Source organism: Marinomonas sargassi, from assembly GCF_025716875.1.
GTDB classification, from domain to species: Bacteria; Pseudomonadota; Gammaproteobacteria; order Pseudomonadales; family Marinomonadaceae; genus Marinomonas; species Marinomonas sargassi.
Map to the genome: position 1 here is coordinate 1 of NZ_JAOVZB010000003.1, position 115343 is coordinate 115343.

At 41.3% G+C, this 115343-nt stretch carries 97 protein-coding genes, 11 tRNA genes and 1 rRNA gene (1 of these 109 running past the window's edge); 67 read left to right on the top strand and 42 right to left on the bottom strand.

Features of this window, described 5'->3' with window-relative positions; translation table 11 throughout:
- Positions 1-98 (top strand): 5S ribosomal RNA (rrf, locus tag OFY17_RS06855); the annotation flags it as partial.
- Positions 99-968: 870 nt separating this feature from the next.
- Here rrf and OFY17_RS06860 read toward each other — a convergent pair.
- The 3 genes from OFY17_RS06860 to OFY17_RS06870 form a co-directional block, all read right to left on the bottom strand.
- On the bottom strand, positions 969-2546 hold the full coding sequence (locus tag OFY17_RS06860; RefSeq protein WP_263529993.1) for an EAL domain-containing protein: 1578 nt from the start codon (positions 2544-2546) through the stop codon (positions 969-971).
- Positions 2547-2681: 135 nt separating this feature from the next.
- Entirely contained in the window at positions 2682-3380 is a 699-nt protein-coding gene (locus tag OFY17_RS06865; RefSeq protein ID WP_263529994.1) for a GIY-YIG nuclease family protein, read from the bottom strand.
- Positions 3381-3472: 92 nt separating this feature from the next.
- Positions 3473-4099, bottom strand: a complete 627-nt coding sequence (locus OFY17_RS06870; RefSeq protein WP_263529995.1) for an O-methyltransferase — start codon at positions 4097-4099, stop codon at positions 3473-3475.
- A 234-nt stretch (positions 4100-4333) separates the two neighbouring features.
- On the opposite strand from OFY17_RS06870, the gene thrS reads away from it, so the two are divergent.
- From thrS to OFY17_RS06965, 19 genes are all read left to right on the top strand, one after another.
- The gene (gene thrS, locus OFY17_RS06875; RefSeq protein ID WP_263529996.1) at positions 4334-6271 is read left to right on the top strand and encodes a threonine--tRNA ligase; all 1938 of its coding nucleotides are present in this window, start codon (positions 4334-4336) and stop codon (positions 6269-6271) included.
- 8 nt (positions 6272-6279) lie between these two features.
- Entirely contained in the window at positions 6280-6813 is a 534-nt protein-coding gene (infC, locus tag OFY17_RS06880; RefSeq protein ID WP_263529997.1) for a translation initiation factor IF-3, read from the top strand.
- 61 nt (positions 6814-6874) lie between these two features.
- On the top strand, positions 6875-7069 hold the full coding sequence (gene rpmI / locus OFY17_RS06885) for a 50S ribosomal protein L35 (RefSeq protein WP_263529998.1): 195 nt from the start codon (positions 6875-6877) through the stop codon (positions 7067-7069).
- A gap of 45 nt (positions 7070-7114) precedes the next feature.
- The gene (rplT, locus tag OFY17_RS06890; RefSeq protein WP_024023333.1) at positions 7115-7471 is read left to right on the top strand and encodes a 50S ribosomal protein L20; all 357 of its coding nucleotides are present in this window, start codon (positions 7115-7117) and stop codon (positions 7469-7471) included.
- Between the two features lie 130 nt (positions 7472-7601).
- On the top strand, positions 7602-8597 hold the full coding sequence (gene pheS / locus OFY17_RS06895) for a phenylalanine--tRNA ligase subunit alpha (protein ID WP_263529999.1): 996 nt from the start codon (positions 7602-7604) through the stop codon (positions 8595-8597).
- A 22-nt stretch (positions 8598-8619) separates the two neighbouring features.
- Positions 8620-11004, top strand: coding sequence for a phenylalanine--tRNA ligase subunit beta (gene pheT, locus OFY17_RS06900; protein WP_263530000.1), 2385 nt, complete (start codon positions 8620-8622; stop codon positions 11002-11004).
- Positions 11005-11008: 4 nt separating this feature from the next.
- Entirely contained in the window at positions 11009-11305 is a 297-nt protein-coding gene (locus OFY17_RS06905) for an integration host factor subunit alpha (RefSeq protein WP_263530001.1), read from the top strand.
- Positions 11306-11583: 278 nt separating this feature from the next.
- Positions 11584-11660: transfer RNA gene (locus OFY17_RS06910), tRNA-Pro, on the top strand.
- A gap of 14 nt (positions 11661-11674) precedes the next feature.
- Positions 11675-11750, top strand: a tRNA-Thr gene (locus OFY17_RS06915).
- A 63-nt stretch (positions 11751-11813) separates the two neighbouring features.
- Positions 11814-11889 (top strand) — tRNA-Thr (locus OFY17_RS06920).
- 43 nt (positions 11890-11932) lie between these two features.
- Positions 11933-12008, top strand: a tRNA-Thr gene (locus tag OFY17_RS06925).
- A 40-nt stretch (positions 12009-12048) separates the two neighbouring features.
- Positions 12049-12124, top strand: a tRNA-Thr gene (locus OFY17_RS06930).
- 26 nt (positions 12125-12150) lie between these two features.
- Positions 12151-12226: transfer RNA gene (locus OFY17_RS06935), tRNA-Val, on the top strand.
- A gap of 59 nt (positions 12227-12285) precedes the next feature.
- Positions 12286-12362, top strand: a tRNA-Asp gene (locus OFY17_RS06940).
- Between the two features lie 50 nt (positions 12363-12412).
- Positions 12413-12488 (top strand) — tRNA-Val (locus OFY17_RS06945).
- Between the two features lie 59 nt (positions 12489-12547).
- Positions 12548-12624 (top strand) — tRNA-Asp (locus OFY17_RS06950).
- Between the two features lie 154 nt (positions 12625-12778).
- A tRNA-Val gene (locus OFY17_RS06955) sits at positions 12779-12854 on the top strand.
- A 59-nt stretch (positions 12855-12913) separates the two neighbouring features.
- Positions 12914-12990, top strand: a tRNA-Asp gene (locus OFY17_RS06960).
- Positions 12991-13176: 186 nt separating this feature from the next.
- On the top strand, positions 13177-14478 hold the full coding sequence (locus OFY17_RS06965) for an OmpP1/FadL family transporter (protein WP_263530002.1): 1302 nt from the start codon (positions 13177-13179) through the stop codon (positions 14476-14478).
- 66 nt (positions 14479-14544) lie between these two features.
- Here the strand turns inward: OFY17_RS06965 and OFY17_RS06970 are convergent, their stop codons facing one another.
- From OFY17_RS06970 to OFY17_RS06995, 6 genes are all read right to left on the bottom strand, one after another.
- Positions 14545-16119: a putative bifunctional diguanylate cyclase/phosphodiesterase gene (locus OFY17_RS06970; protein WP_263530003.1), complete on the bottom strand. Its 1575-nt coding sequence runs from the start codon at positions 16117-16119 to the stop codon at positions 14545-14547.
- An 802-nt stretch (positions 16120-16921) separates the two neighbouring features.
- The gene (locus OFY17_RS06975) at positions 16922-18028 is read right to left on the bottom strand and encodes a DUF1513 domain-containing protein (protein ID WP_263530004.1); all 1107 of its coding nucleotides are present in this window, start codon (positions 18026-18028) and stop codon (positions 16922-16924) included.
- A 2-nt stretch (positions 18029-18030) separates the two neighbouring features.
- Positions 18031-19089, bottom strand: a complete 1059-nt coding sequence (locus OFY17_RS06980) for an imelysin family protein (RefSeq protein ID WP_263530005.1) — start codon at positions 19087-19089, stop codon at positions 18031-18033.
- Positions 19089-20474 carry a di-heme oxidoreductase family protein gene (locus tag OFY17_RS06985; RefSeq protein WP_263530006.1) on the bottom strand — a complete coding sequence of 462 codons (1386 nt, stop codon included), beginning with the start codon at positions 20472-20474 and terminating at the stop codon, positions 19089-19091. Before OFY17_RS06985 ends, OFY17_RS06980 begins: the two co-directional genes overlap by 1 nt.
- A gap of 65 nt (positions 20475-20539) precedes the next feature.
- Positions 20540-21832, bottom strand: a complete 1293-nt coding sequence (locus OFY17_RS06990; RefSeq protein WP_263530007.1) for an imelysin family protein — start codon at positions 21830-21832, stop codon at positions 20540-20542.
- Between the two features lie 120 nt (positions 21833-21952).
- A complete protein-coding gene (locus OFY17_RS06995) occupies positions 21953-22537 on the bottom strand; it encodes a hypothetical protein (protein WP_263530008.1) in 585 nt (194 codons plus the stop codon).
- Positions 22538-22878: 341 nt separating this feature from the next.
- Between OFY17_RS06995 and OFY17_RS07000 the strand changes: the two genes are divergently transcribed.
- From OFY17_RS07000 to fadA, 9 genes are all read left to right on the top strand, one after another.
- Complete coding sequence (locus OFY17_RS07000; RefSeq protein WP_263530009.1) at positions 22879-24057, top strand: BaiN/RdsA family NAD(P)/FAD-dependent oxidoreductase; 1179 nt, start codon at positions 22879-22881, stop codon at positions 24055-24057.
- 283 nt (positions 24058-24340) lie between these two features.
- Entirely contained in the window at positions 24341-26146 is a 1806-nt protein-coding gene (locus OFY17_RS07005; RefSeq protein WP_263530010.1) for an acyl-CoA dehydrogenase C-terminal domain-containing protein, read from the top strand.
- Between the two features lie 54 nt (positions 26147-26200).
- On the top strand, positions 26201-26515 hold the full coding sequence (locus OFY17_RS07010; RefSeq protein WP_263530011.1) for an SCP2 sterol-binding domain-containing protein: 315 nt from the start codon (positions 26201-26203) through the stop codon (positions 26513-26515).
- 113 nt (positions 26516-26628) lie between these two features.
- Positions 26629-28320, top strand: a complete 1692-nt coding sequence (locus OFY17_RS07015; RefSeq protein ID WP_263530012.1) for an AMP-binding protein — start codon at positions 26629-26631, stop codon at positions 28318-28320.
- A gap of 75 nt (positions 28321-28395) precedes the next feature.
- Positions 28396-29139, top strand: a complete 744-nt coding sequence (locus tag OFY17_RS07020; protein ID WP_263530013.1) for an enoyl-CoA hydratase/isomerase family protein — start codon at positions 28396-28398, stop codon at positions 29137-29139.
- Positions 29140-29273: 134 nt separating this feature from the next.
- Positions 29274-30026, top strand: coding sequence for an electron transfer flavoprotein subunit beta/FixA family protein (locus tag OFY17_RS07025; protein ID WP_263530014.1), 753 nt, complete (start codon positions 29274-29276; stop codon positions 30024-30026).
- Positions 30023-30955: an electron transfer flavoprotein subunit alpha/FixB family protein gene (locus OFY17_RS07030; RefSeq protein WP_263530015.1), complete on the top strand. Its 933-nt coding sequence runs from the start codon at positions 30023-30025 to the stop codon at positions 30953-30955. Before OFY17_RS07025 ends, OFY17_RS07030 begins: the two co-directional genes overlap by 4 nt.
- Positions 30956-31039: 84 nt before the next feature.
- Entirely contained in the window at positions 31040-33190 is a 2151-nt protein-coding gene (fadB, locus tag OFY17_RS07035; RefSeq protein ID WP_263530016.1) for a fatty acid oxidation complex subunit alpha FadB, read from the top strand.
- Between the two features lie 27 nt (positions 33191-33217).
- Positions 33218-34396: an acetyl-CoA C-acyltransferase FadA gene (gene fadA / locus OFY17_RS07040; RefSeq protein WP_263530017.1), complete on the top strand. Its 1179-nt coding sequence runs from the start codon at positions 33218-33220 to the stop codon at positions 34394-34396.
- Between the two features lie 93 nt (positions 34397-34489).
- Here fadA and codA read toward each other — a convergent pair whose 3' ends face one another.
- Positions 34490-35740, bottom strand: a complete 1251-nt coding sequence (gene codA / locus OFY17_RS07045; RefSeq protein WP_263530018.1) for a cytosine deaminase — start codon at positions 35738-35740, stop codon at positions 34490-34492.
- 285 nt (positions 35741-36025) lie between these two features.
- Here codA and katG point away from each other — a divergent pair, with 285 nt between their 5' ends.
- On the top strand, positions 36026-38221 hold the full coding sequence (katG, locus tag OFY17_RS07050) for a catalase/peroxidase HPI (protein WP_263530019.1): 2196 nt from the start codon (positions 36026-36028) through the stop codon (positions 38219-38221).
- Positions 38222-38293: 72 nt separating this feature from the next.
- Here katG and OFY17_RS07055 read toward each other — a convergent pair whose 3' ends face one another.
- Entirely contained in the window at positions 38294-39964 is a 1671-nt protein-coding gene (locus OFY17_RS07055) for a methyl-accepting chemotaxis protein (protein ID WP_263530020.1), read from the bottom strand.
- Between the two features lie 231 nt (positions 39965-40195).
- The gene (locus OFY17_RS07060) at positions 40196-41221 is read right to left on the bottom strand and encodes a nucleoid-associated protein (protein ID WP_263530021.1); all 1026 of its coding nucleotides are present in this window, start codon (positions 41219-41221) and stop codon (positions 40196-40198) included.
- Positions 41222-41304: 83 nt separating this feature from the next.
- Here OFY17_RS07060 and OFY17_RS07065 point away from each other — a divergent pair, with 83 nt between their 5' ends.
- Positions 41305-41625 carry a hypothetical protein gene (locus tag OFY17_RS07065; RefSeq protein ID WP_263530022.1) on the top strand — a complete coding sequence of 107 codons (321 nt, stop codon included), beginning with the start codon at positions 41305-41307 and terminating at the stop codon, positions 41623-41625.
- Positions 41626-41931: 306 nt separating this feature from the next.
- Positions 41932-42561 carry an OmpA family protein gene (locus tag OFY17_RS07070; RefSeq protein ID WP_263530023.1) on the top strand — a complete coding sequence of 210 codons (630 nt, stop codon included), beginning with the start codon at positions 41932-41934 and terminating at the stop codon, positions 42559-42561.
- A gap of 318 nt (positions 42562-42879) precedes the next feature.
- Here the strand turns inward: OFY17_RS07070 and OFY17_RS07075 are convergent, their stop codons facing one another.
- Positions 42880-43068, bottom strand: a complete 189-nt coding sequence (locus OFY17_RS07075; RefSeq protein ID WP_263530024.1) for a hypothetical protein — start codon at positions 43066-43068, stop codon at positions 42880-42882.
- A 146-nt stretch (positions 43069-43214) separates the two neighbouring features.
- Between OFY17_RS07075 and OFY17_RS07080 the strand changes: the two genes are divergently transcribed.
- Entirely contained in the window at positions 43215-43694 is a 480-nt protein-coding gene (locus OFY17_RS07080; RefSeq protein WP_263530025.1) for a DUF2947 domain-containing protein, read from the top strand.
- A 79-nt stretch (positions 43695-43773) separates the two neighbouring features.
- Here OFY17_RS07080 and OFY17_RS07085 read toward each other — a convergent pair whose 3' ends face one another.
- Positions 43774-44481, bottom strand: a complete 708-nt coding sequence (locus OFY17_RS07085; protein WP_263530026.1) for a tRNA-uridine aminocarboxypropyltransferase — start codon at positions 44479-44481, stop codon at positions 43774-43776.
- A gap of 470 nt (positions 44482-44951) precedes the next feature.
- Between OFY17_RS07085 and OFY17_RS07090 the strand changes: the two genes are divergently transcribed.
- Positions 44952-45410 (top strand): DUF1499 domain-containing protein, encoded by a 459-nt coding sequence (locus tag OFY17_RS07090; RefSeq protein ID WP_263530027.1) that lies wholly within the window; start codon positions 44952-44954, stop codon positions 45408-45410.
- An 80-nt stretch (positions 45411-45490) separates the two neighbouring features.
- Positions 45491-46075 carry a TetR/AcrR family transcriptional regulator gene (locus OFY17_RS07095; protein ID WP_263530028.1) on the top strand — a complete coding sequence of 195 codons (585 nt, stop codon included), beginning with the start codon at positions 45491-45493 and terminating at the stop codon, positions 46073-46075.
- A 53-nt stretch (positions 46076-46128) separates the two neighbouring features.
- Here the strand turns inward: OFY17_RS07095 and OFY17_RS07100 are convergent, their stop codons facing one another.
- Positions 46129-47886, bottom strand: coding sequence for a DEAD/DEAH box helicase (locus OFY17_RS07100; RefSeq protein WP_263530029.1), 1758 nt, complete (start codon positions 47884-47886; stop codon positions 46129-46131).
- A 103-nt stretch (positions 47887-47989) separates the two neighbouring features.
- Here OFY17_RS07100 and OFY17_RS07105 point away from each other — a divergent pair, with 103 nt between their 5' ends.
- The 14 genes from OFY17_RS07105 to OFY17_RS07170 all read left to right on the top strand — a co-directional run bounded on the left by OFY17_RS07105 (position 47990) and on the right by OFY17_RS07170 (position 63755).
- On the top strand, positions 47990-48679 hold the full coding sequence (locus OFY17_RS07105) for a 2OG-Fe(II) oxygenase (protein WP_263530030.1): 690 nt from the start codon (positions 47990-47992) through the stop codon (positions 48677-48679).
- A gap of 153 nt (positions 48680-48832) precedes the next feature.
- A complete protein-coding gene (trhO, locus tag OFY17_RS07110; protein ID WP_263530031.1) occupies positions 48833-49849 on the top strand; it encodes an oxygen-dependent tRNA uridine(34) hydroxylase TrhO in 1017 nt (338 codons plus the stop codon).
- A 436-nt stretch (positions 49850-50285) separates the two neighbouring features.
- Positions 50286-52595 (top strand): DNA polymerase III subunit gamma/tau, encoded by a 2310-nt coding sequence (dnaX, locus tag OFY17_RS07115; protein ID WP_263530032.1) that lies wholly within the window; start codon positions 50286-50288, stop codon positions 52593-52595.
- Between the two features lie 16 nt (positions 52596-52611).
- Positions 52612-52938, top strand: coding sequence for a YbaB/EbfC family nucleoid-associated protein (locus OFY17_RS07120; protein ID WP_263530033.1), 327 nt, complete (start codon positions 52612-52614; stop codon positions 52936-52938).
- 9 nt (positions 52939-52947) lie between these two features.
- Positions 52948-53541 (top strand): recombination mediator RecR, encoded by a 594-nt coding sequence (gene recR / locus OFY17_RS07125; protein ID WP_263530034.1) that lies wholly within the window; start codon positions 52948-52950, stop codon positions 53539-53541.
- 1 nt (position 53542) lies between these two features.
- Entirely contained in the window at positions 53543-54685 is a 1143-nt protein-coding gene (gene rnd, locus OFY17_RS07130; RefSeq protein ID WP_263530035.1) for a ribonuclease D, read from the top strand.
- Positions 54686-54712: 27 nt separating this feature from the next.
- Complete coding sequence (locus OFY17_RS07135; RefSeq protein WP_263530036.1) at positions 54713-55006, top strand: YcgL domain-containing protein; 294 nt, start codon at positions 54713-54715, stop codon at positions 55004-55006.
- Between the two features lie 2 nt (positions 55007-55008).
- Positions 55009-55488, top strand: a complete 480-nt coding sequence (locus tag OFY17_RS07140) for a YcgN family cysteine cluster protein (protein ID WP_263530037.1) — start codon at positions 55009-55011, stop codon at positions 55486-55488.
- Between the two features lie 21 nt (positions 55489-55509).
- Positions 55510-57378, top strand: coding sequence for a VWA domain-containing protein (locus tag OFY17_RS07145; RefSeq protein WP_263530038.1), 1869 nt, complete (start codon positions 55510-55512; stop codon positions 57376-57378).
- Positions 57371-58153, top strand: coding sequence for a class II glutamine amidotransferase (locus OFY17_RS07150; protein WP_263530039.1), 783 nt, complete (start codon positions 57371-57373; stop codon positions 58151-58153). Before OFY17_RS07145 ends, OFY17_RS07150 begins: the two co-directional genes overlap by 8 nt.
- Before the next feature lie 548 nt (positions 58154-58701).
- Positions 58702-61332: an AAA family ATPase gene (locus tag OFY17_RS07155; RefSeq protein WP_263530040.1), complete on the top strand. Its 2631-nt coding sequence runs from the start codon at positions 58702-58704 to the stop codon at positions 61330-61332.
- 93 nt (positions 61333-61425) lie between these two features.
- Complete coding sequence (locus OFY17_RS07160) at positions 61426-62217, top strand: hypothetical protein (protein ID WP_263530041.1); 792 nt, start codon at positions 61426-61428, stop codon at positions 62215-62217.
- Between the two features lie 183 nt (positions 62218-62400).
- Positions 62401-62793: a VOC family protein gene (locus tag OFY17_RS07165; protein WP_263530042.1), complete on the top strand. Its 393-nt coding sequence runs from the start codon at positions 62401-62403 to the stop codon at positions 62791-62793.
- A 335-nt stretch (positions 62794-63128) separates the two neighbouring features.
- Complete coding sequence (locus OFY17_RS07170; RefSeq protein WP_263530043.1) at positions 63129-63755, top strand: phospholipid scramblase family protein; 627 nt, start codon at positions 63129-63131, stop codon at positions 63753-63755.
- A 629-nt stretch (positions 63756-64384) separates the two neighbouring features.
- Here the strand turns inward: OFY17_RS07170 and cysK are convergent.
- Positions 64385-65350, bottom strand: coding sequence for a cysteine synthase A (gene cysK / locus OFY17_RS07175; RefSeq protein ID WP_263530044.1), 966 nt, complete (start codon positions 65348-65350; stop codon positions 64385-64387).
- Positions 65351-65544: 194 nt separating this feature from the next.
- Between cysK and hrpA the strand changes: the two genes are divergently transcribed.
- Both hrpA and OFY17_RS07185 read left to right on the top strand, forming a co-directional pair.
- Positions 65545-69420, top strand: coding sequence for an ATP-dependent RNA helicase HrpA (hrpA, locus tag OFY17_RS07180; protein WP_263530045.1), 3876 nt, complete (start codon positions 65545-65547; stop codon positions 69418-69420).
- 81 nt (positions 69421-69501) lie between these two features.
- The gene (locus OFY17_RS07185; RefSeq protein ID WP_263530046.1) at positions 69502-70335 is read left to right on the top strand and encodes an MlaA family lipoprotein; all 834 of its coding nucleotides are present in this window, start codon (positions 69502-69504) and stop codon (positions 70333-70335) included.
- Between the two features lie 95 nt (positions 70336-70430).
- On the opposite strand, the gene OFY17_RS07190 is transcribed toward OFY17_RS07185, so the two are convergent.
- The 8 genes from OFY17_RS07190 to OFY17_RS07225 all read right to left on the bottom strand — a co-directional run bounded on the left by OFY17_RS07190 (position 70431) and on the right by OFY17_RS07225 (position 78700).
- The gene (locus OFY17_RS07190) at positions 70431-71585 is read right to left on the bottom strand and encodes a PQQ-dependent sugar dehydrogenase (protein ID WP_263530047.1); all 1155 of its coding nucleotides are present in this window, start codon (positions 71583-71585) and stop codon (positions 70431-70433) included.
- Positions 71586-71748: 163 nt separating this feature from the next.
- Positions 71749-72261, bottom strand: a complete 513-nt coding sequence (locus tag OFY17_RS07195) for a sugar O-acetyltransferase (protein ID WP_263530048.1) — start codon at positions 72259-72261, stop codon at positions 71749-71751.
- Between the two features lie 98 nt (positions 72262-72359).
- Positions 72360-73310, bottom strand: a complete 951-nt coding sequence (gene tal, locus OFY17_RS07200; protein WP_263530049.1) for a transaldolase — start codon at positions 73308-73310, stop codon at positions 72360-72362.
- Entirely contained in the window at positions 73300-74325 is a 1026-nt protein-coding gene (gene dusA / locus OFY17_RS07205) for a tRNA dihydrouridine(20/20a) synthase DusA (protein ID WP_263530050.1), read from the bottom strand. The genes tal and dusA overlap by 11 nt, the downstream gene beginning before the upstream one ends.
- A gap of 187 nt (positions 74326-74512) precedes the next feature.
- On the bottom strand, positions 74513-75292 hold the full coding sequence (locus tag OFY17_RS07210) for an ABC transporter ATP-binding protein (RefSeq protein WP_263530051.1): 780 nt from the start codon (positions 75290-75292) through the stop codon (positions 74513-74515).
- Positions 75289-76401: a FecCD family ABC transporter permease gene (locus OFY17_RS07215; RefSeq protein ID WP_263530052.1), complete on the bottom strand. Its 1113-nt coding sequence runs from the start codon at positions 76399-76401 to the stop codon at positions 75289-75291. Before OFY17_RS07215 ends, OFY17_RS07210 begins: the two co-directional genes overlap by 4 nt.
- A gap of 151 nt (positions 76402-76552) precedes the next feature.
- Entirely contained in the window at positions 76553-77692 is a 1140-nt protein-coding gene (locus OFY17_RS07220; protein ID WP_263530053.1) for an ABC transporter substrate-binding protein, read from the bottom strand.
- A gap of 138 nt (positions 77693-77830) precedes the next feature.
- Positions 77831-78700, bottom strand: coding sequence for a LysR family transcriptional regulator (locus OFY17_RS07225; RefSeq protein ID WP_263530054.1), 870 nt, complete (start codon positions 78698-78700; stop codon positions 77831-77833).
- Positions 78701-78898: 198 nt separating this feature from the next.
- Here OFY17_RS07225 and OFY17_RS07230 point away from each other — a divergent pair, with 198 nt between their 5' ends.
- Together OFY17_RS07230 and fghA are read left to right on the top strand one after the other, a co-directional pair.
- Positions 78899-80014, top strand: a complete 1116-nt coding sequence (locus tag OFY17_RS07230) for an S-(hydroxymethyl)glutathione dehydrogenase/class III alcohol dehydrogenase (RefSeq protein WP_263530055.1) — start codon at positions 78899-78901, stop codon at positions 80012-80014.
- Positions 80015-80127: 113 nt separating this feature from the next.
- Positions 80128-80970 carry an S-formylglutathione hydrolase gene (gene fghA / locus OFY17_RS07235; protein ID WP_263530056.1) on the top strand — a complete coding sequence of 281 codons (843 nt, stop codon included), beginning with the start codon at positions 80128-80130 and terminating at the stop codon, positions 80968-80970.
- A 77-nt stretch (positions 80971-81047) separates the two neighbouring features.
- Here fghA and OFY17_RS07240 read toward each other — a convergent pair whose 3' ends face one another.
- The 9 genes from OFY17_RS07240 to OFY17_RS07280 form a co-directional block, all read right to left on the bottom strand.
- Entirely contained in the window at positions 81048-82391 is a 1344-nt protein-coding gene (locus OFY17_RS07240; protein ID WP_263530057.1) for a YHYH protein, read from the bottom strand.
- A 350-nt stretch (positions 82392-82741) separates the two neighbouring features.
- Positions 82742-83779 (bottom strand): porin, encoded by a 1038-nt coding sequence (locus OFY17_RS07245; RefSeq protein ID WP_263530058.1) that lies wholly within the window; start codon positions 83777-83779, stop codon positions 82742-82744.
- 426 nt (positions 83780-84205) lie between these two features.
- On the bottom strand, positions 84206-85144 hold the full coding sequence (locus OFY17_RS07250; protein WP_263530059.1) for a class I SAM-dependent methyltransferase: 939 nt from the start codon (positions 85142-85144) through the stop codon (positions 84206-84208).
- Between the two features lie 58 nt (positions 85145-85202).
- Positions 85203-85571: a DUF2750 domain-containing protein gene (locus OFY17_RS07255; RefSeq protein WP_263530060.1), complete on the bottom strand. Its 369-nt coding sequence runs from the start codon at positions 85569-85571 to the stop codon at positions 85203-85205.
- A gap of 145 nt (positions 85572-85716) precedes the next feature.
- Positions 85717-86730, bottom strand: coding sequence for an adenosine deaminase (locus tag OFY17_RS07260; RefSeq protein WP_263530061.1), 1014 nt, complete (start codon positions 86728-86730; stop codon positions 85717-85719).
- A gap of 122 nt (positions 86731-86852) precedes the next feature.
- Positions 86853-87920 (bottom strand): BMP family ABC transporter substrate-binding protein, encoded by a 1068-nt coding sequence (locus OFY17_RS07265; protein ID WP_263530062.1) that lies wholly within the window; start codon positions 87918-87920, stop codon positions 86853-86855.
- Positions 87921-87984: 64 nt separating this feature from the next.
- Positions 87985-88917 carry an ABC transporter permease gene (locus OFY17_RS07270; protein WP_263530063.1) on the bottom strand — a complete coding sequence of 311 codons (933 nt, stop codon included), beginning with the start codon at positions 88915-88917 and terminating at the stop codon, positions 87985-87987.
- Positions 88918-88926: 9 nt separating this feature from the next.
- On the bottom strand, positions 88927-89994 hold the full coding sequence (locus OFY17_RS07275; RefSeq protein WP_263530064.1) for an ABC transporter permease: 1068 nt from the start codon (positions 89992-89994) through the stop codon (positions 88927-88929).
- On the bottom strand, positions 89991-91562 hold the full coding sequence (locus OFY17_RS07280) for an ABC transporter ATP-binding protein (protein ID WP_263530065.1): 1572 nt from the start codon (positions 91560-91562) through the stop codon (positions 89991-89993). The genes OFY17_RS07275 and OFY17_RS07280 overlap by 4 nt, the downstream gene beginning before the upstream one ends.
- A gap of 381 nt (positions 91563-91943) precedes the next feature.
- On the opposite strand from OFY17_RS07280, the gene OFY17_RS07285 reads away from it, so the two are divergent.
- The 4 genes from OFY17_RS07285 to hpf all read left to right on the top strand — a co-directional run bounded on the left by OFY17_RS07285 (position 91944) and on the right by hpf (position 95554).
- Positions 91944-93044 carry a GGDEF domain-containing protein gene (locus OFY17_RS07285; RefSeq protein WP_263530066.1) on the top strand — a complete coding sequence of 367 codons (1101 nt, stop codon included), beginning with the start codon at positions 91944-91946 and terminating at the stop codon, positions 93042-93044.
- A 110-nt stretch (positions 93045-93154) separates the two neighbouring features.
- On the top strand, positions 93155-93817 hold the full coding sequence (locus OFY17_RS07290) for a TIGR01621 family pseudouridine synthase (protein WP_263530367.1): 663 nt from the start codon (positions 93155-93157) through the stop codon (positions 93815-93817).
- Positions 93818-93861: 44 nt separating this feature from the next.
- On the top strand, positions 93862-94914 hold the full coding sequence (rlmM, locus tag OFY17_RS07295; RefSeq protein ID WP_263530067.1) for a 23S rRNA (cytidine(2498)-2'-O)-methyltransferase RlmM: 1053 nt from the start codon (positions 93862-93864) through the stop codon (positions 94912-94914).
- Positions 94915-95155: 241 nt separating this feature from the next.
- The gene (hpf, locus tag OFY17_RS07300; RefSeq protein WP_263530068.1) at positions 95156-95554 is read left to right on the top strand and encodes a ribosome hibernation-promoting factor, HPF/YfiA family; all 399 of its coding nucleotides are present in this window, start codon (positions 95156-95158) and stop codon (positions 95552-95554) included.
- A gap of 177 nt (positions 95555-95731) precedes the next feature.
- Here hpf and OFY17_RS07305 read toward each other — a convergent pair whose 3' ends face one another.
- Positions 95732-98533: a bifunctional aconitate hydratase 2/2-methylisocitrate dehydratase gene (locus OFY17_RS07305; RefSeq protein WP_263530069.1), complete on the bottom strand. Its 2802-nt coding sequence runs from the start codon at positions 98531-98533 to the stop codon at positions 95732-95734.
- 326 nt (positions 98534-98859) lie between these two features.
- A complete protein-coding gene (locus tag OFY17_RS07310) occupies positions 98860-100602 on the bottom strand; it encodes a formylglycine-generating enzyme family protein (protein WP_263530070.1) in 1743 nt (580 codons plus the stop codon).
- A gap of 88 nt (positions 100603-100690) precedes the next feature.
- On the opposite strand from OFY17_RS07310, the gene miaE reads away from it, so the two are divergent.
- Entirely contained in the window at positions 100691-101299 is a 609-nt protein-coding gene (miaE, locus tag OFY17_RS07315; RefSeq protein ID WP_263530071.1) for a tRNA-(ms[2]io[6]A)-hydroxylase, read from the top strand.
- An 80-nt stretch (positions 101300-101379) separates the two neighbouring features.
- On the opposite strand, the gene OFY17_RS07320 is transcribed toward miaE, so the two are convergent.
- The 4 genes from OFY17_RS07320 to queC form a co-directional block, all read right to left on the bottom strand.
- The gene (locus tag OFY17_RS07320) at positions 101380-102156 is read right to left on the bottom strand and encodes a UDP-2,3-diacylglucosamine diphosphatase (protein WP_263530072.1); all 777 of its coding nucleotides are present in this window, start codon (positions 102154-102156) and stop codon (positions 101380-101382) included.
- A gap of 4 nt (positions 102157-102160) precedes the next feature.
- Positions 102161-102658 carry a peptidylprolyl isomerase gene (locus OFY17_RS07325; RefSeq protein WP_263530073.1) on the bottom strand — a complete coding sequence of 166 codons (498 nt, stop codon included), beginning with the start codon at positions 102656-102658 and terminating at the stop codon, positions 102161-102163.
- Positions 102659-102697: 39 nt separating this feature from the next.
- Entirely contained in the window at positions 102698-103348 is a 651-nt protein-coding gene (queE, locus tag OFY17_RS07330) for a 7-carboxy-7-deazaguanine synthase (protein WP_263530074.1), read from the bottom strand.
- A 138-nt stretch (positions 103349-103486) separates the two neighbouring features.
- The gene (gene queC, locus OFY17_RS07335; protein WP_263530075.1) at positions 103487-104146 is read right to left on the bottom strand and encodes a 7-cyano-7-deazaguanine synthase QueC; all 660 of its coding nucleotides are present in this window, start codon (positions 104144-104146) and stop codon (positions 103487-103489) included.
- A 189-nt stretch (positions 104147-104335) separates the two neighbouring features.
- Between queC and OFY17_RS07340 the strand changes: the two genes are divergently transcribed.
- The 5 genes from OFY17_RS07340 to cysS all read left to right on the top strand — a co-directional run bounded on the left by OFY17_RS07340 (position 104336) and on the right by cysS (position 109545).
- Positions 104336-105304, top strand: a complete 969-nt coding sequence (locus OFY17_RS07340; RefSeq protein ID WP_263530076.1) for a bifunctional helix-turn-helix transcriptional regulator/GNAT family N-acetyltransferase — start codon at positions 104336-104338, stop codon at positions 105302-105304.
- The gene (locus OFY17_RS07345; protein WP_263530077.1) at positions 105301-106032 is read left to right on the top strand and encodes an AzlC family ABC transporter permease; all 732 of its coding nucleotides are present in this window, start codon (positions 105301-105303) and stop codon (positions 106030-106032) included. The genes OFY17_RS07340 and OFY17_RS07345 overlap by 4 nt, the downstream gene beginning before the upstream one ends.
- Before the next feature lies 1 nt (position 106033).
- Positions 106034-106363, top strand: a complete 330-nt coding sequence (locus OFY17_RS07350) for an AzlD domain-containing protein (RefSeq protein WP_263530078.1) — start codon at positions 106034-106036, stop codon at positions 106361-106363.
- Positions 106364-106488: 125 nt separating this feature from the next.
- Positions 106489-108162, top strand: a complete 1674-nt coding sequence (locus OFY17_RS07355; protein ID WP_263530079.1) for a glutamine--tRNA ligase/YqeY domain fusion protein — start codon at positions 106489-106491, stop codon at positions 108160-108162.
- On the top strand, positions 108163-109545 hold the full coding sequence (gene cysS, locus OFY17_RS07360; RefSeq protein ID WP_263530080.1) for a cysteine--tRNA ligase: 1383 nt from the start codon (positions 108163-108165) through the stop codon (positions 109543-109545).
- A 50-nt stretch (positions 109546-109595) separates the two neighbouring features.
- Here cysS and OFY17_RS07365 read toward each other — a convergent pair whose 3' ends face one another.
- The gene (locus OFY17_RS07365; protein ID WP_263530081.1) at positions 109596-110027 is read right to left on the bottom strand and encodes a universal stress protein; all 432 of its coding nucleotides are present in this window, start codon (positions 110025-110027) and stop codon (positions 109596-109598) included.
- Positions 110028-110094: 67 nt separating this feature from the next.
- Here OFY17_RS07365 and OFY17_RS07370 point away from each other — a divergent pair, with 67 nt between their 5' ends.
- Complete coding sequence (locus OFY17_RS07370) at positions 110095-110580, top strand: hypothetical protein (RefSeq protein WP_263530082.1); 486 nt, start codon at positions 110095-110097, stop codon at positions 110578-110580.
- Here OFY17_RS07370 and OFY17_RS07375 read toward each other — a convergent pair.
- A complete protein-coding gene (locus OFY17_RS07375; protein ID WP_263530083.1) occupies positions 110570-111343 on the bottom strand; it encodes a DNA topoisomerase I in 774 nt (257 codons plus the stop codon). The two genes, OFY17_RS07370 and OFY17_RS07375, sit on opposite strands and share 11 nt — an antisense overlap.
- A 190-nt stretch (positions 111344-111533) precedes the next feature.
- Here OFY17_RS07375 and topA point away from each other — a divergent pair, with 190 nt between their 5' ends.
- The 3 genes from topA to OFY17_RS07390 are packed head-to-tail and all read left to right on the top strand — an operon-like array spanning position 111534 to position 114900.
- The gene (topA, locus tag OFY17_RS07380; RefSeq protein ID WP_263530084.1) at positions 111534-114164 is read left to right on the top strand and encodes a type I DNA topoisomerase; all 2631 of its coding nucleotides are present in this window, start codon (positions 111534-111536) and stop codon (positions 114162-114164) included.
- Positions 114161-114631, top strand: a complete 471-nt coding sequence (locus OFY17_RS07385) for a DUF6586 family protein (RefSeq protein ID WP_263530085.1) — start codon at positions 114161-114163, stop codon at positions 114629-114631. Before topA ends, OFY17_RS07385 begins: the two co-directional genes overlap by 4 nt.
- A 2-nt stretch (positions 114632-114633) precedes the next feature.
- Positions 114634-114900 carry a hypothetical protein gene (locus tag OFY17_RS07390; protein ID WP_263530086.1) on the top strand — a complete coding sequence of 89 codons (267 nt, stop codon included), beginning with the start codon at positions 114634-114636 and terminating at the stop codon, positions 114898-114900.
- 103 nt (positions 114901-115003) lie between these two features.
- Here OFY17_RS07390 and lexA read toward each other — a convergent pair whose 3' ends face one another.
- A protein-coding gene (gene lexA, locus OFY17_RS07395; RefSeq protein ID WP_263530087.1) for a transcriptional repressor LexA crosses the window boundary here: on the bottom strand, positions 115004-115343 show its 3' portion. 281 nt of this gene lie beyond the right edge of the window; 340 of the gene's 621 nt are visible here — the last part of the coding sequence; the start codon falls outside the window, past its right edge — the gene reads right to left on this strand; it ends in the stop codon at positions 115004-115006.

Genomic DNA, 115343 nt, shown 5'->3' on the forward strand with positions numbered 1-115343 from the left:
CGTTGAACCACCTGATCCCATCCCGAACTCAGAAGTGAAAAGCGCCATCGCCGATGGTAGTGTGGGGGATCCCATGTGAGAGTAGGTCGTCGTCAAGCTTTAAATTAAGAGAAACCCCATCCTGCTAAGCAGGGTGGGTTTTTTTCGTTTATGTTCATAAAAAAGATAAGCACAATACTAGCGTGAGACCCTCTGCAGGATACGCATGTGAGAGTAACTCAACCTTCAGCTTTAAATTAAGAGAAACCCTATCCTGCGCTGTAGGATGGTTTTTTTTCGTTTTGGGGTGTTAAACAAGAGTAGAAAGCTTAAAACACAATGCTAGTGTGGGGCTCACTATAAGATATGCATGTGAGAGCGGTAACAAAGCTTTAAGCAATAGAAGCCCTGATAGTATATCTGTCAGGGCTTTTTTATGTGCGGAAGAAAGTGTCTGGAAGTTTAAATTACCTGATCGTCATGAAGGTTTTAACCATCTGCCTCCATCCCGAACTCAGAAGTGACCCTTAATTCGCCGCAGGCGCTCACCGTCGCTGATGATAGTGTGGGGTTCTCTACAGGATACGCATGTGAGAATAGTCCAACCTAAAATAGAAACAACAGAAGCCCTGATAGGGCTTCTGTTGTTTGAATGCCTTACGGTAAGCTTTTAATGTTGCTCTAGTGTCTATTTGGAAAAAAGTGCAATAAACTTAAAAGCATCACTCAGTGTAGGGTCACTATTAGATGAATGTTTGAAAGCCTTGCACATAATGAAACCTCAAAGGGTAAGTATCCTTAAGGTATAGGATGCCTTTCATAGTAAAATAGTTAGCTGGGTATACCTAGTTTTTAAGTTGGGGTACTGATCATGTATTGCGGTAGTTAAATTCTGTTAATACTTTGTCGCCCAAAGTAGTAATTTGGAATTGATGTGTCTCTACTGACTATACTTTTAAAGATTGCCAATCACTTATTGAATAAAGTGATTAATGTAATTCTGATAGTGTTTGAGGGTTATCTTTTAACCACTTTAATAGCTGGATTGATGGTAAAGCTCTACTAAAGAAATATCCTTGTGCGCTTTCAACGCCAAGCCTATTTATGTGTTCTAATTGCTTTTTATGCTCTACCCCCTCTGCAACTACATCCATCTTTAGTTCTCTTGCCAATGTAATTATTGATGTAAAAATTTTAGGTGTGAAGCTGTCTTCATAAAGGCTATCCATAAATGTTTTGTCTATTTTTAGTGTGTCGAAGGGGAAGCTTCGTAAAAAGTCTAAGCCTGAGTAGCCAGTTCCAAAGTCGTCGATAGATAAATTGATATCTAAGTTTTTAATGGCTTTAAATGTATTAATTGCGAGAGGAAGTTCTTTACTTGATAGAGAGTGGCTCTCAGTGATTTCTAAAGTAAGTTGTCCTTGTAGCTTTGGGTAATGTTCTAGCATATTTTCTAAAGAGTAAATAAACCCCTTGTCTAGCAATGTTGACCTGTCAATATTTATTGCTGTACGAATATTGTTTAATGAGAGTGAGTTATTTGTATAAAACTCTCCTACTTTTCTAAAGACTAGCCATGTTAGTTCATTTAGTAATCCTAATCGCCTTGCCGTATCTACTATGAATTGTGGAGAGACTTGATCATGGTAGGGGGATTGCCAGCGGATGAGCGCTTCTAAACTGCTAGTGCGATTTTCTTTTAATGAATAAATAGGTTGATAGTAGACATCGATAGAGCCCCTCTTAATTGCTTCGCGAATGCAATAGGTTAAAGAATGCCGATAGCCTGTAATAGCAAATTGTATAGAGAGTGACAGAAAGGTAAAAATAAGCCAAAGAATGAAGGAGAAGGGTATCAAGCTTTTTATATGCTCCCAATATAGGCTTGATGGTAGAGAGATGATTAGATTCATATCCCAGTCTTCCATGGAGATGTTTGTTTCTCTAATCATTGTTACGTGTTCGGGTGGGTGGTTATCGGATATCGCTAGTTTACCTAAGGTGTATTCATAGGGGTGATTAGGGAGTAGCTCTATGACATCCGCAGCGAATATTTCTGCGGATACTAGACCGCTTATTCCGAGACCTTCCTTGCCCTGATAGAAAGCAATGAAGGTTGAGTGTCCGATATTGTTGTAGGTGCTACTAAGAGAAACGGTTTTTCTACTATCACTTTGTATTATGCGCTGAACAATGGTCGAAAATATATGGAGGTCTTTTTTACCAGCACTGGAGCAATATACAATAAAGTCATCGTCAAAAAGCCCAAATTCTTTGAAGTTAGGTGATCTAAGGGCTTCAATTCGCAATTTTTGTATCTTTTTTTCTGTGCATTGGTGATTTGACAGTTCGATTGAAGCAAGAGAGCTTTTTAACTCTACAAATATAGAGTTCATTTTTGTGTTTAATGTGTCTTCAATAAGATGTTTTTTGTTATCTAGATCATAGATTAGGTAGATGTATGTGCTTAATAATATTGCGACTATAGTAATAGGGAAGAAGATTACCAAGTTTAAAAATAAATGCTTTTTCCGTTTAGAAAATAGCTCTTTTATATTGGTTATCATTCAGGTTTCCGTATAGTCATTTAGAATATATAACAAATAACATTTTTGTATATGTATTACTATATGGCTTTTGTATTGGTAATAAAAAAAGGCCTTTTTGTAGGCCTTTTTTTATTTGATAGAGATTGATTATTATTAACTCTTCTTTCTACGGAAAGCGGAATTTGCCGCTTTAGAAGTTAAATCTATTTTGGCCATAACCAAAGCCATTTCTTCTGCTTCAGCTTGCTGTTGGGACTTCAACTTCTGCTCACGTTCTTTTTTGGCTGTTTTTTCTGCCTCTTTAAGCATTTTTTGGATACTAGCTTTACTTTGAGGGCGTTTAGCTACTGCTTTTTTTTCTGGAATCTTCTCTGTAGGCTCTTTAAGTCTTTCTTCAGAAATTAGCTCTGCGAAGAGAGATTTTATATCTGGTTTTGCTGTGCTTTTCTTTTCTGGTAGCGCAATAGTTTTTTTGGCAGTAGTTTTTCTTGCTTTTTTAGGTTGCTCGGCTGTTGATACGCCATTTGCATCAAATAGTGCTTTCTTACCAAAATTTAGATTTACAGATTTTTCTGCAGTTTGCGCTATTTTGTATCCGCGTAAACTTTCACCGTTATAAATCGACAGGTAATCGCTTTCTAATTCATATAACTCTTTTTTATCGCTCGTTTCGTAAAGTTCTTCTACAGTAAAGGCTGCTGTGCCGTGTTCTTTAATATCATTATAAAGAGGGAAGTCTAAACCAACCTCCGTTGCTTCTACATATTGTTCAAAACGTTGAAAACCACTATTGAATGATGTGCCAATGTAGTGTTTTCCCGTGATGTTATTTGTGATTTTAAAAACGATCAAAAGTCGCTGCCTCTTAGAGTGTTTTTTAATAGCAAATAGCCCTCCATACCTAGGTTTAAAAAGCTAAGTTTGGAGGGTTATAAAAAGTTAAATTAGTGTTTTATGACGATGTTAAGTCCGTCACGTACATTTAGATGCACGTTTTCAACGCGTTTGTCTTGAGCGATGAATTGGTTTAGTTGGTTAACAGCTATGTCGCTGTTTTCTTTTGGGTCAAGGACTCGCCCTTGCCAAATAGAATTGTCGATGATGATTATACCACCTGAGGCTACAAGGGGTAATACTGCCTTGTAATAGTTTAGATAATTTCTTTTGTCCGCATCGATGAAGACAAAGTCAAATTGTCCATCTAGGCCTTCTATTGTGTCTAGTGCAGGACCAAAAATAGCTTTGATTTTATGGCCGTACTCACTTCGATCAAAAAAAGACTGTGCGAATTCTATCGCTTTAGGGTTGGTTTCACAGCAGATTAGTTCACCATCCTTGTGCATGCCTTCTGCAATAGAAAGGGCGGAGTAGCCAGTAAACATACCAATTTCGAGTGCACGTTTTGGTTGTGCAACTTTGGCAAGTATTTTTAGCGTACGCCCAATGGTTTTTCCAGATAACTTGTTTGGATAGCCCATATCAGAATAGGTCTTTTCGATTAACTCAATTAAAAGATCAGGTTCTTGTTGAGTGGTATCGATACAGTAATTATCTAGTTCTTCAGAATGCATAACGCTATATATTTACGTGTTTGTGAAACGGAAGGCAATTTTACTTGGGATACTGAGAAAGTCTATGTTTTAGAGTGATTAAATACATTTGATTTTAAAAAAAATTGGGATAATGAATTAGTAAAGAAATATTTAAAATTTATTCGCATGAAAAACGAAAAAATGATAGTTTGTCGCCTTCAATTTACATGTGCTCTTTGGTATGGAGCACCACTGACTCCAATAGGGGAAAAAATGCCTGTAATTACTTTGCCAGATGGCAGCCAACGTTCTTTTTCAAATTCTGTTTCTGTAATGCAAGTTGCCGAAGATATCGGTCCTGGTCTTGCTAAAGCTACCGTCGCTGGTCGCATTAATGGCGAGCTAGTTGATGCTTGTGAGCTGATTACTGAAGATGCAGAACTGAACCTCATCACTGGTCGCGACCCAGAAGGGATCGAAATCATCCGTCACTCATTTGCTCACCTTGTTGGGCATGCTGTTAAACAACTTTATCCAACAGCAGAAATGGCGATTGGCCCTGTAATTGATGAAGGCTTCTATTACGATATTGCCTATGAACGTCCTTTTACACCAGATGATTTGGCTGTTATTGAAAAGCGTATCGGTGAGCTGATTAAAACCGATTATGATGTCGTTAAGAAAATGACACCGATTGCTGAAGCTCGTAAAGCATTTGAAGAGCGCGGTGAAACCTATAAAGTTGCTTTGATTGATGACATGGACGAGTCTGTGACAAGTGTTGGTCTGTATCATCATGAAGAATACATGGATATGTGTCGCGGTCCTCATGTACCTAATACCCGTGTATTGCGTCATTTTAAACTTATGAAGCTAGCTGGAGCGTATTGGCGTGGTGACTCGAATAATGAGCAGCTACAGCGAATATACGGTACAGCTTGGAATGATAAGAAAGAGTTGAAAGCGTACCTAAGACGTATCGAAGAAGCTGAAAAACGCGATCACCGTAAGTTAGGTAAAAAGCTCGATTTATTCCATGTTCAAGAAGAAGCACCAGGTATGGTATTTTGGCACCCTAAAGGTTGGAGCCTATACCAGACTGTTGAGCAATATATGCGCGATAAATTGCGCGAAAATGACTACCAAGAAGTCAAGACACCTCAAATCGTTGATAGAGTGCTATGGGAGAAGTCTGGTCATTGGGGTAAGTATCACGAGAATATGTTTACTACACATTCTGAAAACCGTGATTACGCCGTTAAGCCTATGAATTGCCCTTGTCATATTCAGGTTTATAACCAAGGTCTTAAAAGTTACCGTGATCTACCATTCCGTATGGCAGAATTTGGTTCTTGTCACCGTAATGAACCTTCTGGTGCCTTACATGGCATTATGCGTGTTCGTAACTTTGTACAAGATGATGGCCATATTTTTGTGACTGAGGATCAAATTCAGCAAGAAGTGTCTGAGTTTATTGATTTGCTTCACGAAGTTTATGACGACTTTGGCTTTACTGAAATTATTTACCGCCTTTCTACTCGTCCAGAACAGCGAGTTGGCTCTGACGAGGTATGGGATAAATCAGAAAAAGCATTGGCGGATGCGCTTGATGCTGCAAAACTTGATTGGGAAGAGCTTCCAGGTGAAGGTGCTTTCTATGGGCCGAAAATTGAGTTTTCTTTGAAAGATGCCATTGGCCGAGTATGGCAGTGTGGCACAATGCAAGTTGACTTCTCTATGCCGACTCGACTTGGCGCTCAATATGTTTCTGAGGATGGCTCACGTCAAACGCCGGTAATGTTGCATAGAGCTATTGTTGGTTCGCTGGAGCGTTTTATCGGGATTTTGATTGAAGAAACAGAAGGGTCTTTCCCAGCTTGGTTAGCACCAGAACAGGTGGTAATTATGAATATTACCGATCGTCAGGCTGAGTATTGCACTAATTTAGAAAAAATATTGAGTTCTAAAGGCTTTAGAGCAAAACTTGACTTGAGAAACGAGAAGATCGGGTTTAAAATTCGCGAGCATACAATTCAGCGCATTCCATACATGGTTGTTGTTGGAGACAAAGAAGTTGAACAAGGTCAGGTCGCTGTTCGTACAAGAACAGGAGAAGATCTTGGAGTGATGAGTATTTCTGATTTTGAAGCTTTGCTTGAAAATCAAGTTGCTCACCGTAGCCGTAAACAAGAAGTGGAGATAGAGCTATAAAAGGTAACATGAATCGTGGACGTGCTAGTAGTAAGCAGCGTCCTCAAATCAACGAAAACATTCAGGCATCCGAAGTCCGTCTAATCGCGGCCGATGGAGAACAAATTGGTGTAGTTTCGATTGAGGAGGCGCTCAAAGCTGCTCGTGAGGCAAGCCTTGATTTGGTGCAGATTACAGACTCTGATCCTGTTGTTTGTAAAATAATGGATTACGGTAAGCATATTTTTGAGCAGAAAAAAGCAAAAGCTGCTCAGAAGAAAAATGCGAAACAAATTCAAGTTAAAGAAATGAAATTCCGTCCAGGGACGGAGGAAGGGGATTATCAGGTAAAACTCCGCAACCTGATACGTTTCCTTGAAGGCGGGGATAAGGCTAAGGTGTCTTTACGATACCGAGGTCGTGAAATGGCCCATCAGGAGCTTGGTATGCAACTTATGAATCGAGTCGCTCAAGACTTAGAGGAATATGGTTCAGTAGAACAAGCTGCGAAAATGGAAGGTCGTCAATTGACTATGGTGCTAGGCCCCAAAAAGAAGAAGTAATTAACATAACTTAGGTTATTGAAATTACATTAACATTAACGAATGCGAGAGTGGTTTTATCATGTCCAAAATTAAGTCACACAGTGGCGCATCTAAGCGCTTCAAACGTACCGCGAATGGTTTTAAACATAAGCAGTCTCATACTAGTCACATTTTGACTAAGAAATCGACTAAACGTAAGCGTCACCTTCGTTCTTTGAACCAAGTAGCGCAAAGCGACAAAGCGTTAATCGTACGCATGTGTCCATACATGTAAGTCTCATTTTTTAGTTTATTAATTTAATTAGTATAGGAAGTTATTATGCCTCGCGTAAAACGTGGTGTTCAGGCTCGTCGCCGTCACAAGAAGATTTTAAAGCAAGCTAAAGGTTACTACGGTGCACGTAGCCGTGTATTTCGTGTAGCTAAACAGGCTGTCATCAAAGCTGGTCAATATCAGTACCGTGACCGTCGTCAGCGTAAGCGTCAATTCCGCGCATTGTGGATTGCTCGTATCAACGCTGCTGCACGTATCAATGGTCTATCTTACAGCCGTTTCATTGCTGGTTTGAAAAAAGCAGCTATCGAAATCGACCGTAAGGTTTTGGCTGACCTTGCTGTGTACGAGAAAGAAGTTTTTGCTGCTATCGTTGAAAAAGCGAAAGCAAGCTTGGCTTAATTTCTGACGTAGCCTTAGAGTGGTTCGATCTTGAAAGAAAAACTTCTGAAAAGAACGAATGATTCAATGCAGTCTTTGATAGGGGGAGAGCCAGCGGTTCTTCCCCTATTTTATTTTTTGGAGTGTATAAATGGAAAACCTAAAGCAGATTCTTGCTGATGCGCTTGACGCAGTAGCGTCGTCTGAGAGTGAATCCGCGCTGGATGATGTACGTGTGCATTATTTAGGAAAGAAAGGTGCTCTAACCGCTTTGTTGAAACAACTGGGTAATGTTTCAGCAGAGGACAGACCTAAATTCGGTCAACTGGTAAATGAAGCAAAAAAACAAGTTCAGGATAAAATTACTGAGCGTAAAGCAGGCTTAGCAAAAGCCGCTTTAAATGCCAAATTGGCAACAGAAACGATTGATATTTCTTTGTCTGGTAAAGGCCAAGAAGTGGGTGGTTTACACCCAGTAACTCGTACTATGGATAGAATTGAGTCTTTCTTCCGTGGTATTGGTTTTGATGTCGCGTCAGGACCAGAGATTGAAGATGATTACCATAACTTTGAAGCGCTAAATATTCCTGCGCATCACCCAGCACGAGCAATGCAGGATACGTTTTACTTTAATCCTACGACGGTTTTGAGAACACATACTTCTCCAGTACAAGTACGTACTATGGAAACATCTCAACCGCCTATTCGTATTATTTGTCCTGGCCGTGTTTATCGTTGTGACTCGGATCAAACACATACGCCTATGTTCCATCAAGTGGAAGGCCTATTGATCGATGAAAACATATCTTTTGCTGATTTAAAGGGTATTTTACAGCAGTTTTTAAATGTGTTTTTTGAAGATGACCTTAAAGTGCGTTTCCGCCCAAGTTACTTCCCATTTACTGAACCTTCTATTGAAGTGGATATCATGCGTACAAACAGCAAGGGTGAAGAGTCTTGGTTGGAAGTTTTAGGCTGTGGCATGGTGCACCCTAAAGTATTGGAAATGTCAGGAATTGACCCTGAGAAATATACCGGTTTTGCATTTGGTATGGGTGTAGAGCGTTTTGCTATGTTGCGATACAAAGTAGACGACCTACGAATGTTCTTTGAAAACGATTTACGTTTCCTTAAGCAGTTCAAGTAACCCATCGACCTAGGATGTTTTTATGAAGATTAGTGAAAATTGGCTAAGAGAGTGGGTCAATCCAAACATTAGTAGTGATGATTTGGTTGCTCAGATTACTCTTGCTGGACTTGAGGTAGATGAGGTTACTCCTGTTGCGTCTGAGTTTTCTGGCGTAGTGGTTGGTGAAATCATCAGTGCTGACCCTCACCCTAATGCGGATAAGCTGCAAGTTTGTAAGGTGTCTGATGGCTCGGAAGAGTTTCAGGTAGTTTGTGGTGCACCAAATGCCCGTGCAGGCATTAAAATCCCATTTGCTAAAATTGGTGCTGTTCTTGATGGCGACTTTAAAATCAAGAAGGCAAAGCTTCGTCAAGTTGAGTCATTCGGTATGTTGTGTTCTGCATCTGAGCTAGGTGTTAGCGAAGATAATGATGGCATCATGGAATTACCTGAATCGGCAACAACAGGTGAAGATTTCCGCGTTTATTTAGACCTAAATGATCAAATTATTGATGTTGATCTTACCCCGAACCGTAGTGACTGCCTAAGTGTTGCCGGTCTGGCGCGCGAAGTAGGTGTATTGAATCAAGTTGACTTGACACCTGTGGCAGTGGCTCCTGTAGAGGCAACTATTGATGATGTGTTTCCTGTCAATGTTCTTGCAGTAGAGCAATGCCCTCGCTACCTAGGTCGAGTTATCCGTGGTGTAAATGTTTCTGCTGAAACACCACTATGGATGGTTGAAAAATTGCGTCGTAGCGGTATCCGTTCTATTGATCCAGTTGTTGATATTACCAACTATGTCATGCTTGAACTTGGTCAGCCGATGCACGCTTTTGATTTGGCGAATTTATCTGAGTCTGTTGTTGTTCGTATGGCAGAAAAAGATGAAAAGATTACCTTGCTTGACGGTCAGAATATCTCTCTACGTGAAGATACTATGGTGATTGCGGATGAAAATACGCCTTTAGCCATTGCTGGTGTCATGGGGGGAGAGGGTTCTGGTGTTAATACAGAGACTCAAGATGTTTTCCTTGAGAGTGCTTTTTTCACACCGCTTGCTTTAGCGGGTAAAGCGAGATCTTATGGATTGCATACAGATGCTTCCCATCGCTATGAGCGAGGCGTAGATGCGACTCTACAAGAGCAAGCAATTGAACGCGCAACTGCGCTTCTGCTTGAAATTGTTGGTGGTCAAGCTGGCCCTGTTACACATGCCGTTAATGAAGGGGCTTTACCTGAAGCGGCTGTTGTTACTTTACGTCGTAAGAAGTTAGATCAATACCTTGCTGTGTCTATAGATAAAGACCTTGTGACTGATATTCTGACGCGCCTTGATTTAGAAATGATTGAAGTGACAGATGAGTTTTGGAAAACCAAAGCGCCATCCCATCGTTTCGATATTGCAATTGAAGCGGATCTAATTGAAGAAGTGGCCCGTATTTACGGCTATGACAACTTACCATCTTCTATGCCTGAAGCGGCAGTGAACTTTACTGCTATCTCGGAAAGTAAAACGCCTATCCAGCAGCTGCGTTCTGTATTGGTTGCTCAAGGTTACCAAGAAGCGGTGACCTATAGTTTTATTGACCCTAAGTTAAGCAAACAGTTCTTACCAGAGATTGAACCAGTTCCATTGGCTAATCCAATATCTGCAGATATGGGTGTGATGCGCCCAAGCCTATTGCCAGGTTTGGTGAAAGCATACTTGCATAATCAGAATCGTCAGCAATCACGAGTACGTTTGTTTGAAACGGGTCGTCGCTTTATTGGCTCAGTAGAAGCTTTAGATGAGTTGGATCAACAAAAGCAAATTGCTGGTTTAATTGCAGGTAGTCGTGATTCTGAGGCTTGGTACCATAACTCTGAGAAAGTAGACTTCTATGATGTGAAAGCTCATGTCGAGTCTTTATTTGCTTTGAATGATGGTGTAACACCAAGTTACAAGCGTTCTGAGTGTGAGTTCTTACATCCTGGTCGTTCAGCTGATATTTTTGTTGACGGTGAATTTGTTGGTTTAATGGGAGAGTTGCATCCTCAACTAACCAAGGATCTTGGATCGAATCAGCCTCTTTATGTTTTTGATATCGCATTAGATGCTGTACTGAGTGCTACTTTACCTGAGTATAAAGCGGTTTCACGCTTCCCTGAGGTTCGTCGAGATTTAGCCTTATTAGTTGATCGCTCAGTACCAGTGAGTGAATTGGAGCGCGTTATTGCTGCTTCTGCTGGTGATGCTTTTAAAAGTGTCTTGGTTTTTGATGTTTATCAGGGTCAAGGTATTGATGAAACACAAAAAAGTGTCGCTTTGGGCTTGACGTGGCAGCTTACTTCACACACTCTTAGTGATGAAGAAGTAAACAACTCTGTTGAGCAAGCTGTTACTGCATTGTCAGAGCAGTTAGGAGCCGTTGTAAGGGGGTAATAATATGGGATCGTTGACTAAAGCGGACCTTGCTGAAAACTTAGTAGACTCTATTGGTCTAAGTAAGAAAGATTCAAAAGAGCTAGTAGAAGGTTTTTTTGATGTCATTCGAAGTACTTTGATTGAAGGCCAGCAGGTTAAGCTATCTGGATTTGGTAATTTCGAAGTTCGTGAAAAAAGTCAGCGCCCGGGACGTAACCCTAAAACAGGTGAAGAAATCCCTATTACCGCTCGAACAGTTGTTACATTTAGACCGGGGCAAAAGCTTAAGTCTAAAGTTGAAGACTACATGCAAGAGTAATTATCTTTTGTTTAAAAAAAGCCATCTTTTGTAGATGGCTTTTTTGTATCCATAGTATCAGCAAGAAGGCCATTTTTTGTTTTTCTATGTTGATGTTTTAACCATCAAAAGTAGCTATTGTCCTAAAGTAAAAATATATTCAGATCAATAGCTAAGTCAGTTTCGTTGCAAGATTCTCATTGCTTCATTAAATTGAAAAAAAAGAAATAAAACTCTTCCATTTTCAATTCGTTATAGTAATATACGCACCCGCTGACAACGACATAGTTGTGAGTTTTCGGGGCGTAGCGCAGCCTGGTAGCGCACTAGCATGGGGTGCTAGTGGTCGCAGGTTCAAATCCTGCCGTCCCGACCAAGATAATGAGAAATGCCGCTATAGCTCAGTTGGTAGAGCATCTGACTTGTAATCAGAGGGTCCCGAGTTCGACTCTTGGTGGCGGCACCATTAATTGGTCAAAGCTTTTTCTTAATTTAAGAGAAAGTAAAAAAAGATTTTGCTTATATTTAGGCCGCTATAGCTCAGTTGGTAGAGCATCTGACTTGTAATCAGAGGGTCCCGAGTTCGACTCTTGGTGGCGGCACCATCAACTGATGTAGACTAAATATTCGTAAACTGCGTACGGTAATGCCGCTATAGCTCAGTTGGTAGAGCATCTGACTTGTAATCAGAGGGTCCCGAGTTCGACTCTTGGTGGCGGCACCATCACTCTTTATTGAGTGAGTACAATTTAATTTAGCATTAAGCCGCTATAGCTCAGTTGGTAGAGCATCTGACTTGTAATCAGAGGGTCCCGAGTTCGACTCTTGGTGGCGGCACCACTTAAGTGGAAATTGTTAAATGAATTGGGTGTGTAGCTCAGTTGGGAGAGCGTCGCCCTTACAAGGCGAATGTCGGGAGTTCGAACCTCTCCACACCCACCACTAACTAAACAGTGGGCTCATAAACTTTTATAGGGTGAGCAAGAGTTTTAGATTGTGTTGGAGTGGTAGTTCAGTTGGTTAGAATACCTGCCTGTCACGCAGGGGGTCGCGGGTTCGAGTCCCGTCCATTCCGCCATTACTTATTTAAGCAGCAAGTAATAGGTTAGATAGAAAGATGCTTATTATGGGTGTGTAGCTCAGTTGGGAGAGCGTCGCCCTTACAAGGCGAATGTCGGGAGTTCGAACCTCTCCACACCCACCACTAACTAAACAGTGGGCTCATAAACTTTTATAGGGTGAGCAAGAGTTTTAGATTGTGTTGGAGTGGTAGTTCAGTTGGTTAGAATACCTGCCTGTCACGCAGGGGGTCGCGGGTTCGAGTCCCGTCCATTCCGCCATTACTTATTTAAGCAGCAAGTAATAGGTTAGATAGAAAGATGCTTATTATGGGTGTGTAGCTAAGTTGGATTAGATTCTTACAAGGTGCATAGACCATAGGGAGTTAAAACTCCAGATCGAGAGATCTAAAATAACTTTATTTTAAAGTAAAGCGGGTGTGTAGCTCAGTTGGGAGAGCGTCGCCCTTACAAGGCGAATGTCGGGAGTTCGAACCTCTCCACACCCACCACTAACTAAACAGTGGGCTCATAAACTTTTATAGAGAGAGCAAGAGTTTTAGATTGTGTTGGAGTGGTAGTTCAGTTGGTTAGAATACCTGCCTGTCACGCAGGGGGTCGCGGGTTCGAGTCCCGTCCATTCCGCCATTTTTACTTTATTCAAAGTAGCCTTTTATATCCTTTCCCTGATTTATTCTTTGAAATAATATTTCATAACATTAAATATCTATTTCTATCATTATCGCTTTGATAAAATAATACCCTTGCCTAGGTTAAATGGAATTAAATTAGCTTTCTTGTATTAAGCCCTAATAAAAATAATAAGGAGCTCATATGCTTGTTAACGGTTCGAAATACTTAAAACTTAGTTCTGTTGCAATACTGATACTTTCTTCTTCTCTTTCTCATTCTGCGGGATTTGCTTTAAACGACCACAGCGCCACAGCATCTGGTAGTGCTCTTGCCGGTGCGGCTGCGTCGGATACTGACATATCATTTAGTTACTGGAATCCAGCGTTATTTTTAAATACCACAAAATCGACTATCTATGCTTCTGGGGCACTTATTATCCCTAGTACTGAAGTGGAGGTTACAGAGGCTTCCACAGCTAGTGCCACAGGAGGTCTAGACCTTGGTACTGATACAGTCAGTAACTATGTGGACGAGACTTTAATCCCTGCTTTATATTTTGCTAGGCCACTTTCCGTGAATACAGTTGCAGGGGTCTCTTTGAATACGCCTTTTGGCTTATCTGGAGATTATGGTGATGATTGGTCAGGTCGTTTTCATGCAACAGAAAGTAGTATTCAAGATATTGCTTTAAGCTTTACTCTTGCTCATAGAATGAACCAGAAGCTCTCATTAGGAGGGAGTTTGCAGCTTCACCAAGCTGAGGTTGTATTAGGTTCAGCAGTAGGAAGTACTAATTCGGCTGCAGGTGGAGAGGGAACAGGTTATATTGAAGCTGAAGCTACTGGATATGGTTATAGCCTCGGTGTTTTATTTGAGCCAGTACAGGGGACTCGAATTGGCTTAGGCTACCGTAGTAAAGTAGACTTTGATTTTGAGGGCAGTGTCACTTATTCAGGAGTTTCCTCGACTTTAGCAGCTCTTGCGAGTCTTGAAGATACTACAGTAACTGATTCCTTAACATTCCCTTCATTATTAACAATTAGTTTAGATCAGCATCTCTCTAATAAACTTACTCTTGGCCTCACAGCCATGAAAACAGGTTGGGATGTGGTTGATGAGTTGAGGATTGACTACGATAGTAATCAGTCTGATTCCGTTGTGACATTTAGTTATACTGATCAATGGTTTTATTCAGCAGGGCTGTCGTATGATTATTCTGATAAGTGGGTTCTTCGAACAGGTGTAGCAGTGGATCAGTCGCCTGCTACGGACGAATACCGTTCCGCTAGGGCGCCAGATGGAGACAGATACTGGTTTACTTTAGGTGGAACTTACATCTATTCAGGAGATACCACCTTGAACTTCTCTTATGCTTATGTAGAAGTTGAAGATGTTTCTATAGCTAGAGGTGACGCAGACGAAGATAGCTCTCGTGGTAACCTCTCTGCGGACTATGAATCATCAGTTCATATTATTTCACTTGCATTAAACACAAGTTTCTAAAAACTAGTAAAAAATAAAAAGTCAGACTTGGAATACTGAAGTCTGCCTTTTTTGTTCTTGATAATACTAATAAACCATTCTTAGTTCTTTTGCTTTCTCATTTCCTTTTGCGGTCCAATCACTCATAGGGGAAGGTTTTCCGAAATAGTAGCCTTGTAGTGTATGGCAACCTAGTGCAATAAGTAGGTTTGCTTGTTCTTTTGTCTCAATCCCTTCTGCTACCACTTTCATATTAAGCGATTCAGCCAGTTGTATGGTGGATTTGACAATATCTATATGTCGTTGATCGTTAGGTAGGGGGCTAATAAAGCGCCTATCAATTTTTAATATGTTCGCCGGAATATCGATTAATTGACCTAAGGAAGCTTGCCCCGTTCCAAAGTCATCAATTGCGATTGAAAAACCATACTGAGATAAGCTTCTTAATCGTTTGTGTATCAGAGGGTTTGTCATCACAGCACTTGTTTCTGTTATTTCTAATTCTAGGAGGTCGCTTAACCAAGGCTTTTCATTGATGAGCGTCATCAAAAGGGCAAAGAAGGAGTCGTTCATTAACTCTTGGCCTGCTAGATTGAATGCAATAGGGATATGTATGCTTTCCTTATGCCATTCAGAGAGGGTTTTAACAATAGATATGACAAAGTTTTCAGAAAGCACTGGAAGTAAGCCAAGGTCTTCAGCAATTTTTATGAAGCTAAGAGGAGAGACGAACTTACCGTCTAGTTTCCAACGGGCTAAGGCTTCGAAAGAGCAAATTTCACCTCTTGAATTGACTTGAGGTTGAAGCCACATATCAAGCTCTTTGTTTTTTATAGCTTCGCTTAGTCTTAGTCCTAATTTGTGTTCTTCGATGAGCTTGTTTTCTAGATCATTATTATAGTAGGAGAAGCGCTCAGAGCTACTGGAGTTCTCTAAAGCCATTTCACAATGGTCGAGTAATACCTCTGCTTCACTTCCATCCGTGTGGAAGTAGGCGATACCTATTTGATAGTCCATATTGAGTATGTTTCTATCTAATTTTATTTGGCTAGGCAAAATCGATTGGATAAAAGTGGTTAAGTTTTTCTTGATCAGGTGGGTTTGGTTTAATTGCACAAAGCAAGCGAACTTAACACCATGTAAGCGACCTATTATGGCTTGTTCAGAAAGTGTGTCCTGAAGGGTATTGCTAAACTCCAGAATAACCTTGTTAGCAGCTTTTTTACCATATTGCTTGTTTAGGAGCTTGAACTGGCACAAATGCACAATGAACATAGCGCCCGTTAAATGGTGATTGTTTTTTTCAATTCTTTGATTAACTTGTCGGCAAAAATTTTGAAGATTGGGTAACTTAGTCAAAGAGTCGAAATGCGTTAAGCGGCTATTCGTTTGCTGTGAATTGTGTAATTTCTCCTGAATCGCCTTAAGTTGGGTAGTGTTTTCTAAATGTAAGGCATGATGGTTGTGTTTTGCTAGGTAAGCTCTATGGGAAGATATGTGAATATTAGGGTTACTTTTTAATGTGCATTCAGTGGTACCAGACTCCCATAATGTCTGATTGTTTTGATTGATAGGCACTATCCAGTCAGTAATAGAAGAGTGAGCAAATTGCTTTTTGTTTTTAATGGAAAGTAGTTTTCGAGCGAGTTTATTTACTTTCAATAAACGCCCACTTTTATCACATAAGATAGTGGGGGTTCCGGTATTTTCGAAAAATTCCTCATGAAGAGCGTAGTTAGTATTGAGCCTAGTGTTTAAAGACCGCATGATGGAAATGTTATTTTCTAAAATGTATAAAATTCTAGATACAGCGAATGAAAGGCTAACATTTAAGGTAATAAAAACGAGCAGCTGGTAATAAAAAGAAGACATAGCTTCGATATTAGATAGCAAAGGTTGTCCGTTGGTTACTAAATAAAATGGATAAATATTCAGTAACATTACAGCAATTGAAGCTTTAAGGTTAAATAGTAACCTAGTGATGATGGGTAACGAGTAAAGGGAAACTAAAGCATAATTTTGTGCGTAAAAATCATTACTAATAATCAAATGTAAAAAACTAACTATTAGAGTTAAGGTGAATATTATAGCGCTGGCTTTTGGTGATTTTTTGCTAAGGAAAAGTAATGCAGAAAATATAGCTAAATAGGCGGTATTAGAACTGAAGAAATGAAGTCCGTTGGAAATTACAAGACCATGAAGTTCTGATATGGCAAAAATGAATACTGTTAGGGAAAGTAGTATTCTCAAAGACCCTTCTTTAAAACTACTTTCGTTATCATTTAAAGCAAGCTTAGGATCAATTAAAAAAAATTCTTTTAGCGCATTTATCAACATTGTCTAACTTCTTAATTATAGAAAAGAATTGGGCGAATCACCTTGCTTATACTTACATTTACTTACATAGACACTACCTAAAAATAGATAGTTTGACTACGCTTTTGCAATGCATTAAGAGAGATTTTTACACTGAAAGGCATTTTAAGTGGTTGTCCCACAATATATTTGTATGTTTTTTGATCATGGTTGTGGAGCCGACTATTGGGTTATATCTCATTAATGTGCCTGTGCCACTGCTTAGCAAAAACTCATGTGAAGAGTCCGTTGGAGCTATACCACAAACGTCACGGCAATTTTTTAATCCTAGATATGTTTTTGAATTCACATCCCAAAACGCAACTAAACCGCCACGGGGCGTACTTATCGCTAGAATATTCCCCGACTTGTCAAAACAAACGCTGCCACAATACTGTTTAAACCGTATTCTTACATCTTCTGGCATCGATAAATATTTTATATCTGACCAACTAATATGAGATAAAGCTACTAAAGGTACTTGATCTCGAAGGTCTCCTTTATATTGAAAGCCTAATGCAGCTATACCGTCGCGATTAATATCTAGGTGCCTAATACTAAGCTGAGAATATTCCTTGGGGTGAGTTAATTTGTTAAGAGGTTGGCCGTTCTCTAAAGACAGATAAGTTAGGTTTGGCTCCATTGTTTCTCTGTTTAGAATTTCCCTATCGTTATTCGGGTGAGTTTTTAGCCCACCGTTAGCAATTGCCAAAGTATTCCCCTGCCACAAGATAGATTCGTGAGGGCCAATACCATTACTACTATATTCATGAATAATTTCTCCACTAGGCCATTGGCGAATAAATATTTTCCCCGCCCCAGATGGGTAGTGGTTTTCCTGAGTAATAAGGTTTTTGCCGTCATCTGAGAATGTTGCGTGTCCGTAGAAATGATGACCTTTCTGAGGTTCGATACGCTTTATAAGTTGAGCATCAGCTAGGTTATAAAAATGCATAAAATAACCTGGTCTTCGTGACACTATACCAATAATCGCTTTTTCAGGGTGAATGACGGGGGCATGTGCTCTAGCTGGAAGAGTATTTTTCCAAAGTATTGAGCCATTATCATCGATTACACCGAAATAATGCTTCTTTTCAGGAGTGGAAAAGGCGGAAGCGTACAGTTTTCTATTTGTCCCAGCACCTGATATCTCAGCCCATGTCGGTGTTAGGGTTAAAGCGGAACCCAGGGCGAGAAATGATCGCCTTGTTAACATGTTTAATCACCGTCTCTACTATTAAAGCCAATTTGAAAGCCAAGATTAGTCACTAAATTTGTTAGGTAAGACTGACTAAGAGAAATAGATTTTACCAGTGGGGTTGCCATGGTTACTTTTTCATTTTGCTCTTGGGTAGGTGCAAAAAAGTCACTTGGTAGCTGTAGGGCTAACCTTTGGTTTTCAATGAGTTGAGCCTCAAGCTTTTTGGCAAGTTCTGGTTGCGACTTTATTGCTATATCGAATAGAGAAGGGGACCCAGAATGATAAATTTTACGGTATGCTTTCAAGTTTTCATGGATGCTGTTTAGCGATAGGTCGCTCCGATAAAACTCAGCTAGCTTGAGGTTCTGGCGACCATGATAGCCAATTGGTGTTTCTAGTTTTGCATCTTTTACGGCGGACATATGTTCAATCCACTGTTGTAAAAATAATTCCATGGCTGCTTTTTCTTTATCAAATCCGCTGCCTTCTTCATCAAATACCCAGTCTTGAGCACTAGCGTTTTTCCATTGTAAGCTTACTTCGTTTGCACTTTCAGAATGGTGTTTAGTGACTCTCTTAAGTAAGTCACAGTGCTTCTGAGAGTTTATTGGGTCAAAGTCTGGGTGGTACAGTAAGCTTTCTATTGCTGTTAGACCTCTTACTGCAATACTGGCCGAGGTCCAAAATTTTGGTGCGTCCATTGCCTCAGTATCCGTTTGCGTTAGTGCTCTCAACTGCCTTTGAGTAATGCCTTTTTTATCAGGCCAGTATTCAAATGCGTAATATCGCATGAAATAGGTTACGGGGCCAAAATTTAACCATTGTATCTTCTGCCAATCCAGAGTGTTTTCTTTGAAGCTGTCCTTTGCTTGAGTAAGGGTTTGTGAGGATGGGGTGCTGCAAAAGGCATAGCTTGAATTCTGTAGTTTTTGAGCAGAGGCAGAGTAGTTGTTATACCCATTTTTAATGACGTGATTGACTATGCCATTAAGCGGCTCCTGCCATTCATTAGCGGAAGCTTGTATAGGGCTTGCAATGCTCATTGCTAGAAATATGTATTTAGAAAGCTGTTTCATTAAAGAGATTCCAGAAAATAGATAAGTTTGCTGCGTTGTGTTGATTCTAATTGTTTATAAAACTGTTGGCTTTGCTTCGCCTCGCCGCCATGCCATAAAATGGCTTCTTCAATTGTACGAGCTCTACCGTCGTGTAAAAAGCCTTTTCGTCCAGATACTTTCTCGGATAAGCCTATTCCCCATAAAGGTGCAGTGCGCCACTCATTAGGATGAGCAGAAAATATGGGAAAGCCACTTGCTAGGTCATCACCCATATCATGTAATAGCATATCTGTAAAAGGGTAAAAGATTCGGTTGTTTAATATTGGGTAAGTTGCATTACTGCCTGTTGTCATTTTCGGAATATGGCAAGCAGCACAGTTAGCTTGGTCGAAATACTTTTTACCTTCTAAAAAGTCTGTATCTCTTAAATTTCGCATCTTGGGAGGGGATGACAAAGATACGAAAAGATTAACCAGCTTAACTTGCTCTTTATCCGCTTCAACATTACCTAAGTGTGTGCTGTTTCCGTTTAAACTACTAATGCAGGCAACCTGATGTTCTGTACAATCTCCAGAAGGCGATCTTTCTAAAGGAGTAGATAAGCCTAAGTCGATATTAAATGCTTGTTGGTTTTGAACATTAACAGAAGTCGCTGTCGCTTTATAACCAAAACGACCAATCGATTTAGTGCCATGTTTGTTAGTTACGACCCAGTTTACTCGGCCGCTAATGCCGTCTTTATTGGAGTCTTCAGGGTCGGCATTTTTAAGAATGACATCATCTGGAATATTATCTAATAATCCCATGCCCACTAGAGGAGGTGACACGAGTAGTGCAATTTCTGTATTTTCTCCCAAGGGACCATAGTTAAGAGAGCTCCAAGATATTGACGGCTTGCGTAATTCGACAATAGTGCCATCCGCTAGCTTTTCTTTCTTTACAGTATAAGTTAGTTGGAAGTCGCCTTCAGAAGTAACTCCTTGAGAGTTGTGGCCTTGTAATTGTTTGCCATAAACTTCGTCACCCAAATTGGGGTATATGGTTTGAGGGTTTAACTCTTGATTCGGTACCTTTTGGCCAAATCGAACCAAAAATGAGGGGATACTAGAGCCATAAATATTTGGTTCAGGTGCATGGCCACGACCGTTTAGAATATGGCAGTTATTACACGAGCGAGTATTAAAAAGAGGCCCTAGTCCATCGCTTGCCGTTGTAGAGGAGGGAGATGGCACCCAAAATTTCTGAAAGACAGATTCGCCAATTTTAAAATTAAGTTTTTGTTCAACAGGAAGGCCACTGATTGGCTGGGAGTAATCGTTGGCAAATATAGGGGATTGTAAACAAATATAGCTGGCAAGGATGCCAGCTATATTGAGTACAGGGTGTTTAAAACTTAATCTCATAAATAGATAAATACCATTATTCGACTAAATATAACACCCTTATTGAGCTTGGTTAGCACTCTATTTTATTCAAATACGGCGCTTGGGTTGTCCAAACTATCAGAGCCTTCTAAAGCAATTCCTTGAAGATCTAATTCATGGATCACTTCTTCGATCACTCGAGTTTCGTTTACTAGTGAGTCAACGAAAGTTTGAACTAGTTGATTACCAACAGTGTTGTTAGTAGCAATAAGTACGTCAAAAGTTTGACCTTGTTCAGCAGCATCAACCATTGCTTGAGCAGCAGCTTCAGTTAGTTCAAGCTTAGCTTTCATTTCAACATCAAGTTTAGCATCTTGTTGAGATACTAGTTTAGATAGAGAAGGGCCTTTAACCCAGCTACCGTCAACGCGCTTATATTCACCTAGGTAAACATTTTTGATGCCTTGAGCGTCATGGTAGTGAGACCAATGAGTGTTATCTGAGAAACAGTCATGTTCTTCTTCTGGGTCATGTAGCATTAGACCAAGTTTTGTTCTTTCGCCGCCAAGCTCACCGTAAGCTAAGCTACCCATGCCTGTAAGCATAGTTGATAAGCCTTCTTCAGCAGACTGGTCAGTTAATGCGACGCGTGCTTCACCACCTTTTTTCCAGTTATTTGCCATTTCTTCAAGGTCTGAAATAAGAAGGTCAGTTGCTGCCACTAGATAGTCACGACGACGATCACAGTTTCCATTAGTACAGTTGCTTAGATCAAAATCTGTAGCTGGACGTTCGCCTGCACCAGGGTTTGTACCGTTTAGATCTTGTCCCCAAAGTAAAAACTCAATCGCGTGGTAACCACTTGCAACGTTTGCTTCTACACCGTCTGCTTCCTGTAAAGACTCTGCAATTAACTCTGGAGTTATATTTGTAGCGTCAACTTTTTCGCCGCCGATCATTAGAGTTTTAGAGGCGATAACATTGGCTGTGTAAAGAGGGTTAAGATCAGACTCAGTACCGTAGCTGTCTTTTGCTACGTAATCGATTAAACCTTCATCTAATGGCCAAGCATTTACTTTGCCTTCCCAGTCATCAACGATGGCATTACCAAAACGATATACTTCACTTTGTTGGTAAGGAGCGCGAGCAGCGACCCAAGAGGCACGGGCTGCTTCAAGATTGGCTTCTGTTGGTGCTGCTAAAAATGTATTGATAGTTGAGCGCAATTCTTTTGCTGTCACTAATGAGTCTGTGTAAACAGCTTCTGCGATATCTGCGTAGTGAGATACAACTGCATCAGCAGTCACTGTTGATTCACTTTTAACGCTAGCAGGACCACATGCAGTAAGTGCTGCACCTGCAACACAAATTGCAATAGGGGTTAACAATCGTTTCATTTTTTAGCTCCAAATATAAGTTTGCGCAAGCACGCGATATAGAGATTAATTTGTTTTTTCATAGTATTGGAAATAAAAACGATTATCAACAGCTCGATGGTCTGAATTACACTATCTTTGTTACTTTTTACACTGGTATTGGAATGTGTTGCCTGCGGTTGTTTCTAGGTCATATTCACAAGCTTTGCTTCTTAGTTGATCTTGCCCCTCCCAAGAGATGCTCATTGTTGTTGGTGACTTGTGCTTATAACTAGGGATAAAGCGATAGGCCGCGATTACATCAATGCTGCTGTTTGGCCCAAGCTCTACCGTTTGACCAATTAAGCGCTGGCGAGTTTCTTTGTTATAGAGAGTGTAATCTGTTGTGTATTCTTGGTCTCCATTTTCATGTGAGAAGTTTAACCAAATTTTTCTATAAGTCTGCGTTTCTGTTGTAGGGTTTTTAAAGCGCAGTTTAGTGTAAATAATTTGCGATCTAGATAAGCTTGACTGAGCGCTTTGTCCTACTTTGACATAATCTGACTTACTTTCTTGCCACGGCATCTTGGCGCCAAACGAAGCATCTACGATATCGATACTTTGTTTAGAAAAGTGAGTCTCGGCATAAGCAAGAAGGTCTTTGGCAGGTGCATATATGGTTAAAGGCAATATGCAGAGAATCATTATCTTGTGGAATTTACGTAATGGTGATTTTAGCTTAATCATTTGTATATCCTTTATAGATACTGTTTGTTTATACAGTACTGTATATAAAAACAGTATTTGTGTGTAGTCCTTTTTTAAAAAAAATATGATTTATTTTTCTTTAACTCTTGATTTTCACTTGATTTAAATTTTTTGATTAAAAAATTAAATAATGTTTGATTTTATTTATCGCATTGAAAAATATGGGGAAAATTGTGATTCCCACAGCCTTTTTCACGGAATGTGTGGACAAAGTTTAGAAACTTGTTTTTGTTAAGGTATTGCCTAATATGTATTCCTTTTGATGGATTTAATGTTCTGACGAACTATAATGCACCCTCAAAAATAGAGAGGTGTAGCTTGTGGATAAGGTAGATGTGGTAATTATTGGGGCTGGTGCATCGGGTCTAATGTGTGCAGCCACTTCTGCTTATCGTGGGAAAAAGGTTCTTGTAATAGATCATTCAAATAAAGCAGGAAAAAAAATATTAATGTCGGGCGGTGGGCGCTGTAATTTCACTAATATGGATGCTTCACCAAAGCATTTCTTATCCGATAACCCTCACTTTTGTATTTCTGCATTACGACGCTTCTCTTCTCAAGACTTTGTGGACTTAGTCGACCGACATGGTTTGGAGTATACCGAAAAAGCCCCCGGTCAATTATTTTGCCAACACACAGCAAAGGACCTCCTAAGTATTTTACTTACCGAAGTGGAGTGGTCTGGGGCGGAAATAAAGCTGAACACGCAAGTCAATTCCATTGAGTTTTTGAGTGAGGGCAAACTTTTAAAAACCAACCAAGGTGATTTATTGTGTGATTCCCTAGTGATTGCTACAGGTGGATTATCAATTCCAACTAAAGGAGCGACAGGGTTTGGCTATGAAGTGGCGAAGCAGATTGGGCATAGCTTATTGCCGACCAGAGCAAGTTTAGTACCTATTACTGTACAGCCAGACCGAAAAGAAACATTAAATGCTTTATCTGGAATTGCATGTGATGTGTCAGCGGCATCAAATGGCGTTAGCTTTAATGAGCCTATGTTGTTCACCCATCGTGGGGTTAGTGGACCTTCTATTTTGCAAATTACCAACTTTTGGCAGCCAGGTGAAGCATTACAAATTAATTTAATACCTGAGTTGTCGTTAGAAAGTTTGATGCGTGTTCGACAAGAATCCCCGAAAAAAAGCTACGAAGGAGTTTTGTCTACACTTTTAGCTAAACGCTTAATAGACATCATAAAGCTCGACTTTCCTTGGCTGACAGAGCGCTCGGCGCAAATATCTAATCAACAACTTGAAGCATTGTATTCCTCGCTTAGTGATTTTGATATTTCACCAAACGGTACAGAAGGATATCGTACTGCTGAAGTAACATTAGGGGGCATTAATACTAAAGAGGTGTCTTCTAAAACCTTTGAATCACAAAAACAAAAAGGGCTTTTCTTTATTGGTGAAGTGCTTGATGTGACCGGTTGGCTTGGGGGCTACAACTTCCAATGGGCATGGGCAAGCGGCTATTGTGCTGGTCAATATGTTTAACACCCTTAATCCTGCTTGTTAAAGCCTTTCGTAGCTTTGAGGAATACAAAGCTCAAGAGTAAAGTCTATAAGCAGCTTCTTTCCTTTCTTATTAACTTGTCCACTTCCTAATTGTTCTAGATATTCTATAAACCTTCCCTAGTGAGTTATGAATACTTTTTTGATCTTTTTTGCCACCAAGATTAACTCCTTTTGTCATTGAGACCGTTGCTATTTTGGAAGAGTCTTTATGGCATGGAGAGCTTTTGCATGAAGTATTAATAATAAGAATAGGGTGATGACTATGCCAAACTATAAAGCCCCGTTGAGAGATATTAGGTTTGTTACTGAGGAGTTACTTCAGTTCAATTTACATTACTCAAAACTATCGGGTTGCGAAGAAGCATCACCTGATATGGTATCTGCTATCGTAGAAGAAGGTGCTAAGTTTTCCGAGCGTGTACTAGCCCCCCTCAACCGGATTGGTGATATGCAAGGTTGCCAATATAAAGATTCAAACGTGATAACTCCCGATGGTTTTAAAGAAGCTTATCAACAATATGTAGATGGTGGCTGGCCTTCACTTTCTCACCCAGAAAATGTCGGGGGCCAAGGCTTACCTGACTCTCTAGGCATGATAGTTACCGAAATGATTGCTACCTCAAATTGGGCATGGAGTATGTATCCGGGTTTAAGTCATGGAGCAATGAAGACAATTGAGCTTCATGGTACGGAAGAGCAAAAGCAACTTTATTTAACCAAGCTAGTATCAGGAGTGTGGACAGGTACCATGTGTTTGACAGAGTCCCATTGTGGTACAGATCTAGGAATGCTGAAAACCAAAGCTGAGCCTCAAGATGATGGAAGCTTTAAGGTGTCAGGCACAAAAATATTTATTTCAGCAGGTGAGCACGATATGGCCGAAAATATTGTGCATATTGTATTGGCTAGACTGCCAAATGCCCCTGAAGGGACAAAAGGTATTTCCTTGTTTATTGTGCCGAAATTTAATCTTGGTGAGTCAGGAGATATAGGTAGTCGTAATGCCGTAACCTGTGGGTCTATTGAACATAAAATGGGCATTCATGGTAATGCAACCTGCGTAATGAATTTTGATGGTGCGACGGGTTTTTTAATAGGCCCTGCCAACAAAGGCCTTAATTGTATGTTTACTTTTATGAATACGGCGCGATTAGGTACGGCCTTGCAGGGTTTAGCTCACAGTGAGTGGGCGCTACAAAACTCTGTTTGTTATGCGAAAGATAGGTTGCAAATGCGCTCTTTATCTGGAATCAAAGAACCAGATAAAGCAGCAGATCCAATCATAGTTCATCCTGACGTCCGTCGGATGTTGCTTACTCAAAAGGCTTTTTCAGAAGGAGGTCGAGCTTTAATTCATTATTGTTCATTATTGGTGGATGTGAGTAAGCGAGGCTCAGAGGAAGAGAGAGTCGAAGCGGAAGAACTTATGTCCTTACTCACACCTATTGCGAAAGCTTTTTTAACAGAAACAGGTTTTGAATCTGCAAATTTAGGGCTGCAAGTGTTTGGTGGGCACGGATACATTTCTGAATGGGGTATGGAGCAAAACGTTAGGGATTGCCGAATTTCTATGCTGTATGAGGGAACCACGGGAATACAAGCATTAGACCTGTTGGGAAGAAAAGTGTTGATGTCACAGGGTGAAACACTTAAGCGATTCACGAAAATCGTTCATAAATTTTGTAAGGAAAATGAATCGCATCCAAGTTTGGGTGAGCTGATAAATCAACTAAATGCCTTAAATACCGAGTGGGGAGAGGTGACGATGACAGTTGCCATGAAGGCAATGAAAAACCGAGATGAAGTTGGTGCGGCTTCCGTAGACTATTTGATGTTTTCTGGTTATGTCACGCTCGCGTATTTTTGGGCGCGTATGGCTGTCTTAGCACAGCAAAAATTAGAGAAGGGGGCAGCAGAGGAAAATTTTTATACTGCTAAATTACAAACAGCGCACTTTTATTTTCAGCGAATACTGCCTCGTACTCGGGCGCATATAGCTGCAATGCTCTCCGGAGCTGATAATTTATTAGCTATGGACGCTAATGATTTTATATTTTTAGATGACTAAAAGGCTTATTAGATTTTGAACCAAGAAACACTATCAAAGAGCAGGAGATTAATTATGAGTGATGCAAAAGCGTTATTTAAAGCTATGGTTAATCGTTTTGACTCAAATGAAGCGAAAAGTATGGACGCTGTGTTTCAATTTGAATTAGATGACTCCAATAACTATTTTTTATTAGTACAAAATTCAACTTGTGAAATTGGCTATGGTGAGCATGATGACCCAACGGTAACCTTGAATATGGATTTTAATACCTTAAAGCGGATTGTAGAGGGGGATTTAGATGGTATGTTTGCCTTTATGCAAGGTAAAATAAGGGCAGACGGAGATATAATGCTAGCAACAAAATTAACCCAGATTTTCCCCGTATGAAATATGGAACTTGCTCTTAGATAGTTCCATTGAAATAGTTTATACAGATTTATACGTGGTTAGGTTGCGAATGATAGATTTCTCCTTAAAAACAAAAATAAGCGGAGTCTAATATGACAGTAGATGCCTCACCTCAAGCAGACCCTTGTAACTGGAAGAACCCCGGTAGTTATTTGCCGGACTCTTTTAACCCAAATAATTATCAGTGTTTGACGGATATATTGTCTCTGGCTGTTAGTAAATATGCTAATTTACCCGCTTTTACTAGCCTTGGTCGCACTCTTACTTATCAGGAGTTGGACCAAAAATCAGACTTGTTTGCCGCATACTTGCAAAATGAAACGAATTTACAAGTTGGCGATCGGATTGCTATTCAACTTCCTAATGTAATTCAGTTTCCAGTTGTTATGTATGGCGCTATGAAGGCTGGTCTTGTAGTCGTTAATACCAACCCTTTATACACACCTAGAGAACTGGAATATCAGTTTAATGATGCCAATGTTAAAGCGGTCGTAGTGTTCGCAAACATGGCTCATAATGTTGAGAAAATTATAAAAAACACCTCTGTAGAGAAAGTGATAGTGACAGAAATCGCTGATTTTCACTCTCCTGTAAAACGTGTATTGATTAACTCTGTCGTTAAATACTTGAAGAAAATGGTTCCTGCCTATTCCTTGCCTGAAGCGATAACACTTAATCAGGCTTTATCTATAGGAATAGGGAAGCCTCTTGTTAAGCATGTTGCCAAACCTGAAGATATCGCTGTTCTTCAGTATACAGGGGGAACAACTGGCGTTGCCAAGGGGGCCATGTTGACTCATGCTAACCTCATAGCAAATATGTACCAGTTACGCTCCCGTCTAACTTCCACTTTAGTGGAAAGAACAGAAATCTATATCGCGCCTTTACCTCTATACCATATTTACGCCTTTTTGATTCATGGTTTAACGCTGGTGGAATATGGTGCACACAGTATTTTGATTCCAAACCCTAGAGACTTACCTGCTTTTATTAAAGAGCTTAAAAACTGGAAATTTACAGGAATGGTAGGCCTTAATACTTTGTTCATGGGGCTATGTAATAAACCAGAGTTTAAAAATGTTGATTTCTCTGCGTTAAAACTTACCTGTTCAGGCGGTATGCCTCTTACACACGCAGCGGCTGAAACATGGGAAGAAGTGACTGGATGCAACATAGTAGAAGGTTATGGTTTAACAGAAACCTCTCCTCTTGTAGCCTTCAATCCATTGGGACAGGAACGTATTGGTACTATCGGTATACCAGTCGAAATGACCGATGTAAAAATCATCAACGACGATGGAGCCGAAGTGGCACAAGGTGAGTCGGGCATGTTGTGTGTTCGAGGTCCACAAGTCATGAAAGGGTATTGGAATCGTGAGAAAGATACTCAAGAGGTTATGACAGAAGATGGCTATCTGATTACCGGAGATATTGCTTTGCAACATGCTGATGGTTATCTGCAAATTGTTGACCGAGCTAAAGATATGATCATTGTCTCTGGTTTTAATGTCTATCCAACAGAAGTAGAAGAATGCTTGTCATCACACCCAAGTATTTTAGAGTCTGCAGCAATAGGCATCCCAGATGACTATACTGGAGAAGCGGTGAAGGCTTTCGTTACTTTAAAAGCGGATGTTGACAGTCTAGATTTAGAGGCCTTTCGCATTTTTTGTAAGAAACACATGGCTGCGTACAAGGTGCCTAAAATTGTTGAAGTTAGAGACGAACTTCCTAAAACGAATGTTGGTAAAGTGCTACGTAGAGCGTTGAGAGACGAAGAGTAAGCTTAGTCCTGTAGAAAGGCGAACAGGCTTTCTAATAATGGGTAGAGACAGCTCTTCTTTGTGAGGAGAGCTGTTGTGAGCTTATTAGTAACAGAAAAAATTGAATCTGGCCTGCAAATACTGTGTTTGAACCGAGTAGATAAAAAGAATGCGCTTAATTTAGAAATGTATTCTCTGCTTTCTCAGGCATTGGCAAGAGCGCAGGAAAATGAATCCATTAAAGCCACGTTATTACATGGCGCGGGTGGTAATTTTTCCTCGGGAAATGATATTGATGAGCTCGCTCAACCGTCTGAGGGTATGCAAGCTGCACTTACCTTTCTTAATGCACTGACACACTATAAAAAGCCAATAATAGCCGCAGTGGAGGGTGCATCCATTGGCATAGGGGCAACGTTACTTTTGCATTGTGATATGGTTATCTCGTCTCGTGAGGCAAGGTTTCAATTCCCTTTTGTAAAATTAGGTTTGGTTCCAGAAGCTGCGTCGACCTACATATTGCCTCGTTTACTTGGTCACCTAAAAGCTTTTGAGATTTTGGTGTTAGGGGAGACTTTTCACGCCAATGTCGCTTATGACATGTCTATGGTGAACCATTTATGTGAAGAGGGTGAGGCTTATGATTTAGCCTTACTATATGCTGTTAGGATTGCTTCACTCCCAAGCTTTTCCGTACAAACAACCAAGCGTTTATTAAAGAGAGAAGTTCAACCTAGTTTACAAACGTCTTTACAGCAGGAAAGTATTCTCTTTAAAGAAAGCTTAGCTTCCAATGAAACTCAAAATACGCTGAAAAGTTTCTTTTTGCGCCCCAAATAACTCCCACAACAGACTTCTCTTTAGTATTAATTTTTGTGACCTTTTTTGTTAGCTAATGGGCGCTTTTTTGTTATTGCTGAAAAATGCTTCAGAACTAGTATTGAGTATACAAAAACAATAAAAAGGGGGGATGTATGAAAATCCTAGTATCCGTAAAACGTGTGATTGATTACAACGTTAAGGTGCGTGTCAACGCTGATAATACTGCGGTTGACTTATCCAACGTCAAGATGTCGATGAACCCTTTTTGTGAAATCGCAGTAGAAGAAGCTGTTCGTTTAAAAGAAAAGGGAGTCGCAAGTGATATTTTGGTTGTTTCAATAGGTTCCCAAAAATGCCATGAAACCTTGCGTACCGCGCTGGCATTAGGTGCGGATCGAGCCCTCCATATTGATGCAGAAGACGGTTTAGACTCACTTGTAGTAGCAAAACTGTTAGCGAAAGTAGCAGAAGAAGAATCACCTGATTTGATGATTTTGGGTAAGCAATCTATTGACTCAGATAATAACCAAACAGGCCAAATGCTAGCGGCCTTGTTAGACCTTCCTCAAGCTACCTTTGCCTCAAATCTAGATATTGCAAATAACGAAGCTATTGTAACTCGGGAAATTGATGGTGGCTTACAAACTTTATCTCTTCAGCTTCCCGCTATTGTTACAACGGATTTACGCCTCAATGAACCGCGATTTGCCTCTCTGCCAAATATTATGAAGGCCAAGAAAAAGCCGCTTGAGACTAAAACACCTATGGAATTAGGGGTTAGTACCACTTCTAATCTCAAAATCGTCTCAGTGACTCCTCCACCAGAGAGAAGTGCCGGTGTTAAGGTGGATTCTATAGAAGAGCTTGTAGAAAAATTAAAAAGCGAAGCGGGGGTAATCTCATGAGTATTTTAATTATTGCTGATCATGATAATAGAGAGCTTATGCCTGCAACTCTTAAAGCGATAACCGCAGGGGCACAGTTAAGTGGCGATATTCATATCTTAGTAGCTGGCTCTGATTGCTACAATGTGGCTCAACAGGCGGCTTGCGTAAAAGGGGTGGACAAAGTTTTATCTGCTGAGAACGCTGTATATGAACATCACCTTGCAGAAAATCTGGCTAAGTTGGTGGTGTCTATATCCGATAATTATAGTCACATCTTAGCGTCATCAACTAGCATGGGTAAAAATGTTCTTCCTCGGGTGGCCGCTGTGCTGGATGTTGCCCAGTTATCAGATGTTACCGAGATTAAGTCTGAAGATACGTTTGTGCGTCCTATCTATGCTGGTAATGCCATCGCGACCGTGCAGTCTTCTGATCCAATTAAAGTGCTGACCATTCGTATTACTTCATTTCCTGAAGCCTCAATAAACGCAGATGCTGTGCAAATCGAGGTATTGTCTGAAACTATTGAGAGCCACGTATCACGTTTTCTTAATGAAGAATTGACCAAATCAGACCGACCAGAACTTACCTCAGCTAAAGTTGTTATTTCAGGGGGGCGAGGTATGGGAAGTGGTGAAAACTTTCAGCTTCTCCAAGGTATAGCAGATAAATTAGGTGCCGCGGTTGGTGCTTCAAGGGCTGCTGTGGATGCTGGCTTTGCGCTAAATGATTTACAAGTAGGGCAAACAGGTAAGACAGTAGCGCCTGACTTGTATATTGCAGTTGGCATCTCTGGAGCCATTCAGCATCTAGCAGGCATGAAAGACTCAAAGGTCATTGTTGCTATTAATAAGGATGAAGATGCCCCTATTTTTCAGGTAGCAGACTACGGATTGGTTGAAGATCTATTCGTAGCTCTCCCCAATTTAGAGAAGGCACTTGAGTGAGGTTGGTAATGTCCATTTTACTTTATATCCGCTAACACAAGCTCGTTTGCATAGGCTAAAAATCAATTATAAATGGAGGTCAGCATGCTGTATCAAGGTCAATCAATGACAGTTGTTTTAGATGAGTGTGATGTAGCCACTGTGACATTGGACTTAGCTGGAGAGTCTGTTAACAAATTTAATCAGGCCACCCTATGTGAGTTGGCTGATGTCGTTGATTTATTAAAGCATACCGATGATTTACAAGGAGTAATATTTGCCAGTGCGAAAGAGGCTTTTGTTGTAGGTGCGGATATTACTGAATTTACAACTTGGTTTAGGTTGACTGACGAAGACCTAATGGATCAGTTGCTCAATGTGCATAATCTCTTTAACGACATATCCAATTTACCCTGTCCAACGGTTGCAGCAATAAATGGCCTCGCATTGGGAGGTGGTTTAGAACTATGCCTCGCCTGTGACTATCGAGTCATGGCGGACACAGCAAAAATTGGCTTACCGGAAACGAAGTTGGGTATATATCCTGGCTGGGGTGGTTGTGTACGTTTACCAAGGCTTATCGGTGCAGATAATGCCTGTGAATGGATTGCCAGTGGCGCACAAAAGCGAAGTGCCGACGCCTTTAAAGATGGTGCTGTGGATGCTGTGGTATCAGCGAATAAGGTGAACGAATCCGCTCGCCATTTAATTCAGCAGATAATGGATGGGAAGTTTGATTACCGTCGACGTAGAGATGAGTTACGAGCGCCAATGGCTTTTTCACCGATTGAGAAACTCATGGTATTTGAGTCGGTACGAGGCGTTGTTGGCGCTAAGGCAGGTCGACATTACCCAGCGCCAATGGCCGCGGTTAAAACAATAGAAAAGTGCATTAGCCAAGATTTAGACAAAGCATTAGAAACAGAAAGAAAAGGTTTTCTTAAACTAGCGAAGGGCGATGTAGCGCACTCCCTAGTGAAACTTTTTCTCAGTGATCAATGTGTGAAGAAAAAAGCGGGAATGCTTGCTAAAGATTCTGAGCCAGTAGTCAAATCTGCTGTTTTGGGTGCTGGTATTATGGGTGGAGGAATTGCCTATCAGTCTGCTTCAAAAGGCACGCCTATTTTGATGAAAGATATTCACGCTGAAGCCTTGCAGCTTGGATTAGAAGAGGCGAATAAGCTGTTTACTGGTCAGGTTGAGCGAGGCCGTTTAAGTGCTGATAGGGCGCTTAAAAAAATCAGCGCCATCTCCACTTCTTTACACTACGACGGATTCGAGAGCGTTGATTTTGTGATCGAGGCCGTGGTTGAAAACAAAGTTATTAAACAACAAGTACTAGCAGAAGCTGAAGATCATATTTCAGATCACACCGTGTTGGCCTCAAATACATCGACAATATATATTAGTGAGTTAGCAAGCAATTTAGCTCGGCCTGAAAATTTTTGTGGCATGCATTTTTTTAATCCTGTCCATCGAATGCCCTTGGTGGAAGTCATTCGCGGCGAGAAAACCAGTGAGGCGACTATATCTAAAACGGTTACATACGCCTTAGCAATGGGCAAAACCCCGATTGTTGTAAACGATTGCCCGGGATTTTTTGTGAATAGAGTTTTGTTTCCTTACTTTTCTGGCTTTTCTCTGATGCTACAAGAAGGGGGTGATTTCCAAAAAATTGACCGTGTTATGGAAGAGTTTGGCTGGCCAATGGGGCCAGCGTATTTAATGGATGTTGTAGGTATTGATACGGCTTTCCATGCGGATCAAGTGATGGCGCAAGGTTTTCCAGATCGGATGCAGCATGAAGGTAAAAATGCTGTGGATCGTCTATTCGAACTAAAGCGCTTTGGTCAGAAAAGCAGAGAAGGCTTCTACACTTATGAGCCAGATAATAAAGGTAAACCGAAGAAGGTTTTTAATCAGGAAATCTATGAAATTCTTGATGAAATAGCACCCTCTAAAAAAGAGCTAGCAGATGATGAAATTATTGCTCGTATGATGGTTCCCCTTTGTATAGAGACAGTACGCTGTCTCGAAGAAAGTATTATTGCTTCTCCTGAGGAGGCAGATACCGGCCTGATTTATGGTATTGGCTTTCCTCCATATTTGGGAGGTGTTTTGCATTATCTAGACCAATTTGGCTTGCAGGAGTTTTGTTTTCTTGCTGACCAATATAGCCATCTGGGTAAGCTGTATGAGCCTACGGAAAATATGCGACTCATGGCCAGTAAACAGCAAAAATATTATAGCGTGTAACGCTGCATCACTAAGAGAGGAATCCGTATGAAACTGAATCTAAATGATGTTGTGATTGTTGATGCTGTTCGTTCGCCAATGGGAAAAAGCAATAATGGTGTTTTTCGGCATATTAGGGCTGAGAATTTATCAGCGGAGCTGGTTAAAGCGCTATTTAAACGTAACCCTGAAGTGGATGTTAATGACGTTGAGGATTTAATATGGGGGTGTGTTAACCAAACCTTAGAACAAGGCTTTAACATGGCAAGAGCCGTTGCTTTATTAGGCGGCCTACCTGTTACATGTGCTGCGCAGACAGTAAATCGCTTATGTGGCTCTTCGATGTCTGCTATTCATAGCGCTACTCAGGCTATTGTGTCAGGTCAGGGTGATGTGTTTGTTGTCGGTGGAGTCGAGCATATGGGGCATGTGAGTATGATGCATGGGGTCGATATGAATCCTGCTTTATCAAAGCATATGGCAAAAGCCTCGATGATGATGGGGGTTACTGCCGAAATGTTAGGGAAAATGCATGGCGTCAGCCGTGAAGCGCAAGATGAGTTTGCTGCACTATCCCACAAACGTGCCCATGAGGCGACGCTGCAAGGCTACTTTAATAATGAAATTGTCACCCTTGAAGGGCACGATACAGAAGGAAATAAAATATTGGTGGAGGCGGATGAGGTGATTCGTCCGGATACCTCAATAGAGTCTTTAGCTCAACTTAGTCCTGTTTTTATGCCTAAAGGAGGTAGTGTAACAGCTGGTAATTCGTCTGCTCTTGCTGATGGTGCTTCGGCGATGTTAATCATGTCGGCAAAAAAAGCGCAGGAGCTTGGCATAGCCCCTATTGCTAAAGTGCATAGTATGGGCGTTTCTGGCTGTGACCCGGCTATTATGGGGTACGGCCCTGTTCCGGCTACAAATAAAGCTTTAAATAGAGCTGGCCTAACAATTAAAGATATAGACATAGTTGAGCTCAACGAGGCCTTTGCAGCGCAATCCATACCTGTGTTAAAAGACCTTAAATTACTCGATAAAGTAGAAGATAGAGTCAACTTACATGGGGGAGCGATTTCCTTAGGCCACCCTTTAGGGTGCTCAGGTACTCGAATTTCAGCAACCTTGCTTAATGTTATGGCTAATAAAGACGCAACACTGGGTCTCGCTACCATGTGTATTGGTATGGGGCAGGGTATTGCGACAGTGTTCGAGAGGGTAAATTGACAGAATTCTTTTATTAATGAGTTAAGCATGGTTACCATGATGTTAGTGGTAACCATGCTCTATATTTAGTAAAAAATTTCATTCTAATGATTGTTAGAGCGTGCTGATCCAAGGCTTGCTGATTACCTGAGCCGGTTTCCGTTCCACAATGATTTCACCGCGACGAACGGATAAAAGCACTTCACCTTGTTTGCGCAATACACTGTAATCATCAAAGCCTTCTAATAGTATAAAGTTGGCTGGGTGGCCGACTTTAATACCATAGTTGTTTAAACATAGAGCTTTTGCACTGTTGTCTGTGATCATATCAAGGGCACTGGCGTAATCTTTGTAGCCCATCATTTGGCAGATATGCATAGCGAAATCTAATGTGCGTAATAGCTTTCCATTGCCTAATGAATACCAAGGATCAAAAATCGAGTCTTGTCCTAGACATACATTAATATCTGCTTCACGAAGCTCCTTTACACGCGTCACCCCACGTCGTTTTGGATAGCTATCAAATCGTCCTTGAAGGTGAATGCTTTCTGTTGGGCAGGAAATGAAATTAATCCCAGAATTCTTTAGTAAACGAAAAAGCTTCGAACAGTACGCGTTATCGTAGGAATGCATGGCAGTGGTATGGCTGGCGGTAACTTTTTCGCCCATGTCGTGGAATAGTGCTTCACAGGCAAGAAACTCAAGGAAACGAGAGTTTGGGTCGTCAATCTCATCACAATGAACGTCAATTAAACGATCGTATTTTTTTGCCAGTTCTATTATTTTTTTAACGGATTGTTCGCCCAGCTCTCTAGTGTATTCAAAATGAGGAATGCCACCGACAACATCTGCACCTATTTCAAGAGCTTCCTCCATTAGTTTTAAGCCATTTGGGTAAGAGAGCATGCCGTCTTGAGGAAAAGCGACAACTTGTAAATCAATCTTATCCTTTAACTCATCTCTTAATGCACATAGGGTGCGAACACCGATTAAGGTGGGGTCTGTTGTATCTGTATGGGTACGAATTGCCTGTACACCGTTTTGAACCAATAGCTCGATTGTTGAGAGGGCCCGTTGTCGAATATCCGCCTCGTTAAGCATAGACTTCCTTTGGCTCCAGCGCTCAATTCCCTCAAAAAGTGTACCGCTGTTATTCCATTCTGGTTCACCAGCGGTTAATGCCGCATCAAGATGAATGTGTGGCTCAACAAATGGGGCGCATAGAAGGTTTTCATTGGCATCGAATTCCGAAGAGTGAGCAGACAGGCGTTCCGTTTGTTCTTCAATACTAACAAAGCTGCCATTTTCGATATGTACTGTAAAAAGTTCTGCTTGATGACGTAAACGAGCATTAATAACTTTCATAAGAAACCTCAAATTTTTTGGTGGTCCAACCTAATGGCTAGCTCTTTAGTCTTGTGATAACGGAATACTACTCACTAGATTAATGTACTGTTTTGTCATTTATTAGTTGAAAGGGCTTAGGTGTTAAGAGTGCTTCAATTGCACCAATCAATAAATTGCAGTTATTAATAAGAGAGAGTTTAAGCTATCACAATGTTAGTTTTTATTTATTAGAAAAAAACTTTTCTAAAGGCTATAACTATCTATGTCAGTAACACAACAATAAAGCTACTAGGAGAGTATCTTATGTCAAGTGAAAGCAAGTGTCCTTTTAATCACGGTGCTTCGGGCGGCGCACAATCATCGAGCCGTGGTACTTCTAACAAAGATTGGTGGCCAAACCAATTAAACCTAAAAATTCTTCACCAGCACTCCTCAAAATCTAATCCAATGGGAGACGATTTCAACTACGTAGAAGAATTTAAAACTCTCAATTTAAAAGCACTACAAGATGATTTATACGCTTTGATGACAGATTCACAGGACTGGTGGCCAGCAGATTTCGGTCATTATGGCCCTTTTATGATTCGTATGGCTTGGCATAGTGCCGGTACATATAGAACAGCGGATGGGCGTGGTGGCGCAACATCTGGTTCACAGCGTTTTGCCCCGTTAAATAGTTGGCCTGATAATGTCAACTTAGACAAAGCTCGTCGTTTATTGTGGCCGATCAAACAAAAATATGGACGTAAAATATCCTGGGCAGACTTAATGATTCTAGCAGGTAACTGTGCATTGGAATCTATGGGCTTTAAAACCTTTGGCTTTGCAGGTGGACGAGTAGATGTTTGGGAACCAGAAGAAGACATCTACTGGGGAACAGAGAAGACATGGTTAGATGATAACCGTTACACGGGAGAACGAGATCTAGAAAGCCCTCTAGCCGCTGTTCAGATGGGGTTGATTTATGTTAACCCTGAAGGTCCAGATGGTAAGCCTGATCCATTAGCTTCGGCACTTGATATTCGCGACACTTTTGGTCGAATGGGTATGAATGATGAAGAAACTGTAGCTCTAATTGCTGGTGGTCATACTTTTGGTAAAACCCATGGCGCTGGAGATGTGGAGCAAGTTGGTGTTGACCCTGAAGCGGCTGGTTTAGCTGAGCAAGGTTTTGGGTGGAGCAACTCACAAGGTACGGGTCATGGTGTTGATACCATCAGTAGTGGTTTAGAAGTGACATGGACAACGACACCAACTAAATGGAGTAATAATTTCTTTTGGAACTTGTTTGGTTATGATTGGGAGCTGACTAAAAGCCCAGCAGGCGCCCACCAATGGATACCTAAACATGGAGCGGGTGCAAATACGGTTCCTGATTCTCATATCGCAGACAAACGTCATACGCCGAGTATGTTAACGAGTGATTTAGCATTACGTTTTGATCCAATATACGAAAAAATTTCAAGACGCTTCTTAGAGAATCCTGAGGAATTTGCAGATGCATTTGCGCGTGCTTGGTTTAAATTAACGCACCGTGATATGGGGCCAACGGCTCGTTATTTAGGTGAATTAGCTCCTAAAGAAGAGTTAATCTGGCAAGATCCAATTCCAGCGACTTCAACATCACCAATTGATGATCAGGCCATTGCTGAGCTTAAGGAAAAAATTGCCGTATCTGGGTTATCTGTATCTCAGTTAGTTAGCACTGCGTGGGCATCGGCTTCAACTTATCGTGGCTCAGATATGCGTGGCGGTGCAAACGGTGCTCGAATCCGTCTTGCGCCTCAAAAAGATTGGGAAGTGAATCAGCCTGAAGAGTTAGCTAACGTCTTAAGTTCATTGGAAGCTATACAATCTGAGTTTAATAAAGAGTCGGATACTTCTGTTTCATTAGCAGACTTAATTGTTCTAGCTGGTTCTGTAGGCGTCGAGAAAGCAGCTAAAGCGGCAGGGAAAGATATTACTGTACCATTTACTCCAGGTCGAACAGATGCATCTCAAGAGCAAACAGATGTAGAGTCTTTTGCTTTACTTGAGCCTGTAGCTGATGGCTTCCGTAATTATAAGAAAGGCAAGTTCACTGTTACCACGGAGGAAATGCTGCTAGACAAGGCTCAGTTATTGACACTGAGTGCTCCTGAGCTAACGGTATTGGTAGGTGGCCTTCGAGTACTCGGCGCTAACGTTAATCAAAGTGAGTTTGGTGTTTTGACTAGCCAGCCAGAAACCTTAACTAATGACTTCTTTGTTAACTTATTAGATATGGCAACTAAATGGAGTGCTGTTTCTGATGAAGAGGAAGAGTTTGAAGGTCGAGACCGTCAAACCGGTGAGGTTAAATGGACTGCGACACGCGCTGATTTGGTTTTCGGTTCTAACTCTCAACTCCGAGCAATCGCTGAAGTCTATGCGTGTTCTGATTCAGAAGATCGCTTTTTGAAAGACTTCGTTAGTGCGTGGACAAAAGTGATGGAATTAGATCGTTTCGATCTGATTTAATATCTAAATTAGAAGCTACTAAAAAAGCCCTAGTGTTTCCACTAGGGCTTTTTTAGTTTCTAACACGAGTCCTTAGGTTTTAAACTTATTTGTTACGTTTTGAATAAGCTGAGACTGTTCTTCAAGTCGCGTAAATTGCTCAGTCGCCTCTTCAGAGCCTTTACCGATAGATTCGGCAATATCGGCAATATCACTGATATTCTTCGCCATGTCATTGACCACAATAGATTGCTGGTTTGCTGTATTAGAAACGTCCACATTCATAGCCGTAAGTTGCTTAATAGACTCTGAACTTGAATGGATAATAGTACTAATAGTATCCATGGATTCTATTACTGCGGTTCTTTTTTCTGCACTATTTAGCATATCTTGGATAGTCTTATCTGCACTTAATTGCAATTTCTCTAAGATGTTCTTAATTTCAACGGTACTTTGTTGGCTTCGTTGTGCCAAGTTACGCACTTCGTCAGCTACAACGGCAAACCCTCGACCTAATTCACCTGCGCGCGCAGCCTCTATCGCAGCATTCAGGGCGAGTAGGTTAGTCTGTTCAGAAATGCCTTGTATTACACTCAAGACAGAGTTGATCTCTTCAACATTGCTACCTAACTCTTGAATTGAGCCTTCAGCGTTATCAAGTACACGGTTTAGGTCATTTAGTACTTCACCAGACACCTCTACCTGTTTGAGTACATTTTGTACTTCAGAGTCTGTATTTTCTGCAGATGTACGAGTGTGTTCTGCGTTAGCTGCTATCTCACTTGCTGTGGTAGACATTTCTTCAATAGCTGCTGCTGTATTTGTTGTTTCCTGAACTTGTCTGGAAGCTGCATTCACTAATGTCTTATTCTGGTTACGAGAAACAGATGCGATTTCATTTAATTGGCCACAGGCAGTTTTTAAGGTTTCAACATCTGTACTCATGGAAGATAAGAATCTATTGAAGTTCTGCGATATGTCATCAAGAATATCTAGAGAGCTGTTAGGTAAAGACTTTGTTAAGTCACCTTCGCCATCAGCTAAGTCTTCTACGGCATCTCGTAATGAGTATAGTGCTGTTAACATTAGTTTAACGGAAGTGAAGATAGCAAAAGCAACGACTGCAGATATTCCTAATATTATTAAGAAGTTATGGATGAGGCTTTCACGCTCTGATTTTTCTAATGCAGTGTCTATTTCAGACAACATGCCTTCTACACCATCTATGAAGAAGCCTGTAGCAATAGCAACACCCCATTGCTCAATCCAAATAGCGTAGCTATATTTCGCGGAGGGTTCTGTTTCCCCTTTTTTAGGGAAATAATAAGTAGTAAAACCTTCACCTGATTTTGCCGCATTAATAATGTTCTGTACAATTAGGTTACCGTGTTTGTCTTTTGAGTTGATAAAGTTCTTTCCAACTCCCTTATCCGAACCGCTCATTAGACGATTTCCTTCACCATCGTACGCAAATAAGTAGCCAACACCTTTGTCAAAGCGATAGTTATATAAAAGAGCAAGAGCATCTTTCATGCCTTTTTTACCCGGCATGTCTAAGTAGGGCTTAATTAAACTAGCAGAGGAATCTAAAACAGTAACAAGTCGTCTTTTTTCAATTTCTATAATGGTGTTTTCCGAGAGTTGAGATACGTCTTTGTTGATTGTGTCTAGTGTTTTTATTTGCATAAAAATGCCTGCAATTGCAACCAAAATGAATGGCACAAAAGCAAACATATATATTTGTGTTTTTAGCGACCGAAACATACCCAATACTCCCACTACAATAATATTATTTTATCCCTCTATCATAGAAGCTTAATTCAAAATGTCTAGAAATTACACCTTAAGCTGGTCTCTAGTTTAGTGAGCCCCAATTTTAAGTCGCGTAAGGTTGAAACAGGAGGATATAAAGAGGAGAAGGGAATGTATATTCGAGGCGTTTTGAATATACAATCCTTTTTTGGGGTTCTATACTTAAGTATGTCTATTCTAGTATTAGGCTAAGGTTTGTAGCTGCTTTAATAAACTTTTCGGTATGTCTTTGAAGGTTAGTGCATTTGAGCTTGAATCATAAGTTATGGACTCGCCCAATAGGTCAGCATCAAAACTTAAGGTTAGAGATCTTGAGCTGCCAGACAGTCGAGTTAACTTTTTAAGAGCTGCTTTTTCAACAAAAAGCTCTTTTTCCATTTTAAAATCATCTGAATTCGCTATATCCAAAAACTTATTTGCTTGCTCAACTGAAAACTTGGCCTGTACTTCTGTTGCAAGCTCCTTCATTGTTAACGGCTCGTTGTCTTCAATTTTAGATTGGCAGTGCTCAGACACGACTTTCTTAAAAGTATTAGCCTGTTTGGGAGCAAACTCTTCTGTTTGACAAAATGCAGAGGTTAGATCAACAAGTTTTTTGGTCTCTTTTGAAGCTACTTTAGGTTCGTCGCAGCCAATAAATTGGGTGAAGTATTCCTTTTCGAACTTAGGAGCTCGGCCAAACCTGAATGCAATATAGCGCCCCTCATCGTTGGATTGCCACGCTGTTAGATTAATACGCAAAGCCATGTGAAGCTTTTCGGTTTCTATTTGATCCACTTGAGATAGGCTTAAATCTGCACTTAATACAATACCGCTTTTTCTTTTTAATAGAACAATATAGAGAAACTGAGTGTCATGTAGTTCAAAATGGTTAAACCATAGCAAGCCGCCTTCGGCTTCTTCGACCTGCTCTAAATATTTTAAATACTCTGCGGCACATTCTTTAGTAAAGAGAGAGAAGTCTGCGAAAATGTTATTAGTAAAATGCTTAGACAAGAGATTGGGTAATTGAGAACCCGTGTCGCTGCCACTAGGGTTTGAAAACCTTCCAGTATTCATACCCGATCGATTAAATAGATTGGTAACTTGAGCAGAAATGAGAGTGGCTTGGCCATCAACAGGGTTTTCGTTAGGGCGTGCTATTAATAGGGCTTTTTTTTCGCCCTCACATTTTTGTATCTCATGAACGATTAAGTTGTTAATAGACACTTACTACCTCATATGTTTACTATTAAGCTCTTTACTGTGGCATAAAGCTTTTTAATTAAAATTATTTATTTAATTCAGGTGTTATGATTAAACCTAAAACGACTAAGAAAGATACGCGTATAGAACTCGAATCATTAGTTGATGAGTTTCTCAAAGCGAAAGGTGAGATTCAGCATGTTGATATGGGAGAATCAGGCTTAGTCGATGGAAAGTATAACACGAGTCAAGTAGGTTTCAGTGAGCCTAAGAAAGATAGAACACCACTTAATCACGTTGTATCTGCTATCCAAAGTCGTAAATTAAATAAAGAGCCTACTAAGAAGGTAAAGGCTCAGGTAAAACCACGTAAAAAAATGATTTATGATGACTTTGGGAGCCCTATAAGGTGGGTGTGGGTTGATTAATGCTAGAGCTTATCTCATCACAGGCTCTTGTTTTCAGGTTAGAAGTTAGATTATTGGTCTTTTTGATGTTTCTATCTTGATTATTTTTTAGTAATGTAAATTTAGTGTTATGATGTTGGTGTATAAAGATATTATCCTATTTGGGTATATTTTGAGGTTGAATTTATAGAAGGTAATCTTTGATTTACATAAAGTTACATTTATGTTCGATTTATGTGCCAAAGATACAAATCTTCGATAGATAAACTGTTGTTTTTTTCTTAATCTAGAATTATACAAATTTACGAACTCTTAAGTGGTAATAACATGAATGTATTATCTAAAACTATTTACATAGCAGGATTGATGCTAGCTTTTAGCCACATTGCGTCGGCAGAAAGTCTTTATGCGTCCAAAATTCAGCCGCGCTTTGTAGATAATGATAGAGATGGTGTTATCGCTGCTCGTGACCTTTGTCCTGGTACTCCAATTGGAGCAGCTGTAGATAACAATGGATGTGAAGCTCAAACTAAAAAGCTTTTATCTGTAGAATTGAATGTTTTATTTGATTCTGGGAAGTCCAATATTAGACCTAAGTTTTATTCTGAGTTGAGAGAGTTAGCTGTTTTTTTGAAAGCTAATCCAAATAGTACTGTTGTAATTGAAGGGCACACCGATGATGTCGGTGCCGAGTCATATAACAAAAATCTGTCTCAGGCTAGAGCTTCCTCAATCGCTGATGTCTTGGTAGATAGCTTTAGAATTAAACAAAGCCGTGTTAAAGCGGTTGGTCATGGTGAAAGTCGTCCAATCGCCACAAACGACACACCTCAAGGAAGAGAAAGAAATAGACGAGTTATCGCAGAGGTTATTTCTGAGCAGAGCATAGCTAATCAGCGCTGGACTATTTATAGCGTAGATAAAAATACAAATACAGCTTTCAACTCAGCATACTAACTAGATTTTTCTTAAAAGAATTTCATGAAACCCCTAGGTATTTCTGCTTAGGGGTTTTTTATTGTCAGTCTTACGCCCAAAAAAGTGCTGCAAATATTATAAATATATGAGGCTAAAGTTTATACTTTTTTAATTTTCTTAGACTCGAGTGATGAAATGAAGTTTTAGTTGGCGGGGGGGGAGTAACCATACATATTATATGTATTCAGACATTAGTATTTGAGGAGTGTTAAGTAGAAGTGTTTACTGTATAAAAAGAAAGGAGGGGTGTTGTTATTTTTCTCCCCTTAGTAATGGAGTGTACCCTTTCGGGTTTGATTAACTTGCTTGTTCTAAGTGCTGTGGACGGACGCTTATTTTCTTTATAGAGGAAATCGAGCTTGCTACAAAGCCTTTAATAGAGTTTAGAAGGCGAATTCGATTTTGACGACGAGTGTAGTCTGCTGCAGTAGTGTCTTCAAAGCCCCATTTTGCTAATAATGCTTCATATTGCTGTTGAGAATCCATAATTTGTACCTCATTTAGTTGATTTGAGTGTTGCTTGGTAGCAACGCTGTTAATATTAGATTTCAGGTTTATTTTGAGCAAACGATCCTTTTTCACCTTTTAGTTTAGTTTTTTTCACCATATTCTACTGACCACTGGAGACTGCTTTGTACCAACCTTTAGAGACTTTCTCAAAGTTCTGGATTTTTAAGAGAGACGACCCAAAAATTGAGCCTAATGATTTAGACGGAATCCGTCTTCTAACAGAACAGAGGGCAAACGATATCTGGCGAGATTATATAAGTGATGAACAACTCCATCCTGATAAGCTTTCTGATGAAAGCTGGTTGAATAGTTCTAGTTTGATGTCGGATGAGGTGTCTAAAGTTCAATGGGAAAAAGTATGGGAAAGTGATCGTGAACAGCTCCCAGAAGATTTTCTTTCTCATTTTTCTGCATGGGGGGAGGACACGAAAATCTACTTTTGCTGTCATAACGAATTGATATTTGAAACAACATGGTCGATATTTCAGCGAACTTGGAAAGCATTTCTATTTCTTGATAATGGTCCAATCCTAATTGGTAAAAAGAAAAAGCAAGCTGCGCAGTTTTTCAGTAGTGGTTGGTGTAACTTACTTTTACGATAAGCTTAGATATAGATTATCAGGGTAGGCACAATTACCTTTTAAATATTAAGGTGACAAGTGCCTAACTATTGTTTTGTTATTAATTGGAAGGCTGATTTCCGCGCCTTCTGCTCGCTAAACACCTGAAGTTGAATTCCTTATAGTACTCCAATAAATACTCACTTGATTCCATATGCCCAAGAGCATTAAGTAACATAGAAGTAACCTCAGCTGTAGCAAATTGCATTTGATGTTCTGAGTGTCTCACTAGAAAAGAGCGTTGCGCTTTTTCATTTATTTCATAGTGAGGGATATGGCTTAGCCATTTGCTTTGATGAAACATTTTGCTGGCCTGTTTCCAAGTCCCATCCAATATGATAAATGTGTGCTTGGACTGCTCATTTCTTGTGTCTGGTGGTGTTTTTCGATTATTTCTGTTCTGTTGCTGAGCCGTTTCAGTATTGGGGAACAAGATCGTGCAGTTTCCTGCTTCTCTTTCTAAAAGCTCTAATAGATCAGTAGGTGGACCGGCTCTGTCCCAGAGAAAGGCTTGTGTGTTATCCGGAAATAAATCGGCGATGAGCCGACCGCTGTTAGTCGGTTTGTGTATCTCGTCCCTATGATAAATTAAGATGAAATTAATAGGGGAAATTTGTTGCTTTCGTAGATGGCAAAAGCACGAAAAATCGGCCATCAGGCATTGTCGGCAACGAGTGAGATTGGACCCCCTTGCATGGAAGGGTCTCATTGAGTTTAGTTTGCATTGTTCCCGTAATGTATCAACACAGTGTTGCTTGAATTTTGGCATTGTTCTCGTTATTTAATCATGGCGTTTTTAGTTCAATATTTCACTCGCGTACATAGGTCTTATGATTTACATGAAAAATATGCAAATACAGAGGAATGAAAGCTAATTGTCATTTTTCCTCTGTTTGTTCTGTTTCGCTCACGATATTGTATCAGGCATCATTAGTTACTGAGCTTAATATGAGTCGATATTTTTACTCGATAATTTATATATTACTTATTCTTGTTGCTTGCATGGCATTTTTGTCCATTGTGGGAGTAAGGGTTGGGATATTTGAGCCGATTACAGGTTTTTCGCTCTTGAGGAAAAGTGTTTTCTCATCACTTTTTTTATCCGTTCTCGCATTGTTTTCGTTGGGTATGTGTCGAAGGGAGAAAGACGCTTCGAGCAAACGATTCTTCATCTTAGTGCTGATTGTTTCTTTCGTTTATAGCTCTTTGTGGATCTCTTTCTACCTGCAAAAATCTAAAATGCCTAAAATAAATGACATCACAACAGACCTGACTGCACCGCCTTCTTATATGGGGGTGAATTTTATACGCAGTGCGAAGGAAAATAGTGTGATTTATAAAGATAGTTTCAAACCTATCCAGATGGATTTTTACCAAGAAGTTAAACCTGCCTTTTTTACTCGTACGAAATTGGAGGTTTATGACGCGGTCAGTCAATTGGTTGCCCAGAGAGGTTGGAGTGTAGTGGTGGCTCATGGACAAGTTGGCGTTCTTGAAGCTACAGCCAGAACGCCTATATTTGGTTTCCGTGATGACGTTATTATTCGTCTTACAGAAGAAGATGATGGCATAACTAGAGTAGATATGCGTTCTAGCTCGCGTATTGGTCGTGGTGATTTTGGTCTGAATGCTGAGCGAATAATCTCTTTTATGGATGACCTTGAGAATACTTTAGATGAGCCATTAGCTACAGAGTAGAGCTGACCAATAAGTTTTACTCGTCAATGAAAAGAAGACAAGCTAGACTCTGCTTGCATAACAGTGAAAAGGAATGTTAGGTGAGTCTTCGTAAAGAGCAAAAAGCAAACACAAGAGCGAAAATAAAATCGGTTGCCAAAGAAGCCTTTTTGACGAAAGGGATAGAAGCAACAAGCACCCGTTATTTGAGCCAGAAATCCGGTATTGCCGTTGGCACCTTGTTTGTTCATTTCCCAGATAAACTCTCTCTTGTTAAAGATATCTTCTTCGAAGAAATGGACAGTGCTTTGAGAGCTGGAGCCGTATCGCAAACTGTTTGTAGTTCACCGATTGATTATCTACTGCAGATGGCTCAGGTGTTATTCGACTTTTTTGATGATTACGCTGAGTTCACGCAGCAAATATTGTTAGACAGCATAGTGAAAGGTGGCTTCCATACCAATCAAATGGCTGTTATTTCTGATGGTATTATTAGCCGCTTTAAACAAGCAGGTGTCGATGAGAAGACGGCTGAAATCTTTTCTGAAAACATGGTGTCTAATTATTGGTATATCTTGCTGAATAGCTTACCTACAGGAACACTGGGGCAGGCTTCAATAAATCAACTGAAACGCCTGAACCTTCCTTTCGAAGTGTCTTACAATAATGCAGCTAAGAATCAATAAAGAGCAGAACTAATAAAGATCAGAAGCAATCAGAGCTGAATCAATAAAGTGACTTACTGCAACTCGTTAGCTTTTCTATAGAGCCCTTGATAATCGAATAACCGCTCACTTACTTCCCAATAGTGTTTTTTCTTCTTCGCAATAACAAAGTCAGGAGTGGGGAGGTAAGGAAGGAATTTCTCGACCTCTTCTAGCGCCTCGAACGTGATTTTTTGGCTCGCGTTTGCAATCCTACTTCCGAACATTAGATTGAACTGGTTTCGTGACTTCTTAATATTGAAATAAAAGCTTTCCGACAGGGTGACACCGTCTTCATCGTGGTAGGTTACTTTTAGCCCATTGTCTTTTCTCATAAGAGAGGTTGTTAATCCTGAACAACGCAACACTTTTGTGTCTTTGAGGTTAAGGGCTCTCCTTAAAATATCGTCTGGATCAATGAGTTTTTCTGAACAGTTTTGACATTCGCGTGCGGCAATGTCGTTCTCTGCATCACATGATGTACAGCGTTTAAAGCGGAATCGATAGGAGCATTGTTGCTCCTCTCCACCGTCTGAAATTAAACCATGGCAACGTCGTCCAAAATGCTCCAAAACTTCGCCATCTTCACTTAATTTCCCCCAAAACGTATTAGCAAAATCACATTCAGGGCAGTGTGCTTGAACCGCAACAGAATCTGGCGATGGTTTCTTTTCGCCTATCTCAGGCTGAAAAATGTTGTAGCCATTGTTGGTGTAGTCCAATACAAGGCAATCTTTTTTTCCTTCGCTCAGGCGTAAACCGCGGCCAACAATCTGCTGAAATAAGCTAATGGACTGAGTTGGGCGTAAAATGGCGATCACATCCACATGGGGTGCATCAAACCCTGTGGTTAGTACGGACACATTGACAAGGTATTTGATGTGCCTGGCTTTGAAGTCGGCAATTAATCGATCTCGCTCGGCGAGCTTAGTAGAGCCTGTGATCAAAGCGGTTTGTTCATTAGGTAGGTAGCTAGCGATTTCTTTAGCATGGTCGATTGTCGCGGCGAAAATCATCACTCCTTGTCTATCTATGCTTAGCTCAAGTATTTGTTCTGTAATGGCTTTAGTCACTCTTGGGTGTTTATGAATGAGCTCAATTAAAGCAATGTCATCGGTGTTTTGTTCACCGTCTAGGCTTTCTGTTAATAGGCTGAAATCATAATGTGAAATGGCAGCATCATAATGAATGGGAGGGGTTAAATAACCTTTCTTCACCATGTGCTGTAGAGGAAGTTCAAATATACAGCGTTTGAAAAAGGTGTTTGGGGTATTTCTAGCGTAACCGTGGTAGTGGTGCTGATAAATCCAACCATGCCCTAATCGATATGGTGTGGCTGTTAGGCCTAAGACTTTTACATTAGGGTTGACGGTCTGAAAGTGCTGAATGGTTTTTTGATATTGTCCGCTTTCTTCAAGGGCAACCCTATGACATTCATCTATGATGACCAAGCTGACGCTTTGATCAAAAAGATCTAGGTGACCACTAATGGATTGAATGCTGGCAAAAGTGACCTTGTCTAAATGGTTTTTCTGCTTTAATCCAGCCGAGAATATGCCTGCATCAGAGCCTGTTGCTAAAAACTTACTGTGATTTTGTTCGACGAGCTCTTTTACATGTGTCAAGCAAATGACTCGACCTTTGGCGAGGCGACTAAGCTCTGCTATGACTAAGCTCTTCCCCGCGCCTGTAGGCAGCACGATAACAGCAGGGTCGTTGTTATTACGAAAATGCTCAAGTGAAGCTCTAACGGCTTGCACTTGATAGTCGCGTAATTGAAAAGCTTGGCTCATATTTGGAAGTATCTTGGTGTATTAAAGGTTGAGCTACAGTACCATAAGCCCCTTATAAATTTGACACTTTAACACTGGTTTATACTGACCAATGAGTACAGAAATGACAAATAAAGACCTGCCAGACAATATTGATTCTATTTTTGAGAGTGACGACCCCTTTTCTCAAGTGTTATCAGATTTACAAACAAAAGGCTGGAGTATTCAAGATGACTTCTTCTCAGACGCTTTTATCAAGCTACTAATACAAGAGGCGGAAGGTTTGAATGCAAATGCTATGTCGCAGGCGGGCGTTGGTAGGCATCAAGAGCATCAAGTTAAATTGAATGCGAGAGGGGATACCATCCAATGGATTGATGGAGATACGCCAGTAAGAAATGCCTTTCTGAATGCGATGGAAGAGTTACGTATAGCAATCAACCGACGCTTGTTCCTTGGCTTATTTGATTATGAAGCCCACTTTGCACGCTACGGTAAAGGGGCATTTTATGAAAAACATATCGACTCCTTTCAAGCTGGTGGATCGAGTAGTTCCACTAATCGACTCCTATCGACCGTACTGTATTTAAACCAAGAGTGGTCACAAGACGATGGTGGAGAGTTTGTGATCTATGACGAGCACAATACAGACCTTGAAATAGGTCGCTTTCTTCCTAGAAAAGGGCGCTTTGCCGTCTTTTTAAGTGAGTGCTTCTACCATGAAGTAAAGCCAGCCAATCGGTCTCGGTACAGTATTGCTGGCTGGTTTCGTACCAACAACACAACAGGGCAAAAGCTTGATCCAAATCAATAGGCACTTTAATAGGTATGAAATTAGTGCTCTAGCTCTTAAATTAGCGCAAATGTTTTTTGCTTCAGGTCTCGAAAAGTTCAACAGATGTTTTTATAATGCGCGCCTTGTTTAACTGCTCTGGTTTTACGTTCCAGATCGCATAGGAGAAATGTTGTGTCAAAAGTTGTTGTATGTGCCCTTTATAAGTTTGTTGAATTGCCTCACTACGAGTCCATTCGTGAGCCTTTATTAAAAACCTTAGAAGACCATCAAATTCGCGGTACCTTGTTGCTAGCTTCAGAAGGCATCAACGGTACGGTTGCCGGTTCCCGTGAAGGTATTGATGCCATGTTGGCATGGTTAGATGTGCAGCCAGGCTTAGATAATATCGTCAGCAAAGAGTCCTACGACGACAACATGCCTTTCTACCGTACTAAGGTGAAACTGAAAAAAGAAATCGTCACCATGGGCGTAGAAGGTATTGACCCTAAACGTGTTGTGGGTACCTACGTTAAGCCTAATGATTGGAATGATTTAATTTCTGATCCAGATGTACTTTTGGTCGATACACGTAACGACTATGAAGTTCAAATTGGTACCTTCCAAAATGCGGTCAACCCGAAAACAGACACATTCCGTGAGTTCCCTGACTACGTAAAAGACAACCTCAACCCAGAAAAACATAAGAAAGTGGCTATGTTTTGTACGGGCGGAATTCGTTGTGAAAAATCCACTGCTTATATGCTAGAGCAGGGCTTTGAAGAGGTGTATCACCTTGAAGGTGGCATTCTAAAATACCTTGAAGAAGTGCCAAAAGAAGAAACCATGTGGGAAGGTGAATGTTTCGTCTTCGATAACCGAGTATCAGTAAATCATGATCTTGAGAAAGGGGATTATGATCAATGTCACGCATGTCGTATGCCGATCACAGAAGAAGAAAAGCAAAGCGAAAAATTCGTACAAGGTGTGAGCTGTGTACATTGCTTTGATAAGTTTACAGATGAGCAGCGCCAGCGTTTTGTAGAGCGTGAGAGACAAGTGCAGCTTGCTCGCTCCCGTGGCGAAGAGCACATAGGTGCAGAAGTATTAAGTGCCGTAGAAAAGCACAGATTAGATAAAGCCTTGGAAAAAGAGCGTCAGCGTAAAATACGTGCTGAAAGATCTAGGGAAGGAACTAATAAGTCTTCTTAACTTCAGTCTTAGCAGAGAAACGGACTATCAAGGCAAGAGTAAGCAGGAATGTTAATACCTTTCAATTGCTCTTAACGAAGAGAGGTCGTTTCTCTGAAAGACCCGAAGGGCGTGAGTTAAACTCTTTTTATTCTTTGTTAAGCTTCTTGCCAATATGCTCAATATTGGACGGCGAAACTTGCCTCGAATAATAAAGGTTTATCCACACGCTGAAGCCAGTGGACTTGTTCGTACCTTACCCTGGCCAAAACCAATACGACTAAGCCCAACTTAATAAGTTGGGCTTTTTTTGATCTATTGATAAGTAATTGATCTTTATTGTGAGTTTTTTCTGTATATGTGCCGTTTAGATATCTTCCAAAATGCCTAGAATGGTTTCGAAATCCCTCCGACTACCGTACAATTAAAAATCGCTTTTCATTAGCCAGTATTCATCATGAGTTATCAAGTTTTAGCACGTAAATGGCGCCCACAGAATTTCCTCGAAATGGCTGGGCAAGATCATGTCCTTCAGGCACTAGTGAATGCCTTGCGTCAGCAGCGTTTACATCATGCTTATTTATTTACGGGTACCCGTGGGGTTGGTAAAACCACCATAGCGCGTATTTTTGCTAAATGCTTAAACTGTGAAACCAATGGCATTTCGCCAGAACCTTGTGGCACGTGTGACAGCTGTCGAGAAATCGTAGAAGGGCGCTTTGTCGATCTGATTGAAGTGGATGCGGCGTCACGAACCAAAGTGGAAGACACCCGTGAACTTCTAGAAAATGTTCAATATGCACCGACTCGTGGTCGCTTTAAAGTCTATCTGATAGACGAAGTTCACATGCTGTCTACCCATTCCTTCAACGCGTTATTAAAAACACTGGAAGAGCCACCAGCCCATGTAAAGTTCTTGCTGGCAACCACAGACCCGCAAAAACTGCCTGTGACGATTCTATCTCGCTGTTTGCAATTCAATCTTAAGAACATGTCACCACAACGTGTGGTGGATTACTTGCAAACCGTATTGAACACAGAAGAAATCAACTTTGATATGCCAGCATTATGGCAAATAGGGCAGGCTGCCAATGGCAGTATGCGAGATGCATTAAGTTTAACCGACCAAGCTATTGCTTTCGGTAACGGTACGATTGAAGAGTCTGGCGTGACTGCTATGTTGGGCTTGGTGAATCAATCACAAATTCTAGGTTTATTAGAAAGCATCGCAGCAAAAAATGCCCCTGAAGTCTTATCGAAAGTGGAAGCGCTAGCGGATTATCAGCCTGACTTTTCAGCCATTTGTGGCAGTTTGCTAGACAGCCTGCATCGAGTGGCTATAGAACAACAAGTTCCGGGCGCTTTGGTTGATCAGCTGGGTGATCTAGGGCGCATTAAAAACATCGCCTCGACAGTCAGCCCAGAAGAAATACAGGTCATGTACCAAAGCTTATTGATAGGTCGTCGAGATTTGCACCTTGCTCATTCAGTGCGAGCAGGTTTTGAAATGCTGGTGCTTAGGCTGATTGCCTTCCGTCCTGTGGCGCCTATGACGGTTAATCACGATGTTTCGGCAATGCCGACTTCTGCTCCAGTAAGCTCTGCTCCTGCTAGCTCTGCTCCTATTAATAATGACCCTGTGAACAATGAACCTGTGAACAATGAACCTGCTAGCGCTTATCCTGAAGAAGCGCCTCAAGCAGAAATGCCACCAGCAGAAGTTTTAGAAGAGTCAACTAGCTCTTCAGTAGAAGAAACCGAAAAAAAAACACTGAATGATGCTTCTGCTAATAGCGTCCTAGAAGAGACCATCAAAAGCATCTCCAATAGGGCTGTAGCAGAGCCAGAAGAAGAATCACAAAAAGCATTAGAAGAGCCAAAGGCAGACATTCAAGAAGCGCCTTTATCCGCTGCTGACATTCCACCTTGGGAAGATCAACCAGATACAGTAGATGATGTTCAAGATAGTACTCCAAGTGTTATTGAAAGCAGCGCTCAACCTGAGCCAAAGGCGGACTTTGAGCCAGAAGCAGAGCTCGAGCCAGAAGTCGCACCAAAAACCGCGCCTAGAGAAATGGCAGAGAGTCATGTAAGCACCAATATAACTAAAGCCGATATTTCCTTCCAAGCAAGTGACGATGCCTTTGAGGAAGAAGACGAAGATGAGGCAGAAGAGCGCGCCATCAACGAAGTCTCAGACCCTTTCAATCCTGCAGCAAACCTAGTCGAAGCGCTGGGTGAAATCACACCTGTTGAAGAGCTCCCTGAAGAATCATTAGATACTCAGGTATTAGCTGGTCAGTCTCTTGCACCTATACCAGATACTATTGCCCAGCCAGCATTGGGATTGCCATTGCCTGAGCTTGCTCATTATAAAGAATTGACCATGCAGGTCTGGTGGCTGGTGGCACCGCGCTTACCACTAACCGGCTTAGTGCAAAATATTTTAATGAACTCAAGTCTCGTAGATGCCAGCGAGCAGGGCATTCGTCTTGAAGTTCCATTAGAATATGGCCACATGTTAAACCAAGTACGTTATGAGCAAATACAAGAAGCACTAAGTGGATTTTTTGAACTATCCGTGCCGCTTATAATCGATACAGTTGAAGACACAAGCGGTGTTACTGCCGAAGAGTTTGCCGCCAGTAAACGGGCGGAAGCATTGCAAATTGCAATAGAACATCTAAATTCACACCCAATTGTCAAAGCTCTATCAAGTACGATGGGCGCACAGTTGGTTTATGACACAGTTAAAGTAAAAGCCTAATTAGGAGAGAAAGAAAATGTTTAAAGGTGGTATGGGTAACATGATGCGCCAAGCGCAGCAGATGCAAGAAAACATGCAAAAAGCACAGGAAGAAGTGGCTAACCTTGAAGTAGAAGGTCAAGCCGGTGCGGGTCTTGTGAAAATCGTTATGACAGGTCGTCATGATGTAAAACGTGTTTCTATTGACGATTCCTTATTTGAAGATGACAAAGAAATGCTAGAAGACTTAATTGCTGCCGCCGTAAACGATGCAGTACGTAATATCGAAACCACTCAGAAAGAAAAAATGGAAGCGGTAACAGCGGGTATGTCTTTACCACCTGGCTTCAAAATGCCTTTCTAGGAGAGAGTCTTGTTTAGTCCCTTAATAAAAGAATTAATCGAGTCATTGCGCTGCTTACCGGGGGTAGGTCCAAGGTCAGCGCAAAAGATGGCTTTGCATTTGTTGGAACGCGATTTTCAAGGGGCGGATAAGTTAGCGGATGCATTAAGAGAAGCGGTTGATAAAGTCGGCCGCTGCTCTAGTTGCCGCACCCTGACAGAAGAAGCGGAATGCCAGATCTGCCAAGACCCAGAGCGCGATGCAAAGCGTTTGTGTATTGTCGAAACGCCAGCGGATGTGGTGGCGTTAGAAGCGGCAGGCTCTTTCGGCGGTCGTTATTTTGTCTTGCTAGGTCACCTATCGCCGATTGATGGCATAGGGCCAGAAGAATTGGGGTTGGATCGATTAGAAACACTGGTCAGCCATAATGAGGTTGAAGAAGTGATCATAGCGACCAACTCAACAGTGGAAGGGGAAGCTACCAGCCACTATATTGCTGAAAAGCTAAAACAAATGAATGTCAAAGTGAGCCGTATAGCCCATGGTGTACCTATGGGCGGGGAGCTTGAGTATGTCGATGGTAATACTCTTGCATTAGCACTAGAAGGACGGAAAACACTTTAAAATGAATGAGCATGATGAAGCGCTAAACATTATTTGGGTAGCGGATAACGAAACACTAAAAACATGGTGCGACTACTGGGCTGAGTTACCAGTTATTGCTGTCGATACCGAGTTTATTCGCCGTACGACCTATTTTCCTATCACAGGTTTAATTCAAATCAGTGAAGGTGAAAAAGCCGTACTTATTGACCCACTTAATATCGACGAATGGGAGCCGCTAAAAGCCTTAATGGTGAACCCTTCTGTTATGAAAGTGTTTCACGCCTGCTCAGAAGATTTAGATGTGTTTGATCGCCTACTGGGTGTATTACCGACTCCTATGTACGACACGCAAATTGGTGAAGCCTACGCCAGTGCTCAATGGTCACTTAGCTACGTTAAGCTGATTTTTGAATACTTAAAAATTGAAGTGGCCAAAGATGAAACCCGCTCTGATTGGACTCAACGCCCTTTAACGGATGCACAAAAACGTTACGCCGCATTGGATGTTGTCTACCTTGCCAAAGTATACCCGTTACAAGTTGCCCGTTTAGAAGAGAAAAATATGCTTGACTGGGTAATGGAAGATGTGGACTCCCTGAAATGGCAATATCAAGTGAATGGCGACCCTGAGCAGAATTGGGCGAATGTGAAAACCGCATGGCGCTTATCTCCAGCTGGGTTAACCGTATTACGTTTGTTGTTTATCTGGCGAGATGAACAAGCCCGTGAAGAAGATGTGCCTAAAGGGCAAATCCTTAAGGATAGAAGTTTGTGGTCTGTGGCGAAGAACATGCCGACCCACCATAGGGCAGTCTCCACCACGGAAGAACTTACTGGCCGTCAGCATCGTTTGTATGGTGACAAAATACTGCAAACCGTGAGCATGGTGAATAAACTGTCGGATGATGAATACCAGCTACCATTAGAAATGCCTCTGCCTTCACAGACTGGGGAATTAACCAAGTCGATCAAAGCCTTTGTACGTCAAAAGTCTGAAAGCTTAGGGGTGGCACCAGAAGCTATGATGAAGCGTAAACTGCTTGAGCCATTGGTGAGAAGTTTGTTCTACAAAACCGATGTGGACTGGCATAACCCTGCAATGACGGGCTGGCGTAAAAGTGTCATTGTTGAGCCGATTTTAGAAAAATTCAAAACGCCATAATTGAGCGTTTACTAGGTAGAAACTATTATGAAACAGCATTTAATTGTTGAAGTCTTTCGTTCTTCTAAGCACGATGAAATGTACCTCTATGTGGAAAAAAGCCTTGGTTTAAGCAAGGTGCCAGAAGAGTTGCTGTCTCGCTTTGGTAAAGGCATTAGTGCCATGACCATGCTGCTAACAGCGGAAAGCAAACTAGCGCGAGCCAATCCTGATAAAGTCATCGAAGGAATTCGCGAAAAAGGCTTTTACCTACAACTGCCACCAGCGAAAGACGATTACCTACTTGACCTGTATAAAACGCCAACAGAAGCCGCGTATTAATCATGATAGCAAAGCGTTTTGAACCCTTTTGGAAAACCGTTCCGCTAGAGCAGATGTCTCAATCGGAATGGGAATCCATTTGTGATGGTTGTGGTAAGTGTTGTCTGCAAAAGCTGCAAGACGAAGACACGGATGAAATCTTTTATACCAATTTATCCTGTCATCAATTAAGCACTTCGACCAGCCAATGTAAGGTGTATGAAGCGCGTCAACAAAAAGTGCCCGGCTGCATTACCTTAACACCGGATAAGTTAGACGAATTCCAGTGGCTGCCAGACACTTGTAGCTACCGAGTGTTACACGAAACCAAAGACCTACCAGACTGGCACCCTCTGATAGTGGGTAGCAACAAAGAAATGTTTCGCCAAGGTTTAACCGTAAAAGACTATGCGGTGAATGAACACAGTGTCGATGAAGAAGATTGGGACACCCACATTATTAAGTGGGTAGACGGTCATCCAGAGCCCTATGATCTAAATTAAAAAACGCTAGGAGTTTTCAACATGAAGTGGTTAAAAGCAAAAACTGTATTCTTGTCTGCCGTGTTGTCCTTACTCACTCCTTTAGCCCATGCGGATACACAGTTTCGTGTCATAGTCGATGCTTCTGGCAGTATGGTCATTAGCGATCCAGATAAACTCACTTCCGAAGCCCTGCGCCTTATTTCGAACCTTGCACCAGAAGAAAAAGCCACACTAGGCATCTGGTTGTTTGGGGAAGCACCTCGAGTGCTACTACCCGAATCTGTTATCAATAAAGATACTAAAACTAAACTAGCAAGCTATGTTGATAGCTACATCACTCAAGATCTCCAAACTGACCTTGAGGCCATTATTGCCAAGCTACTAAAAACACCAGACGCAGGCAACTTAGCTCCAGGCTTTGAGCGCCACTGGATTCTCGTAACAGACGGTATGGTAGACATCAGTCTAGATGACGCCGTTAACCAAGCTTCTCGCAACCGTATTTTAAATCAGCTCACAACTCAGCTTGAAGACAACGAGATTCACCTACATACCATCTCTATGACAGGTTACACAGATAAAGAGCTACTTGAGACCTTATCGGTACGAACGAATGCCATCCATGCAGAAGCGGCGGTACCAGAAGACTTGCTAGATACCTTTGACCGCATATTCACTCAAGCATCACCATCCGATGAATTACCTCTCGATGGCAATTCCTTTTTCGTCGACAGCTCTATTAGTGAAGTCACCATGGTGGTTTTCCATGAAAACGGCATACAGCCCCATGTGATAAAACCCGATGGTAGTGTTTTGTCATTAATAAAAGCCAAAGATGTTGCTGTCTCGACGTCTGACCACTACACACTCATCACAGTATCTAAGCCAAACGCTGGCGAATGGCAAATTCATAATGTAGATTTAGAGCGAAGTAGTATTAGGGTTATCACAGACTTAAAAGCCCAAGTAACACCGGTTGCACCTATCTTGTTCCAAAATGAACTTATCTATTCCACTGTCGGGTTGTTTCAAAGAAACGCGGCAATTAAAGATGAAAAGCTGCTTGGCTTAATGGATATTCAACAGACTCTCTATCGCCATAACGGTACTCAAAAAGAAGTTATCTTCTCGCAACCTATGACCCGATCTGCCCACCAATTTAAACAGCGTTTAGAAGGGATATCAGAAGCAGGAAGTTATGAGCTAGTTACCGTGATAGATGGAAAAACCTTCACACGACAACGTAGCCAGCACTTTATCGCTCACCCAGCGATAGAGCTAAAAGGGCGGGCGCTTAATAGTGACACAGTGCAATTCACCGCAACCCCAGCCAATTTAAAGCTGAATGTATTTCGCTCAAACGTACGCCTAGAGTTAAGTAACTCGCAAAGCATGGAAACGGTAGAGCAAATGCCTTTGACGGGCAGAGGCAATTGGCAAATCGACTTACCAGCGCCGCCGTATCAATCCTTTAAATTACGTGCACGATTAGTCGGTGTCACGGATCTAGGTGTACGTTTCGATTACTGGACACCCTATTGGAACTTCAGTCGTAACGGCAATGACGATGTTATTGTCAGTGAAGGGGATGCCAGCCCATCGGTCGTGCTCTTACCAACTAAAGAGCCTGCTACCGTTGCCAGTGTGGCTCCTATCATAGTACCGCCAGCCTTAACTATTGTTGACGATGTCGAGGAAGCAACAGAAGAAACGATGGTAGAAGGTACGGAAGAAGACATGATGGAAGAGGACATGGCCGAAGAAGAAGGTACTTCCTGGCTACAATGGCTCTTGTATATAGGTCTAGGTGTCATTAGTTTAGGCATTCTTGTTGGTGGTGCTCTTTGGGTCAGGTTATTCATCAAAAATAGAAAAATAAGTCAGGATTTAAGCGAAGAAGATGTGTGAGTTATTGGGAATGAGTGCAAATGTCCCCACGGATATTTGCTTTAGCTTTTCTGGTTTAAGGGCGCGAGGTGGCCGAACAGGGCCACATAAAGATGGCTGGGGAATGGCCATGTACCGTGATGGTCAAGTCTGGTCTATCCATGACCCAAGACCCAGTGCCGACTCAGACATGGCCGATGTGATGAGTAAAACCTCACTCAAGTGTGACATTGTCATCAGCCATATACGCCAAGCCAATGTGGGCGGCGTGTGTTTATTAAATACCCATCCCTTTAGTCGTTTATTGTGGGGTAAAACATGGTCCTATGCCCACAATGGACAACTAGAAGACTCGGAAAACTTAACTATCTCCCGTTACTACCCATTGGGCAGCACGGATTCCGAGCGCGCTTTTTGCTGGATATTAGAAGAACTGAAAACCCAGTTTGGTGATACGGAACCAAATCTTGATACGCTTTCAAAAGCGTTATCCACTCTGGCTTTACAGCTTAAAGCCAAAGGTGTGTTTAATATGATGCTGTCAGATGGACAAAAGCTTTACTGCTTTTGTACCACTAAGCTGCATTGGATTACCCGTCGAGCGCCTTTCCAAAAAGCCACCTTGTCGGATGAAGACGTGAGTGTGGACTTTCAAGCGGTCACCACGGATAAGGATGTGGTGACTGTTATTGCGACTCAGCCTCTAACGGAGGATGAGGTTTGGCAGCAGATGGGGGAAGGGGAGTTGTGTGTTTTTGAGGGAGGGGAGTTGGTTTTTCAGAGTGCCTCTGAATAGCTTTTTTCTTTAGTTAAGTTTAAGAGCATTCTTTCCTTTGGTGCTTTTCGAGTGCTTTGTTTGGGGAGCATTTTTCCGCCCTGCTGGGCGGGTGACTTTTTGCTAGCGCCCAAAATTCCCCTTAATAAAGAGAAGCAAAAATTCGCTGGGTCAGAATCTTAACGCCTCATTTTCTTTTTAGAAGTCTTTTTCTCCTACGCGGTCTTTTACGTAAGGTGTTTAGTTTATTGCTGAATGCTTTCTATCTTTTTCAAACACGGCCGCCCGAGTATCTCACTGTCGTGCAATTAGGATTGCATCGAATTATTTTCTAGAGAATATTAGTATCTAATTGGGCGTGTTTTGTGCTGGTGGAGTTTTAGGAAGTGCTTTAGTATCAATTAATAAGGGAATTCACAGAATAAATAACGAGCTGTGGAAAAGTGAATAACACATGCTCGCTTTACTCGTTTTGAAAATGTGTAAACGCGTATGCGCATTAATAAAATGTTATGTGCCTTCATTGCATCTGCGGGTGAAAACTAATATTCGAACTATAAGGAAATAATATGGCGAGTGTTATTGCTGAATATCAAAGGTTTTTGGAGGTGTTAGCTGTAAGACCTATAGATAACGACATTCGTCGAATGGCAAACCTAATATATTTTAATCTTCCACACTTGGCACAGGTGGGTACTGCTCGCAGAGCTCGATCATCACGATTAGTACCGATTGCAATAAACCAACTAGTAGAAACTTCTCCTGAGTTACCTGAATTTAATAATATTAATGTTGATGGACATAATATTGGTCGCCTGCATCAATTAAGTGTGGGGCCGTTTAGAGGGTTTACAAATCAGGAGATATTTGACTTAAGCAATCCAATTACTCTTGTCTATGGTGCCAACGGTACAGGGAAGAGTAGTTTTTGTGAGGCTCTAGAAACGGCGTTGTTAGGCTCTATAAGTGAAGCCCAAGTAAAGCGGATCGATCACAACACTTACTGTAGAAATGCAAGGCTAGGACAATATGTTCAACCTGTTATATCAACAGTAGATGGAAATTATCCTCCGGTTAATCTAGAGCCAAATGAAGAAAAGTATAGGTTCTGCTTTATAGAAAAAAACAGATTGGATGATTTTGCTCGAATTGCTTCAAGAACTCCAAGCGATCAAAGGCAATTAATTGCTACGCTTTTTGGTATTGACCAATTTTCGGACTTTGTAAGAGGATTTAACCCTTCTCTTGATGAAAGCTTAAACCTTACTGGACAATATGCACAAGAGCTTTCAACAAGGCGGCAGTCATTGGCTAGCGCAGAAAAAATCATTCAGGAATTTCCACAGCGCCTTTTAAAAATTATTATAAATGAAGGCCAAATTGCAGAAAGAGTTCAGCCAGAAAGCAGCTATGAAGCAGTTAATCTATGGTTAGTTGGAAGTAAGGATCAGCAAGGTCGCCTTCCATATGTACAATCTCTTCTTGATGCTCCTTCGCCAACTGTTTACGACTTAACTGCAGAACAGCTTACATCAGCTTTTAATCAAGTATTCGCTATCAATAGTACATTGCAAGGCATAAACACTGAATTGACTCGTCGTGCAGGTGAAGTTTCATATAAAAAACTATATGAGTCAGTGCTCCAGCTATCTTCTTTAAACCCGCATAACTGCCCAGCATGTGGCACTAACCTTCAGTCTGTAGCTAAAAACCCATATGAGGCTGCAACTACTGGTCTTGAACAACTTGGTGAACTAGCTGGTTTGCAACATCAAGCGAAAGAGCAAAGTGAGGCATTGAATGAGTCGATGCGAAACTTACATCAACTGATGGTTAATACAATCAATGCGGCAGCTTTAGTTTGTCCTCAATTGCTCGCAGAGAACACACTACCAGTTTTGCCTCCGACATCAACTGGTCAATGGCTACAGGTGTGGGTTAATGATAATAATAGTTCTTGGAATGTGTTGCTAAATCTATGCACACATATTGAAAAGTCAGATTCTGAATCTCGCGAAGCTCTAGCTCAACGCCAACAGCTGGCTGAAGAAAGAACTAGACTTGATGGATATCGCATCGAGATAGAGAGGGCAAAATTAATACGGCAAACTGCAGAAAGTGAACTCGCAGAAGCAAGAGCAACAGTCGCCAATTTTGATGAGTCTAATAGAGAGCTAATTGAATTGGTAGCTTCTGAGGAGAACGTAGTCGAATTTCATAACAGAGTTAAAAGATCATATGATGGTTTTTTACAAGAGATCCAATCATATCTACGCAATCTACCATCTCAATTGCTACAAGGTTTGGGGCAAAGGGCTCGCGATCTATACAATTCATTCAATCGTGATGACTTACCAGTAGACTTATTACAAAGCCTTTGGTTACCAATTGCTGAAAATGGGAAAATTGAACTTGAGTTTCAGGAGCAATCAGGGGTCCGTTATGACGCATTAACACTGCTCAGTGAAGGACACATTAAGTGTTTGGGGTTAGCAATATTACTTGCAAAGAATATTGAGGAAGGTTGTCCTCTCGTTGTTTTTGATGACGTAGTAAATGCTATTGATGATGATCATAGAAATGGGATCTGGAGAACATTCTTCGAAGATGGTTTGCTGGATGAAAAGCAGGTCATCTTAACATCTCACGCTGAGGAATTTCTTCATAGAATCCAACAAGAGCTAGGTGCGGCAAGGGCAAGTGATATATCACTGTATAAATTTTTGCCGCATCAAGGGGAGCATCACTTACGTGTCGACACCAATCCTCCTTCAAAGAATTATGTTCTTAAAGCTCAGCAAGCATTTGTTAATGATGATAAACGAGAAGCTCTTTATTACTCTCGAGCAGCAATAGAAAGCTTAACGGACCGACTATGGACTTGGATGGGACGGCGCGGAGATGGACGTATTGAACTTAAGCTTAGTGGGCCCCGATCACAGTGGGAGTTGAATAATAAGTGCAATAAAATTCGTTCTTCTTTGAGAAGGAGCCAGATCTCGTCTAATGCAATTACTTCCTTGCTTGGAGCTCTAGATGCATTGTTAGGAGTAGCTGGAGGCTCAATAGAATGGGGATACCTAAATAGTGGAACTCATGACTCTCAGCGAGATGGCGAATTCGACCGAGCGGCTGTTGAAACTATTACCCAAGCTGTGAGTGCTTTAGATCAAGCCTTAACGGAGCTTAAAAATGGGTGATAAGCAAGTAGCGCATAACAAGTCAAAGCACTCGGACGCAGCAACGCTGTGCTGGGAATAAATGGGGCGTTAACACAACATTAGGATAGTTTCGTGGAAGTAAGAAAAGATTTATTAGAAGTTGAAGGGTTATTCTACAGGCTACTTGCTATTGGAGAGTCATTTTCAAAAAATATTGAATACTGGGAGCATCTGAAGAATAAAGAGGATTTTAGATATATTTGCCGAATCCCATTTAATGTTCGCCATTTAGTTGAAGCAGTTTATGCAGATGGGCGTGATATGGCTCAGTACATGGCATGGACAATTGGTGATGCAAATGAAAATTATGCAGATTTTCCAACATTAACATCAATTATAGAGAAATTTGATGGTGGGTTGGTCTATGGTGCTTATGATTCAAGTGTACCTGAAAAAGCACAGGAAACCTGTACTGAATTTAACGAAAATATATGGTCTGTAAATCAGATGATTGATTTATTTCGGAAGCAAGAGAATTCACTTTTAGCAGTGAAAGTTACACTTAAAATATTGAAGGAAACAGACCTATATAAAAAAGAAAATGGTATTGAAATAATGACGAAAACGAATTCAACAATTAATGTTTCAGACGTAACTGGATCTGCAATTAACATAAACTCGACTGGCGCAAGCGTTACTTCAACATATAATGAACCAAAAATTTTTTCTAAAATGCTTGAAGCAATTAAAGCAAGCGAACTGGAAAAAGAAGAAATTGATTTGCTATCTGACAACGTGAAAATGCTCGCAACTAGTTATGAGACTGGAACATTTGGTGATTCATATAAAGACTTTATGCAAAATGTATCTGCACATATAACAGTTCTTTCTCCATTTTTAGCTGGAATAGCAGCGTTGCTGTAGTGTTAACAAGGGTTAGGGTAAACTTTAATCACTCTAGTCTATAGAAAACCAGTTTAGTTTTTAAGCTGGTTTTTTGTTTTTAGGGTTTTGCTTGAAGGTGTGTTGTTGGTGGGGGCGTATTGGAGTAGGGTTAGGGCGTAGTTTTTTAGTAGTAAAATTAAGTTGTAGAAGTAGAGGGATGAAATGTTTAGTCACGTCATGGTTGGGTCAAGTGATATAGAGCGTTCTAAGGCGTTTTACAATACGGTGCTTGCGGTAGTGGGTATTAAAGAAGCGGTGGTGAATGTGAATGCAACGGGGCAGACGCGTTTGCTTTATTTACATGGAGGGATGATGTTTGGCGTCACCGAGCCGATTAACGGTGAGCCTGTGACTGTGTCGAATGGTGCAACCTTGGGTTTTTTGTGTGATTCGCCAGAGCAGGTGAAGGCATTTCACGATGTGGCGGTGGCGAATCGTGGCACTAGTATTGAGAACCCACCGGGCCTGCGTGACACCTCTACAGGTAAGAAGCATTTGTGCTATTTCTTGGACCCAGACGGCCATAAAATCTGCGGTATGTATCGTTGCCCTTAATAGAGCAAAGTTAACTCTTATATCATATTTACTTAAAGCCAGCTTAATATTTTAAGCTGGCTTTTTGCATTTTTAGGCATGAGTACTTTAGTACTGTTTATTTTATGAGTTAAGTGCTTGTTTAGAATTAATATTCATTTAATAATTTGTAATACTATTACTTCTCTTTAATACCTTATGAATCTCATTTAATTAAAGAGAAGTGTTGGTGCGCGTGCTATGTAGGTGTTTTTGGAAATGGCCTATAAAAATAAAAATTAACGAATTGTGAGCTGTTTTCCCGCTGTATTTTTATCTTTTGTATGTGCGGGCGCTACCTTAGCTAGAGGTATGGAATGGAAAAACTGGATAATTTAGATATTTTGATTGTCAATCAAAAAATGGAATTGGGTGAGGTAGTAACTGGGTTTGAAACCAGAAACCAATACTTGGTGCGAGATAGCGAGGGTAATCGTTTATATCACGCTGTTGAGGAAAAAGGATCAGTACTTTTAAGGCTTTTCTTAAAGAATAGTCGCCCTTTTAATATGCTCCTTTTATCTGATAAAAATGAAGTGGCGTTAAGCATAAAAAGGAAATTTCGCTTTATCTTCCATGAAGCAGAAATTAATGATGCAAACGGGAGAAGGCTAGGGCACATACAGAAGAGGTTTACCTTCTTTAGAAGTGAGTACACTGTATTTGACCGTTATGGAAACGAGATCTATCAGTTATCTGGCCCTGTTTTTAAACCTTGGACTTTTTTCATAAAGAATAATGAAAAGGAATACGGAAAAATCACGAAAGAGTGGAGCGGCCTTTTGAAGGAGTCCTTTAGTGATGCGGATAACTTTGGAGTGGTTTTTCCTTTAGATTTTGATACCAAGTCTAAAGCCCTATTTTTAGGGGCGGTGTTTTTAATCGACTTTGTTCATTTTGAGAACTCGAAGAGTAAACCTGCAATCTCCATAAAAATGCGGTAGTGAAAGCTGAATAAATAAGGTAATCGGTCGGGTCGGAGTAAAATCAAATCATTTTTACTCTGACTTCATTTATTTTGATAATGCTTAAACGCACATACGCATTAATAAAATTTTAGGCGTCAATCGAAATTCATCAGAATGGTTCAATATGGATATTTGTCAAAAAATATTATGGGTTGATGGTCTGGCCGCCTCTTTTGTTGGGGTGTTGGTTTTTCTGTTTAAAGACTGGTTGCAAGAGCTGTACAACTTATCACCTGAACTAATATTGTTCTTGGCATTCGCAAATATATCGTACGCCACTTATTCATTGTACCTTGCTAAAAAAAACAGTAAGAAGTTTAGTCTCTATTCAGCTCTTAGTTTTTGCTAACCTAATTTGGTCGGTTGTTTGCGTACTTATTATTATGTGGTTCTTCAAAAGCATAAGTGTCTGGGGGCAACTATTTCTAATAGGTGAAGCGATATTTGTCTGTATATTAGCGACTTATGAGTGGCGTTTTAGGTTTGCATTAATGTGTCAAAATATCGAATAAATCGTGAAGAGTGAAATTTAACAGTTCTAGCCCATAAAAAAACCAGCTTAGTCTCTAAGCTGGTTTTTTGCTTTTGATGATGTGCTTTAGTTCTTACTGTACCAGTTCGTTGTCGGTGAATTCACCTTCGAATAGGGCAGTAGATAGGTAGCGTTCGCCTGAGTCAGGTAGGATGACGACGATTTTCTTATCGGCAAATTCCGCTTCTTGGCTAAGGCGTTCTGCGGCGATGACGGCAGCGCCACAAGATATGCCACATAGAATACCTTCTTCACGCATTAGGCGTTTTGCCATGGCGATGGCGTCTTCGTTTGTCACTTGTTCCACACGGTCGACCATGTCTAAATCAAGGTTTTTCGGTATGAAGCCAGCACCGATTCCTTGAATTTTATGGGGAGCAGGGGTTGGTGTTTCGCCATTCAGTGTTTGAGTGATAACAGGGGAGCTGGTTGGCTCGACAGCAACACTGGTAATGGCTTTACCCTGTACGTTTTTGATAAAGCGACTTACACCTGTGATGGTGCCACCTGTACCTACACCAGCCACCAGTACGTCGATTTCACCTGCGGTGTCTTTCCAGATTTCTGGGCCTGTGGTTTTCTCGTGAATCTCTGGGTTTGCTGGGTTATCAAATTGTTGTAGTAGAACAAAGTTGTCGTCTTGGGCAATTTCTTGTGCTTTTTCGATGGCACCTTTCATGCCTTTTGCTGGCTCTGTTAAGACAATATTCGCACCTAGTGCTTTCATAACTTGGCGACGCTCAACACTCATGCTGGATGGCATGGTGATGGTAATAGGATAACCACGTGACGCAGCCACAAAACATAGGGCGATACCTGTGTTACCACTGGAGGCTTCGACGATGGATTTGCCTTCCGTTAAGATGCCTTTTTCTTCTGCATCCCATACCATGTTGGCACCAATACGACACTTGACGGAAAAGGCTGGGTTACGTGCTTCTACCTTAGCCCAGATGTTGCCATTACCGATACGCTTGAGTTGTACCAAAGGGGTGTTACCAATGGTAAGAGAGTTATCTTCGAATACTGTACTAGACATGCCATTTCCTTCTGTGTGTTATTCGTTATTTATTCATTAAAGAAAGCCACTGTTAAAGCAGCATTTTTGTTTCCTTGTCCCTTCTTCATTGGGATTAATGATAGAATTTGCAACCATATAGATAGAAATGGTGCCATTTGCTTTTACATTATTCAGCAGCACCACTTACCCAATAGGATACTTGTTTCGATATCATGACAAATCTTTCCCTGATGACACGCGATCGTCATCTTATTGCTCGTAAAACTGAGCAACTCGAAAAGCGTAAAAAAGACAATTTACCCTGCGATAGAATGGCCAACGAGCTTGAGGCTATGGTGGAAAAGTCCGCGGCGCTGTATCAGGCGAGGGAAGCCTGTTTACCTAAAGTCACCTACGACGAAAGCTTGCCCGTTGCGGCACGTGCTGATGAGATCATCAAAGCCATAGAAGATAACCAAGTGGTTATCATCGCGGGTGAGACGGGCTCTGGTAAAACCACCCAATTGCCGAAAATGTGTTTGCAAGCTGGGCGCGGCGTGGCAGGTGTGATTGGTCATACACAGCCAAGACGAATTGCTGCCCGTAGTGTCGCTGAGCGTATCAGTGACGAGCTGCAAGTGAAGCTTGGCGAGCAGGTGGGCTTTCAGGTTCGTTTTACCGATGAAAGCACAGAACAAACCCACATCAAGTTGATGACAGACGGTATTTTGCTGGCCGAGATTCAACAAGATAAAAACCTCTACAAATACGACACCATCATTATTGATGAAGCCCACGAACGTAGCTTAAACATTGATTTCTTGTTGGGTTACCTAAAGCGCGTGTTGGATGCTCGTCCTGAATTCAAAGTGATTGTTACTTCCGCCACCATAGACGTGGAGCGCTTCTCTAAACATTTTGATAATGCGCCCATTATTGAAGTGTCTGGTCGTACTTACCCTGTTGAAGTCCGTTATCAGCCTCTATTAAGCCGAGGAGATTCGGAAGAGCTGGATGAAGACCAAAGCATGGAGCAGGGCATTCTGGATGCGGTGGAGTTACTCATTGCCGAAGAGCGCCAATCTGGCTATCGCGGTGCTGGGGATATTCTGGTGTTCCTACCGGGTGAGCGAGAAATTCGTGAAACCGCAGAAATACTTCGTCGCGCAGAATTACGTGGTACCGAAGTTTTACCTTTGTACGCCAGATTAACGGCAGCTGAACAACAAAAAATCTTTAAGACCCATTCAGGTCGTCGAATTGTATTATCCACTAACGTGGCGGAAACTTCGTTAACGGTTCCGGGTATTCGTTATGTGATCGACCCAGGTTTAGCGCGTATTAGTCGTTACAGCGTGCGTTCCAAAGTACAGCAGTTACCCATTGAGAAGATCAGTCAGGCCAGTGCGAATCAGCGGGCAGGACGATGTGGTCGTGTGGCGGATGGCATTTGTATTCGCCTCTATGACGAGGCGGATTTTGATAGCCGCCCAGAATTTACCGACCCAGAAATATTCCGAACCAATTTGGCCTCGGTCATTTTGCAAATGGCGAATCTGAAGCTGGGTGCGGTTGAGAAATTCCCTTTTGTTGAAATGCCTGAAAAACGCATGATCAATGATGGCTATCGAGCGTTAATCGAGTTGGGTGCTTTAAACAAAGACCGTTTAACGCCCATTGGCCGACAGCTGGCCAAGCTGCCTATTGACCCTAAGCTAGGCCGTATCTTGATTGCTGCTGAAAAGCACAGCGTCTTAAAAGAAGTGGCGATCATTGTCAGTGCTTTGTCTGTGCCAGACCCAAGGGAAAGACCGCAAGATAAGAAGACTCAATCGGACCAAGCCCACGCCCAAGATAAAGACGAAGACTCTGATTTCATCGTGCTGTTAAATCTTTGGGAACGTTTTGACGAACAGCGTCAGGCTTTATCGCAGAACCAATTGCGCCAATACTGCCGTAAGCAATTTTTGAACTTCATGCGAATGCGCGAATGGCGGGATATTCATCGTCAAATCATGATTGCCTGTAAGCAATTAGGCTTTAAAGAAGTTAACCACGAAGAGCGCCATTACGAAGCAATACACAGATCTTTACTGGCTGGCTTGTTTACCCATGTGGCGAACAAGATGGAAGACAGTAAAGAGATGCTGGGTTGCCGCTCTCGTAAGGTGTCGATTTTTCCCGCTTCCATGTTATTCAAAAAACCACCTAAGTGGATTGTTGCTGCGGAGCTGGTGGAAACCAGTAAACTGTATGCCCGTATTTCAGCGCGAATTGAGCCTCTTTGGGTGGAAGAATACGCTGCGCCTTTTGTAAAGCGCCAATACTTTGATCCTCGCTTTGAGCGAAACCAAGGCCGAGTCATGGCCAATGAACAGGTGTCCTTGTATGGCTTAGTTATCGTGCCGAAACGCCGCCTTGATTATGGCCATGTTCACCCAGAAGAAGCCCGCGAGATATTTATCCGCTCTGGTTTAGTAGAAGGGGAGCTGAGAAGCAATTTATCCTTTTATCGTAAGAACAAGGCGCTTATTGAGTCCTTAGAAACTCAAGAAGCCAAGCTGCGTACCCGTGATATCTTGGTAGACGACGAAAGTGTTTTTGCTTACTACGATAAGCGCTTACCTGAGAATTGCCGTAACCTGAAAAGCCTTGAGCACTTTGTTAAAAAGTCCCCAAATGCCTTGGTGATGACCCGTGAAGAGTTAGTCAATCAAGATGCCCATGTGGATGAAATGGCCTTTCCTGATTCGTTCGGTTTGAATGGTGTGGCATTACCGATTGATTATAAATTTGATCCGGGTAAGGAAACTGATGGTGCTACTTTGAAAGTGCCTGTGGGGTTATTAAGACAGCTGAGTTTAGAAGACCTAGGTTGGGCTGTCCCCGGTTTTATTAAAGAGCGCTGTGAGGCCTTGTTACGGGCATTGCCTAAAGCTCTACGTCGTCGATTCGTACCTATCCCGCAGTTTGTGGATCGTATTTACCCTAAACTTTCCCAGAGCAAAGGGGACTTGTTTGAACAGCTAAGTTTGCAAATTAAGCGTGAAACCCTCATTGATATTCCGCTAAATGAGTGGAACATCGAGAAACTGGACGCTCATCTAACTTTGAACCTTGAAGTGGTGGACGAGCGCGGTAAGGTGTTAGGAACGGGTAAAGACCTTGCTCGACTACAGTCTCAGTTTAGTGAGCTGGTGGAAGAGAGTTTTGCTAAGTTTGGTACTAAAAAGCATGAAATGGATGGCTTAACCACATGGCCTGAACAGGCGATACCAGAACAGCAAGAAATCAAACAAGCGGGTATTAAGGTAATGGCTTTCCCTGCTCTAGAGGGACAGGGCGAGAGCGTTGCGCTGAAGATGTTTGATGACAAAAATACGGCCATTGAAACACACCGTAAAGGGGTGATTACTTTACTCAAATTAACCTTGAGAAAAGACATGCAGTATTTGCAGAAAAATCTGCCTCATCTGAAAGAGTCTATGCTGATTTTTGCGCCCATAGGTAAGAAAGAAACCTTGCTGAATGACTTACTGGATGCGGTTCTGAATAAAGTCTTTTTAGATGGACGATCTTTACCAAGAACGAAACAAGCCTTTGAAGAGTGCTTGGTAAAATATAAGCCGAGCCTTATTTTAGAAGCCAATAATATGGCGGAACAGTTGTACCGTGTATTGTCTTCTTATCAAGGTGTAGCGAAGAAAATGAAGGGCAATATTCCTTTGCCTTGGACAAGAGTATACGGAGACATTAAGCTGCAAATTGAACGCTTAATTTACCCGGGGTTTATTGGTCATACACCTTTGTTTTGGCTGGGGCAGTTGCCACGATACTTTAAAGGGATTGAAGTAAGGTTAGAGCGTTTTCAAAATCATTTGAACAAAGAGAATGCTTTTGTGTCTGAGCTGGAAACGCTTTGGGATAAATACTCAAAACAGCAAAGCGCTCATCAAGCTAAGTCTTTATATGATCCAGAACTGATAAAGTATCGTTGGATGTTGGAAGAATATCGTATTTCCTTGTTTGCCCAGTCTGTCGGAACACTAGAGCCAATATCCGACAAACGTTTGGCCAAACAATGGAACGAAGTGAAGAAGCTGGTTTAATATTTTACAACGACTTTCTTCCCTAGATGATTTCAGTAACCTGAGAGAATCGCATAGGGAAAATAATAAGGGATAAGATGTATGTGGCGTTTAATAGGGTCATCATTTTTGAGTTTGCTATTAGCCTTTTCTCAACCTGCCACCGCGGCAACGGAAGAAGACCCATGGGAAGGCTTTAACCGAGCCATGTTTAGCTTTAATGACGCAATAGACGGTGCAATATTAAAGCCGGTGGCGAAAGGCTATAAAGCGGTGACACCTAATCTGGTTCAGAAAGGGGTAAGTAACTTCTTTTCTAACCTAGGCGAAGTGAATAATGTCGTAAACAACGCTTTACAAGCCAAACCTGTGGGCGCTGCTGTTTCAACAGGCCGTTTCTTGATAAACAGTACCATAGGTATTTTGGGCATTTTTGATGTGGCAAGCTACTTTGGCATGAAAGAATACGAAGAAGATTTTGGTCAAACCCTAGGTTACTGGGGTGTTAATACGGGCCCTTATTTGGTCGTGCCATTTCTTGGTCCCTCAACCGTCCGTGACACAACGGGTTTCATAGTGGACCAAACAACTTATCCAGAAGCGGAAGATTATTTAAATTTCAACTTAACATGGGAAGAAGACCTAGCTTTATTAGCCTTAGATGTTGTGCAAACACGAGCTCACCTCCTACAAGCTGAGTCTTTCATAGTGGGCGATAGATACAGCTTCATTCGAGATGTGTACTTACAGAGCCGTGAAAGTGCTGTACATGATGGTAATGTGCCTGCTAAGAAAGCCAGTGAAGATGTGCTTTTAGATGACGCAGACAGTTGGGGAGAAGACAGTTGGGGAGAAGACAGTTGGGGTGATGAAACAGAGGAAGCTGATTCTTGGGGAGATGAGCCTGATGCTGTAGATTCTTGGGGGGATGCTTAGCAGTAGCCTAAAAGCCAGAAGCCGCTCTAATAAAAAAGGTAGGATATTGATCCTACCTTTTTTTGTTTTAAGAATACGTTATGCAATATTGAGCTTTATTTTTTGAGGGTCAGTCTTAGTAACTTACCTGAGTCTGTCGTTAGATAAATTACGCCATTTGAATCCACTGCAATAGAGCGCAACCTCTCATCTAATTCCTCAAGGAAACGTTGTTCACTGGTACTACCATCGTCATTGATAGACACTTTATTTAAATGACGTTTCGCCAATGCCGTTGAAAGAAAATCGCCTTTCCAGTTAGTAAATTCACCTCCTTGATAGCGAAGAAGGCTACTCGGAGCAATGGAAGGAATGAACACCTTTAAAGACTTCTCTATACCTTCTTTTTCGGTTCCTTCACCGATAGATGAAAAGTTCCAATACTCTTTACCATGGGAGACAATAGGCCATCCGTAATTGGCACCTGACTTAATTAAATTGATTTCATCACCGCCCCGTGGACCATGCTCATTAGACCAAAGTGTTTGGGTTGATTGGTCATAATAAATGCCTTGTGGGTTTCTATGTCCATAGCTCCAAATGGCTGCGGCTACATTTGATTGGTTAACAAAAGGGTTATCTTCTGGAATAGAGCCGTCCGTATTAAGGCGTAAAATACTGCCTGCTTGGTGAGTTAGGTCTTGAGCATTATCACGCTCACCGCGGTTACCAATAGTGAAAAAGACATGACCTTTGCCATCAAATGCGATACGGGAACCATAATGCTTGTTGCCAGACTCATGTGCATTGGAGGTATAAAGATCTTGCCACTCAGTGAGTGTATTTTCTGTCACCTTTGCTCTGGCTAGGCTTGTGCTTGAGCCTTCAGATGAAGGTTTTGAATAAGTGAAATACAGCCACTCTTGTAGCTCGTTCTTAGGCGATTGTTTATTGTCAGGTGATACGCCATTACTAGCTAATATCGCAATATCCAATAAGCCGCCTTGGCCTGAATCGTCTAGCTTGGGTAGACCTGAAATAACCTGTGTTTGACCAGAGTCCAGATCTACTCGGTACAGTGAGCCACTTTTTATTGTCACAATAGCTGTGTCATCATTTAATAAAGTTATACCCCAAGGAATACCATCGAAGGTATGTATTTTTTCTACTTGAAGTTGGTCATTGCTTATTTCGGTGGTGGAGGTAAAAGCATTTGAAGAAAAAGCACTAACAGCTAATGCCGTGATGAATAGTGATGTTTTGCATTTCATTATTTTCTTCCTCGCTTTTGCCAATTTGTCTTTGAAAGGTTCTTCTTTAAAACAATAAACTTTAGAAGACTGAGTATACAAATAAAGCATGGAAATACCGTGTAAACAGCGTGAACTTTTACAGAGTAAGAAGAGGCGAGTAGTGGATTACTATTCTTTTTTATTAGCCGAAATAACGGCTATTGGCAGGTACGTCTTTCCTGACCACGGCATTCGCGGCAATAATGGCATTATCCCCAATAGTGATACCGGGTAAGACTTTCGCGCCGCCACCAATCCAAACATTGCTACCAATATGAATCGGTTTAGCAGAGCAGTATCCTTGTTTACGTAAATCCGCTTCTCTCGGGTGATCTACTGTATATAGATGAACAGCAGGGCCGAGTAGGGTGTTGTCGCCAATGTGTACCGCAGCACTATCTAAAATCACACAATGGAAATTGATATACACATTTTTTCCTAGGAGGATTTGCGAGCCATAGTCACATTGGAAGCCGGGCTCAATAATCACATCGGTAAAGTCAGCAAAGAGCCGAGTAATATGGCGTAGATTACCCTTGCTTGGGTGGGCATTAAACTTAGCGCAGGCTAATCGCGCCGCTTCTCTTCTTAAACGTAAGTCTGTGTCTATGCCATTGAAGGCTTCGCCACGGGTCATCTTTTCAAATTCAGTCATAACTTCTTATTTAATCTAACTAATTATTTAAGTGTTAGTAATAAATACAAAAAACGCGACCTAGGTCGCGTTTTAAATACAGAGCTTTTAAAAGCTGTTTATAGCATGGAAGCTAGAGTCACTTCTAATTTACGCTGATCGACTGCGAAGTTACGGATGCCTTCAGACAGTTTTTCAGTTGCCATCGCATCTTCGTTCATTGCCCAACGGAATGCGGCTTCTGTGATGGCTGCTGGAGCAGGTTTCACTTCAGTAGCAGGGATAAGCTTACGCTCTAGAGTGCCTTCGTCTTTCTTAAGCTCTTCTAGTAAAGCTGGGCTAATAGTTAGACGGTCACAACCTGCAAGTTGCTCGATCTCACCGATGTTACGGAAGCTCGCGCCCATTACTACTGTGTTGTAGCCATGGTCTTTGTAGTAGTTGTAGATCTCAGTAACAGAAACAACACCCGGATCTGTTTCTGCTGTGTACTCTTCGCCCGTTGATTTTTTGTACCAATCAAGAATACGACCAACGAAAGGTGAAATCAGGTAAACACCCGCTTCAGCACAAGCCTGTGCTTGAGCGAAAGAGAACAACAAGGTTAGGTTACAGTTGATGCCTTCTTTTTCTAGCTCTTCAGCGGCTTTAATACCTTCCCAAGTAGAAGCAGCTTTAATCAATACGCGGTCGCGTGATACACCAGCTTCTTCGTATAGGGCTATGAGTTTACGTGCTTTAGCAAGAGTTGCTTCTTTATCAAAAGATAAACGTGCATCCACTTCTGTAGAGATACGGCCCGGTACGTATTTTAGGATTTCTGTACCAACGATAACGGCTAGCTTGTCACCCGCGTCTAAAATTTGCTGATCTTTATCGTCGCTTTGTGTTTTTGCCCAAGCAACCGCTTGCTCTAGGAAAGGAGCATACTCTGGAATTTGTGCTGCTTTTAGCATTAAAGATGGGTTAGTTGTCGCATCTTCTGGCAAAAAGTCTTTAATCGCTGCGATATCGCCTGTGTCAGCAACAATAGTCGTAAATTCTTTTAATTGCGCTAGCTTATTGCTCATTTCTAGTGTCCTTTGTTTGATGATATTTAACCAATTCAATGGCTTTCAATAGTACATTTATATCTGCATCTGCTTTATGGCCATTTTCTGAAAGGTAGCGTCTAAATTGCTTACCACCTGCTTGACCATGAAAAATACCTAAAATATGACGTGTTAAGTGCTGTAAACGATCACCTTTTTCTAATCTTCCCTTTACGTAGGGAAGGAAAGAATCAATTGCTTGAAATCTATCTTCTAACCATTTTGGTTGGTTAAAGATCATCTCATCAACACGGCTTAAAATCCATGGATTATGATAGGCTTCACGACCCACCATCACGCCATCTACATGATTAAGTTGATCTTGACATTCTTCTATCGTTTTTATGCCGCCATTTATAATTATTTCAAGGTCTGGAAAGTCCTGTTTTAGCTGATGTACATAATGGTATTTCAGCGGCGGTACTTCGCGGTTTTCTTTAGGACTAAGTCCTTTTAGAATAGCGTTTCTCGCATGGACGATAAAAGTGTTCACGCTAGTGCTGGCAATGTCACCGACAAAGTCTCTTAAGAAACCGTAGGACTCCTCTTCATCAAGGCCGATTCTATGTTTAATGGTCACAGGAATATCGCAATGGTCTTGCATGGCTTTCATGGCATCTTTTACTTTTTCTGGATGAGCCATTAAGCAAGCGCCAATTAAATTGTTTTGCACTCTGTCACTAGGGCAGCCAACATTTAGGTTAAGTTCATCAAAGCCAGCAGCTTGAGCCAATTGTGCACATTTTGCTAATTCGTTTGTATTTGAACCACCTAATTGAAGGGCAAGAGGGTGTTCACATTCATCGTAGCGTAAAAAACGCTCAAGCTGGTTGCCATAAACTAACGCCCCAGATGTCACCATTTCCGTATATAAAAGCGTGTTTTTCGTGAGAGATCGAGCAAATACGCGAAAATCTGGTGTTGTCCACTCCATCATGGGAGCGATAGAAAAAGTGCGATCAAGCTTGGCAGGTTTTGAATTATCGTTTGGCATTTATAAATCGTTTCTAATGTTAGAGCTGCATGATAGGAAAAGTGTGCTCTATTGGTATTTTGTATTTGAACTAATGTGATTTGATTATCTCATAATGAATCTTATGATCCTATAAGGTAGGGCTTCCATCCATAAAAAAAGCAAAGACATCATCATAATGTCTTTGCTCTTAACAGTTTGATTCTTATCAAGCTCCCTCTAATAATTCCGCATCAAGGTAGAGTTGTCCTTTACTGCCAGTCTCCAATAGCGTTTTGACTTTGTAAGCCTCACCTAATATAGGCATCGCCAACACTTTATGAGCATCGCCTTGGGTTTGTATTACGCCCTTATCCAATAAGATAATTTGGTCACAAAATTTGGCGGCCAAGTTCACGTCATGTAAGGCGGCAATGGTAATGAGTCCTCTTTCAATGGTGAGCTTTTTTATCACGGTTAGGATGGACAGTTGGTGGTGCAAGTCCAATGCGCTGGTGGGTTCATCTAAGAGAATCACCTTGGGTTTAACCACAAGAATGCGAGCAAGGGCGACGAGCTGTTTTTGACCGCCGCTGAGTTCGCTGATGTTCTTTTCGGCAAGGTGCTCAATATTCAGTAGAGCCAATATTTCTGCCACTTGCTGAATATCTTCTGGCTTGACACGCCAACCTGATTTTTGCTTAAGCGATACTAAAACGGACTCGAAAACTGATAAGGCGAGACTGCTGTAAAAAGACTGTGGTAAGTAGATAACATCACGAGCTCGCTCTATCTTGGAGTAATCCTTTAAGTTCTTGTCGTTTAAAACAACATCGCCCGATTGTGTTTTTATTAACCCTGCAATGGATTTAAATAAGGTGGATTTCCCTGCGGCGTTTGGGCCTAAAAGGGCGGTAAAGCTGCCTTTTTCTAAGTTGGCTATGCTCAGCTCTTTTAGCACAAGGTGCGACCCATAGCTGGCCGTTAAGTTAGTAACGGATAAACTCATAAGCTCTGCTCCTTAGAATGTCGCATGATGATGGCGAGGAAAACGGGGACACCAATAAGCGCGGTGATGATACCGATAGGGTAAATAATGCCCGGAGTGATCGATTTACTGACGATGGAAGTCACGCTTAACATTAACGCGCCTAATAAAGCGGATAGGGGGATGAAGTAACGTTGATTTTCTCCCACTAACAGTCGAGCAATATGGGGACCCACTAGGCCAACAAATCCAATGGTTCCCACGAAAGCGACAGCGGTAGCGGCTAACAAAGAAATGCAAATCAGTATTTCAACCCGTAATCGAGCTAGGTCGATACCCATACTCAAAGCATTTTCTTCTCCTAATCTTAGGGCGGTTAGTTGCCATGTACGCATCATGCAAAATGGTAGTACAACACAGAGTAGGCCAGTCCCCCAAAATATTTGTAGCCAGCTTGCTCGATTTAAAGAGCCCAGCATCCAAAACACAATACGTTGTAATTCTGTTTCTGATGCACCATATTCCATCATGGCTAATAGGGCGTTGAAGGCGAAGAAAATGGCGATACCAAAGAGGATAATGGTTTGCGTGCCGACACCTTTTAAGCGCATTAAGAGGAGAAGCAAACCACAGGTGCCTAGAGCAAAAACAAAGGCATTTAATGTAACGAGCAAAGAGCCAACATTAGCGGCAAAGCCAATACCTGTAACAATTGCAAGGGCAGCACCAAAGCTGGCAGCAGAAGACACGCCCAGTGTAAAAGGCTCTGCTAACGGGTTGTTAAGCAATGTTTGCATTAATGCCCCAGATACCCCTAGCATGGCCCCAACAATCACTGCAGTTACAGCTATGGGTAATCGATAATCCCAGATGATTACCTCTAACTTGATTCCGTGGGAGGTTTTATCTAGCAGTACATCGAGTACAGTGGAGAGAGAGAAGTTGCCGGGTCCTATGCTCACATCGACGATTAAGCTTAATGTTAATAAAATCACTACCATTAATAGCATTTGGATCTTTTTACTTTCACTGGCAACAAAACCGTGAATAAGATCATGTTGCTTTTTCAATATATTTTTAGGAATCTCTGCGTCTTGGTTAGCGCTGAGTTGTTGAGTTTCACTGGACATAAAAACCACTCAAAATGAAGAAAAGGCCCAAAAGATAAGCCGTTTTTAAATAGCGAGGTCATCATAGATAACCCTTCATATAGTAAAACGCTCCCTTTTATTTGCCATTAAAGTGACAATAAAAGGAAGCGTATTCAATCAATTGAGTGGGCTATTTCAACTTATGCCAAAACACACCACTGAAATCGATAGGAAGGAAACGATCGTGCAGCTCAATGAAATTGGCTGTCGTATCTAGGTCCTTAAAGTCCTCAGGGTAAAACCACTTAGCGAAGGTTTGTAGAGCGATAAAGTGATATGGGCTGTTATAGAACTGGTGGTAAATAGAGAAGAAGTTTTTTGACTTCACGGCATCCAGCTCTGGCCAACCTTTACGATCTGCTAATGCTTGCAAACGTACTTGAGCTAATTCTGGTGTTGCCTCATAGCCAAGTAATACCGCCGCAGTATTTGGATTGGTTTCAGCCCAGTTTGCCCCTGTACCTATTATGTAATCTAGCTTATCGCTAAAGATAACCTCAGGGTTTACCGTTCCGCTAAAGCCCGGGAATTTACGGCTACCCCAGTTGATGCCGCCGGCTTCATCCACTAAACGACCTAGGTTAGCGGCACCAAAAGTGCTGCAACATTTATCAGGGTTGTAGCCTGCAGCACGCTCGATAAAGACAATAGGGCGCTCTTCTGGTTTTTTCTGAAGGACAACTGAGCTGACCACTCGCATTTGTTCTACGTAGTAATCGATAAAATCATTCGCTTCTTTTTCGCGATCTAATACTTTCCCTAACATGAGTAAGCTAGGTACGGTGTTCTGTGTTGGTCTCTGTCTGAAATCAACAAACACGACTTTAATGCCTGCTTTTTCCAACTTAGTCAGTAGGCCACTTTCTTGTGCTTTTAATAAGTTGCCTAAATTTAGAATAAACAGATCCGTATCTAGGGTGATAATTTTTTCTAAGCTGAAATCCCCAGTATATGGGCTACCTAGGTTTTCAATTTCAGCAATTTCAGGGAAGGCTTTTAAGTATTTTCGATATGCATCAGGGTCGTATTGCATTAGGTCATCTTTCCAGCCTACGACCCTTTTAAGTGGATTATTTTTATCCAGTAGGGCGAGTGAATAGGTCAGTCGGCTTTCACCTAATACGATATTTTCAATTTTATCTGGGTCTAGGCTGACTTTACGCCCCGCCATATCCGTGACTTCAATTACTTCTGCTGAAGCGCCAAAAGCGGCTGCTAAGAACGCAGGAGCTAATAATTTTTTAACAAATGAGCGTTGGATACCAAGCATGTTTCTTCCCTTGATTGTTGGTTAATGCCTTATTTTAACGATCAATGAAAGATATGTAAATGATAATTATAATCGTTTACGTTTACTATCCTGAATTATCATAAATGTGGTAATAGAACGTACTTGGTTAATATTGTATTAGTCGATATTCTCAATTAAGTACTCGCAAACGGCTTGCAGTTTGGGGGAAGGGTGGAGAGATTTTGGGTACACCAACCAGACACCACTGTATGGATATTGATACTGGGTTAACAGAGGGATTAACTCCCCAGATTCAAGATATTCGTTGACGTAATAATCTGGAAGCTGCGCTATACCTAGGCCTTTTCTCGTGGCATCTAATAAAGCCACACCTGAGTTACTTCGATATTGGCTGGCGACTTTAATCTCTTTCCTTTGACCATTTTCTTGAAATAGCCAGTGATTCTTTGAGCCAAGTAAACATTGATGTTTACTGAGTTCTGCTAAGGTATGAGGTATACCATGTTGATCAATGTATTGACGAGAAGCGCACAGGTGCTCAACACGATTACATAATCGACGAGATAAATGACTGGAATCCTTCATGGCTCCCATTCGAATGGCAAGGTCGTAGCCTTCTTCTATTAAGTCCACGGTTCTATTGGTTAAATGAAAATCTAACTCTATATCTGGGTGGTCAAGTAAGAAGTTATTCATGATGGGGGCAATGTAGCGTTCCCCAAATGTGGTTGAACAGGTCATTTTAAAGTTGCCAACAGGTGTTTGATTGAGCGTTGAAATAACTTCTTCTGCGCTACTTAATGCTTCGGGTAAAGATCGACAATTTTGATAATACAGTTCGCCTGCTTCACTTAGACGAATACGACGGGTGGTACGAAACAATAAGGTGCTACCTAATTGAGATTCAAGCTGTGTGATTAGCCGACTAATATGAGAGGTAGATACCTTTAATTTCGCAGCGGCTTTCGAAAAGTTACCCTGTTGAACCACCTCCACAAAGGCCTCCATCGCTTCCCAGTTTCGCACTTTTGGTTCCCTCTTTTTAAAGTGATTTTCTAAAATGACAATATTTGATTGTTATATTATATCATTATGGCAGCATATAAATAAGATTGTTGCTATATAGCAACAATCTTTTCCTAATGGGGTTATTATCCTGCTTATTCTTTCGGTCTATGCTGGCGTTATAACTGAACATAAATCGATAATATTTTGGAGAGTAGGATGAAATGTAAAGCGGCTGTTGCTTGGGGTCCAGGCGAACCTTTAAAAATTGAAGAAGTTGATGTGCAAGACCCTCAAGCGGGTGAAGTGTTAGTACGTATGGTCGCAACCGGCGTGTGCCATACTGATGCATTTACTTTATCTGGCGAAGACCCAGAAGGAATTTTTCCTGCAATCTTAGGGCACGAAGGAGCAGGAATAGTAGAAGCCATAGGTGAGGGCGTAACAAGCCTGAAACCGGGGGATCACGTTATTCCTCTTTATACGGCTGAATGTGGCGAGTGTAAATTCTGTACATCAGGTAAAACTAACTTGTGTCAGGCAGTACGTGAAACACAAGGCAAAGGCTTGATGCCTGATGGCACGAGCCGTTTTAGTATTAATAGCGAACCGATTTATCATTACATGGGTACTTCTACCTTTGCTGAGTACAGTGTGGTTGCGGAGATCTCTTTAGCGAAAATCCATGTTGATGCGCCGTTAGAAAAAGTCTGTTTACTTGGATGTGGTATTACTACGGGTATTGGTGCCGTTTTGAATACTGCGAAAGTAGAAAAAGGCGATACGGTTGCGGTATTTGGTTTGGGAGGGATTGGTTTATCTGTGATTCAAGGTGCTCGTATGGCTGGGGCATCACGTATTATTGCTATCGATATTAATGAGTCTAAATTTGAAATGGCAGAGCAGTTTGGTGCGACAGATTGCATTAATCCAAAGAAATTTGATGCGCCTATTCAGCAAGTTATCGTGGATATGACTGACGGTGGTGTGGACTATTCATTTGAATGTATTGGTAATGTTCAAATTATGCGTCAGGCACTTGAGTGTTGCCACAAAGGCTGGGGCGAGTCCATCATTATTGGTGTGGCGGGCGCAGGTCAGGAAATTTCAACGCGACCATTCCAGTTAGTAACGGGTCGTGTGTGGAAGGGCTCTGCTTTTGGTGGTGTCAAAGGCCGAAGCCAATTACCGGGTTATGTAGAGGACTATATGAATGGCAAAATTGAAATTGACCCTTTTGTCACTCACACCATGGGCTTGGAAGACATTAATAAGGCCTTTGATTTGATGCATGAAGGTAAGAGTATTCGTACTGTTATCTTGTTTGATCAGTAACATTTCGATTAATACTATTATGGCGGCATATATCGATTATGATACTCGATATATGCCGCTTAGATTCGAGCTATTTCTATAATTGAATTATAGGAATAAGGAGTAGCGAAACGATGGAGTTATTATCTAGCACAAAAACGCACGCTGGTTGGCTAAAGCGTTACCGACACAAGAGTACCTCGGTAAAAGGCGATATGACGTTTGCTGTTTACCTGCCCCCACAAGCAGAAACTCAACGTGTCCCCGTGTTGTATTGGTTGTCTGGCCTGACCTGTACGGATGAGAATTTTATTCAAAAGGCTGGGGCTTTTAGAAAAGCCGCTGAATTGGGGTTAGCGATAGTGTGTCCTGATACCAGTCCTCGTGGTACAGATTACCCGAATGAACATGAGAGTTATGACTTTGGTTCAGGGGCGGGGTTTTATATAAATGCCACAGTGGAACCTTATTCAGGCACCTACCACATGTATGATTATGTGGTGGATGAGTTGCCGCGATTAGTTGAAGAGCATTTTCCAATTACTGAAAAACGTTCTATTTCAGGTCACTCGATGGGCGGCCACGGCGCATTAATTTGCGCTTTGAAGAACCCTAATCGCTATCAATCTGTCTCTGCCTTTGCACCTATTGCTAACCCAACTCAATGCCCATGGGGAGAAAAAGCCTTCACTGGTTATCTTGGGAATGACAAAACCACATGGGAAGAGTGGGACGCGACTTGTTTGGTGAAAAATCTGATAGGGCAGCTTCAACAAGGTCTTCCGTTGTTTATTGATCAAGGCGAATCTGATGACTTCCTTGATGAACAATTAAAGCCCCAAGCCCTAGAGGCTGCTTGTGAAGAAGTTGGTCAGCCAATTACCTTACGTCGACAAGCTGGCTATGATCACAGTTACTTCTTTATTTCGAGTTTTATAGAAGAGCATTTAGAGTTCCACTTTAATGCACTGAGTTGAGTTTTGAATAGGAAATTAAAAAGGGTTACTTTTAATAAATAAAGTAACCCTTTTTTGTGTCACAGAATATGAATCGCTTATCGTCTAGGAGGTGGTTCTGGTAGCGCTGCTTTTAACTCTGCTTCAGAGACACCTAATACTTTTGCCACTTCAGCTAAATTTGCGTTTGGTCCGCCAGCATTGTTTAGGGCATTAAATAGCTCGTCTGCTGTGATACCCAATTTTGTTGCCGCTTCTTCGAATCCTGGTGGTATACCCATACCTCTTTCATTCACCTCTTGACCATTTCCTCCTTGTCGGCGATCTGGTCGACCTTGCTCAGGCGGCTGACCTTGTTTAGCTCCTACACCTTCTGCTCCAACACCTGCTTTTGCAGTAGTTGAAAAGTTATTTTTAGCCATAACCCCTATTAGGCACTTAGGTAGATTTGGGAAGTTGGTAGAGGCATGGTAGTGATATACTTTTTCTAGTTTGTTTGGCACGTATCCGACATGACCATTACAAGCGTCAAGGTCCGTTGGTTCTTCTCCATTCTCTTCTGTACTTCCGTAAATGCCTATACCATCGAATGCATAGCCGAATAATGCTGATGAGCTTTGTGTTAGTTGACACTCAGCTTGTACACCTTCTTTTTCGTACACTGTGTTTATATCCGAGGCAGTTCCATGATAATGATACCAGCCGCCGGGGTCCACATGGCCTGCGCAAGTATCTAAAGCGGGGAGGTGGCCTGTTCTCAAAACACTAGGCGCGTCAGAAAAAATAGGAACACCTGAAAGGGATATTCCTACTTTGCTTACTGTTCCAAGCTCGTTAGGTGTTGCCGCTTTCATTGGGTTGGTAGGGATAAGAAGTGTCATTTCCACCTCTTTGTCAGCTCGCATGTTAATACAGGTATTTGGGTACTTTGGCTTTGCCCCATCTCCTGTAATGAATACCTGACCTTCATCGTTATAGAAACTATAACCTTGTGCTTTCAGCATTTCGAAGAACTCACCATCTAGGCGATATAAGCCTTCTTTGTCTCCGTCCCATTGCCAAATGCCGCCATCTTCATCCAAGCTTTTTGGGCAAAATGGGCCTACTTCTAGGTCGTCAGGCTTATATTTTACTGTCATTTGCGCACATTCACTTTGCAGGCCGTTTTCTAAAGTACAGGATACTATCTCTGGCGTTTGACTCATTGCTGACGGGTTAAATAAAGATAGGTTGATCTGCGAGTATAGAGTGCTTGCTGATTGTAGTGGTACATGACTTTCACGGTTGGAATTATTGTTATGGCTATGCCCGTTGTGGCTGTGTCCATTATGGTGTGAATGGTTTTTTTGGGTAGGGTGCTCATCATCAGGTAAAGAGGAGCTGCAGGCTGTTAATACTGCACTTGTTGTTAATACAGCAAATAGATAGTGTGATTTTGTCATGGTATGAAAGCCTCAAAAAGCAGGGGAGGAGGAATGTTGATACGGCGTTGGAATATATAATTCATGAGAAGAAGCGGCAAATGACTTTAATCAACTTTACACAAGCTAGAAGAAATACTGACTCTCAATGAAGTGTATTGTTGTAGAGGTAGGTCTGCTTAGAAATTTGAGGCTAGATGATATCGAAAAGAATGATCTAATTAATAAACGAAGAAAGCCAACCCAAATGGGTTGGCTTTCAATTCTATTAATAAAGAGTACTTACTTAAGGCTCATAACCCATCTAAGAAAAGGGGGTAACCTAGAAAGGTTAGATGTACTAAACAAGAAACTCTTTATTTATAAGCTGCTTAGAAATCAAGGCTTAAAAGCATACCAGCAACACTTACATCATCTTTAGTTTGGTTGAAAGATGATGTTGCTGTTCTTGTACTATCTCCGCGCCAGTAAGTACCATTCTGAGTTCCAGCTTCTACATAAAGTTTAGCTAGTTTACTGAACTGGTATACCGCACCAACACCTTGTTGGGTGTAGTTATCATAACTTGAATCATGGTTATCAATTGCTTCGTAACCTGCATATACAGAAAGTTTACTATTTACTTTATACGTCACGTTTAGCTCGTAACCTGTCGAGCGAAGATCGGTTGTTGATGCGTCAGTGAAGTCGACATCCATTTCACCATATAATGCGCCAAGTTTAACCTGGCCAATAGAGTATTCAACTTGAGCCTGCCAAAAGTCGACGGTGATTTCTTCATCAAAGTCAGTTTCGCTACCAAAACCACCTTCTATAAGGAAATCGCCTACTTTAACATCACCAGCAAAAGCAGTTCTTTTAGGTTGCTCTTCATCGTCATCACTAGTGGTATTTGCTTCAGAAGCAACAACATAGGTACCTCGAATTTCGTAATCATCACCTTCATAAGCGGCAAAGAATGACTCGTTGAATTTAGTACCACCGCCATCTTGATCACCAGATGCTCTACCAAGGTCAACTATCTCAAATGAATCAATACCTAGTGGATCAATGGCATCTTCTTGGAAACCAGCTCGAACTGTCACATCGCCAATTTCTACACCAGCCCAAATTTGATCGTTTTGAAGGGTATTGTTATTTTCAGACTCCATAGTCCAGTCAGAAGCTGCAATAAAGGTTAAATTATCGTCAATCTTCCATTTGAAGTCGAAGTCTACATCGTCAAAGTTTGCTTCTGCTTCTGTTCTATTGTCATTATCTGAATCGTGTTCAATAAGAAGGTCAATATCACCATTTAAATTAAGAGTAAGGTCGTCAGTTTTGATTAAATCGACAGCGTAAGTAGAAGTAGATACAGCCGCAGCGATTGCTGTTAGGCCAAAAGCGGTTACAAGCTTAGTTGCTTTCATTGGATTTCCTCGTTTTTATATTTATTTGTACAAATCTAATTTTTAGCGTTTTAATTATGCATTAATTAAGAACATTTTTAATATATCATACAATAATAAGAAAACAACAGTATTAATTTATTCTTTTTTATTTAAATAAAACTGTTTAGTTTCAATGGTTTAGTTGTTTTTGTAATATCTTTTGGATTTAGTTAGGAATATTTTTAATCTTTAAATGATCAATTTTTTGTAAAGAATGGCAGTTTTTAGTAATTCAATATTTTGCTTACGCTGAGGAAATAGTTGTGCTGGCGAAATCAATATACCTACTTTTTTGTAGGTTTTTCCGTACAGCTTGTTTGAGTGTAGCCTAAAATTTTCTTCTGGCAATTTCTCTAAAAGAAAATCGATGGTTGGTGATAAGGTCTAGAGGGAAATGCGAAAAGACTAGCACTTATGAAAGACTAGCGCTTTAAGGCCGCTTTCTAGGTTGATGTCTGGAAATTCTGGTGGGTTTTCAAGTCTATACTGGAAGCTTAGTTCGGGCGATTCTTGTTTCATGCCTTGAATAAGAAAGTCGGAAGTAAGTGTTGGGTCGTTAACACAAGCGAGCACTTTTCCTGAGCTGGTTAATAGCTCTGGAAGTCGCCTAAGAATTTTCTGGTAATCCTTGGTGATAGCGAAACTACCACGCTGGAATGTGGGGGGGTCTATGATGATGAGGTCATATTGGCCGTATTTCTTTATTTTTCCCCATGACTTAAAAATATCGTGGGCAAAAAACTGTACCGAGGTTAAATCGTGCTTATTTAGCCTGTGATTTTCACGACCACGGGAGAGTGCGCCTTTCGCCATATCAAGATTGACGACTTGCTCTGCACCGCCAGCCATAGCTGCAACAGAAAACCCGCAAGTGTAAGCAAAAAGGTTAAGCACACGTTTATTTTGACTTTGCTCTTTTACCCATTTTCGACCAAAACGCATGTCTAGGAAAAGTCCCATGTTTTGGTTTTTGCCAAGGTCTAACTGAAAGAGTAGTCCATCTTCATTTGCTATAAGCTGCGAAGGGTGGTTACCCCAAAGACATTCGCTAGGACTTTTCTCTCTACTACGGTGCTGTAATATCAAGGATTTTGCAAAAGATTTTTGCCAACTGCCTTCTTCTGTCCAAGATAGTAATGTCTGTGAAAGCTGCTCTAATTCATCCTCACTTGGCTCTTTAAACAAGGCAACTAAAACATGCCCTTCTAACCAATCCACTGTGATTTGTTCTAGATTTTGATAGCACTTACCACGACCATGAAAAAGCCTAATAGCACCACTCGGTTGAGCGTTGAGTTGTGATAAGACATGTTCTGTTAGAGTGGAAAGTGCTTTTGTATCCATAATTTTGTTCTGGCTTTATTGGCTTAGAATAATTGATTAAAAAGTATTGAATAGAGGGTTAGGCTTTTAGGTCTGCCGCGTGCTCTTCTGCAGAGCAAACAATGCATTCCCCTGCAAGGTTAGGTGCGACACCTACTGCATACTTATCTTGAGTCATTCCTGTTAGCCAAGTTTCTTGCCATGTTTTTGCAGTAATTTCTAATGCAGAGAAGCCTTCATAGTCTTTTTTCCCCCAATCAGTAGCAAGAGCTTCAGCAGGCCATATTGGTAATACTTTGTCTTGACCTAGCTCAATGATTAAACAGCCTTCAGCATCCATAAGAGTCCAAATAGAGTTTCCGCTTTTTATGTACTCAATTACTTGTGCGTATCGATCGCTGCTTGGTGAACGGTAAAAAGTGTCATCAAATAGGGTGCTGTTTGTCATTGTCTGTATCTCTAAGGTGAAGAAGCGGGGATATTAACATAAGGGAAAACAGACTATGAAAAAGAATGCTCATTTTAAGATTCTTTTTCATAGTTTTATAAGAGAAGAGAATATCTCTAAATCGAAAAACGAGATAGGTGTAGATTTACTGGAAAAGGCTTTCTAGTTGTTCTAGATGTGTAGTTTTTTGAGATTCGTCCATCCAGCTTAACTCAATGCCATTGATAGCCAGTTGTAAAAGCTCTTGTTTTGTAATGCCACTTTTCTCGATAAGGGCTATGTAGTTATCGTTCATATAACCACCGAAATAAGCAGGGTCATCGGAGTTAACTGTGGCTTTTAACCCTTGTTGCAACATGGTTCGAATCGGGTGCTCTTTCATGTCTTTGACGACACAAAGCTTTAAATTTGAAAGAGGACAAACTGTTAACGCTAAGCCTCTTTTCTTAATTTCGCTGATAAGGTTTTCGTCTTCAAGCGCGCGATTACCATGGTCTATACGGTCTACATTAATTACATCAAGCGCCTGCCATACGTATTCTGGTGGACCTTCCTCTCCTGCGTGGGCAGTTATTTTTAGCCCTAGGTCACGGCACGCTTTAAATACATTGGCGAATTTTTCTGGGGGGTGTCCTACTTCAGAGCTGTCTAAACCGACACCATCAATTGAAGGTAGGAATGGCTTAGCAAATTCTAGGGTCTCAAAAGCACTTACTTCACTAAGATGGCGTAGGAAAGACATAATGAGTTTGGATGTCATGCCCCATTTAGCTTCGGCGTCTTTAAGTGCTTTGTGAATACCATTAATTTGCACATCAAAAGGAACACCTCTAGAAAGGTGACCTTGAGGGTCAAAAAAAATTTCTACATGAACCACATTTTCAGAGTGTACCTTGGTCAAATAGGCCATGGTTAAGTCATAAAAATCAGCCTCATGGAGTAGTACTGACATGCCTTGATAATAAAGGTCAAGGAAGTCTTGTAGCTGAGTAAATTGGTAAGCTTCTCTTAACTCATCAACGGTCTTGTATGTCAGCTCCACTTGATTTCTTTGGGCAATGGCAAACATCTGCTCAGGCTCAAAAGTACCTTCAATATGCAAATGAAGCTCTGTTTTAGGCATTTTTTTAGCAAGTGAAATTAATGAGTTCGCGTCCATACAGGTACCTTGATTTAGTGCTTTATAACGAAGACGTTGAAAATAAGTTTTATTAAAAATAGTGAGAAATTAAAAAGCACAGTCAACATGGGTTAACTGTGCCTATGGGTAGAATAGAGAGATTAGCGAGGAATTTCGCCCTCGATACCTTCAACATACCAATTCACTTGTGCAAGTTCGACATCGTTTAATGTGTAGCCTGCTTTTACAACAAGGTTGCCTTTGTTGTCTGTGATTGGTCCAGTGAAAGGTTTGATTTCACCTGATTTCACAGCAGCGTATGTTTCGCTGATTTTTGCTTTAACATCCGCTGGAAGATTTGGGTTGATAGATTCAATCGTTAGAATCTCTTCTTTGAATCCACCCCAGTAATCTTGTGGTTTCCAAGTGCCTTTCATAACAGCGTCAGCAATGCTGATGTAGTAAGGAGCCCAGTTATCACGAACAGAGAAGATGTGTGCTTCAGGAGCAAATTGACTCATGTCAGACGCTTGACCAAAAGCACGCATGCCACGTTTTTCAGCTGCAATTAGAGGAGCAGGGCTATCAGTGTGTTGTACTAGAATATCAACACCTTGGTCCATTAAAGCATTGGCAGCATCGGTTTCTTTACCTGGATCATACCAAGTGTTTACCCAAACAATTTTCATTTCTACGTCAGGGTTAACTGTTTTCGCAGCCATGTAAATAGTGTTGATATCACGGATAACTTCTGGAATTGGGAAAGAAGCGATGTAACCAATTTTATTGGTTTTTGTCATCATGCCTGCAGTCACACCAGAAACATAACGGCCTTCGTATGTACGTAGTACATAAGTACCAACGTTCTTAGAACGCTTGTAGCCAGTCGCGTGTTCGAAAGTTACTTTAGGGAAACGCTTAGCCACTTTGATTGTTGGGTTCATAAAGCCAAACGACGTTGTGAAGATCAGGTCGTTACCTGCTTTTGCTAGTTGAGTGATAACACGCTCAGAGTCAGCACCTTCTTCTACGTTTTCAACGAAAGTGGTTTCCACTTTATCGCCGAAATGCGCTTCTAGACCTTTACGGCCAAGATCATGCTCATAGCTCCAACCCAAGTCACCAACAGGACCAACGTAAACAAATCCTACTTTCAATGGATCTTCTGCTTGAGCAATGCTTGCTCCTGCAAGAAGTCCCAGACCAACTAATAAACTCTTAAGTTTCATTTTTAGCTCCTATATTTGGCCTAAGGCCGTTTGTCTTCAAGAATGAAGTATTAATTAATTCTGTTTACGCCATATTACGTGGATTAAATGGCTTACCTAGAGACCTTGGGGCAAGCAGTTTTTCTTTGAAATGATCGGCACTGATGATGACCATAACAACGACTGTAGCCACATATGGCAGCATGGCTAATAGGTTAGGGGAGATAGATAACCCTAATCCTTGTAATACCAAGTGCATAATACTAGCTAGACCAAACAGGTAAGCGCCAAGCATGATTCTTCCTACTCGCCATGATGCAAAAACCACTAATGCTAGGGCGATCCAACCGCGTCCAGAGGTCATGCCTTCCACCCACATAGGTGTATAAACCAAAGACATGTAGGCACCAGAAATACCTGCCATAGCTCCGCCAAACATGACGGCCAAGTAACGTACTTTAAGTACCTTGATACCAATGGCATTTGCCGCATTTGGATTTTCGCCTACCGCTTTAATTGTCAAACCAAGTCTAGTTTTATTGACCACGAAGATGAGTAATCCTGTCATAAAGAAGGAAAAATACACCAATATATCGTGGTTAAATATAATACGGCCAAGATACGGAATGTCGGATAAAACAGGAATAGCTATAGGTTGGAAGCCTTGTAAGGTTTTACCAACGTAATCGGCACCTACAAAAGCACTCAACCCTGTGCCAAAAATAGTTAAAGCAAGGCCTGTTGCCACTTGGTTGGCGCCAACGTGCAAAACAAGTACTGCAAATATCAGGCTCATAATGGAGCCCATCAGCATAGCAGCAATAACACCAAAGCCCATGTTTCCAGTGCTGTAAGCAGCTAGGAAGCCTACCACAGCACCCATTAACATCATGCCTTCTTGGCCTAGATTTAAAACACCTGTTTTTTCACAAATGACTTCGCCTAACGCAATAAAGAGTAGGGGAGTACCTGTTTTAATGGCGGCAAATAAAATTTGTACAATAAGGTCCGCGTCCAAAGTATTCTCCTAGTTTGTCGCTTGGTTAGTGAAAGTAAGGCGGTTATTTATAAAGAAGTCACACGCCAATAAGAAAAACAACAATACCCCTTGGAACATGCTGACCACGGCAACCGGAATGCCCATTTCGATTTGTGCTAAATCGCCACCCATATAAAGTACTGCCATAAAAACAGCAGCAATAATGGCTCCGATAGGATGCAATCGCCCTAAATAGGCAACAATGATGGCTGAGTAGCCATAACCTGGAGAAACGTTGGGAACTAGTTGACCTATTGGACCTGTTGTTTCACTTACCCCAGCAAGGCCTGCTAATGCACCAGCAAACAGCATGACTAACCAGCCAAGTTTGTTACCTTTGAAGCCAGCATATTTTGCCGCAGATTCATCCGCGCCAAAGACTCGAACCTGAAAACCTAGATGGGTTTTGGTTAGAATAAACCAGCCAATTACACTTGCAATAAGAGCAAAAAGTACACCTAGGTGAATGCGACTGTCTTCAAATAAAGTTGGCAAGAGAGTATTGTCAGCAAAAAGAGCAGACTCTGGGAATCCATAACCTTGCGGGTCTCTTAATGGCCCGTGTACAGACCAAATGAGTAAGTACAAGGCTATGTAGTTAAACATTATGGTGGTAAGGATGAGGTTGGAGTTAAAGCGTAACTTTAAATAAGTCGGGATAGCTGCGCATATCATTCCAGATAGCATGCCAGCAATGAGTGTTAGAGGCAGTGCGAATATAGATTCTGACTCGATAAAGTAAAGTGCCGCAGCAGAGCCACCTAATGCACCCGCTAAAAGTTGTCCTTCAGCACCAATATTCCACATATTAGCTCGATAACAAAGGGACAGTCCTACAGCACACAATAAAAGAGGCCCCATTTTAACGAACATTTCGCCGATATTATAAGCATCGGATAATGGGGCGATTAACAATACTTGTAGTGCCTGTACTGGAGATTTACCGATTGCTGTGAATAAAATCCCGCCAAAGATGAGTGTTAAAGTAACAGCCAATAATGGAGAAACGAATTTCATTGTATTGCTAGGCTCAGTTCGAGCTTGAATAAGAATCATATTACAGCCTCCTTAGTCGGTGATTGAGGCTGCGTTGTACTTGCTTGTTCATTAATAAAGGTGCCTGCCATCCATTGACCAATTTGGTCAATGTTAGTGTCTTCTGTTTTAACTTGAGGAGATAAGTAGCCATCACAAACAGCTGCCATGCAATCGGCTAGCAAGAAAAGCTCATCGATGTCTTCGGAGACTAGTAATATGGCTGCGCCTTGGTCTCTTAACTCGAGTAATGCTTGGTGTATGGCTAATGCTGCACCAACATCCACACCCCATGTAGGGTGAGCACAGATCAACACTTTAGGGTCTTGGCCAATTTCTCGACCCATAATGAATTTTTGTAAGTTACCACCACTTAAGCTTCTGGCTTCTGAGAACTCACCATGGCATTTCACTTTATACTTTTCGATAAGTTGGTTGGTGTAATCTTTTACACCTTGCCATTGTACTAGGCCTTTTGAAACGAAACCTTTGCTATGAGTGAGTAGGGTATTTTCTGTTAAACTCATATCTGGAACCGCACCACGACCTAGACGCTCTTCAGGTACGTATGCCATGCCGAGTTTACGTCTTTCCCCTGCGTGTAGATGGCCTATTTCCAGCTCATTCATAAGTAATGCACTACCAACATTACGATCATCTTCACCACTGAGAATAGCCATTAACTCATCTTGTCCATTACCTGCGACACCGGCGATACCAAGAATTTCACCTGCCTTTAAATCAAAATTGATTTTCTTTAATGCGGTGCCAAATGGCTGCTTAGAAGACAAGGATAGATTGGAGGCTGTAAATAGTGTTTTAGAACCTTCTTTTTTAGAATAACCAGCGTCCTGCTCGGCAAGATCACCTACCATCATTTTTGCAATGGAAGCAGGGGTTTCATCATTTGGGACACAAGTATCAACTACTTTTCCGCCTCTCAATATGGTTGCTTGATCACATATTTCCGTGACTTCATGTAATTTGTGGCTAATAAAAAGAACGCTACAGCCCTCTTTAGAGAGAATTCGTAGCACATCAAATAACCCAGATACTTCTTGTGGTGTGAGTACTGAAGTGGGCTCATCAAGGATTAACAATTTAACGGACTGTACAAGGCAGCGCATAATCTCCACTCTTTGCCTTTCACCAATAGAAAGAGAGTGTACGTATCTAGTTGGGTCAACATTTAAGCCATACTCTTCAGAAAGTGTATTAATACGGCTATCGAGATCGTCGATTTGACTTAGTTGTTTTTTACTTAAACAGAGCTCTATGTTCTGGCTGACAGTTAACGTTTCAAATAAAGAGAAGTGTTGGAATACCATACCAATGCCGAGTTCTCGGGCGATAGAGGGAGACTTAATATTTACTTCTTTACCATTCCATAAAATGTCTCCTTTATCGGGGGAGACAACGCCATAAATTGTTTTTACGAGAGTACTTTTGCCAGCACCGTTTTCTCCGAGTAAAGCGTGTATTTCACCCGGTTGAAGCGTGATACTAATATCGTCATTTGCTAAGCAGCCTGGATATTGTTTTGTAAGGCCTATTAACTCAAGCCGAGATACCGATGTTTGCGCTTTCAAAATTCTAGTGCCCTAAAATGATTTTTAATGGATATATTATTTATCACTCAATATGTTAACTTTCTTGCACCATAAATGCGATCTGTTTGCACTATTTTGGTTCGCGTCTGTATTAAATTTGACCGATTAGTTAGTTATTTTGAGTGGCAATCTATATTGGCTATATATATATCAATATCCATGCCAATGGGGGTGTTAGTTACTGAGTTCTATCTTGAGGAATATCTAATTTTAGCTGTGCTATTGAGGCGTTTTATTTTCTTTTAACTTGGCTCATCAATAGGAAGTTTATTGTCAAACAAGTATAATGAAAGATTCGATTATTATGCTGCTATGTTATGGAGAATATAGTGCCTAAAGTTTCACTCAACTAGGTTCATTGTGTATTTTCCAATTCAAAAAACATTAGAAAAATATCTCAATATCGGTTTTGCCAAGGGCGATACGGGTAACGACTTAAATCAAAAGCACGTTGTAAATTTCTCTTATTTATTATTTTTCGCTTCTTGCTTAGTTCTACTGTTGTTTTTCAGCTTCATTAGTCAGCCTATCCTTGCTGTCTTTTGCTTCATTTGGATGCTAATGGGAGGTGTGGCTTGGCGTTATTGTTACAAAGGTGAATTTACTCGAGCGCAAATTACTTTCCCTATTTTAAAGAGCAGCAAAGTGCTTATTTTATGCTTGTTCTTTTTTGGCGAAGAAACTGGGTTTCACTGGTTGTTTGCCAATATCATTGTCTATGCTGTTGTGGTTTTTAGAGGCGATCAGAAGGTGATAAAATACGGTATCTTATTTTCATCTAGCCTAGGTTTTCTCGTTTGTGAGTTCTTTAGTCAAAGTAGCCTTGCTCTGACAGAAGTAGGCAAAAGTCTTTGTATTTTCTTTGTATTTTTCAAATTAACCTTTCATTTTACCACCGTCATTACCTTGGTGATGAGTCGTCTTAATGCTGTAAATTTGTACTTACGCAATCTTGCTGAAAAAGATGAATTAACAGGTTTGTATAACCGCCGTAAAGTGCTGGCTGAGGCGCAAAATATCTTTGAAGCCTCTGTACTTAATAGTACTCCATGTATATTTGCCATTATCGATTTAGATTATTTTAAAAAGGTTAATGATACCTATGGGCATGATGCAGGGGATTTGGTGCTGGCGAAAGCGGCAAGCATTATGAAGTCTGCACTTAGACCTCAAGATCTGATTGGTCGATATGGTGGTGAAGAGTTTATCGTTATTATGAGAAATATCCATATAGAACAGTCTGTTATACTCATGAATAAGATGCGAGAAAGTATTAAAAATAGCCAGATTTCACTACGTGATGACACGGAAATATCGATATCCTTAAGTATCGGATTAGCCTCTATGGATTCTTCAACATCTCGTTATGAAGAAGTGTTGGTAAAAGCAGATAAAGCCTTGTATCTTGCCAAGCACAATGGTCGAAATTGTGTTTATACAGAAATGGATTCACTTCTTTAAAATATATTTTTACTTTGTATTGACATATGAGTTGTCCACTTACTCTGTGGATAAGTTTGTTGGCTACTCGATTTTTCCTTTATTTTTGGTGTGGTGCTGTTTTGTTTGAAGTGATCTTTCGTTGTTATGACTACTGGATAATAAATAAATCAGAAGGTGTGAGCTTTCACCATGAGTCAAACGAAGCTGGACTAATACAGGCTCTTTCTGAAGCTTTTCCCGAGCAAAGTTTTTACCCTGTACATAGGCTGGATAAAATGACATCAGGCCTATTAATTGTTGCTTGTCATAAAAAGGCGGCGGCTCTTTTTGGCTCTATATTTGAAAATCATGAAATCGAAAAACGCTACCTTGCTTTCTCAATACGTAAACCTAAAAAGAAACAAGGTACAATAGCGGGTGGTATGGAACCGAGTCGAAGAGGACAGTGGAAGCTAACGCAAGGTAAAGATAATTTTGCCATTACTCAGTTTTTTTCTGCGGCGCATCAAGGAGGTAGGGCATTTATAGTTCGGCCTTTAACAGGAAAAACACATCAAATTCGTGTTGCTTTAAAAAGTATTGGTTCACCTATTTTAGGGGATTCAAGATATGGTGGAGAAGCTGCAGATCGAGGTTATTTGCATGCTTATGCTTTGTCCTTTGATTGGCAAGGTGAGAGAAAACATTATATTTGCCCTCCAATATCTGGTGATATTTTTACCAATGATTTTATGGCGTGCGTAGAAACTAAATTGGATGACGCGTTATTAATTTGGCCATCTAAAAAATAATTATATAGCTCAGCAGAGTTTGCTCTGCACGAGAAGGAATCTGAATGAAAAATATTTTAGTTTATTGTCGTCAAGGCTTTGAAAAAGATTGTGCGGCAGAACTCTCTGAAGTAGCCAGCAGTAAAGGGTTTTATGGGTATGCCAAGGTAGTTCAAGACTCTGGTTACGTCGTTTTTCATTTGGATCAGCCTGATGCCGGTGAGTTGTTAATTAAGCAACTAAGGTTTAATCAATTAATCTTTGCTCGACAAATTATTGCTGTGAATGATTTGATTGAAATGGAGCAGGGCGGTCGAGTTCAGATTTTATTAGAAGCCGCTCGTGAACTTCCTTTGGCTGAAGATATATGGATTGAAACAGCCGATACTAATGAAGCCAAATCGCTATCGGGTCTGATTAAAAAGCTCGACAAGCCGTTACGTGAAGGTTGGAAAAAATCTGGCGTGTTGCGTAACAAAGCAGTAGGAGTGAGACATCATCTTTTCCTATTGAGTGGCACAGAAGCCTACTTGGGCGTTTCTTATTCTGAATGCCGCAGTGAATTTCCTATGGGGATTCGTCGATTACGTTTCCCAGCCGCTGGCCCAAGTCGATCGACTCTTAAACTTGAGGAGGCTTTCTTACAATTTGTCCCTGAAAAAACACGTGAAAGAGATTTGGTGGAGGGTATGACTGCTGTTGATCTAGGCGCTGCTCCCGGTGGTTGGACATATCAGTTTGTCAAAAAAGGTATTCATGTTTTTGCTATTGATAATGGCCCTATGCAAAAAGAGTTGATGGCGACAGGCCTTGTCCAGCATGAAAAAGCGGATGGTTTTAAGTTTGAGCCTCCTTATATGGTGGATTGGTTGGTTTGCGATATGGTGGAAAGGCCGATCAAAGTGGCGGAGCTAATGGCGAATTGGTTGGCAAAAGGTTTAACGCGAAGAGCTATTTTTAATTTGAAGTTGCCCATGAAAAAGCGTTACCAAGAAGTGTCTTTGTGTATGGAAAAAATTAACACGCTTTTGAAGCAAGCTGGTGTAGCTTACCACTATCAAATAAAGCATCTTTACCATGATAGGGAAGAAGTGACCGTGTGTATCATGATTAAATAAAGGTGAAAAATACCTTATACGTCTATTAAGAAAAGCTTACTTAAAAACTAAAAAAGCCCTGATTTTTCAGGGCTTTTTTAGTTTCGAACTATTTTATTTATGATCTTCGACAAGTATTTTCCTTCTTATCATTGAAATATCCTAACTTCGCCTATAGATTGTATATATCAAACAAATAAATTTTAGGAGGATGTGGATTTAAGTAAACACCAATTTGATCAAAACAGAAGGAAAGTCTTATATGTATACATTGAATATTAGCGGTCATCACGTTCAGTCTAGCGAAGAAGTACGAGAAGTTGTTAAAGAAAAAATGGATCATCTGGCTCGTGTTACCGATCAAATCACAACCATCAATGTGATTCTTAATACTGAAAAGCATGAAGTTCATGAATTAATTGTAGAGGCCAGTGTGCATATTCCTGGTCATGATTTATTTGCTACGGTTAAAACAGATAAGCAACTTAAGCCAGCCTTAGATCTTCTGGTTGGAAAGTTAGAAAAACAGCTCATTAAACATAAATCCAAATCTAAAACGGCAGCCCGCCAACATCATCTAAACGCTCAAGACATGGAAACACCTATTGAGCGTCAGCTACAAGACGAGTTCGATCAACTTGTTGAGAGAGAAGTCATTTAATTTAGCTTTAATAGACTAGTATAAGCCTCGCATAGCGGGGCTTTTTAATGCCTGACATCTACACTTTTTATATAGAGTGGAAAGAAGTATGGTGCTTTCTTATAAAGTAGAGAAACAAAAAAACGGCATCTCAAGAGATGCCGTTTTTACTATAGGCTCAGCGCTTTAGCTAAAATTTTAAACGTTTGCTGTAGGAATAAGTTCCGAAGCAACGGTCATTTCTTCTGCTGGGGGCGCGAAGTCTGTTAGGTTAATGCCTTCAACTGCCGCTGTGTATTCTTCGATGGTTGGGAAACGACCCAAAATCGTAGAAAGTACAACTAGAGGTGTTGAACCAAGCAAAGATTCACCTTTCTTCTCAGCAGTATCAGCTACAACACGGCCTTGGAACAAGCGAGTCGATGTGGCGATTACGGTATCACCTGGCTCAGCTTTTTCTTGGTTACCCATACATAAGTTACAACCAGGGCGCTCTAGGTACAGGATGTTTTGGTACTTAGTACGTGCTTCAGATTTTGGCTTCGCATCGTCGAATTCAAAACCTGCGTATTTAGCAAGAACTTCCCAATCACCTTCAGCTTTAAGCTCATCAACAATGTTGTAAGTTGGTGGAGCAACAACTAGAGGTGCTTTAAATTCGATACTGCCATTTTGCTTCTCAATGTTACGTAGCATCTGAGCAATAATCTGCATGTCACCTTTGTGAACCATACATGAACCAACAAAGCCTAGGTCAACCGTTTTACCTTTGTAGAAAGATACTGGACGGATAACATCATGAGTATAACGCTTAGAAACATCATCGTTATTCACATCAGGGTCGGCAATCATTGGCTCTGAAATTTCGTCAAGATCAACAACAACTTCTGCGTAGTATTTTGCTGAATCATCAGGAGCAAGGGCTGGTTGCTCACCAGATTGGATTCCAGCAATACGTTTATCAGCTAGATCGATAAGGCCCTGTAGCGTTTTAGCTTCGTTATCCATGCCTTTGTTGATCATGATCTGAATGCGGCTTTTCGCTAATTCAAGAGATTGAATTAAAGTGTCGTCTTGTGAAATACAGATAGAAGCTTTCGCTTTCATTTCTGCAGTCCAGTCAGTGAAAGTAAAAGCTTGGTCAGCTAGCAGCGTACCTATGTGTACTTCGATAACGCGACCTTGGAAGACGTTCTCACCGCTAAACTGCTTAAGCATTTGTGCTTGAGTCGCATGTACAACGTCACGGAAGTCCATGTGGCTTTTCATTTCGCCTTTGAACGTCACTTTTACTGACTGAGGGATTGGCATTGTCGCTTCACCTGTTGCCAGTGCTAGCGCAACTGTACCTGAGTCAGCACCAAATGCGACACCTTTAGACATACGGGTATGAGAGTCACCACCAATAATAATTGCTTGATCATCTACTGTGATGTCATTCAATACTTTATGGATTACGTCTGTCATTGGCGGGTAAACGCCTTTCGGGTCACGGGCAGTGATTAAGCCAAACTTGTTCATGAAAGACATAAGCTTTGGAATGTTTGCTTGTGCTTTCTTATCCCATACAGATGCTGTGTGACAACCTGATTGGTATGCACCATCAACACTTGGAGAAATAACAGTTGCAGCCATAGACTCAAGTTCTTGAGAAGTCATCAAACCAGTTGTGTCTTGAGAACCAACAATGTTTACTTTAACGCGAACATCAGAACCTGCGTGAAGTGGTGTTTCAGAAGCGACGCCAACTGCATTTTTGTTGAAGATTTTTTCAACAGCCGTTAAGCCTTGGCCTTCGATTGACATTTCTTTTGCAGGTGCAAAAACAAGAGGTGCTTTAACGCCCAAAGTTTCTGCTGCGAATGTTTGTAGTTTCTTACCGAAAACAATTGCGTAAGAACCACCTGCTTTCATGAACTCAACGGATTGAGGTGTGAAGGCAGAAGATACATCTACAAGTTCTTTGTCGCCGTTGTATAGTTTCTTCTCTTTAGTGTTGATAGTCAGCACAGTGCCTGTTGCGACAGAGTAAGCTTCTTCTAATACTGGGTCGCCATTTGCGTCAGTAACTACTTTGCCTTCAGCATCTGTTTTCTTAACCCAGTTTTTAAGGTCAAGACCAATACCACCAGTAACACCAACAGTCGTTAGGAAGATAGGAGAAATACCGTTTGTACCAGCAACAACAGGAGCGATGTTAACGAATGGAATGTATGGGCTAGCTTGTTTACCTGCCCAAAGAGCTACGTTATTTACACCGGACATACGAGAAGAACCTACGCCCATAGTGCCTTTTTCGGCAATAAGCATAACTTTCGCGTTAGGGTGCTTAGCTTGTAGAGCTTGGATTTCTGCTTGTGCTTCAGGTGTGATCATGCACTTGCCGTGTAGTTCACGGTCAGAGCGAGAATGTGCTTGGTTACCTGGTGACAGCAAATCGGTAGAGATATCACCTTCTGCGGCGATATAAGTGACAACTTCGATTTCTTCGTCAATTTCAGGAAGTTTAGTGAAGAACTCAGCTTGCGCGTAGCTTTCCAAAATCTCTTTTGAGATTGGGCAGCCTTTATTGTAAGCCGCTTGCAAACGCTCAGTATCTGCTTCGTAAAGGAATACTTGGGTTTTAAGAACATCTGCTGCTTGCTTAGCAATGTTAATGTCCTTTTGATCTAACACAAGGTCAAGTAGCACCTTGATAGAAGGGCCACCTTTCATGTGAGAAAGAAGCTCAAAAGCAAAATCAGGTGTGATTTCTTCAACTGCTTCTTTGCCTAAAATAATATCTTTCAGGAAAGCCGCTTTTGCATCAGCTGCACTGGTTGTTCCTGGGATTGTGTTATAGATAAAAAAGTTAAGGGATTCAGCACGGTGTTCATTGCCAGTGTCTTTGATTTGGGCAATAACTTCTGACAAGAGATCAGCACTGTCGATTGGTTTTGGGTGTAGACCCTCACCCTTACGATCTTCTATTTCTTGTAAATACTCTAAATACAGGCTCATGGACACCTCTGAATAATAATTGATGTGGATGTTATGTACCAAAAAAGGATATGGGGGATGAAATGGCCTTAAATTATGCTCTAGGCAGCCGACTTCATTGTTTCATTCCTTGATTAGTGTTCTTGTTAGGATAGTCACTTTACAAGACAAAAAAGCGAAAAAATGACTCTCCATCATTTCTTAGAGTAACAGGCTATTGTTTCTGGCCTATTGCTCAATAAATCTCAACACTTTTTATTCTATAGAAAAAAACTGTCAATGGCTTACAGAAAGCCATAACAATTTAGAATAGGTGGTATTTAGCGGAATTATTCTGATTTAGATTCTTAATTATTTTGATGAATAACTCTAACGATTCTAAAGCCCCAATTGCTGGCTTTTAAATTGGGCTCAGCACGGTAGCGTGTAGCGCTTCTACCAACTCTAGATATGTCGAACCAAGAGCCACCTCTAAGTACTCTAGTATCGCATTGGCTCGATAACCAGACTTGATTCTGAGTAGGTGCGCCTTGGTAACTATCGTGGTAACAGTCTTCGACCCACTCGGCGACATTGCCATGCATATCGAATAAGCCCAATGGGTTACTGGTTTGGCTGCCGACAGGGGCTGTAGATATGCCATCCCATTGGCTGCCACAATTATCACAGACACTATAGCCCGCTTTTACATCATTGCCGTACCAGAATGCTGTATTGGAATCGGCTCTGGCAGAGTACTCCCACTCAATCTCCGTTGGTAGGCGATATTCTTGCTGTGTTTGTTCAGATAACCAAGCTGTGTAGGCTTTGGCATCATACCAGCTGACATTAATTACGGGGCGTTGACCACGCCCCCAGCCATTATCAGGTGGAAGCGGGCGACCAGTGGATTTGGCAAACTTATCAAATTGATCAAAGGTTACTTCATGCTTGCTGATATAGAAGCCACTGGGCACTTCAACTTCATGGACGGGCTTCTCGTTGTCATCACCCATTCTATTTTGATCTCCCATCATAAAAACTGCGGGGGGAATCTTTTCTATTTTTGGTGCCGTTCCACCAGCGGTTAGAGGTTCTTCTAATATTTGAGGTAAAGACTCAAACGGAGGTGGTGTTTCTACCGTTTCTTTTTTTGTCGCTGTAACTGCAGGTAAGGGAGTAGCCTCTTCTTGTGGGGAAGGCCACAAAATAACTGCAGCTAAAACACTCACTAAAGAGGCTGAAGCCAAACCAATCATTTTTCCAGAATGGTGTAGCGTATATCTGTGAATCGCTTTTTCTAAGGCAGAGCTCTCCCTTGTTTGTGGCTTATAGGAATCTGCTCGAATGATTCGTATTACTTCGACTAAAGAGTTTGGTCTATGTTGACTTCCAGATCGGCTCCATTTCAGTAATCGCCACCATGCAGGGTCACTTAAGAGTGGGTGAGACTCGGGTAGGCTGGTGGATAAGTCTTTATCTAGACAAGACTCACCCAATAAAGCTGCCATGATGAGTCTCATAAAGGCATATTTATCAGCGGATGGTGTGCGTTTTTGTACCTTTTTTAAATACTCAGGAGGGAAGAAGCGTGGATCCATTTCATTTTTGTCGATTTTATCCATCCAGTTATGCAGACCAAAGCCCGTCATAACACCGACACCATTAACAACATGGATAGAGTTTAAATCTAGGTGGCCATGGAAAAGGTCATTTTTGTGTGCTTGATCTAATGCCTTTGCAATATTGTCAAATAAGCTGATAACAACATTCAATGGCGCTCCTTCAGGGTATTTTCCTAAAAAACTATAGAGGTTTTCGCCTCCACACACTGCAGAGCATGAAAATACCCATAAATTAGAGAAGAAGGGCGGATAGTTGGGGGTGATGGCAGCATGCTTGATGTTTGCGTATCGGCGGGCATTTTGTAGAAATTTATCTACCTTGCCTTTATTGCCTTGATAAAAGCGTAAGGTAAAGGGACGACCACTTTGATCTGCAATCCAGGTCGTTTTATTGTCATCGACAGAGTAGTTTAAAGTATAAGGATCGAGCTCTGTGCCAACGTTTTGGCCAATTTTTAATTTTGTGTGGTCGTATAAATCATTCATTAAGAATTTAGCATCCAAATCAAGACGTTGCTGCCTAAGTGTTCAATACCTAGTATAATCGCGTTTTTTAACACAAAAAGGTAGAGTAATGTTATCAGCCTATCCAGAGCTTGTTGAGTTTCTTCCATGTCAATCCCCAACTGAGTGGGTAGAATGGGCTCTTGAGAACCAGACTTTATTATTAGTTGATCATGCTCATTGTGAGAAAAAGGCAGCTAGTACAGCAATGAGTCTTATGTATCGCTATGTGGACAGAGATAATTTGCTGCATAAAATGTCTCGCTTAGCCCGTGAAGAGCTGCTGCATTTTGAGCAAGTGCATAAGATAATGCGCAAACGCGACGTGGCTTATGAGCATTTAACGGCTTCTCGGTATGCAGATGGCCTGCGTAAACATATTCGCACCCACGAGCCAGCCCGCTTAGTGGATACCATGATTATCGGTGCTTTTGTAGAGGCTAGATCGTGTGAACGTTTTGCCGCACTTGCCCCTCATCTCGATGAAGAATTATCTCGATTCTATATTTCTTTGTTGAAATCGGAAGCGAGACATTTCGAAGATTACCTTGAGTTAGCAAAGGAATATTCAAACGAGCCTATTGATGATCGTATTGAGTTTTTCCGAGACTTAGAGCATAAGCTTGTTACTGAACCTGATACGGAATTTCGTATGCACAGTGGACCACCAGTTCAATAATGAAAGGTGTTTTATTTTGTAAATAAGGGCGACTAAAAAGTAGTTCTTATTATTTTTGCTAAATGCTTACTTAAAAGTTCTTAAGTAAGCATTTCCGAGTGAATACCTTCCAACGCAGACATTCCATTTTTGTTGAAATCACTTACTGTAGCGCGAAGCTGCTTGTAACTATTGCCTGTTACTTTGGCTAACCAAATATATTCATCCCAATCACCTAATACACATCGTAAAACTTCTGTGGATCTATGGGTATCTGGACGGTGAGTGTGACCATGAATCATAGATTTACATTGATGGTGTTTGAGTGAATCTGCAATAGCTGATTCTGTCACGTCCATGATAGCCATGTTTTTATCAGATGCCATTGTCTTGCTGTCATTTCGCAGTTGAGCCGCTAATGCAATGCGTTGCTCAAGGGGTAATGCCAATATATGGGCTTGCCATGCGGATGAGCGAACCATGGCGCGAAATTTTTGGTACTCAACGTCTTCTAGACAATATTCGTCCCCATGGCTTAATAAAATTGAGAAGCTGCCTAGATCAAGTTTAGTTTGCTCGTCTATCAGTTTGGCTCCAACACGCTTTAGCCAGTTTTCTCCGATTAAAAAGTCTCGGTTACCGTGTAGGAAGAAAATATTAACACCAGAGTCTGATAGAGCACGTAGGGCATCTTCAATGGTTGAGTTCCAGTCGGCTTGAAAATCGTCACCAATCCAAGCTTCATAAAAATCACCAAGAATATAAAACTCAGTTTCTTGTGAATCTTTATGCAAGCACTCTGTCATATGTACAAACGCCCGGATAAGATCCGGGCGTTTGTCGCTAAGGTGCAAATCAGATATAAAATATCGAATCATTGGCTTAGCTTTCTACCAATTCAGCGCTTTCAATAATAACGTCTTCTGCAGGAACATCTTGGTGACCTGCTTTGACTGTTGTTTTCACTTCTTTGATTTTGTTTACAACGTCCATTCCCGCTGTCACTTTACCAAATACCGCGTAACCCCAACCGTCTGGCGTTTTACTGCGGTGGTTTAGGAAGCTGTTATCAGATACGTTGATGAAGAACTGTGCTGACGCAGAATGAGGGTCCATAGTACGAGCCATAGCCAAAGTGCCAACTTCGTTCTTAAGGCCATTATCCGCTTCGTTTTCAATTGCCGTGTTGGTTTCTTTTTGGGTCATACCTGGCTCAAAACCACCACCTTGGATCATGAAGCCATTAATAACACGGTGAAAAATGACACCGTTGTAGAAGCCAGAAGTTACGTAGTCTTCAAAGTTTTTTGCAGACTTAGGGGCTTTGTCATAGTCCAATTCAATTTGAATGTCGCCATGGTTTGTATGAAGAATGATCATTGTGCTTTCCTTAATTTGAATAATATCTAAGCATGATGGTTAATCAATGTTGAGCATTTTATGTGTTTGTAGACTAAGACGCCACTGTGGATGTGATAAACAGTAATTTAATGTGGCTTCTTGAGTGTTAGTTAGAGGAATTTGGTCGGGTAGCAAGTGGTCTTGTGCCATTGGCTGCAAATAAAAATGAGCAAATTCTAAATTTTCGAAAAGGTCAGGTGATAAATGACTTTGAGGATAAACCAGCTTTAGCTCACTACCTTTGTTGACTATGAGGGGGGCACTGGTTTTTGGGCTAACACATATCCAGTCAATTCCTTCCGGTAATTTTAGGGTGCCGTTAGTCTCTATGGCAATAGTATAGCCATGTTGTTTCATTTTATGAATTAGAGCGTCGTCTAACTGTAAGGCAGGCTCACCTCCCGTAAAGACAACGTACTTATGGCCATGGCCTTCGGGCCAAAGTGTATCTAAATGCGCAACGAGGTCACTTGCCGTTCTGAACTTCCCGCCATTTTGGCCATCGGTACCAATAAAATCGGTATCACAAAATTGGCAATCTGATTTCATGCGTGTTTTTTCAAGGCCAGACCACAGGTTACAGCCCGTGAATCGACAAAATAAAGCAGGGCGTCCTGCATGGGCGCCTTCACCTTGTAATGAATAGAAGGCTTCTTTGATAGAATACATATTGTGTTACACCATTTACGTTTCGAAAAACAGTTCGAGGTAAGGGTTATAACTTTAGTTGATATGGTTTTGAGACATGGGACATTTGTGGAACAAAAGCCATTATCTCTATAAAAAACTAAAATTGTTTAAGTGTGGTTATGCTTCGTAAGCAAGTGGATCTGTCGCTTGTTGTTCAGCAAAAGCTTCTAAGCGCTCGTTACATGCTCCGCATTTACCACAAGACTTTTCGCGGCCATTGTAACAAGTCCAAGTATTGCTGTAATCCAAATTCATCGCTAAGCCCGCTTTTAAAATATCGCCTTTTGAGACATGCAAAAATGGTGTAACTATTTCTACTGTTTGGTAATTGGCGATTTTAGCGACGGCGTTCATTCCTTCGACAAATTCAGGTCGGCAGTCTGGGTAGATATGGTGGTCACCTGAATGCGCCCCATAATAGACCTTGCCAGCTTCAAGAGACACGGCATAAGCAATGGCCATAGAAAGTAAAACCATGTTGCGGTTAGGTACTACGGTGGATTTCATACTTTCGCTTTCATAATGACCTTCTGGTATTTCAGCGTCACTGGTGAGGGACGAGGTTGCCATTAAGCTGTTGATGGCCGTAATGTCCACCACCTTATGGGATATATTTAAGCTTTGACAAACCTTTGCTGCGACTTCTAATTCTTTGCTGTGCTTTTGACCGTAATTAAAGGATAAGGCGTGGACATCCAAGCCACTTTGAATAGCGGTATGTAAAACCGTAAAAGAGTCCATCCCTCCTGAATATACCACGACGGCTTTTTCTGACATTTTTGTTCCTTAGTTTGTTTGCTTATAGGTGAAAGGGCGTGCCCAGCACACTATCGTAGAAAATTTTGACAAGTATATCAGAGATGCTTTTTTATCAAACTCGAATAATAAGCAAGAGACTTGAAATAAGGTATCTGTTGTCGTAAATTAATATGCGTAACTGGTTACGCATATTAATTTGAGGGAATTATGGAGCAGTTTGGCGTCTTAACACTGGGTAGTCGACTGAAGCGACTAAGTGATTATTTATTTGTTCAGGTGCAAGAAATATATGGTCAATGTGCGGTACCTATTTCAGCGACCTATTTTCCAACCTTGAGGTTGTTGCAAAAAGTAGGTGGATTATCTGTTATCGAAATTGCGGAACAGCTGAATATTAGTCATCCAGCGGTAAGTAAGCAGACCAATAAGATGATTAAGGAAGGTTTGCTGATCAAAAAACAAGATGAGCAAGACCAAAGGCGTTCTTCACTGCACCTATCGGATGTTGCTATTAATGCTCTAATGCAAGCAGAGCCAGTTTTAAAAGAGCTGAAATGGGTCATCGAGAAAATGACCAATGTTGCCAACACTAACTTTATGGATGCTCTAGATAAGTTGGAGCAGCAAGCCTTTGATGGTAGCTTGTCAGCTAAAGTACTAGATCGCTTGCAAACTTATAAAATTGTGCCGCTTCAAAAGGAGCATGGGGAGGCTTTCTTTGAGCTTAATTTTGCGTGGCTAGAAAAGTACTTCCCAAACCAAATCATGGACTATGACTTATCACTATTACGCAGCCCGCAAGAAAATATTATAGAAAAAGGCGGTTGTGTCTGGGTGGCGGTTTGCGAGCAGCCAAATGCAGTAGGGGGAGGGGCAAAAGTGGTCGGCACTATTGCTTTACTACCAAGCCCCAAAGGCAATACTGCTGAGATACTTAAGCTATGTGTGGCTGAATATTTTCAAGAGAAAGGCGTGGCTCAAGCTTTGTTATCCCATCTGATTCATTGTACCGAACAGCAAGGAATAGGCTGTTTAACCTTAGAGACAGCTTTTTGTTTGAGTTCTGCCCAGTCCTTATATGAAAAAAATGGCTTCGTTGAGAAAGCGATGCCAAAAGACTCTATTTATGAAAGGTCTGATGTTTATATGGAAAAAAATCTACGGAGCAATACATGAGTACATATAAGGATATGAAAATTGGAGCAATTGCTTCAATCCCTATGATAGTAGGGGGTGTACCTTTTGGCCTGTTGTTCGGCTCTTTAGCCTCAAGCTATGACCTTAGTCCTTGGTTTGCTGTTGCCATGTCTGCCTTTGTGTTTGCAGGCTCTGCCCAATTTGTTGCCTTGGGGTTGATTGCTTTGGACGCGCCCCTTTGGGTTATAGTCTCAACGACTTTTATCGTGAACTTAAGGCACCTTTTGTACGCAGCTGATTTGGTTAAGTTCGTTAAACATTTACCATTTTCTGTTCGCCTATGGATGGGGTTTGGCTTGATAGATGAGACCTATGCCGCTGTAAGACCTTTGTACGGCACAGGAGAAGCAAATGAGAAAACGGGGCACTTTGTTTATTTAGGCTCTTTTTTATCTTTTTACCTTATGTGGAATCTGACCACTCTTATTGGTGTTGCCTTCGGTGAGCTTATTCCAGAAATGAGTGAGTGGGGAATGGAGTTTGCTATGGTAGCGACCTTTATAGGCATTATAACACCTTACCTTAAGCATGTTTCTTTTTGGGCTTGTATGGTTTCTGCTGGTGGCTCAGCCATCCTGTTGGTAGATCTGCCTAATAATTTAGGCTTGCTTGTATCAGCAGTAATTGGCGTGCTGGTGGGTTATTTTTGCGATGCTAGTCGTCAGGCTGACACTTCGTTGCAGGTAAGTGAAAATCGGGAGGTCTAAGGTGGATTTTATAAACGCAGTAATGATTTTGTTTGGCATGTTTGCCGTAACCTTTGGTGTGCGCTTTGTGTTATTTGCTAGTGCCCATAAAGTTGTTATGCCAGCTTTCTTTGAAAGGGCGTTAAAGTTTGTGCCTGTTGCAGTGCTCACTTCTATCATCATGCCTATGATATTAATGCCAAATGAAGTACTGGATGTTTCTTTCACTAACTACTGGTTAATAGGTGGAATGGCCGCTTTTTTGGTTGGCATTTTATGGCAGAAGCAATTATTAACTATTGGGGTAGGAATCTTTGTGTTCTTTTTGGCGAAATATCTATTTTCACTATAAAAATGCTGCGATTTATCTAAAAGATTGCTCCCTTTAATCGCCCATATAAAGCTAAATCATATATACTCTTGCTCTCAATTTAGAACGTATTGTTAGACACACATTTATCGGGATTTACATCAAACATGTCAGACACGTCAAAACCAGGTAATTTCATTACCCAAATCATTGATAAAGATAACGAATCAGGTAAGCATGGCGGTAAGGTACTTACTCGTTTTCCACCTGAACCCAATGGCTATTTACATATTGGTCATGCCAAATCAATCTGTTTGAATTTTGGTTTAGCTCAACGTTATCAGGGTCAATGTAACCTTCGTTTTGACGACACCAACCCAGAAAAAGAAAGTGTCGAATACATTGAGTCCATAAAGCGCGATGTTGAGTGGTTAGGCTTTCAGTGGAAAGAAGATATCAAGTTCGCTTCAGACTACTTTGAGCAACTCTTTAATTTTGCAGTTCAGCTTATCCAAGAGGGTAAGGCTTATGTATGTCAGTTAAACGCTGAGCAAATGAGAGAGTACCGCGGCACATTAAAAGAGCCGGGTAAAAATAGCCCATACCGTGATCGTAGTGTCGAAGAGAACATGGCTCTCTTTATGGATATGAAAGCTGGGAAATATAAAGATGGTGAAGCAGTTTTGCGTGCCAAAATAGATATGGCCAGCCCGAACATCAACATGCGTGACCCTATTATTTATCGTGTTCGCCATGTACACCATCACCAAACAGGGGATGCTTGGTGTGTTTACCCTATGTATGACTTTACCCACTGTTTATCTGATGCGATAGAAGGCATAACTCACTCTGTATGTACGTTGGAGTTTCAGGATCATCGCCCACTATATGATTGGACGTTGGAAACACTGGGTACAGCTCACCCTCAGCAGATTGAGTTTGCTCGTCTTAATTTGAACTACACAGTCACCAGTAAGCGCAAACTTAAGCAATTAGTGGATGATAAGCATGTAGGCAGTTGGGATGACCCACGTATGCCAACCATTTCTGGTTTGCGTCGTCGTGGTTACACTGCGGCATCCATTCGTAATTTCTGTGATCGAATTGGTGTTACTAAATCTGACAGCGTGGTTGATATGGGGATGCTGGAACATGCTATCCGTGAAGATTTAGATGCCAATGCAAATCGCGCTATGGTGGTCTTAAACCCGATTAAAGTGACGTTAACTAACTACCCTGAAGGGAAAGAAGAAATCTTTACGGTTAATAACCACCCTAAAAATGAAGAAGCAGGTACTCGCGAAGTACCATTTAGTAAGCACTTATTTGTTGATGCTGCTGACTTTGCTGAAGTGCCGCCACGTAAGTGGAAGCGTATGACGCTAGACGGTGCTGTCAGATTACGCGGTGGTTATGTGATTACCTGTAGTGAAGTCGTTAAAAATGATAACGGCGATGTTGTGGAGCTGTTGTGTACTTATGATGAGAACACGCTTGGTGTGAATCCAGAAGGCTATAAGCCAAAAGGTGTTATTCATTGGGTAAGTGCAGAACATGCAGTGGATGCACAAGTGAACCTCTATGATCGTTTATTTGATAATGAAGCTCCTGATGCTAATTATGAAGACAAGACATTCTTGGACTTCATTAATTCAGATTCCTTGACTGTAATACAAGGTGCTAAGGCGGAACCGTCCCTATTGAATTCTGCTAAAGGGCAGGGCTTTCAATTCGAGCGCGAAGGCTATTTTTGTCGAGACTTAAAAGAAGAGGGTATGGTATTTAACCGTACCGTAACTTTACGAGATTCTTGGGCAAAAATTGAAGCGAAGGGAAAATAAATGTTAAAGGTCTACAACACACTTAGCGGTAAAAAAGAAATTTTTAAACCTATTGTCGAAGATAAAGTCGGCATGTACGTATGTGGCAACACGGTTTATGACTTTTGCCATATTGGCCATGCCCGGGCAATGATTTCGTTTGACATTATTTCTCGCTTCATTCGTCACCTTGGTTACGATTTGAATTATGTGCGTAACATTACTGATGTAGATGACAAAATTATTAAACGTGCTGCTGAGAATAATGAGACAACTCAAGCACTAACTGAGCGCATGATTGCGGCACAGCAAGAAGATGAGTTGCGTTTGGGTAACAAAATGCCCGACCGTGAGCCTAAAGCAACGGAATTCATGCAAGAAATTATCGACATGATTGAAGTGCTTATTGAAAAGGGCTTTGCTTATCAGGGCGACTCTGGAGACGTTTATTATCGTGCTACTGCCTTCGAAGAATACGGTAAATTAAACAACCGTAAGCTTGAAGAGATGCTAGCTGGTGCTCGCATTGATGTGGAGCAAGCAAAAGAGCATGCTGCAGACTTTGTTTTATGGAAGCAAACTAAAGAAGGTGAAGTGTTTTGGGCTTCACCTTGGGGTAATGGACGACCAGGTTGGCACATTGAGTGTTCCGCTATGTCTACTAGCTGCTTAGGTAACCACTTCGATATTCATGGTGGTGGGCCAGATCTGAAATTTCCCCATCATGAAAATGAAATTGCACAATCTGAAGCTTGTACTGGTGAAAAGTATGTCAACTATTGGATGCACTGTGGTGCGGTTCGTGTTGATAACGAAAAAATGTCGAAGTCGCTGGGTAACTTCTTCACCGTGCGTGAAGTGCTGGAAAAGTTCAATCCAGAGGTTATTCGCTATTTGATGGTTTCTAGTCAATACCGCAGCTCAATAGATTATTCAGATCAAAGCTTGCTAGAAGCCAAAGTTGCTCTAGAGCGTCTTTATACTGCGTTGCGTGATCAGGGTGTGGCTGATGTTGTTACTCCATCGGATTACACAAAACGCTTTGAAGAAGCGATGAACGATGATTTCAATACTGCAGGAGCCTTGTCTGTACTCTTTGAATTGGTACGTGATTTAAATAAGGCGAAAACGGATGACTCGGATAAAGCGTTGGTACTGGCAGCTGAGCTGAAATTTTTAGCTGAATTGTTAGGCTTACTTTATCAAGACCCTGAATACTTTTTGCAGAATAGTGTCATTACCGATGGCTTAGATGAAGCAGCTATTCAAGCCTTGATTGATGAGCGCACACAAGCCCGTAAAGATAAAAACTTTGCGCGAAGTGATGAGATTCGAGATGAGCTGGCAAGTCAAGGTATAGACCTTCTGGATAGCCGAGAAGGGACCAGTTGGTCGAGACGATAAATAAAAAAGGCGATGTATATACATCGCCTTTTTAATAAGTTTTTGTAAATTTATGGACTAACTTTAACCGCTAGTACGTCACAAGGTGCACCGTGCAATACGCCATTCGATGTTGATCCTAGTAATAAAGCTAGACCGTGTCGGCAATGGCTTCCCACTACAATAAGGTCTGCCTTTTGTTCTTCTGCAATGCGGTGTATCTCACTTTCAATTCCGCCTTGAGTAATAAAGGTTTCAGTAAATGGTATGTCGAGTTGTGCTTCGAGTATAGATATACGCTCTTGTGCTGTTTCTTTGAGTTGGTCTTGAATGTTTGTTATGTCAATCGGAACATCGCCAGTGTAGGCATAATTTAATGATTCGATAACATGGAGCATGATGAGTTCAGCGCCAGCACCTTGGCATAAGGCAACCGCTTTGTGGGCTACTTTTATGCTTTCGTCCGTTAAATCAACAGCTAGAAGAATTCTGTTATATAACATAGAAATTACTCCCAATTAAATTCGACTATTTGATTTTAGTTTAAAAGACTAGAGATAGATATTTATTATGACATTAATAATTGTGCTTTTTGTTGTTTTTTCCCTAGCGGGTTCTGTTATGTGGGTTTTACCCTCAAAAAGGGATCGTGATCGTATGTCGCTACGACTAAAGGCTAGAAAATTGGGGTTAAATGTACAGCTTACCTCGGTAGACTTACCTGATAAGTGGGATAAAGTAAAAGAGTCTCACAAAGTGGCTGCTTATTCTCGTTACCATATTAAGCCTCTTGAAGGTGTCACCAAAAACGTTTGGTTTTTGCCTTATGAGGTGTGGAAGTATCACTCGATTGTTGATGGCTGGTGGTCCAGCTCAGAAAAAGATTGGAATGAAGCTGTGAAAAAGGTTTTACAGGAAAAAGGTGCATTGATTAAAGCCATCAATATTGCGCCTGAGGGGGTTACTCTTTATTGGGAGGAGAAAGGTGAAGAGGAAGATCTCGAGCACCTAGCACGCCTTGTTGATATTCTTGCCACTATAAAAACTATCGAGTAGGTAGCTCGTACTCTTTTGCTTTTTCTTCCGCTTCCTGTTCGGCTAAGGCAGCGGCAGCCGCTGCAGCTTCTGCGGCTTTTCTTACTTCCTCGGCTTCAATTCGAGTAATCTCTTTCATTTTCTCCTGAACATATTCATTAAGCTTCTGCTTTTCAGGTCTTTCGACAGCACTGGATTTTAAGTGAGATTCAATAACGCTATATAATGTTTGCGCTACTTGATAATCACCGCTATTGAAGTTTGAGTTGGCCTGAGCGACTTGCTTATTTATTTGCAGCCATAAACTAAGCCACTTTAAATATTCATGACAATTTTGATAGTGCTGATTACTAATGCGTCCCTTGCGGCGAAGGTATAGGAGCATTTTGGCTAATTTAGTAAGGCGCTCCTGGTACATGGTCTTTTCTTGAAAGCTCATAGGTGGTATTTCAGGGTTAAACTCAAGGGATTCTTGATTACGTCCGTCTTCTGCCTTGGCGATACGCACCTCTATTTTTTCAATATCGTCTGAATATTGTAAGAGCTCTCTAAGGGTATCTAAATAATAATCATAGAGAACATCGGTGGCGATAGTGTCTGTGTTAAGGCTTTTTAAACCTCTGATATGCATTTCTGCACGGTCTGCTCTTTGTACCAGTTGCAACTGTTTTACGCGGCGTTGAGTGAGGTCTTTTTCTTTTTGATGCGCGCGTGATCCTATGATGACGGATAGGATTGCCACAATAGCTAAAACGACGATAGTTAAAATTTGCAGGGTAGCCATGATTGTCCTTAAGTAATTATTTGCGTATGTTAAATAAGAAATACCATGTTCAGCAAGATATAATATGTGAAACAATACAGGGATCGCTTGTCATATAAAAGGTGTTTGCTTAATATCAGCGCCCCAAGAGATAAAACTTCCTGCTATATGGATCTGCAGACTTACTTTTATAAAAGGCTTACATAGTTCAATGGGAAAATCACTGGTAATCGTGGAGTCGCCCGCTAAGGCGAAAACTATCAATAAATACCTAGGCAATGACTATGTCGTGAAGTCGAGTGTCGGCCACATTCGTGACTTGCCAACAGGTAAAACCTCTACTTCGACACCTCAGGAGCGTGCCAAACAGGTAGCATTGACTCGTAAAATGAGCCCTGAAGAAAAGCTTAAATACAAAAGCGCCAAGTCGAGAAAGCAGTTAATTACCCGTATGGGCGTAGATCCAGAAAATGATTGGAACGCCCATTACGAAGTCTTACCGGGTAAAGAAAAAGTCGTTGATGAATTAAAACGATTAGCAAAGAATGCCGACACAATTTATCTCGCGACCGATTTGGATAGAGAGGGAGAAGCCATTGCTTGGCACCTTCGTGAAGCCATTGGTGGTGATGATTCACGTTATAAACGTGTGGTTTTTAATGAAATCACCAAGAAAGCAATTCAATCTGCTTTTGAAACACCGACACAATTAGACCTTAACCAAGTTAATGCACAGCAAGCGAGACGATTCTTAGACCGAGTTGTTGGATTTATGGTGTCTCCCTTGTTGTGGGCCAAAGTGGCCCGGGGTTTGTCTGCTGGGCGAGTGCAGTCGGTTGCCGTTCGCTTGGTTGTTGAGCGTGAGAAAGAGATTCGTGCTTTTGTACCTGAAGAATTTTGGGAACTTGATGCGCTGCTTAAAACGCCTTCAAATGATGTTATTAAGTTTGAAGCGACCAAATACCAAGGCCAAGAATATAGGCCAATCAATCAATCCCAGTCCGACGAGCATGTTGCGCGTTTAAATAACGGTAGTTATCAAGTTAGTGGGCGTGAAGACAGGGCGACCAGTAGTAAGCCATCTGCACCTTTCATAACCTCGACTTTGCAGCAAGCAGCGAGTACACGTTTAGGTTACGGTGTTAAAAAGACCATGATGCTAGCCCAGCGCCTTTATGAGGCGGGTTACATCACTTACATGCGTACTGACTCAACAAATCTGAGTGCGGATGCTGTAGAGGCTCTAAGGGGTTACATTCTTTCAAACTTTGGTGAAGCCTATTTGCCAAAAGAAGCGATTCGTTACAGCAGTAAAGAGGGTGCGCAAGAAGCCCATGAAGCCATTCGTCCTTCTGACGTGAATGTGGCTGTAAACGATTTATTAGGCATGGAAAAAGACGCCCATCGTCTTTATGACCTAATTCGCAGTCAATTTATGGCTTGTCAAATGATGCCAGCGCAATACACCTCAACGGCTATTACAGTTGCTAATGGTGAATACGAGTTTAAAGCCAAAGGCCGTATTTTACGTTTTGATGGTTATACTCGTGCTATGCAAACCGTAGTCAAGAAAGGTGAAGATAATATTTTACCTGATGTGGCGAAAGGGGATGCTCTTGCACTTAATGAACTATTGCCAGAGCAACACTTTACTAAGCCTGTAGCACGATTTAGTGAAGCCAGCTTGGTAAAAGAGCTTGAAAAGCGTGGAATTGGTCGTCCATCTACCTATGCTTCAATTATCTCAACTATTCAGGATCGTGGTTACGTAAGAGTAGAAAATCGCCGTTTCTATGCAGAGAAGATGGGCGATATTGTTACTGAGCGACTGGTTGATAGTTTTAGTTCTTTAATGGACTTTAGTTTTACTGCCTTAATGGAAGAGCAGCTAGATGATATTGCTGAAGGTAAAAAGAACTGGATAGAAGCGCTTAATGCCTTCTATAAAGATTTCAGTAATGTACTGGCTAAGGCTGAGTCCCCTGAAGGCGGGATGATGCTTAATGAGCCAACCCCGACAGACATTGAATGTCCTACATGTTCTCGTCCTATGCAGATCCGCACTGCGAGTACTGGGGTATTTCTATCTTGTTCAGGTTATGCATTACCACCAAAAGAGCGTTGTAAGGCGACGATCAATTTGACTCGTGGTGATGAAGCCATCGCTGTTGATGATGAAGAGGCTGAATCTAAAGCGTTAATTCAGAAAAAACGTTGTGAAATTTGTGGCTCTGCCATGGACAGTTACCTAATGGATGAACAGCGTAAATTGCATGTCTGTGGTAATAACCCAATGTGTTCTGGCTTTGAGGTCGAAAAAGGCACCTTCAAAATCAAAGGCTATGATGGCCCTGTTATCGAGTGTGATAAGTGTTCATCAGATATGCAGCTAAAAAATGGCCGATTTGGTAAGTACTTTGGTTGTACGAACGAAGATTGTAAAAATACTCGTAAGCTCCTGAGAAGTGGGGAAGCCGCGCCACCAAAAATGGACCCTGTTCCTATGCCTGATCTTGCTTGTCAAAAAGTAGAAGATCACTATGTTTTACGTGATGGTGCGACAGGTCTATTTTTGGCAGCTAGTCAGTTTCCACGTAAAAGAGAAACTCGCGCGCCATTAGTGAAAGAGTTATTGCCTTACATGGATCAAATTGATCCTAAATACCACTTCTTCGCTAATGCGCCAGTTCAAGATTCTGAAGGCAGACCTACTGTTATCCGTTATAGTCGTAAGACGAAAGAGCAGTATGTTATGACAGAGAAAGACGATGGCAAGCCTACTGGCTGGAAAGCTTTCTATAGTGGTGGGAAATGGTCAATTGAAGAAGGGAAGAAGAAGTGACCAATGCAAGCTTAGCAAGTCGCACAAATCAAAAAATCGACACGGCTAGACGTTTTATTCGCCAAAGCCAAGATAGTGATGAACAGTGGCTGAGTATCGGTTTATCAAGCTCTGCACTTTTTCAGTTAAGAAGTGCATTAAATGGCTTGTTAAACGAAGTGGCTGCAGCCTATTCCTTATCTGCAACTTTAGATATTGCTGCTTTGCATGCTGAAACTGAGTCTAAAGGGATGATTGTTCCTGTCATAAATGAGCTATCGAGTTTGTGGGAGAAAAAGGACTCATGGGTGTATCAGTTAGAGCAAGCTTACTTGGTACAATTGGAGTCTCGTTCAGCAGCTCCAAGCGTCGTAGATAGTGGCGACCTTATTGGGCGAGGTGACGATGCTGGCGCCTCAGCAAGTTTTTACCTAACACAGTTAGTTGAATTGGTTTTACGTTTTCGAGAAGAGTCATCTGAGTATTAAATATGAAAGAATCCTACCTAGAAATTGTTGAGCTGGATAATGGCGATATTGTCCTCAGGCCAGCCAGTGAAAGTGGTGAGGATACTGAGCCATTAGCAACACTGAAAATATCTGATGAAACGCGAAATTATTTAAAAGACCGCTATTTTGAGCTAGCGAAGTGTATGTTCCATGCTGGAATCGACTATGTTTATTCAGATGAAAGTATTTATGATGAGTCATCAGGCATTGCTGACGATGAAGATCTCAGACCAAAAATATTGCATTAATGCGGTTAAGTGGAAGAAATCAAAAAAGGCGAAGTGAAAACTTCGCCTTTTTTATATTTTGACTATAGTGCTATATTTTTTGACCCTAGCACTAAGTAGAAAGCTATATGCCTTGTCGAATGACGCCAACAGATAAACCTTCAATCGCGAACTCTTCACTTTCCAAGTCTACGACAATGTCTGAGAACTCTTCATTTTCAGCAATAAGGCGAACCGTACTGCCTTTTTGTTCAAAACGCTTTACCGTCACTTCATCGCCAATGCGAGCAACCACGATTTGGCCGTTATGCACTGCGTTTGTTTTATGAACGGCCAGTAAGTCGCCTTCCATGATGCCTATGTCTTTCATACTCATACCAGAAACAGACAAGAAATAATCTGCTTTGGGGTAAAACATGCTGGGCGGTATGTTTACGTGAGAATCTATGTTCTCTTGTGCCAGA

Bases quoted from the DNA above. Each gene is read 5' to 3' on its own strand.
- OFY17_RS06860 (WP_263529993.1), bottom strand. From the start codon at position 2,546: ATGATAACCAATATAAAAGAGCTATTTTCTAAACGGAAAAAGCATTTA.
- OFY17_RS06870 (WP_263529995.1), bottom strand. From the start codon at position 4,099: ATGCATTCTGAAGAACTAGATAATTACTGTATCGATACCACTCAACAA.
- thrS (WP_263529996.1), top strand. From the start codon at position 4,334: ATGCCTGTAATTACTTTGCCAGATGGCAGCCAACGTTCTTTTTCAAAT.
- infC (WP_263529997.1), top strand. From the start codon at position 6,280: ATGAATCGTGGACGTGCTAGTAGTAAGCAGCGTCCTCAAATCAACGAA.
- rpmI (WP_263529998.1), top strand. From the start codon at position 6,875: ATGTCCAAAATTAAGTCACACAGTGGCGCATCTAAGCGCTTCAAACGT.
- rplT (WP_024023333.1), top strand. From the start codon at position 7,115: ATGCCTCGCGTAAAACGTGGTGTTCAGGCTCGTCGCCGTCACAAGAAG.
- pheS (WP_263529999.1), top strand. From the start codon at position 7,602: ATGGAAAACCTAAAGCAGATTCTTGCTGATGCGCTTGACGCAGTAGCG.
- pheT (WP_263530000.1), top strand. From the start codon at position 8,620: ATGAAGATTAGTGAAAATTGGCTAAGAGAGTGGGTCAATCCAAACATT.
- OFY17_RS06905 (WP_263530001.1), top strand. From the start codon at position 11,009: ATGGGATCGTTGACTAAAGCGGACCTTGCTGAAAACTTAGTAGACTCT.
- OFY17_RS06965 (WP_263530002.1), top strand. From the start codon at position 13,177: ATGCTTGTTAACGGTTCGAAATACTTAAAACTTAGTTCTGTTGCAATA.
- OFY17_RS06975 (WP_263530004.1), bottom strand. From the start codon at position 18,028: ATGTTAACAAGGCGATCATTTCTCGCCCTGGGTTCCGCTTTAACCCTA.
- OFY17_RS06980 (WP_263530005.1), bottom strand. From the start codon at position 19,089: ATGAAACAGCTTTCTAAATACATATTTCTAGCAATGAGCATTGCAAGC.
- OFY17_RS06985 (WP_263530006.1), bottom strand. From the start codon at position 20,474: ATGAGATTAAGTTTTAAACACCCTGTACTCAATATAGCTGGCATCCTT.
- OFY17_RS06990 (WP_263530007.1), bottom strand. From the start codon at position 21,832: ATGAAACGATTGTTAACCCCTATTGCAATTTGTGTTGCAGGTGCAGCA.
- OFY17_RS06995 (WP_263530008.1), bottom strand. From the start codon at position 22,537: ATGATTAAGCTAAAATCACCATTACGTAAATTCCACAAGATAATGATT.
- OFY17_RS07005 (WP_263530010.1), top strand. From the start codon at position 24,341: ATGCCAAACTATAAAGCCCCGTTGAGAGATATTAGGTTTGTTACTGAG.
- OFY17_RS07010 (WP_263530011.1), top strand. From the start codon at position 26,201: ATGAGTGATGCAAAAGCGTTATTTAAAGCTATGGTTAATCGTTTTGAC.
- OFY17_RS07015 (WP_263530012.1), top strand. From the start codon at position 26,629: ATGACAGTAGATGCCTCACCTCAAGCAGACCCTTGTAACTGGAAGAAC.
- OFY17_RS07025 (WP_263530014.1), top strand. From the start codon at position 29,274: ATGAAAATCCTAGTATCCGTAAAACGTGTGATTGATTACAACGTTAAG.
- OFY17_RS07030 (WP_263530015.1), top strand. From the start codon at position 30,023: ATGAGTATTTTAATTATTGCTGATCATGATAATAGAGAGCTTATGCCT.
- fadB (WP_263530016.1), top strand. From the start codon at position 31,040: ATGCTGTATCAAGGTCAATCAATGACAGTTGTTTTAGATGAGTGTGAT.
- fadA (WP_263530017.1), top strand. From the start codon at position 33,218: ATGAAACTGAATCTAAATGATGTTGTGATTGTTGATGCTGTTCGTTCG.
- codA (WP_263530018.1), bottom strand. From the start codon at position 35,740: ATGAAAGTTATTAATGCTCGTTTACGTCATCAAGCAGAACTTTTTACA.
- katG (WP_263530019.1), top strand. From the start codon at position 36,026: ATGTCAAGTGAAAGCAAGTGTCCTTTTAATCACGGTGCTTCGGGCGGC.
- OFY17_RS07055 (WP_263530020.1), bottom strand. From the start codon at position 39,964: ATGTTTCGGTCGCTAAAAACACAAATATATATGTTTGCTTTTGTGCCA.
- OFY17_RS07065 (WP_263530022.1), top strand. From the start codon at position 41,305: ATGATTAAACCTAAAACGACTAAGAAAGATACGCGTATAGAACTCGAA.
- OFY17_RS07070 (WP_263530023.1), top strand. From the start codon at position 41,932: ATGAATGTATTATCTAAAACTATTTACATAGCAGGATTGATGCTAGCT.
- OFY17_RS07075 (WP_263530024.1), bottom strand. From the start codon at position 43,068: ATGGATTCTCAACAGCAATATGAAGCATTATTAGCAAAATGGGGCTTT.
- OFY17_RS07085 (WP_263530026.1), bottom strand. From the start codon at position 44,481: ATGCCAAAATTCAAGCAACACTGTGTTGATACATTACGGGAACAATGC.
- OFY17_RS07090 (WP_263530027.1), top strand. From the start codon at position 44,952: ATGCCTAAAATAAATGACATCACAACAGACCTGACTGCACCGCCTTCT.
- OFY17_RS07100 (WP_263530029.1), bottom strand. From the start codon at position 47,886: ATGAGCCAAGCTTTTCAATTACGCGACTATCAAGTGCAAGCCGTTAGA.
- OFY17_RS07105 (WP_263530030.1), top strand. From the start codon at position 47,990: ATGACAAATAAAGACCTGCCAGACAATATTGATTCTATTTTTGAGAGT.
- dnaX (WP_263530032.1), top strand. From the start codon at position 50,286: ATGAGTTATCAAGTTTTAGCACGTAAATGGCGCCCACAGAATTTCCTC.
- OFY17_RS07120 (WP_263530033.1), top strand. From the start codon at position 52,612: ATGTTTAAAGGTGGTATGGGTAACATGATGCGCCAAGCGCAGCAGATG.
- rnd (WP_263530035.1), top strand. From the start codon at position 53,543: ATGAATGAGCATGATGAAGCGCTAAACATTATTTGGGTAGCGGATAAC.
- OFY17_RS07135 (WP_263530036.1), top strand. From the start codon at position 54,713: ATGAAACAGCATTTAATTGTTGAAGTCTTTCGTTCTTCTAAGCACGAT.
- OFY17_RS07140 (WP_263530037.1), top strand. From the start codon at position 55,009: ATGATAGCAAAGCGTTTTGAACCCTTTTGGAAAACCGTTCCGCTAGAG.
- OFY17_RS07145 (WP_263530038.1), top strand. From the start codon at position 55,510: ATGAAGTGGTTAAAAGCAAAAACTGTATTCTTGTCTGCCGTGTTGTCC.
- OFY17_RS07150 (WP_263530039.1), top strand. From the start codon at position 57,371: ATGTGTGAGTTATTGGGAATGAGTGCAAATGTCCCCACGGATATTTGC.
- OFY17_RS07155 (WP_263530040.1), top strand. From the start codon at position 58,702: ATGGCGAGTGTTATTGCTGAATATCAAAGGTTTTTGGAGGTGTTAGCT.
- OFY17_RS07165 (WP_263530042.1), top strand. From the start codon at position 62,401: ATGTTTAGTCACGTCATGGTTGGGTCAAGTGATATAGAGCGTTCTAAG.
- OFY17_RS07170 (WP_263530043.1), top strand. From the start codon at position 63,129: ATGGAAAAACTGGATAATTTAGATATTTTGATTGTCAATCAAAAAATG.
- cysK (WP_263530044.1), bottom strand. From the start codon at position 65,350: ATGTCTAGTACAGTATTCGAAGATAACTCTCTTACCATTGGTAACACC.
- hrpA (WP_263530045.1), top strand. From the start codon at position 65,545: ATGACAAATCTTTCCCTGATGACACGCGATCGTCATCTTATTGCTCGT.
- OFY17_RS07185 (WP_263530046.1), top strand. From the start codon at position 69,502: ATGTGGCGTTTAATAGGGTCATCATTTTTGAGTTTGCTATTAGCCTTT.
- OFY17_RS07190 (WP_263530047.1), bottom strand. From the start codon at position 71,585: ATGAAATGCAAAACATCACTATTCATCACGGCATTAGCTGTTAGTGCT.
- OFY17_RS07195 (WP_263530048.1), bottom strand. From the start codon at position 72,261: ATGACTGAATTTGAAAAGATGACCCGTGGCGAAGCCTTCAATGGCATA.
- tal (WP_263530049.1), bottom strand. From the start codon at position 73,310: ATGAGCAATAAGCTAGCGCAATTAAAAGAATTTACGACTATTGTTGCT.
- dusA (WP_263530050.1), bottom strand. From the start codon at position 74,325: ATGCCAAACGATAATTCAAAACCTGCCAAGCTTGATCGCACTTTTTCT.
- OFY17_RS07210 (WP_263530051.1), bottom strand. From the start codon at position 75,292: ATGAGTTTATCCGTTACTAACTTAACGGCCAGCTATGGGTCGCACCTT.
- OFY17_RS07215 (WP_263530052.1), bottom strand. From the start codon at position 76,401: ATGTCCAGTGAAACTCAACAACTCAGCGCTAACCAAGACGCAGAGATT.
- OFY17_RS07220 (WP_263530053.1), bottom strand. From the start codon at position 77,692: ATGCTTGGTATCCAACGCTCATTTGTTAAAAAATTATTAGCTCCTGCG.
- OFY17_RS07230 (WP_263530055.1), top strand. From the start codon at position 78,899: ATGAAATGTAAAGCGGCTGTTGCTTGGGGTCCAGGCGAACCTTTAAAA.
- fghA (WP_263530056.1), top strand. From the start codon at position 80,128: ATGGAGTTATTATCTAGCACAAAAACGCACGCTGGTTGGCTAAAGCGT.
- OFY17_RS07240 (WP_263530057.1), bottom strand. From the start codon at position 82,391: ATGACAAAATCACACTATCTATTTGCTGTATTAACAACAAGTGCAGTA.
- OFY17_RS07245 (WP_263530058.1), bottom strand. From the start codon at position 83,779: ATGAAAGCAACTAAGCTTGTAACCGCTTTTGGCCTAACAGCAATCGCT.
- OFY17_RS07250 (WP_263530059.1), bottom strand. From the start codon at position 85,144: ATGGATACAAAAGCACTTTCCACTCTAACAGAACATGTCTTATCACAA.
- OFY17_RS07255 (WP_263530060.1), bottom strand. From the start codon at position 85,571: ATGACAAACAGCACCCTATTTGATGACACTTTTTACCGTTCACCAAGC.
- OFY17_RS07260 (WP_263530061.1), bottom strand. From the start codon at position 86,730: ATGGACGCGAACTCATTAATTTCACTTGCTAAAAAAATGCCTAAAACA.
- OFY17_RS07265 (WP_263530062.1), bottom strand. From the start codon at position 87,920: ATGAAACTTAAGAGTTTATTAGTTGGTCTGGGACTTCTTGCAGGAGCA.
- OFY17_RS07275 (WP_263530064.1), bottom strand. From the start codon at position 89,994: ATGATTCTTATTCAAGCTCGAACTGAGCCTAGCAATACAATGAAATTC.
- rlmM (WP_263530067.1), top strand. From the start codon at position 93,862: ATGAAAAATATTTTAGTTTATTGTCGTCAAGGCTTTGAAAAAGATTGT.
- hpf (WP_263530068.1), top strand. From the start codon at position 95,156: ATGTATACATTGAATATTAGCGGTCATCACGTTCAGTCTAGCGAAGAA.
- OFY17_RS07305 (WP_263530069.1), bottom strand. From the start codon at position 98,533: ATGAGCCTGTATTTAGAGTATTTACAAGAAATAGAAGATCGTAAGGGT.
- OFY17_RS07310 (WP_263530070.1), bottom strand. From the start codon at position 100,602: ATGAATGATTTATACGACCACACAAAATTAAAAATTGGCCAAAACGTT.
- miaE (WP_263530071.1), top strand. From the start codon at position 100,691: ATGTTATCAGCCTATCCAGAGCTTGTTGAGTTTCTTCCATGTCAATCC.
- OFY17_RS07320 (WP_263530072.1), bottom strand. From the start codon at position 102,156: ATGATTCGATATTTTATATCTGATTTGCACCTTAGCGACAAACGCCCG.
- OFY17_RS07325 (WP_263530073.1), bottom strand. From the start codon at position 102,658: ATGATCATTCTTCATACAAACCATGGCGACATTCAAATTGAATTGGAC.
- queE (WP_263530074.1), bottom strand. From the start codon at position 103,348: ATGTATTCTATCAAAGAAGCCTTCTATTCATTACAAGGTGAAGGCGCC.
- queC (WP_263530075.1), bottom strand. From the start codon at position 104,146: ATGTCAGAAAAAGCCGTCGTGGTATATTCAGGAGGGATGGACTCTTTT.
- OFY17_RS07340 (WP_263530076.1), top strand. From the start codon at position 104,336: ATGGAGCAGTTTGGCGTCTTAACACTGGGTAGTCGACTGAAGCGACTA.
- OFY17_RS07345 (WP_263530077.1), top strand. From the start codon at position 105,301: ATGAGTACATATAAGGATATGAAAATTGGAGCAATTGCTTCAATCCCT.
- OFY17_RS07355 (WP_263530079.1), top strand. From the start codon at position 106,489: ATGTCAGACACGTCAAAACCAGGTAATTTCATTACCCAAATCATTGAT.
- cysS (WP_263530080.1), top strand. From the start codon at position 108,163: ATGTTAAAGGTCTACAACACACTTAGCGGTAAAAAAGAAATTTTTAAA.
- OFY17_RS07365 (WP_263530081.1), bottom strand. From the start codon at position 110,027: ATGTTATATAACAGAATTCTTCTAGCTGTTGATTTAACGGACGAAAGC.
- OFY17_RS07370 (WP_263530082.1), top strand. From the start codon at position 110,095: ATGACATTAATAATTGTGCTTTTTGTTGTTTTTTCCCTAGCGGGTTCT.
- OFY17_RS07375 (WP_263530083.1), bottom strand. From the start codon at position 111,343: ATGGCTACCCTGCAAATTTTAACTATCGTCGTTTTAGCTATTGTGGCA.
- topA (WP_263530084.1), top strand. From the start codon at position 111,534: ATGGGAAAATCACTGGTAATCGTGGAGTCGCCCGCTAAGGCGAAAACT.
- OFY17_RS07390 (WP_263530086.1), top strand. From the start codon at position 114,634: ATGAAAGAATCCTACCTAGAAATTGTTGAGCTGGATAATGGCGATATT.